This window comes from Mycobacterium sp. NGS49 (genome assembly GCF_059812565.1).
Genome location: NZ_JCALCX010000001.1, coordinates 115,344 through 227,922 on the forward strand (window position 1 = coordinate 115,344; position 112,579 = coordinate 227,922).

The 112,579-nt window shown below is 66.6% G+C and carries 109 protein-coding genes and 3 pseudogenes (2 of these 112 only partly in view); 46 read left to right on the forward strand and 66 right to left on the reverse strand.

What is annotated here, in order from left to right; genetic code table 11:
• A protein-coding gene (locus AC5Y7D_RS00520) for a serine hydrolase domain-containing protein (protein ID WP_499920467.1) crosses the window boundary here: on the reverse strand, window positions 1–806 show its 5' portion. The gene continues 13 nt to the left of window position 1, outside the view; 806 of the gene's 819 nt are visible here — the first part of the coding sequence; it begins with the start codon at window positions 804–806; the stop codon falls past the left edge of the window.
• On the reverse strand, window positions 806–1,867 hold the full coding sequence (locus AC5Y7D_RS00525) for a class I SAM-dependent methyltransferase (RefSeq protein ID WP_499920936.1): 1,062 nt from the start codon (window positions 1,865–1,867) through the stop codon (window positions 806–808). Before AC5Y7D_RS00525 ends, AC5Y7D_RS00520 begins: the two co-directional genes overlap by 1 nt.
• Before the next feature lie 29 nt (window positions 1,868–1,896).
• Between AC5Y7D_RS00525 and AC5Y7D_RS00530 the strand changes: the two genes are divergently transcribed.
• Both AC5Y7D_RS00530 and AC5Y7D_RS00535 read left to right on the forward strand, forming a co-directional pair.
• Entirely contained in the window at window positions 1,897–2,982 is a 1,086-nt protein-coding gene (locus AC5Y7D_RS00530; protein WP_499920469.1) for an S-(hydroxymethyl)mycothiol dehydrogenase, read from the forward strand.
• The gene (locus AC5Y7D_RS00535; protein ID WP_499920471.1) at window positions 2,982–3,605 is read left to right on the forward strand and encodes an MBL fold metallo-hydrolase; all 624 of its coding nucleotides are present in this window, start codon (window positions 2,982–2,984) and stop codon (window positions 3,603–3,605) included. The genes AC5Y7D_RS00530 and AC5Y7D_RS00535 overlap by 1 nt, the downstream gene beginning before the upstream one ends.
• Before the next feature lie 131 nt (window positions 3,606–3,736).
• On the opposite strand, the gene AC5Y7D_RS00540 is transcribed toward AC5Y7D_RS00535, so the two are convergent.
• Window positions 3,737–4,456: an SHOCT domain-containing protein gene (locus tag AC5Y7D_RS00540; protein ID WP_499920473.1), complete on the reverse strand. Its 720-nt coding sequence runs from the start codon at window positions 4,454–4,456 to the stop codon at window positions 3,737–3,739.
• A gap of 81 nt (window positions 4,457–4,537) precedes the next feature.
• Between AC5Y7D_RS00540 and AC5Y7D_RS00545 the strand changes: the two genes are divergently transcribed.
• From AC5Y7D_RS00545 to AC5Y7D_RS00555, 3 genes are all read left to right on the forward strand, one after another.
• Complete coding sequence (locus AC5Y7D_RS00545) at window positions 4,538–5,491, forward strand: SDR family oxidoreductase (RefSeq protein ID WP_499920475.1); 954 nt, start codon at window positions 4,538–4,540, stop codon at window positions 5,489–5,491.
• A gap of 55 nt (window positions 5,492–5,546) precedes the next feature.
• Window positions 5,547–6,605 (forward strand): class I SAM-dependent methyltransferase, encoded by a 1,059-nt coding sequence (locus AC5Y7D_RS00550; RefSeq protein WP_499920478.1) that lies wholly within the window; start codon window positions 5,547–5,549, stop codon window positions 6,603–6,605.
• A 77-nt stretch (window positions 6,606–6,682) separates the two neighbouring features.
• Window positions 6,683–7,315: a hypothetical protein gene (locus AC5Y7D_RS00555; protein WP_499920979.1), complete on the forward strand. Its 633-nt coding sequence runs from the start codon at window positions 6,683–6,685 to the stop codon at window positions 7,313–7,315.
• A 20-nt stretch (window positions 7,316–7,335) separates the two neighbouring features.
• Here AC5Y7D_RS00555 and AC5Y7D_RS00560 read toward each other — a convergent pair whose 3' ends face one another.
• The 5 genes from AC5Y7D_RS00560 to AC5Y7D_RS00580 all read right to left on the reverse strand — a co-directional run bounded on the left by AC5Y7D_RS00560 (window position 7,336) and on the right by AC5Y7D_RS00580 (window position 13,129).
• Window positions 7,336–9,126: an Hsp70 family protein gene (locus AC5Y7D_RS00560; protein ID WP_499920480.1), complete on the reverse strand. Its 1,791-nt coding sequence runs from the start codon at window positions 9,124–9,126 to the stop codon at window positions 7,336–7,338.
• Between the two features lie 93 nt (window positions 9,127–9,219).
• Window positions 9,220–10,305 (reverse strand): NAD(P)H-dependent amine dehydrogenase family protein, encoded by a 1,086-nt coding sequence (locus tag AC5Y7D_RS00565; RefSeq protein ID WP_499920482.1) that lies wholly within the window; start codon window positions 10,303–10,305, stop codon window positions 9,220–9,222.
• 89 nt (window positions 10,306–10,394) lie between these two features.
• The gene (gene hcaB / locus AC5Y7D_RS00570; RefSeq protein WP_499920484.1) at window positions 10,395–11,198 is read right to left on the reverse strand and encodes a 3-(cis-5,6-dihydroxycyclohexa-1,3-dien-1-yl)propanoate dehydrogenase; all 804 of its coding nucleotides are present in this window, start codon (window positions 11,196–11,198) and stop codon (window positions 10,395–10,397) included.
• Window positions 11,199–11,225: 27 nt separating this feature from the next.
• On the reverse strand, window positions 11,226–11,771 hold the full coding sequence (locus tag AC5Y7D_RS00575; RefSeq protein ID WP_499920486.1) for an aromatic-ring-hydroxylating dioxygenase subunit beta: 546 nt from the start codon (window positions 11,769–11,771) through the stop codon (window positions 11,226–11,228).
• Complete coding sequence (locus AC5Y7D_RS00580; RefSeq protein ID WP_499920489.1) at window positions 11,768–13,129, reverse strand: aromatic ring-hydroxylating oxygenase subunit alpha; 1,362 nt, start codon at window positions 13,127–13,129, stop codon at window positions 11,768–11,770. Before AC5Y7D_RS00580 ends, AC5Y7D_RS00575 begins: the two co-directional genes overlap by 4 nt.
• A 414-nt stretch (window positions 13,130–13,543) precedes the next feature.
• Between AC5Y7D_RS00580 and AC5Y7D_RS00585 the strand changes: the two genes are divergently transcribed.
• From AC5Y7D_RS00585 to AC5Y7D_RS00600, 4 genes are all read left to right on the forward strand, one after another.
• A complete protein-coding gene (locus tag AC5Y7D_RS00585; protein WP_499920492.1) occupies window positions 13,544–14,791 on the forward strand; it encodes a YcaO-like family protein in 1,248 nt (415 codons plus the stop codon).
• A 10-nt stretch (window positions 14,792–14,801) separates the two neighbouring features.
• Window positions 14,802–15,800 (forward strand): Gfo/Idh/MocA family oxidoreductase, encoded by a 999-nt coding sequence (locus tag AC5Y7D_RS00590; protein WP_499920495.1) that lies wholly within the window; start codon window positions 14,802–14,804, stop codon window positions 15,798–15,800.
• A gap of 111 nt (window positions 15,801–15,911) precedes the next feature.
• The gene (locus AC5Y7D_RS00595; RefSeq protein ID WP_499920497.1) at window positions 15,912–16,268 is read left to right on the forward strand and encodes an MmpS family transport accessory protein; all 357 of its coding nucleotides are present in this window, start codon (window positions 15,912–15,914) and stop codon (window positions 16,266–16,268) included.
• Between the two features lie 57 nt (window positions 16,269–16,325).
• On the forward strand, window positions 16,326–17,621 hold the full coding sequence (locus AC5Y7D_RS00600) for a cytochrome P450 (RefSeq protein WP_499920499.1): 1,296 nt from the start codon (window positions 16,326–16,328) through the stop codon (window positions 17,619–17,621).
• A 40-nt stretch (window positions 17,622–17,661) separates the two neighbouring features.
• On the opposite strand, the gene AC5Y7D_RS00605 is transcribed toward AC5Y7D_RS00600, so the two are convergent.
• On the reverse strand, window positions 17,662–18,249 hold the full coding sequence (locus AC5Y7D_RS00605; RefSeq protein ID WP_499920502.1) for a class I SAM-dependent methyltransferase: 588 nt from the start codon (window positions 18,247–18,249) through the stop codon (window positions 17,662–17,664).
• Window positions 18,250–18,329: 80 nt separating this feature from the next.
• Here AC5Y7D_RS00605 and AC5Y7D_RS00610 point away from each other — a divergent pair, with 80 nt between their 5' ends.
• A complete protein-coding gene (locus AC5Y7D_RS00610; RefSeq protein ID WP_499920504.1) occupies window positions 18,330–19,628 on the forward strand; it encodes an MFS transporter in 1,299 nt (432 codons plus the stop codon).
• Window positions 19,629–19,631: 3 nt separating this feature from the next.
• Here the strand turns inward: AC5Y7D_RS00610 and AC5Y7D_RS00615 are convergent, their stop codons facing one another.
• Together AC5Y7D_RS00615 and AC5Y7D_RS00620 are read right to left on the reverse strand one after the other, a co-directional pair.
• Entirely contained in the window at window positions 19,632–20,357 is a 726-nt protein-coding gene (locus AC5Y7D_RS00615; RefSeq protein ID WP_499920506.1) for a potassium channel family protein, read from the reverse strand.
• A gap of 5 nt (window positions 20,358–20,362) precedes the next feature.
• Complete coding sequence (locus tag AC5Y7D_RS00620) at window positions 20,363–21,061, reverse strand: haloacid dehalogenase type II (protein WP_499920508.1); 699 nt, start codon at window positions 21,059–21,061, stop codon at window positions 20,363–20,365.
• A gap of 15 nt (window positions 21,062–21,076) precedes the next feature.
• Here AC5Y7D_RS00620 and AC5Y7D_RS00625 point away from each other — a divergent pair, with 15 nt between their 5' ends.
• Both AC5Y7D_RS00625 and AC5Y7D_RS00630 read left to right on the forward strand, forming a co-directional pair.
• Window positions 21,077–21,448, forward strand: coding sequence for a YidH family protein (locus AC5Y7D_RS00625; RefSeq protein WP_499920510.1), 372 nt, complete (start codon window positions 21,077–21,079; stop codon window positions 21,446–21,448).
• Entirely contained in the window at window positions 21,445–21,765 is a 321-nt protein-coding gene (locus AC5Y7D_RS00630; RefSeq protein WP_499920512.1) for a DUF202 domain-containing protein, read from the forward strand. Before AC5Y7D_RS00625 ends, AC5Y7D_RS00630 begins: the two co-directional genes overlap by 4 nt.
• 13 nt (window positions 21,766–21,778) lie before the next feature.
• On the opposite strand, the gene AC5Y7D_RS00635 is transcribed toward AC5Y7D_RS00630, so the two are convergent.
• From AC5Y7D_RS00635 to AC5Y7D_RS00645, 3 genes are all read right to left on the reverse strand, one after another.
• On the reverse strand, window positions 21,779–23,320 hold the full coding sequence (locus AC5Y7D_RS00635; RefSeq protein WP_499920514.1) for a serine/threonine-protein kinase: 1,542 nt from the start codon (window positions 23,318–23,320) through the stop codon (window positions 21,779–21,781).
• A gap of 49 nt (window positions 23,321–23,369) precedes the next feature.
• Window positions 23,370–23,630 carry a hypothetical protein gene (locus AC5Y7D_RS00640; protein ID WP_499920517.1) on the reverse strand — a complete coding sequence of 87 codons (261 nt, stop codon included), beginning with the start codon at window positions 23,628–23,630 and terminating at the stop codon, window positions 23,370–23,372.
• A 71-nt stretch (window positions 23,631–23,701) separates the two neighbouring features.
• The gene (locus AC5Y7D_RS00645) at window positions 23,702–24,385 is read right to left on the reverse strand and encodes an Rv3717 family N-acetylmuramoyl-L-alanine amidase (RefSeq protein ID WP_499920938.1); all 684 of its coding nucleotides are present in this window, start codon (window positions 24,383–24,385) and stop codon (window positions 23,702–23,704) included.
• Between the two features lie 207 nt (window positions 24,386–24,592).
• Between AC5Y7D_RS00645 and AC5Y7D_RS00650 the strand changes: the two genes are divergently transcribed.
• Entirely contained in the window at window positions 24,593–25,063 is a 471-nt protein-coding gene (locus AC5Y7D_RS00650) for a nitroreductase family deazaflavin-dependent oxidoreductase (protein WP_499920519.1), read from the forward strand.
• Between the two features lie 11 nt (window positions 25,064–25,074).
• Here AC5Y7D_RS00650 and AC5Y7D_RS00655 read toward each other — a convergent pair whose 3' ends face one another.
• Genes AC5Y7D_RS00655 through AC5Y7D_RS00665 form a run of 3 tightly spaced genes read right to left on the reverse strand, consistent with a single transcriptional unit; the run spans window position 25,075 to window position 26,461 of the window.
• Window positions 25,075–25,422 (reverse strand): type II toxin-antitoxin system PemK/MazF family toxin, encoded by a 348-nt coding sequence (locus tag AC5Y7D_RS00655; RefSeq protein ID WP_499920940.1) that lies wholly within the window; start codon window positions 25,420–25,422, stop codon window positions 25,075–25,077.
• On the reverse strand, window positions 25,409–25,636 hold the full coding sequence (locus tag AC5Y7D_RS00660) for a ribbon-helix-helix domain-containing protein (RefSeq protein ID WP_499920521.1): 228 nt from the start codon (window positions 25,634–25,636) through the stop codon (window positions 25,409–25,411). The genes AC5Y7D_RS00655 and AC5Y7D_RS00660 overlap by 14 nt, the downstream gene beginning before the upstream one ends.
• Window positions 25,637–25,681: 45 nt before the next feature.
• Entirely contained in the window at window positions 25,682–26,461 is a 780-nt protein-coding gene (locus tag AC5Y7D_RS00665) for a hypothetical protein (protein ID WP_499920523.1), read from the reverse strand.
• Between the two features lie 173 nt (window positions 26,462–26,634).
• Between AC5Y7D_RS00665 and AC5Y7D_RS00670 the strand changes: the two genes are divergently transcribed.
• Complete coding sequence (locus AC5Y7D_RS00670; RefSeq protein ID WP_499920525.1) at window positions 26,635–28,602, forward strand: serine/threonine-protein kinase PknD; 1,968 nt, start codon at window positions 26,635–26,637, stop codon at window positions 28,600–28,602.
• A gap of 6 nt (window positions 28,603–28,608) precedes the next feature.
• On the opposite strand, the gene AC5Y7D_RS00675 is transcribed toward AC5Y7D_RS00670, so the two are convergent.
• The gene (locus AC5Y7D_RS00675; protein ID WP_499920981.1) at window positions 28,609–28,734 is read right to left on the reverse strand and encodes a hypothetical protein; all 126 of its coding nucleotides are present in this window, start codon (window positions 28,732–28,734) and stop codon (window positions 28,609–28,611) included.
• Here AC5Y7D_RS00675 and AC5Y7D_RS00680 point away from each other — a divergent pair.
• From AC5Y7D_RS00680 to AC5Y7D_RS00690, 3 genes and pseudogenes are all read left to right on the forward strand, one after another.
• Window positions 28,687–28,971 (forward strand): annotated as a pseudogene (locus tag AC5Y7D_RS00680) (GMC oxidoreductase); the annotation flags it as partial. The gene AC5Y7D_RS00675 and the pseudogene AC5Y7D_RS00680 overlap by 48 nt on opposite strands.
• A gap of 80 nt (window positions 28,972–29,051) precedes the next feature.
• Window positions 29,052–30,632 carry a serine/threonine-protein kinase gene (locus tag AC5Y7D_RS00685; protein WP_499920527.1) on the forward strand — a complete coding sequence of 527 codons (1,581 nt, stop codon included), beginning with the start codon at window positions 29,052–29,054 and terminating at the stop codon, window positions 30,630–30,632.
• A gap of 162 nt (window positions 30,633–30,794) precedes the next feature.
• Window positions 30,795–30,962, forward strand: a complete 168-nt coding sequence (locus AC5Y7D_RS00690; RefSeq protein WP_499920529.1) for a hypothetical protein — start codon at window positions 30,795–30,797, stop codon at window positions 30,960–30,962.
• A 16-nt stretch (window positions 30,963–30,978) separates the two neighbouring features.
• Here AC5Y7D_RS00690 and AC5Y7D_RS00695 read toward each other — a convergent pair whose 3' ends face one another.
• Window positions 30,979–31,245, reverse strand: coding sequence for a hypothetical protein (locus tag AC5Y7D_RS00695; RefSeq protein WP_499920531.1), 267 nt, complete (start codon window positions 31,243–31,245; stop codon window positions 30,979–30,981).
• 93 nt (window positions 31,246–31,338) lie between these two features.
• Window positions 31,339–33,012: a DEAD/DEAH box helicase gene (locus tag AC5Y7D_RS00700; RefSeq protein ID WP_499920533.1), complete on the reverse strand. Its 1,674-nt coding sequence runs from the start codon at window positions 33,010–33,012 to the stop codon at window positions 31,339–31,341.
• Between the two features lie 85 nt (window positions 33,013–33,097).
• On the opposite strand from AC5Y7D_RS00700, the gene AC5Y7D_RS00705 reads away from it, so the two are divergent.
• The gene (locus AC5Y7D_RS00705; protein ID WP_499920535.1) at window positions 33,098–33,865 is read left to right on the forward strand and encodes an alpha/beta fold hydrolase; all 768 of its coding nucleotides are present in this window, start codon (window positions 33,098–33,100) and stop codon (window positions 33,863–33,865) included.
• Window positions 33,866–33,880: 15 nt separating this feature from the next.
• Here AC5Y7D_RS00705 and AC5Y7D_RS00710 read toward each other — a convergent pair whose 3' ends face one another.
• Window positions 33,881–35,707, reverse strand: a complete 1,827-nt coding sequence (locus AC5Y7D_RS00710) for a putative glycosyltransferase family protein (protein WP_499920536.1) — start codon at window positions 35,705–35,707, stop codon at window positions 33,881–33,883.
• 104 nt (window positions 35,708–35,811) lie between these two features.
• A complete protein-coding gene (locus AC5Y7D_RS00715) occupies window positions 35,812–38,385 on the reverse strand; it encodes an SEC-C metal-binding domain-containing protein (protein ID WP_499920538.1) in 2,574 nt (857 codons plus the stop codon).
• A gap of 172 nt (window positions 38,386–38,557) precedes the next feature.
• Between AC5Y7D_RS00715 and AC5Y7D_RS00720 the strand changes: the two genes are divergently transcribed.
• The gene (locus AC5Y7D_RS00720) at window positions 38,558–39,301 is read left to right on the forward strand and encodes an ankyrin repeat domain-containing protein (protein WP_499920540.1); all 744 of its coding nucleotides are present in this window, start codon (window positions 38,558–38,560) and stop codon (window positions 39,299–39,301) included.
• 77 nt (window positions 39,302–39,378) lie between these two features.
• On the opposite strand, the gene AC5Y7D_RS00725 is transcribed toward AC5Y7D_RS00720, so the two are convergent.
• The 7 genes and pseudogenes from AC5Y7D_RS00725 to AC5Y7D_RS00755 form a co-directional block, all read right to left on the reverse strand.
• Entirely contained in the window at window positions 39,379–39,675 is a 297-nt protein-coding gene (locus AC5Y7D_RS00725) for a type II toxin-antitoxin system RelE/ParE family toxin (protein ID WP_499920541.1), read from the reverse strand.
• Window positions 39,672–39,923 (reverse strand): annotated as a pseudogene (locus AC5Y7D_RS00730) (type II toxin-antitoxin system ParD family antitoxin). Before AC5Y7D_RS00730 ends, AC5Y7D_RS00725 begins: the two are co-directional and overlap by 4 nt.
• Window positions 39,924–40,232: 309 nt before the next feature.
• On the reverse strand, window positions 40,233–40,637 hold the full coding sequence (locus AC5Y7D_RS00735; protein WP_499920544.1) for a type II toxin-antitoxin system VapC family toxin: 405 nt from the start codon (window positions 40,635–40,637) through the stop codon (window positions 40,233–40,235).
• A 23-nt stretch (window positions 40,638–40,660) separates the two neighbouring features.
• Window positions 40,661–40,897, reverse strand: a complete 237-nt coding sequence (locus AC5Y7D_RS00740; protein ID WP_499920547.1) for a type II toxin-antitoxin system Phd/YefM family antitoxin — start codon at window positions 40,895–40,897, stop codon at window positions 40,661–40,663.
• A gap of 173 nt (window positions 40,898–41,070) precedes the next feature.
• The gene (locus AC5Y7D_RS00745; RefSeq protein WP_499920549.1) at window positions 41,071–41,313 is read right to left on the reverse strand and encodes a hypothetical protein; all 243 of its coding nucleotides are present in this window, start codon (window positions 41,311–41,313) and stop codon (window positions 41,071–41,073) included.
• Window positions 41,310–41,603 (reverse strand): hypothetical protein, encoded by a 294-nt coding sequence (locus AC5Y7D_RS00750; protein ID WP_499920551.1) that lies wholly within the window; start codon window positions 41,601–41,603, stop codon window positions 41,310–41,312. Before AC5Y7D_RS00750 ends, AC5Y7D_RS00745 begins: the two co-directional genes overlap by 4 nt.
• A gap of 112 nt (window positions 41,604–41,715) precedes the next feature.
• Window positions 41,716–42,045, reverse strand: coding sequence for a nucleoside triphosphate pyrophosphohydrolase (locus AC5Y7D_RS00755; RefSeq protein WP_499920553.1), 330 nt, complete (start codon window positions 42,043–42,045; stop codon window positions 41,716–41,718).
• Window positions 42,046–42,115: 70 nt separating this feature from the next.
• Between AC5Y7D_RS00755 and AC5Y7D_RS00760 the strand changes: the two genes are divergently transcribed.
• Window positions 42,116–43,177, forward strand: coding sequence for an HNH endonuclease (locus tag AC5Y7D_RS00760; RefSeq protein ID WP_499920555.1), 1,062 nt, complete (start codon window positions 42,116–42,118; stop codon window positions 43,175–43,177).
• On the opposite strand, the gene AC5Y7D_RS00765 is transcribed toward AC5Y7D_RS00760, so the two are convergent.
• The 7 genes from AC5Y7D_RS00765 to AC5Y7D_RS00795 form a co-directional block, all read right to left on the reverse strand.
• On the reverse strand, window positions 43,152–43,670 hold the full coding sequence (locus AC5Y7D_RS00765; RefSeq protein WP_499920557.1) for a GIY-YIG nuclease family protein: 519 nt from the start codon (window positions 43,668–43,670) through the stop codon (window positions 43,152–43,154). The two genes, AC5Y7D_RS00760 and AC5Y7D_RS00765, sit on opposite strands and share 26 nt — an antisense overlap.
• Before the next feature lie 48 nt (window positions 43,671–43,718).
• A complete protein-coding gene (locus tag AC5Y7D_RS00770) occupies window positions 43,719–44,183 on the reverse strand; it encodes a DUF6884 domain-containing protein (RefSeq protein ID WP_499920559.1) in 465 nt (154 codons plus the stop codon).
• Window positions 44,180–47,281, reverse strand: a complete 3,102-nt coding sequence (locus AC5Y7D_RS00775) for a DEAD/DEAH box helicase (protein WP_499920561.1) — start codon at window positions 47,279–47,281, stop codon at window positions 44,180–44,182. The genes AC5Y7D_RS00770 and AC5Y7D_RS00775 overlap by 4 nt, the downstream gene beginning before the upstream one ends.
• Window positions 47,282–47,564: 283 nt before the next feature.
• Window positions 47,565–47,843: an excalibur calcium-binding domain-containing protein gene (locus tag AC5Y7D_RS00780; RefSeq protein ID WP_499920563.1), complete on the reverse strand. Its 279-nt coding sequence runs from the start codon at window positions 47,841–47,843 to the stop codon at window positions 47,565–47,567.
• Between the two features lie 310 nt (window positions 47,844–48,153).
• Window positions 48,154–48,624, reverse strand: a complete 471-nt coding sequence (locus AC5Y7D_RS00785; RefSeq protein WP_499920565.1) for a VOC family protein — start codon at window positions 48,622–48,624, stop codon at window positions 48,154–48,156.
• Window positions 48,624–49,784, reverse strand: a complete 1,161-nt coding sequence (locus AC5Y7D_RS00790; RefSeq protein WP_499920567.1) for a M24 family metallopeptidase — start codon at window positions 49,782–49,784, stop codon at window positions 48,624–48,626. The genes AC5Y7D_RS00785 and AC5Y7D_RS00790 overlap by 1 nt, the downstream gene beginning before the upstream one ends.
• A complete protein-coding gene (locus AC5Y7D_RS00795; RefSeq protein WP_499920569.1) occupies window positions 49,784–51,037 on the reverse strand; it encodes a M24 family metallopeptidase in 1,254 nt (417 codons plus the stop codon). Before AC5Y7D_RS00795 ends, AC5Y7D_RS00790 begins: the two co-directional genes overlap by 1 nt.
• A gap of 126 nt (window positions 51,038–51,163) precedes the next feature.
• Between AC5Y7D_RS00795 and AC5Y7D_RS00800 the strand changes: the two genes are divergently transcribed.
• Window positions 51,164–52,426 (forward strand): cytochrome P450, encoded by a 1,263-nt coding sequence (locus AC5Y7D_RS00800; RefSeq protein WP_499920571.1) that lies wholly within the window; start codon window positions 51,164–51,166, stop codon window positions 52,424–52,426.
• On the opposite strand, the gene AC5Y7D_RS00805 is transcribed toward AC5Y7D_RS00800, so the two are convergent.
• Window positions 52,392–53,792, reverse strand: a complete 1,401-nt coding sequence (locus AC5Y7D_RS00805; RefSeq protein WP_499920573.1) for a wax ester/triacylglycerol synthase family O-acyltransferase — start codon at window positions 53,790–53,792, stop codon at window positions 52,392–52,394. The genes AC5Y7D_RS00800 and AC5Y7D_RS00805 overlap by 35 nt on opposite strands.
• A gap of 87 nt (window positions 53,793–53,879) precedes the next feature.
• On the opposite strand from AC5Y7D_RS00805, the gene AC5Y7D_RS00810 reads away from it, so the two are divergent.
• Window positions 53,880–55,259: an FAD-binding oxidoreductase gene (locus tag AC5Y7D_RS00810; protein ID WP_499920575.1), complete on the forward strand. Its 1,380-nt coding sequence runs from the start codon at window positions 53,880–53,882 to the stop codon at window positions 55,257–55,259.
• A gap of 7 nt (window positions 55,260–55,266) precedes the next feature.
• On the opposite strand, the gene AC5Y7D_RS00815 is transcribed toward AC5Y7D_RS00810, so the two are convergent.
• The 3 genes from AC5Y7D_RS00815 to AC5Y7D_RS00825 are packed head-to-tail and all read right to left on the reverse strand — an operon-like array spanning window position 55,267 to window position 57,324.
• A complete protein-coding gene (locus AC5Y7D_RS00815; RefSeq protein WP_499920577.1) occupies window positions 55,267–55,662 on the reverse strand; it encodes a type II toxin-antitoxin system VapC family toxin in 396 nt (131 codons plus the stop codon).
• On the reverse strand, window positions 55,649–55,879 hold the full coding sequence (locus AC5Y7D_RS00820) for a FitA-like ribbon-helix-helix domain-containing protein (protein WP_499920579.1): 231 nt from the start codon (window positions 55,877–55,879) through the stop codon (window positions 55,649–55,651). The genes AC5Y7D_RS00815 and AC5Y7D_RS00820 overlap by 14 nt, the downstream gene beginning before the upstream one ends.
• Before the next feature lie 26 nt (window positions 55,880–55,905).
• On the reverse strand, window positions 55,906–57,324 hold the full coding sequence (locus tag AC5Y7D_RS00825) for a serine/threonine-protein kinase (protein ID WP_499920582.1): 1,419 nt from the start codon (window positions 57,322–57,324) through the stop codon (window positions 55,906–55,908).
• Between the two features lie 88 nt (window positions 57,325–57,412).
• On the opposite strand from AC5Y7D_RS00825, the gene AC5Y7D_RS00830 reads away from it, so the two are divergent.
• The 4 genes from AC5Y7D_RS00830 to AC5Y7D_RS00845 are packed head-to-tail and all read left to right on the forward strand — an operon-like array spanning window position 57,413 to window position 62,301.
• The gene (locus tag AC5Y7D_RS00830; RefSeq protein WP_499920584.1) at window positions 57,413–58,681 is read left to right on the forward strand and encodes an alpha/beta hydrolase fold domain-containing protein; all 1,269 of its coding nucleotides are present in this window, start codon (window positions 57,413–57,415) and stop codon (window positions 58,679–58,681) included.
• Window positions 58,678–60,531: an AMP-dependent synthetase/ligase gene (locus tag AC5Y7D_RS00835; protein WP_499920587.1), complete on the forward strand. Its 1,854-nt coding sequence runs from the start codon at window positions 58,678–58,680 to the stop codon at window positions 60,529–60,531. The genes AC5Y7D_RS00830 and AC5Y7D_RS00835 overlap by 4 nt, the downstream gene beginning before the upstream one ends.
• A 50-nt stretch (window positions 60,532–60,581) precedes the next feature.
• Window positions 60,582–61,130, forward strand: coding sequence for a TetR/AcrR family transcriptional regulator (locus tag AC5Y7D_RS00840; RefSeq protein WP_499920589.1), 549 nt, complete (start codon window positions 60,582–60,584; stop codon window positions 61,128–61,130).
• A 25-nt stretch (window positions 61,131–61,155) separates the two neighbouring features.
• Complete coding sequence (locus tag AC5Y7D_RS00845) at window positions 61,156–62,301, forward strand: acyl-CoA dehydrogenase family protein (protein WP_499920591.1); 1,146 nt, start codon at window positions 61,156–61,158, stop codon at window positions 62,299–62,301.
• Between the two features lie 3 nt (window positions 62,302–62,304).
• Here AC5Y7D_RS00845 and AC5Y7D_RS00850 read toward each other — a convergent pair whose 3' ends face one another.
• The 3 genes from AC5Y7D_RS00850 to AC5Y7D_RS00860 are packed head-to-tail and all read right to left on the reverse strand — an operon-like array spanning window position 62,305 to window position 63,910.
• The gene (locus AC5Y7D_RS00850) at window positions 62,305–63,009 is read right to left on the reverse strand and encodes a DsbA family oxidoreductase (RefSeq protein ID WP_499920593.1); all 705 of its coding nucleotides are present in this window, start codon (window positions 63,007–63,009) and stop codon (window positions 62,305–62,307) included.
• A 14-nt stretch (window positions 63,010–63,023) separates the two neighbouring features.
• Complete coding sequence (locus AC5Y7D_RS00855) at window positions 63,024–63,464, reverse strand: hypothetical protein (protein ID WP_499920595.1); 441 nt, start codon at window positions 63,462–63,464, stop codon at window positions 63,024–63,026.
• Between the two features lie 26 nt (window positions 63,465–63,490).
• The gene (locus tag AC5Y7D_RS00860) at window positions 63,491–63,910 is read right to left on the reverse strand and encodes a protease inhibitor I42 family protein (protein WP_499920598.1); all 420 of its coding nucleotides are present in this window, start codon (window positions 63,908–63,910) and stop codon (window positions 63,491–63,493) included.
• Between the two features lie 85 nt (window positions 63,911–63,995).
• On the opposite strand from AC5Y7D_RS00860, the gene AC5Y7D_RS00865 reads away from it, so the two are divergent.
• The 5 genes from AC5Y7D_RS00865 to budA are packed head-to-tail and all read left to right on the forward strand — an operon-like array spanning window position 63,996 to window position 70,694.
• Window positions 63,996–65,096: a DUF5685 family protein gene (locus tag AC5Y7D_RS00865; protein ID WP_499920601.1), complete on the forward strand. Its 1,101-nt coding sequence runs from the start codon at window positions 63,996–63,998 to the stop codon at window positions 65,094–65,096.
• A 54-nt stretch (window positions 65,097–65,150) separates the two neighbouring features.
• The gene (locus AC5Y7D_RS00870) at window positions 65,151–66,746 is read left to right on the forward strand and encodes a Na+/H+ antiporter (protein ID WP_499920603.1); all 1,596 of its coding nucleotides are present in this window, start codon (window positions 65,151–65,153) and stop codon (window positions 66,744–66,746) included.
• 9 nt (window positions 66,747–66,755) lie between these two features.
• Window positions 66,756–68,261, forward strand: coding sequence for an FAD-dependent monooxygenase (locus AC5Y7D_RS00875; RefSeq protein ID WP_499920606.1), 1,506 nt, complete (start codon window positions 66,756–66,758; stop codon window positions 68,259–68,261).
• 10 nt (window positions 68,262–68,271) lie between these two features.
• A complete protein-coding gene (alsS, locus tag AC5Y7D_RS00880; RefSeq protein ID WP_499920609.1) occupies window positions 68,272–69,936 on the forward strand; it encodes an acetolactate synthase AlsS in 1,665 nt (554 codons plus the stop codon).
• Window positions 69,933–70,694 carry an acetolactate decarboxylase gene (budA, locus tag AC5Y7D_RS00885; protein WP_499920611.1) on the forward strand — a complete coding sequence of 254 codons (762 nt, stop codon included), beginning with the start codon at window positions 69,933–69,935 and terminating at the stop codon, window positions 70,692–70,694. The genes alsS and budA overlap by 4 nt, the downstream gene beginning before the upstream one ends.
• Here the strand turns inward: budA and AC5Y7D_RS00890 are convergent.
• Both AC5Y7D_RS00890 and AC5Y7D_RS00895 read right to left on the reverse strand, forming a co-directional pair.
• Window positions 70,691–71,941, reverse strand: coding sequence for a cytochrome P450 (locus AC5Y7D_RS00890; RefSeq protein ID WP_499920613.1), 1,251 nt, complete (start codon window positions 71,939–71,941; stop codon window positions 70,691–70,693). The two genes, budA and AC5Y7D_RS00890, sit on opposite strands and share 4 nt — an antisense overlap.
• Window positions 71,938–72,492, reverse strand: a complete 555-nt coding sequence (locus AC5Y7D_RS00895; RefSeq protein WP_499920615.1) for a TetR/AcrR family transcriptional regulator — start codon at window positions 72,490–72,492, stop codon at window positions 71,938–71,940. Before AC5Y7D_RS00895 ends, AC5Y7D_RS00890 begins: the two co-directional genes overlap by 4 nt.
• Window positions 72,493–72,538: 46 nt before the next feature.
• Here AC5Y7D_RS00895 and AC5Y7D_RS00900 point away from each other — a divergent pair, with 46 nt between their 5' ends.
• The 3 genes from AC5Y7D_RS00900 (at window position 72,539) to AC5Y7D_RS00910 (ending at window position 78,745) form a co-directional block, all read left to right on the forward strand.
• Window positions 72,539–73,417 carry an LLM class F420-dependent oxidoreductase gene (locus AC5Y7D_RS00900; RefSeq protein ID WP_499920617.1) on the forward strand — a complete coding sequence of 293 codons (879 nt, stop codon included), beginning with the start codon at window positions 72,539–72,541 and terminating at the stop codon, window positions 73,415–73,417.
• The gene (locus AC5Y7D_RS00905) at window positions 73,414–74,151 is read left to right on the forward strand and encodes a hypothetical protein (RefSeq protein WP_499920619.1); all 738 of its coding nucleotides are present in this window, start codon (window positions 73,414–73,416) and stop codon (window positions 74,149–74,151) included. Before AC5Y7D_RS00900 ends, AC5Y7D_RS00905 begins: the two co-directional genes overlap by 4 nt.
• A 154-nt stretch (window positions 74,152–74,305) precedes the next feature.
• Window positions 74,306–78,745 (forward strand): PE family protein, encoded by a 4,440-nt coding sequence (locus AC5Y7D_RS00910; protein ID WP_499920621.1) that lies wholly within the window; start codon window positions 74,306–74,308, stop codon window positions 78,743–78,745.
• A gap of 29 nt (window positions 78,746–78,774) precedes the next feature.
• On the opposite strand, the gene AC5Y7D_RS00915 is transcribed toward AC5Y7D_RS00910, so the two are convergent.
• Window positions 78,775–79,245 (reverse strand): hypothetical protein, encoded by a 471-nt coding sequence (locus AC5Y7D_RS00915; RefSeq protein ID WP_499920624.1) that lies wholly within the window; start codon window positions 79,243–79,245, stop codon window positions 78,775–78,777.
• A 97-nt stretch (window positions 79,246–79,342) separates the two neighbouring features.
• Here AC5Y7D_RS00915 and AC5Y7D_RS00920 point away from each other — a divergent pair, with 97 nt between their 5' ends.
• Window positions 79,343–80,191, forward strand: coding sequence for a sulfurtransferase (locus AC5Y7D_RS00920; RefSeq protein ID WP_499920626.1), 849 nt, complete (start codon window positions 79,343–79,345; stop codon window positions 80,189–80,191).
• A gap of 64 nt (window positions 80,192–80,255) precedes the next feature.
• Here the strand turns inward: AC5Y7D_RS00920 and AC5Y7D_RS00925 are convergent, their stop codons facing one another.
• From AC5Y7D_RS00925 to AC5Y7D_RS00935, 3 genes are all read right to left on the reverse strand, one after another.
• Complete coding sequence (locus tag AC5Y7D_RS00925) at window positions 80,256–81,266, reverse strand: 5'-methylthioadenosine/S-adenosylhomocysteine nucleosidase family protein (protein WP_499920628.1); 1,011 nt, start codon at window positions 81,264–81,266, stop codon at window positions 80,256–80,258.
• A gap of 135 nt (window positions 81,267–81,401) precedes the next feature.
• Window positions 81,402–81,938 carry a hypothetical protein gene (locus AC5Y7D_RS00930; RefSeq protein ID WP_499920630.1) on the reverse strand — a complete coding sequence of 179 codons (537 nt, stop codon included), beginning with the start codon at window positions 81,936–81,938 and terminating at the stop codon, window positions 81,402–81,404.
• 11 nt (window positions 81,939–81,949) lie between these two features.
• Window positions 81,950–82,345 (reverse strand): hypothetical protein, encoded by a 396-nt coding sequence (locus AC5Y7D_RS00935; RefSeq protein ID WP_499920632.1) that lies wholly within the window; start codon window positions 82,343–82,345, stop codon window positions 81,950–81,952.
• A gap of 52 nt (window positions 82,346–82,397) precedes the next feature.
• Here AC5Y7D_RS00935 and AC5Y7D_RS00940 point away from each other — a divergent pair, with 52 nt between their 5' ends.
• Window positions 82,398–83,696 (forward strand): M23 family metallopeptidase, encoded by a 1,299-nt coding sequence (locus AC5Y7D_RS00940; protein WP_499920634.1) that lies wholly within the window; start codon window positions 82,398–82,400, stop codon window positions 83,694–83,696.
• 19 nt (window positions 83,697–83,715) lie between these two features.
• Window positions 83,716–84,699: an alpha/beta fold hydrolase gene (locus AC5Y7D_RS00945; protein ID WP_499920636.1), complete on the forward strand. Its 984-nt coding sequence runs from the start codon at window positions 83,716–83,718 to the stop codon at window positions 84,697–84,699.
• On the opposite strand, the gene AC5Y7D_RS00950 is transcribed toward AC5Y7D_RS00945, so the two are convergent.
• From AC5Y7D_RS00950 to AC5Y7D_RS00965, 4 genes are read right to left on the reverse strand one after another with little or no spacing between them, the layout of a single operon-like run.
• On the reverse strand, window positions 84,694–85,239 hold the full coding sequence (locus tag AC5Y7D_RS00950) for an MBL fold metallo-hydrolase (RefSeq protein ID WP_499920639.1): 546 nt from the start codon (window positions 85,237–85,239) through the stop codon (window positions 84,694–84,696). The genes AC5Y7D_RS00945 and AC5Y7D_RS00950 overlap by 6 nt on opposite strands.
• Window positions 85,240–85,280: 41 nt before the next feature.
• Window positions 85,281–86,483 carry an iron uptake system protein EfeO gene (gene efeO, locus AC5Y7D_RS00955; protein WP_499920643.1) on the reverse strand — a complete coding sequence of 401 codons (1,203 nt, stop codon included), beginning with the start codon at window positions 86,481–86,483 and terminating at the stop codon, window positions 85,281–85,283.
• A gap of 55 nt (window positions 86,484–86,538) precedes the next feature.
• Window positions 86,539–87,735 carry a cytochrome P450 gene (locus AC5Y7D_RS00960; RefSeq protein WP_499920645.1) on the reverse strand — a complete coding sequence of 399 codons (1,197 nt, stop codon included), beginning with the start codon at window positions 87,733–87,735 and terminating at the stop codon, window positions 86,539–86,541.
• A gap of 3 nt (window positions 87,736–87,738) precedes the next feature.
• Entirely contained in the window at window positions 87,739–88,758 is a 1,020-nt protein-coding gene (locus AC5Y7D_RS00965; protein ID WP_499920647.1) for an LLM class flavin-dependent oxidoreductase, read from the reverse strand.
• A gap of 140 nt (window positions 88,759–88,898) precedes the next feature.
• On the opposite strand from AC5Y7D_RS00965, the gene AC5Y7D_RS00970 reads away from it, so the two are divergent.
• On the forward strand, window positions 88,899–89,744 hold the full coding sequence (locus AC5Y7D_RS00970; RefSeq protein WP_499920649.1) for an SDR family oxidoreductase: 846 nt from the start codon (window positions 88,899–88,901) through the stop codon (window positions 89,742–89,744).
• Between the two features lie 126 nt (window positions 89,745–89,870).
• On the opposite strand, the gene AC5Y7D_RS00975 is transcribed toward AC5Y7D_RS00970, so the two are convergent.
• The 3 genes and pseudogenes from AC5Y7D_RS00975 to AC5Y7D_RS00985 form a co-directional block, all read right to left on the reverse strand.
• The gene (locus AC5Y7D_RS00975) at window positions 89,871–90,932 is read right to left on the reverse strand and encodes an NAD(P)H-dependent amine dehydrogenase family protein (protein WP_499920651.1); all 1,062 of its coding nucleotides are present in this window, start codon (window positions 90,930–90,932) and stop codon (window positions 89,871–89,873) included.
• 13 nt (window positions 90,933–90,945) lie between these two features.
• A complete protein-coding gene (locus AC5Y7D_RS00980; RefSeq protein ID WP_499920653.1) occupies window positions 90,946–91,914 on the reverse strand; it encodes an LLM class flavin-dependent oxidoreductase in 969 nt (322 codons plus the stop codon).
• A gap of 202 nt (window positions 91,915–92,116) precedes the next feature.
• Window positions 92,117–92,979 (reverse strand): annotated as a pseudogene (locus tag AC5Y7D_RS00985) (type IV toxin-antitoxin system AbiEi family antitoxin).
• Window positions 92,980–93,238: 259 nt separating this feature from the next.
• Here AC5Y7D_RS00985 and AC5Y7D_RS00990 point away from each other — a divergent pair.
• Window positions 93,239–94,384: a MalY/PatB family protein gene (locus AC5Y7D_RS00990; RefSeq protein WP_499920942.1), complete on the forward strand. Its 1,146-nt coding sequence runs from the start codon at window positions 93,239–93,241 to the stop codon at window positions 94,382–94,384.
• On the opposite strand, the gene AC5Y7D_RS00995 is transcribed toward AC5Y7D_RS00990, so the two are convergent.
• Window positions 94,381–94,899 (reverse strand): PadR family transcriptional regulator, encoded by a 519-nt coding sequence (locus AC5Y7D_RS00995; protein WP_499920654.1) that lies wholly within the window; start codon window positions 94,897–94,899, stop codon window positions 94,381–94,383. The two genes, AC5Y7D_RS00990 and AC5Y7D_RS00995, sit on opposite strands and share 4 nt — an antisense overlap.
• 56 nt (window positions 94,900–94,955) lie before the next feature.
• Between AC5Y7D_RS00995 and AC5Y7D_RS01000 the strand changes: the two genes are divergently transcribed.
• Window positions 94,956–95,828 carry a DUF3159 domain-containing protein gene (locus tag AC5Y7D_RS01000; protein ID WP_499920656.1) on the forward strand — a complete coding sequence of 291 codons (873 nt, stop codon included), beginning with the start codon at window positions 94,956–94,958 and terminating at the stop codon, window positions 95,826–95,828.
• Here the strand turns inward: AC5Y7D_RS01000 and AC5Y7D_RS01005 are convergent.
• From AC5Y7D_RS01005 to AC5Y7D_RS01025, 5 genes are all read right to left on the reverse strand, one after another.
• Window positions 95,825–96,985 (reverse strand): pyridoxal phosphate-dependent aminotransferase, encoded by a 1,161-nt coding sequence (locus AC5Y7D_RS01005; protein WP_499920658.1) that lies wholly within the window; start codon window positions 96,983–96,985, stop codon window positions 95,825–95,827. The genes AC5Y7D_RS01000 and AC5Y7D_RS01005 overlap by 4 nt on opposite strands.
• On the reverse strand, window positions 96,903–98,357 hold the full coding sequence (locus AC5Y7D_RS01010) for an MFS transporter (RefSeq protein WP_499920660.1): 1,455 nt from the start codon (window positions 98,355–98,357) through the stop codon (window positions 96,903–96,905). Before AC5Y7D_RS01010 ends, AC5Y7D_RS01005 begins: the two co-directional genes overlap by 83 nt.
• Window positions 98,354–99,598 (reverse strand): hypothetical protein, encoded by a 1,245-nt coding sequence (locus AC5Y7D_RS01015; RefSeq protein ID WP_499920662.1) that lies wholly within the window; start codon window positions 99,596–99,598, stop codon window positions 98,354–98,356. Before AC5Y7D_RS01015 ends, AC5Y7D_RS01010 begins: the two co-directional genes overlap by 4 nt.
• Window positions 99,599–99,764: 166 nt before the next feature.
• The gene (locus tag AC5Y7D_RS01020) at window positions 99,765–100,493 is read right to left on the reverse strand and encodes a 3'(2'),5'-bisphosphate nucleotidase CysQ (RefSeq protein ID WP_499920664.1); all 729 of its coding nucleotides are present in this window, start codon (window positions 100,491–100,493) and stop codon (window positions 99,765–99,767) included.
• A 284-nt stretch (window positions 100,494–100,777) separates the two neighbouring features.
• Window positions 100,778–101,962, reverse strand: coding sequence for an acyl-CoA dehydrogenase family protein (locus AC5Y7D_RS01025; RefSeq protein ID WP_499920666.1), 1,185 nt, complete (start codon window positions 101,960–101,962; stop codon window positions 100,778–100,780).
• A gap of 106 nt (window positions 101,963–102,068) precedes the next feature.
• Here AC5Y7D_RS01025 and AC5Y7D_RS01030 point away from each other — a divergent pair, with 106 nt between their 5' ends.
• The gene (locus AC5Y7D_RS01030) at window positions 102,069–103,280 is read left to right on the forward strand and encodes a serine/threonine-protein kinase (protein WP_499920668.1); all 1,212 of its coding nucleotides are present in this window, start codon (window positions 102,069–102,071) and stop codon (window positions 103,278–103,280) included.
• Here the strand turns inward: AC5Y7D_RS01030 and AC5Y7D_RS01035 are convergent, their stop codons facing one another.
• Together AC5Y7D_RS01035 and AC5Y7D_RS01040 are read right to left on the reverse strand one after the other, a co-directional pair.
• Window positions 103,281–104,066 (reverse strand): SDR family NAD(P)-dependent oxidoreductase, encoded by a 786-nt coding sequence (locus tag AC5Y7D_RS01035; RefSeq protein ID WP_499920670.1) that lies wholly within the window; start codon window positions 104,064–104,066, stop codon window positions 103,281–103,283. It lies immediately after the preceding gene.
• 131 nt (window positions 104,067–104,197) lie between these two features.
• Window positions 104,198–104,626, reverse strand: coding sequence for an SRPBCC family protein (locus tag AC5Y7D_RS01040; RefSeq protein ID WP_499920672.1), 429 nt, complete (start codon window positions 104,624–104,626; stop codon window positions 104,198–104,200).
• A 38-nt stretch (window positions 104,627–104,664) separates the two neighbouring features.
• Here AC5Y7D_RS01040 and AC5Y7D_RS01045 point away from each other — a divergent pair, with 38 nt between their 5' ends.
• Both AC5Y7D_RS01045 and AC5Y7D_RS01050 read left to right on the forward strand, forming a co-directional pair.
• Complete coding sequence (locus tag AC5Y7D_RS01045; protein ID WP_499920674.1) at window positions 104,665–104,835, forward strand: hypothetical protein; 171 nt, start codon at window positions 104,665–104,667, stop codon at window positions 104,833–104,835.
• A 25-nt stretch (window positions 104,836–104,860) separates the two neighbouring features.
• On the forward strand, window positions 104,861–105,253 hold the full coding sequence (locus tag AC5Y7D_RS01050; protein WP_499920676.1) for a DoxX family protein: 393 nt from the start codon (window positions 104,861–104,863) through the stop codon (window positions 105,251–105,253).
• Here the strand turns inward: AC5Y7D_RS01050 and AC5Y7D_RS01055 are convergent.
• Both AC5Y7D_RS01055 and AC5Y7D_RS01060 read right to left on the reverse strand, forming a co-directional pair.
• A complete protein-coding gene (locus tag AC5Y7D_RS01055; RefSeq protein ID WP_499920944.1) occupies window positions 105,250–105,606 on the reverse strand; it encodes a bleomycin resistance protein in 357 nt (118 codons plus the stop codon). The two genes, AC5Y7D_RS01050 and AC5Y7D_RS01055, sit on opposite strands and share 4 nt — an antisense overlap.
• A gap of 154 nt (window positions 105,607–105,760) precedes the next feature.
• On the reverse strand, window positions 105,761–108,949 hold the full coding sequence (locus tag AC5Y7D_RS01060; protein WP_499920678.1) for an ATP-binding protein: 3,189 nt from the start codon (window positions 108,947–108,949) through the stop codon (window positions 105,761–105,763).
• Between the two features lie 201 nt (window positions 108,950–109,150).
• Here AC5Y7D_RS01060 and AC5Y7D_RS01065 point away from each other — a divergent pair, with 201 nt between their 5' ends.
• From AC5Y7D_RS01065 to AC5Y7D_RS01075, 3 genes are all read left to right on the forward strand, one after another.
• On the forward strand, window positions 109,151–110,206 hold the full coding sequence (locus tag AC5Y7D_RS01065) for a cupin domain-containing protein (RefSeq protein WP_499920680.1): 1,056 nt from the start codon (window positions 109,151–109,153) through the stop codon (window positions 110,204–110,206).
• A 120-nt stretch (window positions 110,207–110,326) separates the two neighbouring features.
• On the forward strand, window positions 110,327–112,258 hold the full coding sequence (locus AC5Y7D_RS01070; RefSeq protein ID WP_499920682.1) for a methyltransferase domain-containing protein: 1,932 nt from the start codon (window positions 110,327–110,329) through the stop codon (window positions 112,256–112,258).
• A 5-nt stretch (window positions 112,259–112,263) separates the two neighbouring features.
• On the forward strand, window positions 112,264–112,579 hold the beginning of the coding sequence (locus tag AC5Y7D_RS01075; protein WP_499920946.1) for a glutamate racemase. The gene runs 482 nt beyond the window's last position; the window shows 316 of its 798 coding nt (coding positions 1–316); the start codon lies at window positions 112,264–112,266; the stop codon falls past the right edge of the window.

Below are 112,579 nucleotides of genomic sequence, written 5' to 3' on the forward strand. Positions count from 1 at the left end.
TCCAAGACCGCATCCGACAGCGACGGCCACGGGTCCAGCGCCCACTCGCCGAAGTCGCGGTCGGTGAGCACCACCAGGGCCAGGTCCGCCTCCGGATCTACCCAGATGAAACCCCCGGACTGGCCGAAATGGCCGTAGGTGCGAACCGAGTTGCCCGCGCCGGTCCAGTGCGGTGACTTCGAATCCCGCAACTCGAACCCCAGACCCCAATCGTTGGGCCGCTGGGAGCCGTATCCGGGCAGCACACCGTCGAGGCCCGGAAACTGCACCGTCGTCGCGTCGGCGTGCATCTGCGCCGAGACCGTCACCGGGCGCAGTAAGTCCCCGGCGAACCTGGCCAGGTCGGCAACAGACGATGTCGCCCCGAAACCGGCTGTCTGCGCGCCGCCGTCCAGCCTGGTCGTCGTCATGCCCAGCGGCTCGCACACCGCCTCGGTGAGGTAGCGCCCGAAGTCGATGCCCGATTCCCGCTCGATCTTTTCGGCCAGCACGGCGAACCCATAGTTCGAATAGATCCGGCGGGTACCCGGCCGGGCCAGCACGTCGCCGGAGAGCATCGCCAAGCCTGAGGCGTGCGACAGCAGGTGGCGGATGGTGGATCCGGGCGGCCCTGCTTCGGTGTCGAGGTCGACGACGCCCTCCTCGACGGCGATCTGCGCGGCCCTGGCCGCGATCGGTTTGGTGACCGATGCCAGCGTGAAGACGCTCGCGGTGTCACCGTGGGTGGCCAGCACTCCGGCCGGGCCGACGATGGCGGCGGCGGCATTAGGCACCGGCCAGTCCTCGATGGCGTCGAGAACTGCCATCACTTGCGGGCGATGTAGTAATTGTTGATCGGGTCCGACTCGATCTCGGCCACCACCACGTCGTCGAAGCCGGCGTCGGCGAGCATCGACTGAGCCAACTGCGCGCCCCACACCGCACCCAACCCGGCGCCGTCGTGTGCCAGGGACACGGTCATGCAGTGCATCAGCGACACCGTGTAGAGGTAGGTGCGCATCGGAACGTCGATGTTGTCCTCGAGGCGGCTCGACGCCTTGATGTCTGCCATCAGTAGCACGCCGCCGGGGCGCAGGGCGCGGTGGATGTTTTCCAGCACGCGGGCCGGCTGGGCCTGGTCGTGGATGGCATCGAACACCGTGATGACGTCATAGGCTGCCGACCTGTCCAAGTGAGGCAGGTCATGGCTCTCGAACGTCACGTTGGGCAGACCAAGCCGAGCCGCCTCATCGCGGCCGACGGCAATGCCTTCTTCGGAGAAGTCGATCCCGGTGAACCGGCTGGCCGGAAACGCTTGAGCCATCACGTTCACGGCATGTCCACTGCCGCAACCGAAATCGGCGACATCGACGCCGCGGCGAAGACGTTCGACCAGTCCGTCTACCAGCGGTAGCACCACGTCGACGAGCGCGGCGTCGAACACCACGCCGCTCTGTTGAGCCATCAACGTGTGGAAGCGCGGAAACTCGCTGTAGGGCAGGCCGCCGCCTGCCCGGAAACAACCGAGTATCTTCTGTTCCACCTCACTGAGCAGCGGCACGAACTGTGCCACCAGAGCAAGGTTGTTCGGGCCGGCGGCACTGGTCAGCACCGCCGCACGCTGGGCGGGCAACGAGTAGGTCCCGGTCGCGGCGTCGTAATCGACCACTCGTCCGGTTGTCATTCCGCCCAGCCACTCTCGGACATACCGCTCGTTGAGGTGGGCGGCTTCGGCGATCTCGGAACTGGTGGAAGGCGCCAGCCCGGCCATGGTTTCCAACAGCCCGGTCTGATGCCCCAAACTCAGGAGCAAGGTCAGGCTGGCGTTGTCGATCGTCGCCACGATGCGCTCGGTAAAGGCTTCTGCCGTCTCGGGTGCCGTCATGATCAGGGACGCTACACCGTAGGTTAGAAGTCATGAGTCAGACAGTGCGCGGCGTGATTTCACGGAGCAAGGGCCAACCCGTCGAGGTGGTCGACGTCGTGATCCCCGACCCGGGACCGGGCGAGGCCGTCGTCGACATCATCGCCTGCGGCGTGTGCCACACCGACCTCACCTACCGCGAGGGCGGGATCAACGACGAGTACCCGTTTCTACTCGGGCACGAGGCCGCCGGCACTGTGGAAGCCGTCGGGACCGGTGTCACTCACGTCGCACCGGGTGACTTTGTCGTACTGAACTGGCGCGCGGTGTGCGGGCAGTGCCGGGCCTGCAAGCGCGGCAGGCCCGCCTACTGCTTCGACACCTTCAACGCCGAACAGAAGATGACGCTGACCGATGGCACCGAGCTCACCCCGGCTCTGGGCATCGGAGCGTTCGCCGACAAGACGCTGGTGGCGGCCGGGCAATGCACCAAGGTCAATCCGGAGGCCGATCCCGCCGTCGCGGGCCTGCTCGGCTGCGGGGTGATGGCCGGCATCGGCGCGGCCATCAACACCGGCGGCGTCACCCGCGACGACACGGTGGCGGTGATCGGCTGCGGCGGCGTGGGTGACGCCGCGATCGCCGGCGCCGCGCTGGTGGGAGCCAAGAAGATCATCGCGGTCGACACCGACAACACGAAGTTGGAGTGGGCCCGCAACTTCGGCGCGACGCACACCGTCAACGCCCGGGAGTTCGATGTCGTCGAGACGATCCAGGACCTCACCGACGGCTTCGGGGTCGACGTGGTGGTCGAGGCCGTCGGCCGGCCGGAAACCTGGAAGCAGGCTTTCTATGCGCGCGACTTGGCCGGAACCGTGGTGCTCGTCGGGGTGCCCACCCCCGACATGCGGCTGGATATGCCGTTGGTCGACTTCTTCTCCCGGGGTGGTTCGCTGAAGTCCTCCTGGTACGGCGACTGCCTGCCCGAGCGTGACTTCCCCACCCTGATCGACCTGTATCTACAGGGCCGGCTGCCGTTGGAGAAGTTTGTCTCCGAGCGAATCGGGTTAGACGGCATCGAGGAGGCTTTTCACAAGATGCACGACGGCAAGGTACTGCGTTCGGTGGTGATCCTCTAATGGTGGTCATCGATCGGCTGGTCACCCACGGCACCTTCGAACTCGACGGCGGCAGTTGGGAAGTCGACAACAACATCTGGCTGGTCGGCGACAATTCCAACGTGGTGGTGTTCGATGCCGCCCACGACGCGGCGCCGATCATCGAGGCCGTCGACGGGCGTCATGTGGTCGCGGTGGTGTGCACGCACGGCCACAACGACCACGTGACGGTGGCTCCCGAACTAGGCAAGGCGCTTGACGCGCCGGTGCTGCTGCACCCCGCCGACGAGGTGCTGTGGCGAATGACGCATCCGGACAGCGATTTTCGCCCCGTCTCCGAGGGTGACGCGCTGAAGGTCGGTGGCACCGAGTTGCGGGCCCTGCACACACCGGGGCACTCGCCGGGATCGGTGTGCTGGTATGTCCACGATCTCGGCGTGGTGTTCAGCGGTGACACGCTGTTCTCGGGTGGTCCAGGGGCCACCGGCCGCTCGTATTCGGATTTCCCGACGATTCTGCGGTCGATTTCCGAGCGCCTGGGCAAGCTGCCCGGCGAAACCCTGGTACACACCGGCCACGGCGACAGCACGACCATCGGGGACGAGATCGTGCACTACGAGGAGTGGGTCGCCCGCGGGCACTGAGCGCCCATACGCTGCCGGGGCGCCGCCCCCCTCCCGTGAGCGAACCGCAAAATGCCGCCCGCAGCGGCGTGTCGTGGCAAAACGCGGGCGCTCGGCACCCAGCGGCTGCCCAGGCGGGGGGCCCAGAAGGGCTAGTGCCCGTCCAGGATCCGCCGCTTCTCGGCCTGGAACTCCTCTTCGGTCAATGCACCTGAATCACGCAGTGCGGCAATGGTTTTCAACCGCTCCACGCGGACGCCGGCACCGGTGGGCTCGTAGGCCACCACCGGCGCCGAGAACGCGATGCTTCCCGCAGCAGAAGGCACCGGCCTGCGACGGACACGGCTCAGCCACATGGTCGACACCGCCAGATCGATGAGACCGACGACGAACAGCGCGACAAAAACCCAGACCAAGTTTCCGTACGAACTCTGATGCCCGAAAGCCAACCGGGGATTGATGTATCCGTTCACCTGCCCGTCGGTCATCACGCTGTAGGTGCCCTCCACCGGCACCTGGACGTTCCACACCCGCACATGGGCGTCGTTGTTGACGGTGGTTGTACTGCCGATGCTTTCGGTGACCTCCGGCTGCGCCACGCCGTCGGGCGGGGTGATCGAGATGCGCAACGGGGGCACCGGCAGACCGCCTCCGTTGGTGCCGCCGATGACCAGGGTGTGCAGGCTGACGGTGGCCTGCCCGGCCGGCAGGTGCACGCTGCCGCTGCCCGGAATGGGCACCTCGCCGTAGGCGTCGTAGTCGTCCAGGAAGAATGCATTGAGCACCAGCGTGGCGATGAACCCGGCCACCGCCACCACCAGCGTCACGATCGCGAGGGTCAACGAAAGCTTGGCGACCCGTCTGCTATTCATCCAGGCAGTGTGTCATGCGCGACCGCGACGGGGGACACTGTTTGCGAGCGCAGACCACGCAACCGGAGAAGGAGTTCTCGCATGGCCAACGATCTCGTCGCCACGGTGCCCGATCTGTCCGGCAAGCTGGCCGTCGTCACCGGATCCAACAGCGGCCTGGGTTTCGGCCTGGCCAAGCGCCTGGCGGCAGGCGGCGCCGATGTCGTGATGGCCATCCGCAACCAGCGCAAGGGCGAGGCAGCCATTGAAGAGATCCGCAAGACTGTGCCCGACGCCAGCCTGACCATCAAACCGCTGGATCTTGCGTCACTGGCTTCCGTCGCCGCCCTGGGCGCGCAACTCAACGCCGACGGCCGCCCGATCGACATCCTGATCAACAACGCCGGCGTGATGACCCCGCCGGAGCGCGACACCACCGCGGATGGCTTCGAATTACAGTTCGGCAGTAACCATCTCGGCCATTTCGCGCTCACCGCGCATGTGCTGCCGCTACTGCGGGCGGCGCAGGCCGCGCGCGTGGTGTCGCTGAGCAGCATCGCGGCCCGGCGCGGCCGCATCCACTTCGACGACCTGCAGTTTGAGAAGTCCTACGCATCGATGGCGGCGTACGGACAGTCGAAGCTGGCGGTGCTGATGTTCGCCCGGGAATTGGATCGGCGCAGCAGCCGGGCCGGCTGGGGCATCATGTCCAACGCGGCACACCCCGGCCTCACCAAGACCAATCTGCAGATCAGTGGACCTTCCCACGGCCGGGACAAACCGGCTCTGATGCAGCGGCTGTACACCACGTCGTGGAAGTACGCCCCCTTCCTGTGGCAGGAGATTCAAGAAGGCATCCTGCCGGCGCTTTACGCGGCAGTCACACCCGGCGCCGAGGGCGGCGCGTTCTACGGACCGCGCGGCCCCTTCGAGGCCGCCGGTGGCGGGGTCACCGAAGCCAAGGTGCCGTCGCGCGCAGCCAATGACGAACACTGTCAACGACTTTGGGAGATTTCGGAGAAGCTCACCGGTGTCAGCTACCCCTCGGCGAACTGAGCCCCAGCCAGTAGTCCGCCTGCCCGAATCGAGCGTCGTGGTGCGTCCGGAGCCGATGGAGTCGGCCACGTACACCCACTCGTCGCGTCTGCAGGCGGCCGGCCTGGTGCCGGCAATCGGCCTGTTCGAGCAGGCGGCGCAACAGGTGCCGCTGCCCAGACCGCCGCAGCCGGTCATCATCGCCGACTACGGCGCGGCCACCGGCTACAACTCGCTCAAGCCGATGGCCGCCGCGATCCAGGTGTTACGCACCCGCACCCGCCATGACCACGCAATCCTGGTGGCGCACACCGACGTACCGCAGAACGACTTCACCGCGTTGTTCCAGACGCTGTCCGACGACCCGGACAGCTACCTGAACATCGACTCGGCAAGCTTCACCTCGGCGATCGGACGATCCTTCTATCAGCAGATTCTGCCCACCGGCACCGTCAACCTCGGTTGGACGTCGTGGGCGATCCAGTGGCTGAGCCGTATTCCTGAGGGAGCGCCGGAATTCACCGATCATGTGCATGTCGCGTTCACCGGCAACACCGACGCCCGGCGCGCTTACGAACACCAGTCGGCGCTGGACTGGAATGACTTCGTCGCGTTCCGGGGCCGCGAGTTGTGTCCCGGCGGCCGGCTGGTGGTGCTGACCATGGCCCTCGACGAGGACGGCGAATTCGGCTACCGCCCGCTGAACGAGGCACTGATGTCGGCGCTGGGAGACCTTGTCGGGCGGGGCCTGGTGCGGGCCGACGAGGTGCGGCGCATGGTCATCCCCGTGGTGGCCCGCACCGAGAAGGACTTTCGCGCCCCGTTCGCCCCGCGCGGCTGGTTCGAGGGCCTGACGATCGAGCATCTGGACCTGTTCAATGCCAAGGATCGGTTCTGGGCCAGATACGAAAGCGATTCAGACGCAGTGGCTTTCGGGGCCCAATGGGCGGCGTTCGCCCGGGCCGCCCTGTTCCCGACCCTGCGGGCGGGATTGGACGGTGGGTTCAGCGACCCGCGTGGAGTGGACTTTGTCGAGCAACTCGAGGCCGGGGTTGCCGAGCGCCTGGCTAACGCGCCCGAGCCGATGCGGATTCCGCTCGCAGCCCTGGTATTGGCCAAGCGGAATTCGCCGTAGCAGGCGTTTCGACGCGACGCGGATGTGGTAACCCTCACGCAGGGTCGGTCGCAAGCAACGCCTTAGGGGGCACGAGCATGAGCGCGCACGAGGACGAATCAGCTGGTCAGGACACCAGCAAGACCGATGATGGTGCCGTGAGTACTGCCGAGGCCGACAAGAACGACGATAACGGGAACCGCGGCGTCAGGGACACCACCGAGAAGCCCGAGCCGGACGAAAAGGCCAAGGCAAAGGCCAAAGAGATGATGTCGGCCTACGAAGACAAGCCGACGCTGGTGATGCCCGGGTCGGGCAAGACCATCACCGGCACCGCAGTCAACGAGTGGCTCGACGACGACGGCAACCCCAAATACTCCGAGGACGACGACTCGCCGGCCGCCAAGGCGAAGGCTGAAAACTCAGATGCGACCGGCGAGGCAGACACGTCAGCCGCGAAGAGCGACGCCGGCAACGACAGACGCCTGGACGGCAACGACGAGAGCCCGGACGGCAACGATGGCGGCGGGCGGGCGAAGAACACCGCCGAAAGCGAGCGTGCTGCCGAGGCCAACGAAAACGCCGAAGACGAGAACAAGTCGGTCGAGCAGCTCCGCGAAGAAGCCGAGCAACGCGTCAAGGACAACCTGGACAAGGACAAAGAGTTCAACAAGGAAATCCTGGAAGCGACCAAGCAGGACCGCGAGGACCGGGAGAAGGCCGGCACGTAGACCCGGCACGTAGCCGGGTTTCAGCCGCCCTGGGGGACGATTCCCGGGATGGGCGGTAGCCCGGGGATCTGCGGCAGCTGCGGAAGAGGCGGCAGGACAGGCGGAGTCGTGACCGGTGGCTGGGTGGTCACCGGCGGCTGTGTCGTCACCGGGGGCTGGGTCGTCACCGGTGGTGGCGCCGTGGTGGTGACCGGCGCAGGTTCTTCGGAGGTGACCGGCGGCGGCGCCTGTGTGGTTCGCGGGCGCGGGGCGGGTGTCTGAGTCGGCGGCGGAGGTTCCGGCGTCGAAGCGGGCGGCGGCTCGGGGCTGGGAGTCTCGGTGCTGGTAGGCGGGGGCGGCGCGGAACTGCGCGGCGTCGCGGGCGAGGTGTTCACCCCCGGCGACTTGGTGCCCTTGTCGTGTGAGGTCAAGCCGATCGCCACCGCAGTTCCCACCAACAGCACCGCCACCACCGCGCCGATGGCGATGACCGCCGGCAGGCGGTACCACGGAATCGGCGACGCCTTCCGCTCCGGCTCCGGCCGCGCTTCACGCTCGAACTTCATCTGCGGACGGGCAGCCGTATACCCCGAAGCCGCGGCCGACGACGCCGCCGGCATGACGCGCGACTCGTCCTCGGCTTCCGACCACGCCAGGGCCGGTTGCATAGCCGACACCGGAGCCGCGTCGGCCAGTTCCGGCGGGTAGTCGTCGGCGGGCGGCGCCGGGGGCGCAGCCACCAGCGGCGCGGGGGGCGCCGCCGGGGTCAACGTCGTCGCACTGGTGTCGGCGGGACCCCGCGCAGCGCGCAGCGCACCGCCGATGGCGGCGGTCAGCTGGGGGCGCGGGGTGGTGATCACCGGCACGCCGAACCGGCCGGACAACGACGTGGTCACCAGCGGAATGTTGGCGCCACCCCCCATGGTCACGATCGCCACCAAGCCGGAACCGTTGCGGCTCAACGTTTCGTCGAGCACCCCCAGCGCCCCGGTCAGCGACCCGCGGATCGTCTCCTCGAGCTCGTTGCGCGTGAGCCGGATGTCCCCACCAACCCCGGGCACCTCTTCGGAGAGGGTGGTGGCCGTTGTCGCCGAAAGTCGTTCTTTGGCAGTGCGGCAGGCCGCCCGCAATCGGGTCAGTGATCCGATCGCCGCGGTGCCCGACGGATCGAACGAACCGGTGCCGGACATCTCCGATATGACGTAGGTCAGCAGCGACTGGTCGATGAGATCGCCGGAGAAGTCGTGATACCGGACAGTCGGCGAGACCGGGAAATAGTCCGCGGCGGCGTCAACCAGGGTGATGCTGGTACCGCTTCCACCGAAATCGCACACCGCGACGGTCCCCCGCGCCGGTATGCCCGGGTTGGCCCGCACGGCGAAGAGCGCTGCCGCGGCATCCGGGATCAAGGTCACCGGGGTGGCTTGGTGGGACCACTCCGAGACCCGACTCACCGCACCGCCCAGCGCGTCGACCGCCGGCGGCGCCCAGTGGGCCGGATAGGTCACCGCAACACGGTCTGGCAGCGCGCGCCCGCCGGTGGCGGCGTAGGCCAGCGCCCGCAATCCGTCGGCGACCAGGGCTTCGCTGCGGTGCACGGAACCATCGGCCGCCACGATGCCGACCCGGTCTCCCACCCGGTCCACGAAATCTCTGATGACCAGGCCGGGTTCATCCAGCCGAGGGTTCTCCGACGGCACCCCGACCTCGGGCGGGCGCTGCCGGTACAGGGTCAGGACGGGTTTGCGAGTGATGGCATGGTCGGGCGTGACGGCAGCCAGATTCGTGGCGCCGATCGACAGGCCCAGCGCGGGCCTAGCTCCATCTGCCATCTGGTTCCATCCCCACGTCCCCCCGCCTCATTCTTTCGGTAAAACCTATAGCCGATCAATGCGCCGGCTATGCGCCGGCGGTATGAGTGCTGGTCAGCGGATCGTACCTGCGCCCGGGATCAGTGGCAGATCCAGCGCGGTCACCCAGCCCGGCGACAGTTCGTTGACGGCAGGGACGGCATTGAGCGCGCGCATTCCGGTCGCCAGGCATCCGGCGGCCGCGGCATCCCGGCCCGAGCCGTCGGTGAACCGGAACGCGGTTTCCTGGAAGATGCTCGGGGTGCCTTCGATGTCCACCCGGTACACGTCGTTGGCGTGGCCGGTCGGCCAATCCGGAGCGGCGTCAAGCCCGATACGGTTGACGTGCTCGAGCTGGATGCGTGTCTCCCCCTGGTAGAGCCCGTTGATCGTGAACCGGACGGCCGCGACATTGCCTGCCTTGATGACGCCCTTGGCGGACTTGCGGTCCGTCGGGGTCACCCATTTGTCCCAGGTGGTGGTCATCTCATCGAGCATGATGCCGGCTGCGTGGGCGATCATCGGGACGGTCGCGCCCCAGGCGAAGATCAGCACGTCGCGGTTCTCCAGCATCGGGCTGAACTCGGGTTCACGCCCGATACCCATTTCCCGTTCGTAGTCGCCCTCGTAGTTGGTGTAGTCCAGCAGCTCCGAGGCGCGCACTCGCTTCACTTCGGAGCACAGGCCCATCAGGGTCATCGGGAACAGGTCGTTGGCGAACCCGGGGTCGATGCCGGTGGTGAAACAGGACGACTCCCCCAGCTCGCAGGCCTGGGTGATGGGGGCGATCCAGTTCGGCGGGTTCTGCGGCATGGTCGGCCAGATCCACGGCGTCATGGCCGTCGAACACACGTCGATCCCGGCCCGCAGGAAGCGGGTGATCAGCGCGATGTTGTCCTTGGCGTGCATGGCTGTCGGGCCGTAGTGCACCAACGCGTCGGGTTGCAGCGCGATCAACGCGTCGACGTCGTCGGTGGCGGCAATGCCGACCCGTTCGTCCAGTCCGCAGATGTCGCCGACGTCGCGGCCCACCTTGTCCGGGTTGCTGACACCGACGCCCACCAACTCGAACAGCGGATGCTTGACGATCTCGGGGATCACCATGCGGCCCACGAAGCCGGTGCCCCAGACCACCACTCGTTTAACGCGACTCTGCGTCATGGATCAGCCACCTCTTTCGAATACCCGCTTCACCCTAAGCGGGCGGTGACCCGACATCTACCATCTGAGCAGGCAAGCGGTACCTACGTTCATCCTTTCCGTCGCTCCTCGAGTTCGCGCCGCCCCCGTATGCCCACACCCCCGTCGCAGTTATGGACTGACCCGGTGACTGTGCTGGCGTTGTCGCGCGAAGCCAGCAGGACATAATGACCTGTGTAGTCCGCAGGGCGAACGGACCGCTCCAGCGGCGAGAACTTGCGCATCAGTTCGTCGATCGGGAGGTCAGAGATTGCGGTGTTGTCCAGTCCGAGGGCCGGCGGTCCTCGCAAATCGGACGACATTCCTCCGGGCGCAACGCCATTGACGCGAACGTCTGGGCACAGCTCGTAAGCGAGTTGCTTGATCAACCCCATCACCGCGTGCTTGGAAGACACGTACAGCGGGCCGCCGCCGCCGGGCCAGAACCCCGCGTTGGACACCGTGAATATCATTGCGCCCTTCGTCTCGCGCAATTGCGGCAGCACGGCCTTCGCGCCAAACAGACAGGCCTTGACATTCACGGCGAAGATCTCGTCGAATGCCTTCGAAAGTCGTTGTGAGTCAAGAGTTTCCAAGGACAGACCAAAATCCCATAATCCCGCGTTTCCCACGAACACATCCAGGCGGCCAAATGCGCTCACTGCATCGTCAACCGCGCGGACATTGTCGTCGAACTCGGTCACATCCCCGATGGTGACACAGATATCGGTCCCGAAATCACGAAGCAGGGCTGCGGCCTTGTCTTCATTGATCTCAAGCGCCGCGACTTGCGCGCCCTCTGACAGATAACGTTCGACGATTGCTCGGCCGAGTCCGGAACCCGCGCCGGTGACCAACGCCACAGTGTCTTCCATCCACCCCATCGTCAGCCCACCAGCTTCTCAGAACAAATTGCTGAGGTTGCGCGACAGTAATACGGTCTGTTCCAGATATATTGTGCGCGAGGCGATCTGAAACTTGCCATCCACCTGCCGGAGAATATCCTTCCGGCTCCCGATCCAAGAATCCTCCTCGGAATTCAGGCGGGTTCGATACAGGTGAAAATTCGACTCGACATCCAGCTCCGCACCCCGGGTGTCGGTGATGCGAACATTGGTGATCAGGTGTCGCGTGCGAGAAGGCGGATCCTCCGACCAGGAGCGTCCGGTCATGAGTTTGGTGACTCGGGATCTGAGCGCTTCTTTGTCGTCATCGAAGAACGCCATTTCGCCAGGTCGAGTGAACTCGCGATCAATCTCTGCTTGCATCCGCGTCCGGCGGATCGGCATGAAGTAGTGCGTGTCGTTCGTGAACAATTCCAGCCATTCCTCGAATCGGCGCTGGTCGAGTAGGGCCGCCTCGTCGTAGAGGAATCGTTCAACTCGGTGGTGCAGCACCATCGCCATCAGCGCGCCCGGATCAACGATCTCGGCCGCCCGGACGCTCACAGCTGTTCGCCTGGCGTGGTGCTGAGTCGAAGCTGTTGCCAGTCGGGCCTTTTCATCCATTGCAACCAGGAATGGTAGGTCCACAGTTGGCCATACTCGCTCGTCGGCCCATCGATGCGCGCCAGTCCGTGCTCCTTGATGATGCGGCCGCGCCCCAGGCCCATGTTGACCAGATGAGGTATGCGCCTGCTGGCCTCGCCGTAGGTTTGCATCGTGCTTTGCGCCCAGTTCTCACCATCGTCCTGTTCGAGTAGGCCGGCGGGACCAAACACCCTGTTGGCGAGCGAGATCGTCTTGCTGCGCGTCGATTCCGAGGCGGAGCGGTCGACAAAAGTGAACCACCAGATCTCGGTTCGGTTGACGCTGCGGGGTATTCGTAGCGACAGCTGGGATGTCGTAGTCAACCAGGTGGTGGGAAAGATGCCGGCGTGTCCAGCGACCGTGGCGCCGACGGGGCCGAGAGCCTCGCGCGCGGTGTCGGTGCTGCGCCAGGACGGGTCCGGGTCGAAGTTGCCCGGCGAGGACGCGATCGGCCCACCGATGGCATGGCCGTACTCGCCCAGCACGACAGAGTGCTCGAAATTCGTGCCGGTGGTGCCGCTGACCGGCGACCCGGGATCCGTGTCGCTCTGCCCGCTGCCATCGGTATCGTCGCCGGACTCGGCGGAGGCGGCGGAAGAAGCAGGATCGGCGTTAAGCACTCCTTTGGCGAACGCGGAGGCGTGGGTGACCGGTGGGTGGTACCAGTCGTAAAGATTGTCCAGCGCGAACTTCCAGTTACAGTCGATGATGAATTTCTGAATTCCTGGAACCACCTCCATGTCTCCGCGACAAGCCAGCAGGTCAAGTCCCAGACGACCGGTGGCGCCGAGAAACTCCTCGAGCGGCGGCGCAGTGGCATCGTGGGTGCCGAAAATGAAGCCCTGGTAAGACGCGACCTGCGCAACCTCGGCCAACCGGTAATGAGAGCGGTCGAACTCGGGTTGGTAGAAAACGCGTTGTCCCGGAACACCCTGCAATCGGCCGTCGATGTTGTAGGACCACCCGTGATAAGTGCACAGGAAGTTCCGGGCGGTCCCTTCCTCGGCCCGGCACACTGCATTTCCACGATGCGCGCAGGTATTGAGCAGAGCCTTGACCGATCCATCGCGCTGTCGCACTACGAGAATATTGTCCTTGCCCATCACCGTTTGAAAGAAGTCACCGCGCCCGCGGATCTGTGTCTCGTGGCAGAGGAAGAGCCAGGCTCGCCCGAAAATGTTGCTCATCTCCTGTTCGAAGATCTCGTCGTCGCTGAAAATGCGGCGATCGATCTCTCCGCGGTCCACGGAAACCAGGTCGTCTACGGTCGGCGTCATCGCCACGGCCCTTCGTGCGGAATGTCTACGAGATCCCTACCTTAGCGATCACTGCATGCTGACTTTTCCGCGTCGGCGGATCCGCTGAAAGATGTCCACCGATCGGACACGGACCAGTACCCCATTCGGGGGACGTTCATCGCCCGCGAAAATGGCCGGTCGGTGGACGGCGTCAGCGCCACCGCTCCTGCAGGATAAGTCGCGAGGCAGCATCAAGGTTTCGGCTGCGACGAATAACAGGAGGTCGGATAATGTCCTACGAGCAACTATTCAACAGCAAGACCGAGGGCGAGAACTCAGCTGAGATCGAGGCGATGGCGTTCATCTGCTTCTCCATCGACTGACCGCAGTCCCGGATTGCCGGGTTTCGCCGCGCATAACAGCAATCCCGGATCGTTGAAATAGTGTGCTGACATGACGGATGTGCGGTCAGTCAGCACGGCAGGGAGCGTCGGTCCGGATTGGTCTTATTGGCCGGTCCGGTCGCTTGGCTCGGCCGACCCGGCCAAAATCGGCTATCGGCAGGGCACGCACCGCACCATCAGCCCCGAGCAGACCTGGCTGGCTATTCAGCCGCTGCTTGGGGCTGCTTGCATCACCCGGGTGGCCGATCTCACGTGGCTGGACGATCTCGGCATTCCCACGGCGCAGGCCGTGCGACCGGCATCGCTGACGGTTTCGGTCAGCCAGGGAAAAGCCACTAACTACCGCGCGGCGCAGGTTTCGGCCGTGATGGAAGCGCTCGAGTACTGGCATGCCGAGAATGCCACAGCTGACCTGAAATTCACGGCCGGCGAAGATCTGCGCCCGGCTTTGACTTATGACCCCGCTCTCCTGGCTCGCCCGCCCGGAAGCCTGTACCACACTGGCGTGAAGCTCGACTGGATGAGGGCCACAACACTGCTCACGGGCCGGCCGACCTGGGTGCCATGGGCCATCGTCACCGTGAATGTTTCGGTCAGCGATCGTTGGGGACCGCCGATGTTCGCGATGCATACGCAAGGTTTAGCGTCGGGCAACAGCTACTACGAGGCGACCCTGCACGGCCTGTACGAACTCATGGAGCGGCATGCAGTAGGTGCGGCTGTGGCGGGATGGAGGATGTTTGAAGTCCGGCCTGAGGATGTCAATCGCGGCGAATGCGCTGACCTCGTCGAAAAGATTTATCGGGCCGGAAGTGAGTTGCGTATCGCCCGCCTTGACGTTTGGGATGACTATTACTGCTTTGCCGTTGAACTGATGTCACCGAGGGTGGGTGTTCCATTCAGCGGCAGCGGACTGCATCACGACCCCAATGTCGCGTTGTCACGAGCGATCACCGAGGCGGCTCAATCCCGCCTCACCGCGTTCAGCGGAGCCCGCGAAGACCTTCCGTCGATAGTCTTCGAGCGGTTCGCCGACATGCCCGCCGCCGTGCAGCCACCGCCGACAAGGTTGCCGGCCGCGCCCGAGATGTTATGGCATGCACCTGGTTCCGATTCATTGCCCGAGTTGACGATCCGGGCCGCGACGGCGGTCGCGGCCCGCGCCGGCACAGAACCGCTCGCAGTGGTGTGCGATTTTCCCGGCGCGTGTGTCCCCGTCGTCAAGATCGTCGCACCTGGACTGGGGTTGTCATCGATCGGATCGCCGATGAGAACCCCGCTACAAGAGCCGGTATGAGCCGGCTCGGATGTCTGGTCCGCTGGTGAGCAAAACAAACGTAGTTCTCTGCGGCAGCAATTACGCAGCCTTCTACATCCCATCTTTGCAGGAACTGAATGACTCATTCGAATTGACCGGCGTACTCGCGGCCGGGAGTGACCGTTCCACCCGACTCGCCGCGCGGCACAAGGTTCCACTATGGACAAGCGTTCCGGAAGTGCCTCATTCGGTGCAGGCCGCCATCGTTGCGCTGCCGCCCGTGGCGTCCGTTGGTGTTGCGACGCAGCTTCTTCGGCGCGGCATACACGTCCTGATGGAGCACCCGGTGCGGGCCGATAGGCTGGCACAGCTGCGCGCCGCGGCTTTGTCGTCGGGAGCAGTGCATTGCGTCAACTGCCACTTCGCTGAATTGAGCTCCGCCCAAGCGTTTATCGACGGGTGCCGTCAACGACGCGCATTGGAACCTCCCCAATGGGTCTCCGTCGTTACAGCGCCCCGGTCGGCGTATTCCACTTTCGATGTACTCGGGCGCGCGTTGGGCGCCTTGGCAGAACCGTCTCTCGAGCGAGAACTGACGCTATCGAACACCACTGAACATCCATTCGAGAGCTTCCGGGGTCTGATTGACGGCACGCCGGTGCGCGTGCAATGCAGTCGCGAGGTCGGCCCGGTCGACGATGGCAGCGACAGCCCGGTACCGCAACGAGTAGAAGTCGGTTTCCGGGGCGGCAGTCTGATTCTGCAGTCTTTCGCCGGGCCGGTCATTTGGCTGGAAACATTCCGAACGGCGTTGAAGACTTCTCCGACCCCGCTGTGGCGCATGTATTCGCCAGGCGTTGAGACTTTCTCGCAGCTGATAGCCGATCGGGTGAGGGCGAACAGTTCGACGCTGCAAGAGTTCCGGCTTCAGATCGAGACAGGCATACAGCCCATCCACCAAACGACGGCATGGCTGACCGCTGCCTCGGATCTAGCGACAGCCGTGCGGACACGACCACCCACGCTCGACCTACCGGCCGAGGAATGATGCGGTACGGGTAGCGCCAAATCCCCTCCCGGCCGACGGCCCCTACATCAGCGCCGTCCAAGTGCCTACCAACTCTGGTGTGGCGCCCGGGGTGATGACACGATGACAACCATGACCAGTCGTCGCGCAGCCTCGATTCTGATCGCCACCGGCACCGCCCTCGGGTCCACCTGCGGCGTGGCGCACGCCGATCCTTTCCAGCCCCCGGGCGCGTTCGCGCAGGTCCGTTACGAGGTCAGTGGCCCCGGCATGGCCGAGTACATCTCATTCCAAACCCAAACCGGTCAGCAGCGCGCGGTGAACGTGCCGTTGCCGTGGTCGACGGAATTCCAGGCCTTCGGCGGTCAGGTGTACGTGCTCAGCGCGCAGGGCCAGGGCACGATTGCCTGCAAGATCGTGGTCAACGGCAATGTGGTCAACGACGCGCATTCGACGGGGACGCCCGGAAAGGCCATCTGCTCGCACTGACGCGGTCTAGGCTCGCCAGTGGCGCCTCCTCAATGGTGAGGAGGTTAAGGAGGATGCATGGACCTCAAGACTGGCGCGCACTCAGGTCTCAAGCCCCGGGTGAACGGGACGCCGCCCCCGGAGGTTCCGCTGGCCGACATCGCACTGGGCTCGCTGGATTTCTGGGCACTCGACGACGACTACCGCGACGGCGCCTTCGCCACCTTGCGGCGCGAGGCGCCCATCTCGTTCTGGCCGGCGATCGAGATGGAAGGGTTCACCGGCGGCAACGGGCACTGGGCACTCACCCGTCTGGACGACGTGTTCTTCGCCAGCCGCCACCCGGAGGTGTTCAGCTCCAGCCCCAACATCACGATCAATGATCAAACGCCGGAGTTGGCCGAGTACTTCGGTTCGATGATCGTGATGGACGATCCGCGTCATCAGCGGCTGCGCTCGATCGTCAGCCGGGCATTCACGCCGAAGGTGGTGGCCCGCATCGAAGCGTCGGTGCGAGATCGGGCGCACCACCTGGTGACCTCGATGATCGCTAACCACCCTGACCGGCAGGCCGACCTGGTGAGCGAGATCGCCGGCCCGCTGCCGTTGCAGATCATCTGCGACATGATGGGCATCCCCGAAGACGACCATCAGAAGATATTCCATTGGACCAATGTGATTCTCGGGTTCGGCGACCCCGACCTGGCCACCGATTTCGGTGAGTTTCTCCAGGTGTCGATGGACATCGGCGCCTACGCAACCGCGTTGGCCGAGGACCGGCGGGTCAACCACCACGACGACCTGACCACCGCGCTGGTGGAAGCCGACGTGAACGGCGAGCGGCTCTCGTCGTCGGAGATCGCGATGTTCTTCATCCTGCTGGTGGTGGCCGGCAACGAGACCACCCGCAACGCGATCAGCCACGGCGTGCTGGCGCTGTCGCGTTATCCCGAGGAACGCGACAAGTGGTGGGCGAACTATGACGGCCTGGCGCACACCGCGACCGAGGAGATCGTGCGCTGGGCCTCTCCGGTGGTCTACATGCGCCGCACCCTGACCCGCGACTTCGAGCTCAGCGGCACGAAAATGGCTGAGGGCGATAAGGTTTCGCTGTGGTACTGCTCGGCCAACCGGGACGAGTCCAAGTTCGCCGACCCATACCGGTTCGACGTGGCACGCAACCCCAATCCGCACGTCGGGTTCGGTGGCGGCGGTGCCCACTTCTGTCTGGGCGCCAACCTGGCCCGGCGCGAGATCCGGGTGGTGTTCGACGAGTTGCGCCGCGAGATGCCGGACATCGTCGCGACGGACGAACCCCGGCGACTGCTGTCCCAGTTCATCCACGGCATCAAGGTGCTGCCGGTCGCCTGGTAGCGGCGCGCGCCCGTAACGTCGGCGCGGGGCGTCGAAGCCGTCAGTCGGTGAGTTCGTAGACGTACAACACCCGCGGGTAGACGGTCAGCCATTCCGGCGGTTGCGGGTGTCGGGTGACGCGCACGGCTTTGGTCGCCAGCCAGGCCAGCGCCTGTCGGTACTCGTCGAGGCGCGCCGGGCGAAACGGGTAGCGACGGTAGTAGGCGAATGCCTGCACGTGTGCCTGCAGTGCGAGCTTGCCGACGACCCCCTCGGGCATGTCTTCGAAGACGATGACCCGGCGGCGCGCGACACGATCGCACTCGGCGATCAGCCTGACCGGGTCGTGGCTGTGGTGCAGCACCTCGCTGAGGACGACGTGGTCGAAGCTGTTGTCCGGGAAAGGGATCGACGTCCCGTCGAATTCGGTGAAGGACACCTCGGCCTGCCGGGAGTCTTTGACGTCGATGCCGGTCGGGATCACCCCGTACATCTCGCGCAGGTAGGCCGACAGATGCCCGGTCCCGCAGCCGACGTCGAGCACGCTGTCACCTTCTCCGACGTAATCGGCGAGGGCTTCGGCTTGTTCGCGCAGCCGCACGGCGGGCTGCATCACATGCTGGGCTTCAGCGAGGCGGCGGCGAAACATCTCGGCTCAACGTAGCACGGGTCCCGGTCGCCGCCGGGGCGCCGCCGGATGCCTAGACTCGCGCGCGAGAGGAGGCGGCCATGGGGGTGGACCCCGTCAGACGCATTGCCTTCGCGTGCATGGTGGGCACCACCGTCGAGTTCTACGACTTCTACATCTACGGCACCGCCGCGGCTTTGACGTTCCCGACGGTGTTCTTCCCGAACCTGAGCCCGGCGATGGCGACCATCGCCTCCATGGGCACCTTCGCCGCCGCGTTCCTGTCCCGGCCGTTGGGTGGAGCGGTGTTCGGCCACTTCGGTGACCGCATCGGACGCAAGACGACGCTGGTCGCCACATTGCTGATCATGGGATTGTCCACGGTGGCGGTGGGTCTCACGCCCGGCGCCGCGACGATCGGTGTGGCGGCGCCGCTGATCATGCTGACGCTGAGGCTGTTGCAGGGGTTCGCGGTGGGCGGCGAGTGGGCCGGATCGGCGTTGTTGGCAGCCGAATACGCGCCGGCGGACCAGCGCGGCCGCTACGGCACCTTCACCGCCGTAGGCGCCGGCATCGCCATGGTACTGACCGGCCTGACCTTTCTTGTCGTCAATGCCACCGTCGGGGAGACGAGCCCGTCATTCCTGGCCTGGGGGTGGCGGATTCCGTTCTTGCTCAGTGGCTTACTGGTGGCCTTCGCGTTGTATGTGCGGGTCAGCATCGACGAAACCCCGGTGTTCACAAGCCAAACCGCCCACGACGCGCCCGCGCGGGTGCCGCTCGCCGAAGTGCTGCGGCAGCAATGGGGAACCGTGGCCCTGGCTTCGGGTAGCTTCGTGGCACTGTTCGCTTTCGTGTTCATGGCCGGCACCTATCTGACCAGTTACGCCTACGGCACAGTCGGGTTGTCCCGCAAGGCGATCCTGTTCGCCGGATTGCTCGGTGGGCTGGTGTGGACGGCGGTGGTGCCGATGTCGGCCGGCATGTCCGATCGGGTCGGCCGCCGCCCGATCATCCTGACCGGGTGGGCGCTGGCGCTGCCGTGGTCCTTCGCGGTCCTGCCGTTGATCGACGCGCGCTCCCCGGCGTTGTTCGCGGTGGCGATCGCCGGCACTTACGCCGTCGCCGCGTTCGCCTACGCGCCCATGACATCGTTCGTGCCCGAACTGTTTACGACCTCGCATCGCTACACCGGCGCCGGCTTGGCCATCAACGTCTCCGGCATCCTCGGTGGCGCGGTTCCGCCGTTGATCGCCGAACCACTGAGCGTGCACTACGGCAGCCGGAGCATTGGGCTGATGCTGGCGGTGCTCGTGGTGGTCAGCCTCGCTTGTACGTATCGGCTGCCGGAGACTCGCGGGACGTCGCTGCAAATGCCGGCTCCGCCAGGACGAAAGTGATGGCTAGTCGGCGTCGCTTGCCCGCAGTTGTCGGCTCAGCGCCCGGATCTCGCTACGCAGCTCCTCGATCTGAGCGGTCGTGGCCGCCTGATTGGCGGTGTCGGTTTCGGACACTCGCTGCACGATCCACGAGGCCAGCGAAGCGGTCACGACACCGACCAGCGTGATACCGCCCATCATCAGCAGCACTGCCACCACGCGTCCGGTCACGGTGATCGGATACAGGTTTCCGTAGCCGACGGTCGTGATGGTGGTGATGGCCCACCACACCGCCTTGCCGAAACTGTCGATGGTCGCGCCGGATTGTCCGCGTTCGGCGTCAAGCACCGCGAGGGCACCGGTATAGACCAGCAGCAGGACGCCGGACGCGGTATAGATGAGGATCTGGCCGCGCACGGCATGGCCGACAGCCTTCTGCAGCACCCCGAGCAACACGATCAGGCGCACCATCCGCAGCGGCCGCAGGAACGGCAGCATGACGATCAGCAGGTCGACGATGTGCAGCAGAAACCATTCTCGGCGATTGTCGGCCAGCAGCAGCCGGGCGAAGTAGTCGCCGACGAACATCGCCCAGGCGATCCAGCACAACAGCCACAGAATGCGCGCCTCCGAGCCCTGGGGGCGGGCCAGGATCTGCACCGAGTACATGATCAGGAAGGCGACGGCGACGATGGCCAGCGGCCACTCGGTGCGCTGCCTCCACTGTTGTTCCTTGGAGAGAGACGACATGGGCCTCACCCTACGAGCTGATCCGCCAGATCGACGAAATCACAAGCGTTGACGCCGAACTCGTCCTCGTAGGCGACGTCAGCCACACCGTCGGTCCCGAACTCCAAGGGGCGGGCGACGAAGGCGGTTTGGAACCCGAGCCGGGCAGCGGCGCGCAGGTCGTACTTGTGGCTGGCCACCATCATGATCTCGGCGGGCGAAAGCCCAAGGTAGGCGGCGGCCATCCGATACGCGGCCGGGTCGGGCTTGAAGGCTCCGGCCATCTCCGCGGCGAAGATCGCGTCCCACGGCAGGCCGGCGCGCTTGGAGATGTTGATTACCGTGCTGACGTCGGCGTTGGACAGCGTGGCCAGGATGAATCTGTTGCGCAGTCGGGCCAGTCCGGGCACCGTGTCCGGCCAGGGCCGCAGGCGCTGCCACGCCAAAGTGAGTTCGTCGCGTTCGGCGGCGGTCAGGCTAGTCAGGCCGGCCTCGGCGAGGACGGTGTCCAGTACGCGCCGGTAGACCGAGTGCACCGAAACCCAGGCGCCGTGTTTCGGCGCGGCCGCCAAGGCGGTGAAGTACCCGGCCCGCCACCGCCGGACCAGGTCGGGCCAGTCGACCCCGGCCCCCCGGCCGGCGCCGATCCGGCGTGCCTCCTCGCACACCGTGGAGTGGAAATCGGTCGCGGTTCCCTGAACGTCGAATAGCAGCGCCTTGAGCACCCGACCGAATCTACGATGTGCACCGTGGCCCATGACGAGGACGTCGAAGAGCAGGAGCCCGACTACCGCTTCACCCTCGCCAACGAGCGAACCTTCCTGGCGTGGCAGCGCACCGCGCTGGGCCTGCTCGCCGCCGCGGTGGCCCTGGTGCACTTCGTCCCCGAGCTCGTCGTAGTCGGCGCGCGGCGAATGATGGGCGTCGGCCTGGCCGCGCTGGCAATCTCGACCAGCTGGACCGGCCTGCAACGGTGGCGCCTGGCAGATCGCGCCATGCGCCGCGGGCAGCCGCTCCCCCGGCACCCGTCGCCCGGGCTGCTCGCCATTGGGCTCATCGTGCTCGGAGTGATCGCGCTCGCCATGGTGCTCACCAAAGTGGTCATGGGTTGACCGGCCCGACCGGGCCCGGCGGGCCCGCCGAACGGACCACGCTGGCGTGGACGCGCACATCGTTCGCCTTCCTGGTCAACGGGGTGCTGCTGGCGCTCAAAGACGTCCATGGCGCCGGCCAACGATTGGGCGCCCTGCTGCCGGCCGGGGTGGCCTGCGCCGCCGCGCTGATCACCTACGTGATCGCCCGGCGCCGCCAGCACACGCTGGCACAGCGCCCGCTACCGACCCGGATCACCGCCCGTCGCCAGGTCTACATCGTCGGATACGCGGCCTTGGCGCTCACCATCACCACCGCGATCGCCCAACTGCTGTAACGGTTTTCGCTTGCTACCAGAGATACACGACGGCATCTTTGCCGCCGGTGCACCTGATCCAGGGATTGCCGCCGTCGCCCGCACACTGCATCAGGAAGTTCACCGTGTTCCTCGGATCGCAGTTCGCGCCCGGAACGGTGAAACAGTCGACGGATCCCGGGGACGACACCGTGCGCGCGCCATTGGTGGCGTTCCCGTAGGTATCCCAGTAGGCGTGCAGCACGGCGTTGGCGAAGTAGCACGACGTCTGCGGTGAGCCGCGCCCGCCGTGTGATCCGTAGCCGGTCGCGTCGGTCATCTGAAAACCCTGGTCGCAACTTTGGTGGCCGGTGCTCTGGTCCGGGCCGGTCACCAGGGGCGGCGAGGCATTGGACGGCCGCGACGGGATCGGTTCCGGCGCGGCGGAGGAGGTGTCGCCCGAGTACGGCGGGATGGTCGGCGGCACGGTCGGCGTCGAGGCGGCCGGCGAGTCATCCTTCCTCGCCTGCAGCCCGACGATCAGGCCGATGCCGCCGAGTACCAGCACCGCGCTCACCCCGATCACGAGGAGAGCCATCCAGCGCCGCCGCGGTTTCGGCGGCGGGCCGCTCGGTGCCCTGGGCGGTGGCCCGGACGGCGGCAGGGTCTGCGGGTAAATCTGCTGCAACGGCGGCTGTTTCGACGGTGGTGGCGGCGGCCAGTAGGCGGGTCGCGTCGGCGACTCGGGGGGCGGGTCGATCGCGGTGCGCACGCCGCTGCGCAGTGCCCGCTCCGCGGCCCGCCCGAATGCCCCCGCACTGCCGTACCGGTCGTCGGGTTCCTTGGCCATACCGCGCGCGATGACCTCGTCCAGCGCTGCCGGAACCCGCGGGTCGGCCCGGCTGGGACGCGGTGGTGGTGTCGAGATGTGCGCCGCGACGAACCCGCCCTGGGAGTCGGCCGGAAACGGTAGTTGGCCGGTTAGCGCCTCGTAGAGCACGCAGGCCAGCGAGTAGATGTCGGCGGCCGGGGTGATGTCCCGGTCGGCGAATCGTTCCGGCGCCATGTACGCCCAAGAGCCCACGCGCATATTGGCGGCCGTGAGCCGGGTGTGCTCACCCATGGTTTCGGCGATGCCGAAGTCGACCAGATAGGCGAAGTCGGCCGGGGTGACCAGAATGTTCTGCGGCTTGACGTCGCGGTGCACAAGTCCTTCGGCGTGCGCGGCGTCGAGTGCGGCGGCGATCTGGGTGACGATGGTGACCGCCCGTGCCGGCTCCAGTGGCCCCCGCGCCAGCAGGCCTTCCAGATCCCTGCCGCGGACCAGGCGCATGTCTATGAACAGTGAGCCGTCGATCTCACCGAAGCCGTGGATCGGAATGACGTGTGGCTCCTGCAGCGTTGCCGCCGCGTGTGATTCGCGCTCGAAGCGGGTGCGGAATTTGCGGTCGTTGGCGTACTGGCTCTTGATGATCTTGAGTGCGACGGTCCGGCCGATCTGGTTGTCGTAGGCCTCGTAGACCTCGCCCATGCCGCCTTTGCCGAGGACGCCGGTGATCGTGTATTTGCCGAAGGTCGTGCCGACACGTTGGTCCACCGTTTAAGCCTTCCTCCTGTAGGGATTATGCGGCACGTCGCCGCGATGTCTACCCGTTCCCCGGGCACTGCCCGGCGGGCAGCCGGGCAGTGGGAGCGGTTAGCCAGGCGGCGACCTCGTCGAGGGCGCGCCTGCCGCCGTCGCACGATCCCCGATGTCGGCTCGGCGGCAACGGCGACGGCGAGTTTCCGGCATCGACGACACCGACCTGCCGCGCCAGGCCCCGGCTTTGTTGCGGCTCGATCTGTCCCATCAGACCGAAGCTCGGGTCGTTCTGCTTGTTGCAGAACGCATTTACGATGAATTGCACCTGATCGGCCAGCGACCATACGGTTTGGCCGAAGGCGGCGGGCGAGTTGCGGAAGGCCGCTTTGCGGACAGCTAGCCCGCCTTGGCCTGGAGATAGGCGACGATCCCTTGGGTCACGGCGGCGGCGTATTTGGCTCGGCCGTCGGCACTTTCGAGCTGGGCAGCGTCGTCGGCGTTCTTCATGTTGCCCAGTTCCACGAGGACGGCCGGGTACTGGGCCAGGTTGAGGCCGGCGAGGTCGGCGCGACCGTACAAGCCGTCGGAGCCGACGTAGTTCGACGGCGGGAAGCCGGCCGCAAGCAGAGCCGAGCGCATCGCATTCGCCAGTTGCATCGCAGCGCCCGATTGCGCGTCGTTGAGCGGCGGACTCGAATAGTTCACGTGGAAGCCGCGCCCGGAGGCCGGACCGCCATCGGCGTGGATACTGACGATCGCATCGGGATGCATGGCGTTCGCGCGGGCGGCCCGGTCGTCGATGCAGGGCCCGACCGAGCCGTCGTCGGCCCGGGACAGCTGGGTGTTGACGCCCAAGTTGTTCAGGTTGGCCGCGACCATGTTGGTGACGTCCCAGGTGAACGCGTGCTCGGGATAACCGTCGCCGGCCGCGGTGCCTGAGGTGTTGCACGGTTTCGTGCCGCCCCGGCCGTTAGGGACCTGCTGATTGATCGAGGAGTCGGCGACCGCGTTGTGACCCGGGTCGAGGAAGACGCTCATCCCGGCGATGCCGGCGGCCGAGGCGGGCGGGACGGTGACCATAACGGCGACGAGCAACGGTGCTGCGGCCGCGCATTTCAGCACGTCACGCCTGGAGAGTCGGCTCACCGCGCGATGGTAACAACCGCGTGGGGCGTTTTTCACCCGCGGCGTCGCGGTGCGCGCCGAAATTGCCGTCATGGCTCGGGTCGATGCGCGATCACGACCACCGCGGCAATTTCGACGGCGCCCGCGTGCTATGACCACACGATGCGAATCCGATATCTGCTCCGGCCGGCTATTGCCCTCGGCCTGGCAGTGGTAGGGGGGCTGCGGTGGTTCGCTCACAATCGGCAGTCACTGCACGACGATGACCGGTTCCGCACAATCTTGAAGGCGTACAACACCGTTACCCGCCGTATCGCCGGGTCGCGGGGGTCGACGCTGGGCTTGCTGACGCACGCGGGGCGGCGCAGCGGGCGACTTTTCCACACGCCGGTGGCCGTGCACCCCTACCGCGACGGATTTCTGGTCCCGTTGACCTACGGCCCGGCCACCGACTGGTACCGGAATCTGTCGGCCGCCGGCGGCGGGACTCTGACGTGGCAGGGGCGAACCCACCAAGTTGAACGGCCTGCGGTGGTATGCGGTCCCGAACTCTTGCGCACGTGGCCGCTCACCTCGCGAATCACGTTGCGGATCATGGGCGTCCACGATTTCGTATACCTGCATCGAGCTTGACCGGCCGAACGTCACAAGTCGAGATGCAACCGCAGAGCGTCATCCAATTGTGCCAACTCAGCCGCCGAAACCGTCCCGATTCGACGGCGAAGTCGTTGCATGGCAATGGATCTGATCTGCTCGGCCTGGGCCTTGGAGTCAACAGCCAGACCGGTGGTACCGGCCGCCAAGAACACCTGAAATGGGTATATCGCGGCGGCGTTGCTCGTCACCGGCACCACCGTCACCACCCCACGTCCAAGGCGCAATGCGGTCACATTGGCCCGATCATTGCTCACCAAGACCGCCGGACGAATTTGGTCTGCCTCGCTACCACGGGCGGGATTGAAGTCGACCTGCCATATCTCACCGCGCAGCATCGCCGATCCCGTCCTCGGCGGCGTCATCCCACTGATCACCGCCGCCAGCCGACCACTCCTGCCAAGCGCTGCCGTAGTCCTCTTCAAGCGAAGGATGGCGCAGCGCGCGGATGGCTCGCTGTACCGCTGCTGACCGGGAGGGCAATCCCGTCCGTTTGACATATTCGTCCAGCACGCGGACATCGTCCTCGGACAGACTGACACTCAGCTTCATACGCGAATGCTACCGGAGTAGTACTCGGGGAGGAGCGGCGTGAGTCTAGGGCCCGATCCGCGCGATTGCCACCTGCGCGAAGCGCTTCAACACCTCGCACGACCCGTTGCCCTGGATCACCTGCAACAGCCGATCGCCGCTGAGCAGCACGAGCAACGTGGTCGACGGCGGTGTCGTCGTGGGGTCATCGACGCAGGCCGCTTTGACGCCCACGCCGTCGACAGCGGTGCTGCGGCGAGACTCCAGCGCGAACTGGGAGGCCGCGTCGACCGGAAACGCGCCCGGCACCTGCAGGTCGACTTCCACGCCGTCCCCCCTATCGCCGGACCTGTTGTAGATGCAGGCGGTGTCGACCGATCCGGTCTGATCGCCGTAGGGCTCGGCGCTGACCTGTCCGCCGATCAAGCCGTGGGCTTCGGTGACGCTCACCCAGTCGCACGGCCGAAACGCCGGCGGTGCCATCGGGTCGAGTTCGGCGAGTTCGACCGTCACCGCTTCGTGGCGCCCGGTCGGCGTGCCGGCGCCCGGTGACATGGTCACGATGCGATAGGCCTGCTCGGCGGGCCGGGCCGGACTGTGCAGCGGGTCGGGTCCATCCGGCGCGACGCTTCGGACGTTGTCCCAACACCCGAGTGCCCCGTCTTTTGCCTGGTAGAGCAGTCGCCCGAGCACGTTCGGCAGCGGCCGCGGCCAGGTCTGCGCCTCGCACAGCTGCGGCATCGTCGTCGGCCCCGGACCTGCCGTCACCGCGGGCCGGGCCGGGTGCACTGAGCAGCCCGCCGGCAACGCCATCGAGGCGACGACGAAGAGGATGACCGCCTTCACGCCGACCAGTCAACGCGACTCCCGCGCCTACCAAACCCAAGATCGCCCATGAACTTCCCATCCTGCTGCCAGAATGGTTAACGGACGGCAAACGCGCGGCCAACCTGGCGCGACCGCAGGCCGGGTGAAATGCTGGGATGGTCACGGGCGCTCGCGTTACAGTCTGGGCGGCAGTGACGGTTGTTGGAGGGTTGTTGCAGGAAACTTTGTTCGGCAAGTACCGGCTCATCGAGTTGATGGGCCGGGGCGGCATGGGCGAAGTGTGGCGTGCCTATGACGCGGACACCGACCGCGTCGTCGCCCTGAAGATTCTGCCCTCGGCGGTGTCCAACGACGAGGTTTTCCAACAGCGGTTCCGGCGTGAAGCCCATGCCACGGCACGGCTGAACAACCCCCACCTGATTCCCATCCACACCTACGGCGAGATCAACGGGCGACTCTACGTGGACATGCGGTTGATCGAGGGGCGCGACCTGCAGGCGGTGCTCAACGAGGGGCCGCTACCGCCGGAACGGGCGGTAAGCATCATCGACCAGGTTGCCAAGGGATTGCACGCCGCGCACCGGGCACGGCTGCTGCATCGAGACGTCAAGCCGTCCAATGTTCTGCTCGACCACGACGACTTCGCCTACCTGATCGATTTCGGTATCGCGCGCGCCGCCGACGACCTGTCATTGACGGCCACCGGCAACTTCATCGGCACCTACCACTACATGGCCCCGGAACGATTCACGGTCGGAGCAGTGGACTCCCGCTCGGATATCTACTCGCTGGCCTGCGTGCTCTACGAGGCGCTGACCGCGCAGTCGCCCTTTCCCGGCGACACGTTGCAGGAACAGATCACCGGTCACCGCTCGGCCCCACCGCCGCGACCGTCGAACACCAATCCGGACATTCCGGCGAGCTTGGACCAGGTCATCGCCCGAGGCATGGCCAAGAATCCCGAGGCTCGCTACGACACCGCCGTGGAACTCGCGCGTGACGCCCGCAATGCGCTCACCGCGACGGCGGTGCAATCCACCATCCGGATGCAGCCGGTCGCCCCCGTCTACACCAACCCGCTCCCCCGCCCCGACCCGGGCTGGCGGCAACCGCCGCCACCGCGGCAACCACCACCGCCGCCGCCGCGGCCGCCGGCACCACCGCCGCCCAGGCCGCCGACACCCCCGCCGGCGCCGCAGGACATCCACCCGACGATGGCGCGGCCGGTGGTCTCCGGGGTCTCGATTCCCAGGCCGGAGCCGTCGATCGTCCGGCCCGCCCCGCCGCCGCCGTCACGGGCGCGGCCCTGGTGGCGCCGCAAGGCGGTCGCCGCCGGTGCCGTGCTCGCCGCGATTGTCACCGTGGTCGCCATCGTCCTGCTGGGCAGCTCGGGGTCGAAGAGCGACTACGAACAGGTGACGTTGCCGTTCACCGGACTGCGCGACCCACAGGGCCTGTCGGTGGATATCGGTGGCACCGTGTATGTCGCTGACACCGAACACAATCGGATCCTGGCGTTGTTCGCCGGCACCAAAGAACCCCATACCCTGCCGTTCGACGGGCTCAACCTTCCGACCGGTGTGACTGCCGACAACACCGGCACCGTCTACGTCAACGACGCCGGCAACAAGCGGGTGCTGGTGCTGCGTCCCGGCGCGCAAACCCAAGAGGTGCTGCCCTTCACCGACCTGGTGAACCCGACCGGCCTGACCGTCGACAGCAGCCGCACCGTCTACGTCGCCGACACCGGCAGGAACCACGTGGTGGCACTTCCGGCCGGTTCGACCACGATCACCGAGGTGCCGTTCAACGGTCTGAACAATCCGACCGGTCTGGTGGTCACCGGCAATGGGACCGTGTATGTGGCCGACGGCGGCAACAACCGGGTCCTGGTCTTGCCGGTAGACACCAAAAAGCAAGCGGAACTGCCCTTTTCGGGCCTCAAACAGCCCGGCGGTCTGACGCTCGACGCGCAGGGCAACGTGTATCTCAACGACACGGGCCACAATCGCACGCTCAAACTGGCGGTGGGATCCTCGAAGCAGGAGGAGTTGCCGTTCACCGGCCTCGACTATCCGTGGGGGTTGTCGGTCGACAACAGCGGCACTGTCTACGTCGGCGGGCGCAACGACAAGATTGTGGCGCTGCGGCACAGGTAGCTCGAGTCAGCCACCCAGATTGCGCACCGCGTTGTCCAGGGTTTGCGCCTGTTCGGCCAGTTCGCGGTCCGACAACTCCGAACTTCCCCGGAGACCGGCGTCATCGACCCCTACCACCGGATATACGGACATCCCGGGCTGCATGTGGTTGACGGGTAGGCCATCTCGGCCACCATCGCGGTCAATCCGTCGCTGACCATCACCGCGCAGGCCGAGCGGGCGATGTCGTTCTGGCCGAACAAGGGTGAGGAAGAGCCGCGGCCCGCTGTCGGCTCGGAGTATCAGCGGCTGGTGCCGGTCGCGCCGGCGCGGCCGGTCGCGCCGGGGGACGCTCCGGCCCCGCCGCGGTTGCCGGTGGTGGAGCGCTGAGGCGGTTCGCCGCGGAAACGCCTGCGGCCTGTCAGACCTCCGTCGCATACTGACGAAAGGGAGGAAAGGCAGGGTTTGCCATGAAGTCACTGGTCGGTGAAACCTTCGGCAAATACGAAGTCAGTCGGCTGCTCGGTAAAGGCGGCATGGGCGAGGTCTACGAGGCGTTCGACACCGACAAGCGCCGCGCCGTCGCGCTGAAGGTGCTCCCCGACGAATACGCCGAGGACCAAACGTTCCGCGAGCGCTTCCTCCGCGAGTCACACGCCGCGGCGATTCTGCAAGAGCCGCATGTGATTCCGATCCACGATTGGGGCGAGATCGACCACACGCTCTACATCGACATGCGGTTGGTGCAGGGCAAGACCCTGCACGACATCATCGGCAAGCGGCCCGTGACGCCGGACCGAGCTGTTTCGATCGTCGGGCAGGTCGCCGCGGCGCTGGACGCGGCGCACGCCAACGGGCTGATCCACCGCGACGTCAAGCCGCAGAACATCATCGTCACACCGGACGACTTTGCCTACCTGGTGGACTTCGGCATTGCCGAGGCCCGCGGTGAGGCTCATCTGACTGTGACGGGCTATCAGGTGGGCAGCTTTGCCTACATGGCGCCCGAGCGACTCGACAGCGATCAGCCGGCCACGTCGGCGGTCGACGTCTATGCGCTGGCCTGCGTGCTGTACGAGGCGTTGACCGGGCGGCCACCGTTCGTCGGTGGGCATCAGCAAGTGATTGCCGGTCACCTGTCGGCGCCGCGGCCGCGGCCCAGCCAGGTTCGGCCGGGTGTGCCCGCGGCCATCGATGCGGTGATCGCACGGGGCATGGCCAAGGAGCCCGACGATCGGTACGGCAGCGCCGGGGCATTGGCTCGGGCGGCGAAGCGTGCGCTGGCGGCTTCCGATTCGGCCGGCGCGGATACCGTCTACGGGCCGCAGTACCGGCCGCCGCCACCACCGCCGTATTATCCTTCTCCCCCAACGGTTCCCCCGTATCCGCGAGATGACTCGCGGCGATATCTGGTGCCGACGCTGGTCGCGGTGGCGGCGGCTCTGGTCGTTGTTGCGGTTGTGCTAGTGGTCGTTGTCGTCGGAAATCGGAAGTCCGGCCCGGACACTCCGACGGTCGCCTATCCCACGACAGGGCGGCCGACGTATCAGCCGTCATACGAACCCAGTTTGTCACCGACCCATCAGCCGACGACGCCAACATCGGCGCCGTCGACGACGGCGCCCGCAACGACGCGGCCTTCGGCGATCACGACGACAGCCTCAGCGGCGGTCCAGGAGCCCGAGCTGCAGTTGCGTCAGATCGCGAACGGTGATCACGCCGTTGTGGCCAGCCAGATCGCGGACCGCTGGGTTCCTCAGCTCAGCTCCAAGCGCCCCGGAACTCTCGAGGGTGGCGTCCGTTGGGACAACGGGATGGCGCTGCAGGAACACCTGCAGCTGCGCAAGCTGTACAACGCAAGACTGCTGTGGTCGGGCGACTGGTCGACATTCTCGGAATCGAATTACTGGGTCACGATCGCCGGCTACACCTTCGACAGCGCCAAGGGAGCGCTGATGTGGTGCAGCAGCAAGGGTTTTGACCGGGACCACTGTATTGCGAAGATCGTGAGCACGACGCATGCGGTGGCAGGGAGTACGGCGTACAACTGACTGGTCCGACGCCGCAGTTTGTTTGCACGACAACGGCGCTGACTCTCAGCCTGGCCGACAGCGCGAGAACCGACTTGGTCCCCGGCTCATCGAGTCGCGCGAATACCTACGCGTCGTTCTGCCCGTCGGCGGAGGACACCGTGCTGTTCGTCGGTTTCCGGGATGATCGGGAACCGTCTCACTTTGCAGGGGCCGGCCCGCAAGTGCCGCATGCGCTTGACCGTGGCCCCGGTAGTCGAGACCATCGTGGTCAATCAGCCGGCAGCCGATTTCCGTGCCGGTACGACCCTTGCCACCCCAGCAGTGCACATCAACAATGCCGAGCGCTAGCGCCGGCCGGCAGAACCTACGTACGTTTGACGGCCCGGATCGTGATGTTCTGCGCCGAACACAACCGGCAGGTCAGCGGGCGCACCTTGAGCCGGATCCGGGAGATCTGTAATGCCTTCTTGCAGAACGGGTACCGGCAGCCACAGGACAGGGTGATCCACCAGTCCGCCGGATGCTCTGCTTGACTGCAGAACTTCTGGCAGATGCACGGAATCTCCGTGTCGAAATCCAAGGCCGACAAAATCTCGAGCTCTGGCAGAAGCGAGCTCCCCCGGGCGGTCATGAGATGGAAGGGTAAAGCTGTAGTTGAGACTTTTGAGTGAGGCGCGCGCACGGAAACCCAAATTGCCGGGAACACCCGCGCGACGGCTCGCCCCTACGTCGGCGACAGCCCCAGCCGGCGGGCCAGATCCGGCCCGCCCACTGCACGGATGAATTCGGGATCCCCGCACACCACCAGCTGATCCCGGGCCCTGGACAGTCCGACGTAGAGGCGTTCCCGTGAGCGTTCGAACGCCGCCTGCTCGTTGACGACCAGCACGATCGCCCGCCGCTCCAGTCCCTTGAAACCCAGGACGTGACCGTAGAAGACCTGCTCGGCGTCCCAGAAGCTGTCCCAGTAGGCGGCATTCCCCGGGGCCTGACGCTCCTTCTGCTCGGGGTGTCGGCTGCCCGTCGTCAGCAGCGCGACGTCTTCCGGACGCCATCCTTCGTCCAGCAGCAGCTCGACCTCGTCGTCGCCGACATCCATCGCGTCGTAGCGCGAACAGGCCACGAACTTCACGGCGGGCCCGTCGCCGCCCAGGAATCGCATCGGGTGATCGACGAGCGGCTGGAACGCCGTCGCGATCTGCTTCGTGTTGCGCACGTTGTGGTCCAGGATCAGCGGCACCAGCGGAACCGGCGGGGAGCCGTGCCGGCTGAAGACCCGCTGCCCCTCATCGCTGAAGACGTAGAGTCCGCCTGATTCCTCGTCCCTCAGCGCCGCGAGCAGCGGGTCCCACCAGGCGTCCGCGAAGTCCTGCGCTTCGTCGACGACGATCGAGTCATAGCGGTGGCCGGGCTCCAATTGTGCTGCGAGCTCGACCATCTGCCGCGGCAGGTCGTGCTCCCAGAATTGCACGGTCTGCTCGGTGCGCAACGATTCATCCGGGCCTTCCGGCGCTCCCCACAGGACTCCCAGGGCATGGAACTCACCGACGTAGGCGGGTCGCTGGCGTCGGGGCCAGGCGGCACTGACTCGCTCGAGGTAGGAAGCCAGGCCGTGGGAGTAGCACACCAGGGCCACCCGCTGGCCTCGCTGTGCGAGGCGGCGCGCCTGTTCGACGGCCAGGAAGGTCTTACCGCTGCCGGCGCCGCCGCGCACCTCTACCCGGTGGATGAGCCGGATAGCGTCCAGGATGACCGACTGATGCTCGGTGAGCGTGTCCGCGGTGTCTTCATTTGCCAGGGCACGGGCCACGACATCGCGTTGCGGCAATCCCCTGCCGCTGAGCACCAAGCCGAGTTGACCGATCCCTTCTCCGGTGAGCCATGGCCGGTCGAGTTCCTGGCGGAGCAGGATGCTGCGCAGTCTGTGGAGCAGGGTAGGCAGATCGGTGCGGTCGATGATCTTCCAGCGGGGGCATTCCGGAAGCGAAAAGCCTTCCGGGAGCTCGACATTGGGCAGGACGACGACATGGTCCCAGCGCAGCCGTCCCAGTGTCCAGCGCGGGTCGCTCTCGACGTAGCTACGCAGGGCGTAGCAGGCTTCCCGGGCTTGGCGGACCGGCTCGATGTGGACCCGCTTGCCGCCGCGGATCTGACACCAGCGCGCGCCGTCGTGCCACACCTCGCCACCCTTGACCTCCAGGCAGGCGATGCCGGCGCCCTCGAGTGCGACGACGAAGTCGACCTCGTGGTCCTTGAGATGGTCGGTGACGCGCTGGCCCGGGACCACCAGATCGCCGGGCTGCAGTTGGTCGGTCAGCGCGTGATACACGCACCGTTCGGCGCCGTTGGCCAGGCGCGGGGTCATGCCGCGCGGCCCCCTCGGCTCAGTTACCGCCATTCCACGATTGAACAACGCGGCGGTGACAGGTGGCCATGGCCTCGCCGCTGCCCGGCGCTTCCGCAACTGGCGCTAATCTCACGTCATGCCCATGCTCGAACATGACCGAGGCCACGCCTACTACCGGCATTGGCCCGCGGCAGATCCCCGAGCCGCCATCATTTTCCTGCATGGCTTCGGCGAACATACCGGGCTCTATCACCGCTACGCTTTCGCGCTCAATGCCGCCGGCATCGACCTGTGGGCCGTCGACCAGTTCGGGCACGGGCTCACCGGCGGCGAACGCGGTGACATCGTTTCGCTCGAGACCTCCGGTGAGTTGGCCGACGCCCTGACTGAGCTCGCCGAACGCCATCGACCCGATTTGCCGCTGATCGCACAGGGACACTCGTTCGGTTCCGTCGTGACCTTATGTCGACTGCTGGACATGAAGGACCGCTATCGGGCCGGCGTACTCTCGGGTGTGCCCATCGCCCCGATATCCGAATTGTCGGACGCGGCAGCTGCTTTCGACCTCGATCCGGCGTGGCTGTCGGCCGATCCGTTCTATCTCGATTCACTGGAGAACGACCCGCTGGCCTTCGTCGACGCCAACGGGTCGGCACTGTTCCGCGAACTCGACAGAGCCTGGAACCGATTCCCGTCACAGCTGCCGGAGTTGGCCGTCCCGACGCTGGCTCTGCACGGCGAGGCCGATCCGGTGGCACCCATCGGACCGGTGCGTGCCTATGCTGACCAATTAGAGGCTTTGCAGCTCAAGGCATTTCCGGGTGGACGTCACGACATCCTCAACGAGACCGTGCACCGTGAGGCCGCGGCCGCGGTCATCGAATTCGTGCACGCTTGCGCGTGAGAAGCATCAGCAGGGCTATGCGGGTGGCGGGACGACCCCCCACACATTGACGTCCCGCCAGATCGCGATCTCGCCGACCCTTTCGGGAGTTCGGCCGAAAAGATCGGTGAAGAATACGAGCATCGCCTCCCATGTCTGCATCGGCCCGACGATCACGTGGCGGACCTCGGCGAAACGCAGCGTGGCGGCCACCTGTGCCCGAATTTCTCCGCGCGCCACGATCGCACCCTTGCCGTCCTGGATCGCCAGCATGATCTGGGCCAGCCGCGTCGGCGGCGGACCCGATCTGGTCTGGCCGTCCGGCTGGGGCATGTAGGCGTAGGCCTCCGGCATCCGCAGCCCATAGTCGGCCTCGGCGGCCCAGAGCATCGGTGCGGCCTGGCCCCCGTTGATGAAATACGGTGCGACGAGGACTGTCTCGGCCGGCCCGATGTTGCGGCTTGCCCAGGTGCGGAAGAACACCGGCGTATAGGACGGCTGCCGGTCAAGCGGAGCGGGCAGGATCAGGACAAGCGCCGCCACCACCGGCAGCAGCCACCCAATCGCGGGCCGCCGAGCAAGGCGAGTCGTCCGGGCGAGCACTATCGCGACGATCACGGCGATCGCCAGCCAGGCGAAGAGCGTGAAGCGCCCCGGCAGAACATGTTTGAGCAGTGGCAGCTTACTGAAGGGCAGCCACGGCAGCGGTACGTTGAGGTCGTGTTTGCCGACGTGCAGCCGCGGCCCGAGCGAAAGCACAAAGAGCAGCACCGCGCTGATGCTTGCCACGCGAACCCGAAGGTCGCCCCACCGGCGAACGGCAACGACTGTCAGCACGATGAGCAGCGGCAGCCCGACGTAGGCCGTCGCCTCGTGATACAGGCCGCTGAACTCGCGGGACACCCGTGTCGCGGCGTCGGGGGCGACCAGTTGGTAGGGCGTCGGCAGGACAAGGTTCAGCAGGTTGGTCGAGAGGGTCTCCGGATCTTGAACAGGGCCGCTAATCCGTTGCGGCCCAAAGAACTGCACCCCCAACGGCCAAGCCGCGAGCACCAGAAATGTCACCAGGGCGACCGCCAGCGCGGGGACCAGCCGGGCCACGCCTTGGCGCCACCGCTGCCGAACCTGCCCGTCGCGACGGGCGACGGCCAGGACGCCCACGAGCACCGCGGCCGCCACCACGCTCGTGGCGAGCGTCTCCTCGTTGATGAGCAGCTGGGCGGTGCTCAGGACTCCGAGGGCGAGGCCGGCTTGCCAGGGTGGTCGGCGCCGGGTCACCAGCAGCTCGTCGATGATCAGCAGGAAGAGCGGCGGGACCCAGGCGTTGGCGAGGTTGAGGTGCAGGGCAGCGTGGGAAGCCACGTACGGCGAGAACGCGTAGACCGCTCCCCCGACCATCGGGCCGAGGCCGTCCCCGGTCCAGCGTCGGATCGCGAGCCAGGCGGTGAATCCGCTGCAGGCGATGCCGATGACCATCATTACGTTGAAGCCGAAGACCGGGCCGCCGATCTTCGCCGGGAGCCAACCCAGGAGCCCGAGCAGCGTCATCGGGGTGTTCCACATGAGGTTCACACCGTCGGGGGCACCGATCTGCGTGGTGAAGAACGGACTGAGGCCGTTCGCCAGTGCGTGCGGCGTCCAGCCGAGGTACCAGATGGCCTGCTGCTGGTCGCAGCAGCCCCCGGCCCAGCCGGACCTCGGGTCGCTCCAGGCACCGATGGTGAGGACAACGGCGCCGACGAGGTACACCAGGAATGCGGTGAGCCCGCCGAGGCGACCGCTGGTCCACCGCCTTGGCGAACTCTTCTCCGCTCCCTCGGGGGGCGTTGAGCCGGGTGGCGAACGCCGTGGCTGTCCTGGCACCAAGCCTCCTCCCATGGCGCAACGTGCCCATCGTGCCAAGCCCGCCTCGGGGCAGGGCCGATTATCGGAGGCGTCGGGCTGAACTCGCCCCCGCCCGCCGGAAGCTACCGTAGGCCGAGCGCGGCGCGTAGCCGGTCGGCATCCATGCCGCCGCGGGCAGCTTCACCGGTGGGGAAGGTGTCGAGGAGTTTGATCAGGTCGCCGCGTCGAGTGGGATCGTCGGCGGCCTGCCGTGGGGTGTGGCCGTCGAGCGCGGGGACGGGTTCATCGAGCCACTTCGTCTCATAGTCACGGATGACCTCGGCGAGGATTGCGGCCAGCTCGGGGCCGTCGGGGTCGAGCGGGTCCTCGCCGGCAAACGGCGACTGCTCGGCGAGCTTCGCGATCTCGCGGGCGTCGCGCACCGGACGGCGGGAGTCGTCGAGCACCTTCATCGTGGGGTCGAGCCGTATCAGCGTCGCCAGCACGCGGTCCATCCGCTTTTCGCTATTGGCTGCCAGCCGCAGCTCGTGGCCGTCAAGAACCAGGGTGGCGCGGATGCGTGACATGCCCTGGGTGGTGACGTGCTCGAACCAGCGCGGCGGCTCGTCGCCGTCGACCCGGTCGTAGGTGTCGTCGAGCGCGGCCTCGATCCCGGCCGGGTCGCCGACATGAACCGTGGCCTCGCAGATCGCGAGCGGATCGCCCTCGGTGTTGACCAGCGTCGGCGGCGCGAACCGGCCGCTAAGCTGCGCCACCAACTCCACCGCGTCGGGTTCGGTGTCGAGCAGGTCGATCAGCCGGTCGCGCTCATGCAGTGCGACCGGTTCCAGCCCGCCGAAGAACTGCATGGTGTCCCCGGCGGGCACCACGCGTGCGCACACCAGGTGCCCCGGCTTCAGCTGCCGGCTTGCCGTCCGCTCACGCACGTCGTGCGTGTCGCCGGTGCGCACATCGCGGAGGGTGACCCCCAGGCCGGGCTGTACCTGCTCGACCTCGAACACCGAACGGTCCACCAGCAGCCACTGCTGCGCCAGCAGTCGCTCGTCGTCCGGCAGCAGCGACCCCCGTATCTCGAGGAACTCCTCGAACGCGCCACCCTCGAACAGCACCGCGTCCAGCACCAGCGGATCGTCCATCGCCGCGTCCAGGGCGTCGGGATCATCGACGGCATAGCGGGAGCGCTCAAGGGCCGCCTCGATCAACAGCTCGTTCCAGCCGTTCAGCTGTGCGTGCTGGGCCGCCTTCGCGTACAACCAGCCCGCCCGTTCGGCCAGCGGCAGCTGCTCGCGCCCGAGATGGCATTTCTTGTACTTGCGCCCAGACCCGCACCAGCACAACTGGTTTCGGCCGACGTCGCTTCGCGGCTCGGCGCGGTAGCGCGTCAGTAAGTCCACCAGCGGGTGGTCCGGCCCGGCGTCGGCGCGGCGCAGCAGCGACAACGCGCGCTCAACGTCGCCGCGATCGGAGGCGAAGCGGGCCAGGTCGAGCAGTGGCAGCGGCCAGTCCGGATCCATCGACTCGGCCGCGAGCAGTTCGTGCTCGGCCGCGTCGATCTCGCCGATGCGCTCCAGCGCCACCGCGCCCAGCCAGCGAGTCGCTATCCGTGCCGCGGGTGGCACTCTGGGCCCCAGCACCTCGGCGAACATGCCCAGCGCCGGCGCACCGTCGCGGCCGCTGCCGACCGTCTCGGCCACCAACAACTCGGCCAGCAGCGGATCGGCAAGCGCGGCCCCCAGCTCACCGACGAGATCGAGGAACCCCTCGTCCTCGGGCTCTGTCCCGTCGGATTCGGTCGCACTCTCGGCGGTTGCCGTTAGCTGGGGCTCGTCCGCGTCGGCGGCATCGATCAGCAGCTGCGACATCTGGTCGTAGAGCCTGAGCAATGTGTAGAGCACGAACGCGTCGTCGGGGTCGAGGTCATGTCGCTCGGCCAGCGACGCACACCCGCGCTCGAACAGCCAGTGGTCGAAGTCGAACCCCGCGGGTGCCAGCCACTCGCCGCGGCGCGCCAGACCGTAGTCGTCGACGATCTCGCTCAGGGGCGGCACTGGCTCGGTGAACGCCGCCGGGTCCTCGATGCACGCCGTCCATACCGCCGCGTCGACGTAGACCGGTTCGTCGGCGCCGAGTGTCGCGGCAAGCCGAGCACCCATGGTGGTGTGCGCGAGCGCGGTGACCCGCTCGACCACAAGTCCCTGCTCGGTCTGCCGCACTCCGACCAGATCCCCCTCGGCCGCGCCCAACGTCTCAAGCGTGCCTGGCGTCAGCAGCAGCGCCCCGAGCGGGTCGACCACTTCGGCCGGGATACCCCGCTGCGCGAGCAGCTCGTCGTCGAACGCACCGAGCGCAACCCGCGCTGCCGACCCGTCGGAGAACCGCCCATACCCCTCGTGGTCGCAGAGCGCGGTGATCGGGTCCAAGTCGGGGGTCACAGCGAGCATGTCGTGGGCCGCCTCGTCGGCGCCGAGCCGGTGCGTGAACACCCGACCGGCGAGCACGGTCGGCAGCCACACCCACCGATCGTCGACCAACTGTCCTGCTGGGAAATCGATTTCGTCGAAAACTTCGTCCATCAAGGTGTCCGGGTCGGCCACTCCGCTGTCGCGCAGTCGTTGCGCGATGCCATCGTCGTCCAATGGGCCGTGTTCGGCCAGGATTCCTGCCAGGATCCGCTTCGCGTCGAACGTCTCCGTCACGCGCCAAGCCTATGCCGCGGCCAGTTTGGGTAGTCAGCCGCCGTCCGGCGTCTTCGTGGACGCCCGCGTGGGCGGTGACGTAGGCCGACGATCTTCATCGGCGGGGCACGGATGCCCGGGGGCCACTTTGTCTTAGCCTCGCAGGTACTACTCCGCGGAAGGAGGGAGCGTCATGGCCGGCCACGAAAACGCACCGACCGACGAACCCTTCGTGTGGCGCGGGATCCTCGACCCCGACCAGCTGTTCGACGACGACGTGTCGGCGGGGCACGAACTCGCCGATGCGGCCAAAATGGGTGACTGGCCAACAGTATTCGACGTGCTCGACAACGCCGAACCACGTGTGGACATCAATTGGTGGCGACCCGGCGGGACCTCGTGGTTCACCGTCTTGCATCACGCGGCCTGGCACGGGGCACCCAACGAAGTCGCCGCCGAACTCATCCGGCGTGGCGCCTTGAAGTCGCTCACCGACGCCCGGGGGCGCACCGCTTACGATCTCCGGTGCGAACGGGACCTCAGGGCGGATAACCCCAAAGACATTGCCGCACAACAGCGCAAGTCGCTGGTGCTGCGCACTCGCTATCTCAAGCCACCCCCTTCCCCCTTGGCGCGCTACGAAATCCGCGCGCTCGACTGGCACCTGGCCGAAGTCATCGACAGCCGCATCTGTGGCGTGCTCTATGACGGCCGGGATCCCCAACGTGTCCTGCGATACCCGCCCGTCAAGATCTTGCATGAGGTGCCGGGCCAACGCATCTGGTTCCCCGTGCCCGGGATGTACGGGGGCTTTGACATCACGTTGGTTCAGAACCATCTCGATGTGAAGAGTTGGTGCCGCGTTGTTGGCGGTTCAGGCCAGGCACATGTGGTCACGACGCAGGGCGCCGTCCTGGTCGACGAAGGATTCGTGTAGTCAGAGGCTAACTTCCGGCCGCGGGGCCACCGCGACGTAGGGACGCACGGTGCACTGAGTGGGGGCGACCGGAAATGTTAGAGGTGGCGGTCGACGTCCATGCGCTGGTGCGGTACCCGTACGACATCCATGACGCCGTCGGGCGTGACCCTGTAGTACAGGGTGTGCGACCCGGCGGCGAGCTTGCGGTAGCCGGGGCGGATCTCGTCGCAGGCTCGGCCGATCCGCCGATTCACAGCGGCGCGTTCGATGGCGCTCTGAAATTCGCGCAGAAACTCGTCGTCGGCCTGCTCGACATCCCAGCGGCGGCACGTGTAGTACCAGGTCTGTTCGAGACCGAGCTGAGCTGCCGGCGAGAGGAGGTATCGCCTCACCGGCCGCCCGGTTCGCCAGCGCGTTTGCAGGCGAGGAAGGCATCGAAATCGAAAAGTGTCGAGGGCCCGCTGTGCTCGCCCTCGATCAGCGCCTAACGCAGCGCGCGCAGCTGGGTCTCGCGGTCTTCGAGCAATCGCAGAGCTGCCCGGACGACGTCACTGGCCGAGCGGTAGCGACCCGAAGCGACCTCGTCGTCGATGAACGCACTGTAGTGCTCGTCGAGTCTGAAAGACGTGTTCTTGCGCACGGCGCGAACATACCAACTGTTGGTACCCCGTCTCGGCTGGTCGGCACGCGCGATGCGAGCTGTAGTTCCTTCGACCTGAAAAGCCTGTGCCTGCGCTGTGCCGGGTCATGCCGGCGACGTCCTTCTCCCGGCCGGCGGCCGGCTCGCGGCCGCGCCCGAGTTGAATGTCTCCGAAGTGATGGCATTGGCGCATCTATATCGCGGGTCGCGACCCGGGTATGGGGCGAACAGATATGCGTGCCCAGCTGTTGCAGTGTCCCGCCGTTGCATTGTGCACCAACGCTTTTCGACAACGGGGTCTCTGCAACCTCAGGGCTTGCCGTAATCGGGGTGCGGGACGGTTCGCAGGTCCAGGCGCGGGATCGCGTCAAAATCTGACGGATTGCAGCTGTACAGCGGCAGCCCGTGGGCAATCGCGCTGGCGGCGATCAGCGCATCATAAGCGCGTGCCGCAGGCTTTCGGCCGGACGCTCGCAAGGATGCGGCAACTACCCCAAATGCGCGTGCAGACTCGGCATCGAACGCCAGCACGTCGAAGTCGGACTCCGCCTGCTGCAGATGCGCCTGGCACGCCGCGCGCTCTTCGTCGCTTTGGGCGACATGCGGCCCCACCGACAACTCGGCCAACGTGATCGCGCTGATCACGGCTTCGTCGGGCAGATCTGCAGGGTCTTCGATGCGCCCAAGCAGGATCACCGTTGATGTGTCGAGCATTCCTCTCGACGCCGACTCAGGGTTCACAGCGTCGGATCAATGACGGTGTCGATGTCATGTCGCAGCACGTCGGGGTCAACTCGAGGCAACCCTTTCCTGCGCTCAATAAGTTCGACAGGTCTCGCGCTGCGGCGTGGCAACGGTCGCAACTCGGCGACCGCGCGCCCGTCGCGGGTGACGATCACACATTCGCCGCGCTCCACACGGTCCAGCACCTCTCCCCCTTTATTGCGGAGATCGCGCACGGTTACTGACTCCACAGCCGCAGTGTATCACCGGTGAGACAGCTGAGCCCGGCCCGGACATGCGCATGTGACAGATTCCCGAGTGCATCGCGATGGTCACGGCAGCAGCCCTGCCACCACTCCGCACAGCTGCTCGACTTCCGCGGTCGAGGGCTGCATCTCGTAGGCGTGGAGGTGGCAGGCGTTGCTCAGCCGTTCCATGCCACCGCGGCACGCTCGGCCGCCTCGGCGGTGTCGAGCGCACGCAAGATCAGCAGCTTGCTGCGCGTGGTCGCCCAGGGGGCTGGGGCAGCGAGGTTCACGCACCGTTGGTCGATGATCTCCTCCAGTGCCCGACGCGCCAGGAATGCCGCCATGCGCGACGACAGACCACCGGTGCCGCGCGTTGCCAGAATCTGCCGAGCCTGACCGAGGAGCTCGACGGCACTCATCGCAGTGCCAGCACGGCTTCGACGGTCCGTTCGAGTTCGCGCGCCTCGTGTTTGGAGACCCCGAGGGCTTCGCCGTGCACGGCGTTGCGCAGGCGCAGGGTCGGGCGACGCTCCGGTTTGGCGTCGAGCCAGCCTTTGAGATCGGCTGCTGGGTCGCCGTGTACCGACAGCGCCAACCGCGCGCCGGTCTTCTTCACCGACATCCACTCCTGCTCAACTTCCGCCCGCGGCCGGCCTGCCAAGGACTGCTTGGTGTAATACGCCTGCTGGGCAGCCGATTCCATCGCCATGCGGTTCCAAAACGTAAGTGATTTAATGGTCTTCGTCTAGAAACCCTCGGTCCTGTTGGTCTTACGACGCAAATTGATAGCCATCCCATTCGATAATCGCCCGCATTGATGGTTACGGCGCAGTCGGCGCCTGATCCGCGTTTTCGAGCCAAACCCGCAGCGCGAACCCACCCCGTTCGAGGCGCTTGCACCGCGCGGCGTCGACGATGCTATCGAGGGTCGCGCCGTGCTCGGCGACAATAGCCAGGAGGACCTCGAGGATGTCAGCAGCCTCCTCGATGACTGCATCCGCGTCACCCGCGGCACGCAGTTCGGCCACCTCTTCGACGAGTTTGTCTTCCAGCGCTGCCCGAAACTCCTTCGTGTCCAGTGTCCATACGGCGGCAACGCGTCCTGCACTTCGAATGATGCCGGGGATGTCGTCCCGCACCAGTTTGCCCACAGAGTCTCTCTCCCTTGCAATAGTGCGCTAGTGCAGTTCTACCGCCGGCCACTGACATAGGCTGGGCGCTATGGATAATGACCCGCTGCTGCTCGGCCAGCGGGTGGTGGCGATCCTCGAGACCGGCCGCCGCACAGCGACGTACAAGCTTGCGACACTGATGGCGCTGATCGAGCACTGCGTCGAGAACCTGCCCGAGCAACGTGGCGACACGCTGCGAGTACCGCTGCCGGAGCTGGCACATCGGGTGCTAGCAATCTACTGGCGGCAGGTCCGGCCGTTCGATGGCCATGAGTTGCGCCAGTCAACCGGGTCGATCGCGCGAATCCTGCGCGCTACAAAGGAACTTGGTGTGGCAGCGGGCCGACCGGCCAGCTCCGTCGATGTCGCGCGGTTGCGCGCTCCGGCAGCTTACGAACGCGCCATCGACGACGTGGTGTTGTGTCTCGCACAACAACCGTTGCACCGGCTGCAGAAGGTGGCGGGCTCGTTGACCAGTGATCAATTCCTATACGACGACTCGCTCCTGCACGACCATGTGTTACGGTCGACGCTGCGCGCGCATGGCGACGCCATCGAACTCAAACCCGCTGTTGCATACGGCCTCGCTCGGCTAGCAGGACTGCTGAAGCCGGCACTTGAAACCATGTGGGTCGACGATATTCGTCGAATGAACAAGTTCCTCGACTCCGAAGTTCCCGATATTGCCGGGCATTTGTTCGGGCGGGAACGGGCCGCGTTGGCCGCTGTGCGACAGCCGTTCAAGGAGGCGTTTGGTCCGCACTGCTTCTATTGTGGGACACACCTTCCGGCCACCAACCCGATCGATCATGTGCTGCCCTGGTCGCTTGTCGGTATCGACGGGCTGGCAAACCTGGTGCTCGCATGCATGCGCTGTAATGGCGACAAAAGCGGAGCCGTACCGGCGGTGGGCATCGTCGACCGCGTGCTCGGGCGGAAGCGTGACGTTCTCGAAGAGATCGCCACCGCTTTGCAGTGGCCGACCCAACATGAGCGCGTGGTAGCTGCCGCACGGGGGATCTATCGCGGGCAACCGGCCGGTGTGCCGACATGGTCGGGCTACAAGCGGACTGAGCGGCTCGACATCAGCTTTCTTCCTCGGTGGGTCTAGTCGGATTCACGATCGCACGCCGCAGCTCCTTTAGGCGGCGGCGTAGTGGCGTGGGTCGCATGCCCTGCAGATTCAGTGGCGGGTCCAGCCGCTCAAGCACGTCTCGTTCGAGGCGCCCCAACACATCTGGGTCCTCAAAAGGGATGGCGACAACCCGCAGATGCTCATTCATCCACTGCGTGAGTGCCGCTTCGTCGATACGCGCCGCACCGGTGGCCACAACAAGAATCGCACCCAAAGTGCTTCGAAACGTGGAGAACTCGTGATTGCCACCCAGGTGCATAGTCATGACACGCGACCACAGCGTGTTGTTCGACCGCTTACCGCTCGGCCAGCGGGTCGCCCCAGCAAGACCCGCATAGATCAAGCCGCACTGGACCAGTGATCCGAGGCCACGACTTAAATCCTTCGCACCCGCTTGATCAACCCACCAGCTATAGAGCCCCGGCCGGTCGACGGTGGCCTTGCCTCGATCGGCAAATTCTTCGGGCAAAATAGCCGCAGTGCTGTCGCGAAGGGCCTCAACGAATTGGTCGACATCCTAGGGATCCTCGGCTATTTCCTGACCGATCGAACCGTACCAAGCGAGTCGCTGCCCCATGGATAGGCCGTGCAACGGGTCAACGACTCGCTCGCCAAGCCTTTCCAGGTGTGGACGAACGGCATCGAGATATGTTGATCCTGCTTGAATTTCGACGCCCTTGTCGCTGAGCGACCCGGCAAGTAAGGCGAGCCGAGCAGCGACCCAAGCGCCCCACGCCGACCGATAGGATGAGCTGGTGTCGGCCAAATAGCGCTCATACGGCGCCAACCATTCGTCCGGCGCCACCAAGCCATGCTCCGCCGACAGAATGAACCAGGGGACTCCGGCACGCTCAGCGTAAGCTCGCTCCTTTCGAAAGAGTGGCGAGACGTATAGATCCTTGGCCGGAGCCGGCCGGTTTCCCTTTGCTTTCACACACGCCACCAAGACGATGTGAACCTTTTCGGTGGGCTCGATGCTCACGCCACCGCCACCGTGGACGCCTGGTACACCTCAGTCGGCATCGGCTGAAGCAGCCGCCAGGTGACCGCCATCGGCCGGTCTCCTTCGTGGGAAACATATTCGGCCGGTCCCAGGAAAACATATGGCGAAGTCCCAAGCGCGTTGGTCTTTTCTTGCCGAACGAACAGCAGGATGTGCGAACCTCGCTCCCGATGATGGATGTATCGCTGCCCCGTCGGTGAAGTCGACGACGTGGTCGATTGGGATTCCCAATGAAAAAGGCTCCGGCTTAACGCGAAATCGCGGTACATCGTCGTTGGCGAGTACTCGCGGTCAGATTTCTTCAAGGTGATCAAGAAAGCATCGGCTTTGACGTCCTCGCACCACGCCACTCCTTCCCGCATCGTGCTGGGTGTGCGGCGCAGGGACGCGAAACCCAACGCAGAAAGGATTTCCTCGCGGGAATAACTCGCATGAACCTCGAGCGGTACCTGGGCGAGCGCGGTGGCGAGGCTTCCCAACTCGTAGGTGCTGCGGCGAGCACTGTCGAATGCGATGTCGATTACTTCGCGCAGTTCGTCGACGACGGCTTCCCCCTGCAACGCATCGAGTCCTGCTGCCAAATTGTCGAATCCACCGCCATTAGGGTTCAACGAGTAGAACAGCATCTCGGCGAGGCGCCGCTCGGTCGGGCTATCCATGTCAACGTTGCCCTCGAGGATGGACCGGTAGGCCGTCCACCGACGACGGTCGTCAACGTGGGCGACTGCGCGAACACGTTTGACGAGATCGGTCTCGCGAGGCCCAATGTCCGAACCAAGTTTGCCGGCGTCACGGCACAGTGACGTCCACGACCGGTTGTTCTTCAACACGTCTTCCAGCCGACGCCCGGACGCATCGAGATAGGACGCCAGCCGATTGTCCGGATGCGCACGAACTTCGGATATCAGCGCAGCCCACCTGGGAGCGACTTGCTGTCGGATGTTTTCCAAGACGAGATCCCGCGCGACCGGATCGAGAACGATCTGACTGCCCGATGGCAGGAACGGGAAGCCCTCCTCGACCTGACGATGCAATGCTTTTCCGCTAAGTCCCGACATCGCTCGAAACCGTAGATCAAACCGGAACTCTCGGCGTTGGTGCCCGACAAAATCCAGCGCGGTCAGTACGGTCTTATCTCTGGTAAGCCGCAGCCCGCGCCCCAGCTGCTGCAGGAAGACGGTCGCGCTCTCCGTGGGGCGCAGGAATAGCACGGTGTCGACCTCGGGAATGTCGAGGCCTTCGTTAAAAAGGTCGACCGCGAAGAGAATGTTGATCTCCCGGTTGCGCATCGCGGCAAGTGCGTCGCGACGGTCGGCCGCTGAAGTCTCGGCGGACACTGCACGAGCGGGAATGCCGCCTTCGCGAAATCGCTCTGCCATATAACGCGCGTGCTCGACGCTGACGCAGAAACCTAACGCGCGCATGGCCGCAACGTTGTCCACCTTATCGCCGAGCTCCTTGAGCACGATGCGGGTGCGGGCATCGTTGCCGGTATAGACGCCGCTAAGAGCTGACAAATCATAGCCGCCACGCCTCCACTGAATGGCCTCAAGATCTGTTCCGTCGTGGATGCCAAAGTAATGGAACGGGCACAGCAAGTTCTGCTCCAGTGCTTCCCACAACCGCAGCTCGGCAGCAACCCGGCCACCAAAGAAATCGCGTACGTCGACGCCGTCGGCGCGCTCGGGGGTAGCGGTAAGCCCCAACAGTTCGATCGGACGCACGTGGTCAAGCAACCGCCGATACGATGCGGCCTCGGCATGGTGGAACTCGTCGATCACTACGACGTCGAAGTGATCCGGTGCGATACCGGAAAGCCTGGCGCGCGAAAGGGATTGGATGCTCGCGAACACATGACGCCATCTTGCCGGTTCTTGTCCATCGACGAGTAGCTCGCCGAAGGTGGGATCAGTGAGAACTTCTTGATACATGCGACGAGATTGCAGCAGAATCTCTTTGCGATGTGCCACAAACAGCAGTGTGAGGTCACGGTCGTGGGTGTCTCGGATGAGTCTGCGGTAGTCCAAGGCTGCGATGACCGTCTTGCCAGTGCCGGTCGCCGCGACGATAAGGTTTCGATGACGATCGTGAATCGTGCGCTCTGCGTCAAGTTCCTCCAGAATCTCGGCTTGGAACGGCTTGGGTTCAACCTCGAGGCCCGACAGGGTGACGATGATCCCCTCACGCTCTCGACTGCCCGATGCGGTCTCGAGCGCCGCTCGCAAGCGGTCGCCGTCCTCCGATGGCCTATACAACTCGAATTCCCGATTTTCCCAATAGGAGTCGAAGGTAGCCCGAAACTTCTCCAGTAGATGGGGTGTCGACATCGCTGACAGTCGGACGTTCCATTCCAGCCCATCCACGAGCGCGGCATGGGAGAGATTGCTGGACCCTACATAAGCTGTGTGAAATCCCGTGTTACGCCGTAGTAGCCAAGCCTTGGCGTGCAGGCGGGTGCGGTCAGTCTCGTAATTGATGCGAACTTCGGCCCCAAAATCGTTGACTAAAGCATCGAGAGCGCGAGCATCCGTGGCGCCGAGGTAGGTGGTTGTGATGACACGCAGCGGAATGCCCCGCCGGCGCAGTTCATTGAACTGGCCCTCGAGTAGCCGCAGCCCCTGCCATTTGACAAACGCGCATAGCAGGTCAACATGGTCGGCGCTGGAGAGCTCGGCGCGAAGCTCAGCGGCCAGGGTCGGTTCGTTGCGTGCATTCGTCATTAGCGCAGCATCCAAAAATGGGGTGGCAGGCCGTGGCAAACGAGCATTACCTAGGGCACTCGAGCTCGCCACTTCGTCGAGCCGATGGATCTTGCCCGGCTCGACACGGTGCAGCGCCTCGCTAACAGCGTGAGCATCGGGCAGGACCTCGAGAATCCGTCGAACGAGTTCTATGCGGTCCTCAGCGGTGCCAGCGCCGCGCATTGCGCGTTCGATGATCGGCGCGAGATGGCGCGCGATCGTCAGCGCCTGCTCGGCCTCGTCAACGGTGCCGTACTCGGCCTTCAAGTCGTCGCTTTGCCGGAGTTGCTCACTGAGCTGATCTGTCAGAAGCGACTCGTATATACCCCTGTACACGAGTTGGACGTTAACGCATGCCGGCGACAATGCCGGGCAATATTTCGTGGACACCCTGGAGTACGTGGAAGCCCCTTAAGTCGTGCGGCACTTTGAAGGACCGCTGCAGGCGCTGGTGCCATCACCGAGGGCGACCATAAGACCTCGCCGAGAGGGCCGATGAGGTGATCTTCCCAAGGCAAGCCGTCCAGTAACGTACAGCGAACGTGAACGACTGCGGCACACCTAGCTGGTCAACCGTACCTCGCCCTTTCTCATTGAGACGGCCGCCCAGAGTGCAGCCTCAGCACTCGCAGGCTAAACCGTCACCATCGCGGTCTTGCTTCGCACAGTAGTGTGCGCTGCCCTCAGGAATATTGCACTCGCCGTTAGCCTTCGCCTGGGTGCAGTTGGCCCAATAGCAGCTGCCATCCTCGTTCAACTGCGTGCAGTTGATTTCAAGCGGGTCTGCCATTACCACCGGACCCGCACTGATGGTGGCTCCCCAGATCGTTACTGCGGGTGCCAACGCGACGAATAGTGCACGAAGCATGATCAGAACCTCGATCGTCAGAAACGCCATTGTTTGCTGACCGCAATCTAAACTGCAAGTGTTGGCCACGGCTAGTGCCGCAACTCCCCTGACCACCAGCCATCAGTCGCGCACACAGGCACGCGGGAATGACTATCGACACCGGTAATGGCCCAGTTGACGGCCCAACCCGATTGGAAAGGGATTGGGTGATGAGGCATCGTTGCCAGTTTCGACCCACGCACTCGATCGCACATACCAATTCGCGTCAGCGTGCGGCATCGGCCGTTACCGCCGTGCGATCCACGCGGGCAACAGGTGCCACGGCCAGATTTTATGTGGCGTGCCGCCAGCCACCGTACTAACCGAAGCGCTCCACGCCTACCCGAGGGGGCAGCGCAGCAAGCCAAGCATCCCCCAACAGCTCCAACAACTGCCCATCCGGATCCCGCACCATCGCCGCCCCCTCCGACACCGTCCCCTCCACCACCGACCCCCCAAACTCGGAAACCCGCTCCAACATCGAACGAAGATCCGATACCGAAAACGAAATATGCGTCAGCCCAACCTCATCCATCACCCGCCTCCACCCGACATGGACCTCGCGCCCCGAGTAATCCAGCAACTCGAGCACCAACCCGTCCCGCACCAGATACGTCGCGTGCAGCCCCACCGGCCGCGACAGCCCCAAGAGAACAGCAGTCCCCTCTTCCGGCGCATCTAACTCCCACCAGAACTCAAACCCCAGCAGCCCTTCATAGAACCGCCGCGACGCCGCCCGGTCGCGCACACACAACCCGACATGATTGAAAACGACCGGCTGCGAATCCATTACAACCTCCCGTACCGGGTCAGCACCGAGGCTCCCCCGCTCTCGATGACCACCGTGGCCCGTTCCAAACATCCGCCGACGCCGGCCTGGGTCACCCAGGACTGCACGCTCAACACCATCCCCTCCTCCAGCACCGCATCCCGCCCACGCCCCAGCCCGATCACCGGCGGCTCGGCGCCCAACCCCAACCCGTGGGCCAACAGGACCGGAGCCGAGCCAAAGCCCAACCGATCCCACGCCCGGTACAAGTCACTCCCAACAACCCCCGGCCGGCACGCCGCCACCAATGCCTCCAGTCCCGACGCACATCGCCCGGCCAGCGCCGACGCCTTCACCGACGCGCCTCCCCCGACCATCCGGGTGCACGCCAGCCCTGCCTCATACCCGGCGTACAGCGCCCCCGGCGCCAACACCACCAGCTCCCCTTCCCGCACCGGCCGATCCGACGCCAGATACCGAAACGGCACCGACCCCCGCAAAGGTGTTGCAAAACAGACACTTTCGGTCGGCGCAACCGGCGCCCCGAGTCGCGCCACCGCCTCGTAGTACACCCCCAGCAGCTCCCGCTCGGTCACCCCTGGCTGCAACGCCGACTCCATAGCACTCAGCGCCGCCTCCGAAATGGCCGCCGCCACCTCGACACACGTGATCTCCTCGGCCGTCTTCACCCGCCGTACGGCATCGAGCACCGGGCCGGCGTCCACCATCTCCCCCAGCCCGGCACCCCCGGCGAGCAGCGCGAACGACGGCGTCATCCCATCAGTCCCGATACGCTTCGCCGCACGCAAACCGGGAACAGAAGCCAACGACGCCATGAGATTCATCGGATTCCAACTCAATCCATACAAATCCTCGCGCTCGATCTCCGGAGGCACCCCCTCGTCCCACGTCGACAACAGATGCACCCGCCCGGTCGCACGCACCACCACGGCGTACGGCCCGAACGGCAGCACTCCGGCGCGCCCAAGCTGCCGCGCCCCCGACACGTAGTGCACGTTGCCCGCACCACCGAGCACCAGCGCATCGAGGCCATGAGTTTCCATGCAGGACAGCACCTTCAGGCGCCGCTCGCCCCGCAGCCAGGCGAAGTCGACCCGCGCGCCGTCCTCCAGGCTCATCATCCCGATACGCACCCCGTGATCGCGCGGCATCGGACTCATCACGCGCTCCCGAACGGCTCGTAATCGGAGCCACTCAGTTTGACCCAGCCCCGATCGGTCACCGCCACGATGTCTTCCGAGCGGTACCCGGCCGCACCGTCTTCCCAGATCACCGGCTCGAACACCACGACCATCCCAGGCTCCAAAACGAGTTTCTCGTCGAACTCCGCACCAAGGTCCGTTCCGATCAACGGCATCTCGGCACTGTCGGTACCCACCCCGTGCGCCAGGTAGAAATGCTCGATCCACGGCCGCACCCCATCATTGGCCTCGACCGCCACTTTGGAAAGTTCTGCACCCGTGACCCCTGGGCGCAGCACATCCAGGCAGGCGTCGACAACCGACCGCCACCGACGAAACTGACGGCGCTGCACAGCATTCGGCTCGGTACCGACAATCCAGGTGCGACCGTAATCCGAGGCATAGCCCTCCCACATGATTCCGGCGTCCACCCAGATGACGTCGCCGTACCGCAGGAACCGGTCAGAAGTCACCGTCGGATACGCCAAGTCGCCATGCACAGTCCACGGCCCCAACGACCGAGAAGGCGCCATCACCTGCCAGATCGGGTCGATCCCGCCCGAGGTAGCCCCCAACTCGAACACCCGCCGCAGAAACACCGCACTCAAGTCGGTCTGCCGCGTCCCGGGACGCAACGCCCGCAACGCATCTTCCATCGCCAACTCGTTGAGCAACTGCGCCTGCCGGATACACGCGACCTCGTCCGCCGTTTTGACCCGCTTGACCGCCCCCAACACCCCCGAGGCGTCCACCCACGAAATCCCGTGCAGACCGCGCATCATCGCGTGCGAGAAGTGGTCGATCCCGACCTGTGCGCCGGCGGGAAAGTGGGATGCCAGCGCGGCCGCGAATTCGTCGATCCCGTCGTCGAGATCGGGAAACAGCGGCGGGTGTAGATGGACCCCGATGGGGACCCCGTCGCCGAACGTGGTGTACAGATGCGGCATCGACTCGCCCTTGACCACGATGGCCACCGGCCGGAACAGCGCGGCCCGGTCACCGTCCATCGCCGGCGTGGCCGCACCCGCGGCGTAGGCGACAGAACTGGAACCGAGAAAAACCAGCCCGTCCCAACCGCGCGAGGACAGCTCAGCCTGCAGCCGCGCAAAGCGCTCCCGGCGCATGCGGACGAGATCGGGCATCGCCGGGATCACCGCCCCGGCGATCGTCGCTCCTGCCGCCCAACCCTCGATGACGCCACCCACTTCTTGAATACCGGCCAACAGGCGCAATAATGCAAAGATAGCCTAATAATGCTTGAGTGTCGGGTGGCGTCCGGCGGCCGCTCCCGGCCGGGTACCAGCCGAGGCTAACGATGCATGAACAGATCGATGCCCCCTGCGTGGGAAGGCTTTTCGATGGCTCGACAGACCGAGCACCCCGACGTCGTGACTGTCGACTTCGACCACCACTGCGACGAGTTCAACCTCAACGAACTCGCCATCAACGCCGAGCTGAGACGGAAGTGCCCGGTCGCCTGGAACACCAACTACGGCGGCTTCTGGTTCCTCACCAGCTACGACGCGGTGCGGCAAACCGCCAGAGACGGCGACACTTTCGCGCACAAGTACGAGCCTGACGCCGCCGACGGCATCGACTACCAGGGCGAGATGGGCGTCCCGCGCCCCGCGGGCCAACCCGCCCTGGGCATCGGCGAAGTCGACGGCCCCTACCACCAAGCGTTGAGACACGCCCTGGCCCCGTTCTTCGCACCCGGTGCGGTCGAGAAACTCCGGCCCTTCATGGAAGAGAAGGCACACGAGTTCCTCAACCGGCACATCACCGAAGGACGCATGGACCTGGTGCTCGACTACGCCAGCCCGGTCCCGGCCATCCTCACCATGAAGCTGATGGGCCTGCCCTACGACAACTGGCAGCTGTATGCCAACCTCTTCCACTCCGTCATGGCCGTCCCGCAGGACAGCCCCGAATACGCGAAGGCCATCGCCGCGGTCCCGGACATGATGCAGGGCGTGCTCGAATACGCGGCCCTGCGCCGAGGTGACCCGAAAGAAGACCTGACCAGCTTCCTGATCCAGTTCGAGTTCGAGAACGAAAGACTCACCGACGAACAACTGCTCAACATCCTGTGGAACCTGATCGGCGGCGGCGTCGACACCACCACCTCCCACACGTCACTCACCTTGCTGCACCTGGGCACCCACCCGGAGCTGCGGGACGAACTAAGGCAAAAGCCCGAGCTCTACCGCACCGCCACCGACGAGTTCCTGCGCTACTTCTCCGTCAACCAGCAACTCAGCCGCACCGTCACCAGGGACGTGACGCTGAACGGCCAGCACCTGAAAGCCAACGACAAACTCATCATCAGCTGGCTGGGCGCCAACCACGACGAGAACGAGTTCGACCGGCCCGACGAGATCGTGCTGGATCGAAACCCGAACCGGCACTTAGCGTTCGGTCTGGGCCCGCACCGCTGCATCGGATCGCATTTGGCCAGGACCATGGCCGAGGTGATGGTCAAAGCCGTCCTGGACCGCATTCCCGACTACGTGGTCGACGAAGACGGCGTCGATGTCTATCTGGGCAATCCCGCCATGACCGGACTGGCCAGGCTGCCCGTCACCTTCACACCGCGGCGCGAGGCTTGTGACCGCGCTTGACCCGCAACCTGCGACTGATCTCGAGCAGCCGCGCCACCCCGTCCTCGATCCCCGAGGCGAGCGCATCCAGGTCGGGAGCGGCGTCGTAGTCGCCGGTGATGCCGAAGACGAAATGATCGGCATAGCTGACCATCGCGATGCCGGTGCGCAGTTGTAGTGCGATCGGCGGAATCGGCAGGATCTCCACCACCCGGCGGCCCAGCAATCGCTGCTCCGCGCGGGGGCCGGGAACATTGGTGGCCAACGCGACGACGGCCTTCTGCGGCAACCGGCTCAGCAACCGAACCGTCCATGCGGAGAACATGAAGGGCACGGCCCTGCTCGCCGACACCACCGCCGTGCCGCCTTCGCGCTGGCCGCTGGCCTTGGCTTGCTGCAGCCGCTTGTGCACCAGCTCCAGCTGCGTCACCGGATCGTCCTCGTCGACGGGCAGCAACGGCAGCATCGCCGACACCTGGTTGTCGGTCATGTTGAAGTGGTTCATCCCCCGCACCGACACCGGTACCAATGTGCGCAGGGACGCGCGCCCCGGCTTCTCGCCGCGGTCGAGCAGGATCTGCCGGTAACTGGCGGTGATCGCGGCCAGGGCCACGTCGTTGATCGTCACGTCGAACGCGTCGCCGACCTCGTGCAGATCGGCCAACCGGACCCGGGCCGCACGATAGCGCCGACGGGCGGTCACCGAGCCGCTCAACGACGTCTCCGGGGCCGAGGACAGCAAACTCGCGGTCAGCTCGGCCGCACCCAGCGCGGCATGTTCGACGGCGGTCGCCGCTTCGGCGGCACTGCGCGCGATGCCGCTGACCCAGGTCAGCGGATTCAGGCTCACCCTCAGATCCCACCAGCGCCGCTCCGGCTCCTTGGCGGCGCGGATCTCGGTGGCGAAGGACTCGCCAACGCCCTCGTCACTGAATCTCGCCATCATCTGCGTCGTCGCGATGCCGTCGGCGATGCAGTGATGCAGCTTGGTCAGCACCGCCCACCGGTTGTCGCTCAAGCCCTCGATGACGAAGCAGTCCCACAGCGGGCGCTCGCGGTCCAGGCGGCGCTCCATCACGTCGGCAACGACGTCGAACAGTTCGGCGTCGCCCCCGGGGTGTGGGACGGCGAGCCGGTGCAGGTGCCGCGAGATGTCGAAGTGCGGGTCATCCACCCACTCCGGTGAACCGATGTCCAGCGGATGGGTTTTCAGCACCTGGGTGCAGCGCGGAATGGACTGGACCCGCTTGGCGAAGGCTTCGACGAACTCCTCGTGGGTGGGCGGCGGACCCTCCACGATCGACACCCCGCCGATCGCCAGGCTCACATGCGGATCGGAGTCTTCGACTTCCAGGAATGCTGCATCGAGGGCGGACAGGTGCTCCATGGCCGTTACTATCCGCTCCGACAGGTGCATAAGTGAGAGTCAGAAGTCCCCACCTGCCAGGGCCGAACGAACGATAGGTTGATCTCGATGAGCGAAAAGACAGCGCGGTTCGCGGAGATCGTCGGTGCTGAACACCTCCTCGCCGGGGACGCGATCCCCGCGGACTACTCCCATGACGAGGAGTTGACGCAGCCTGCGGTGCAGCCGGCCTACGTCGCCAAGCCCGCCACCGCCGACGAGGTTGCGCAGCTGCTCAAGGCGGCTTCCGAGCACGGGGTGCCGGTGACGGCGCGCGGTTCCGGGTCGGGCCTGTCGGGTGCGGCCCGTCCTTTGCCGGACGGGCTGCTGATCTCCTTCGAGCGGATGAACAAGGTCCTCGAGGTCGACACCACCAATCAGGTCGCCGTCGTACAGCCCGGAATCACCCTGACCGAACTCGACGCTGCCACCGACGAATACGGACTGCGCTACATGGTGTATCCGGGCGAGCTGTCCGCCAGCGTCGGCGGCAACGTCGGCACCAACGCGGGCGGGATGCGCGCGGTCAAGTACGGGGTGGCCCGCCACAACGTGCTGGGGCTGCAGGCGGTGTTGCCGACGGGCGAGATCATCCGCACCGGCGGCAAGATCGCCAAGATCTCGACGGGCTATGACCTGACCCAGCTGATCATCGGATCCGAAGGCACGCTGGCCCTGGTCACCGAGGTGATCGTCAAGCTGTATCCGCGGCTCGACCACAGCGCCACGGTGGTCGCGCCGTTCGCCGACTTCGACCAGGTGATGACGGCGGTGCCCCTCGTGCTGGCCGCCGGGCTGGCGCCCTACATCCTCGAGTACATCGACAACATGACGATGGCCGCGATCATCCACACCCAAAGCCTCGAGTTGGGCATTCCCGACCGGGTCCGCGATAGCTGTGCGGCGTATCTCGTTGTGGGACTTGAGAACCGGACGTCGGAGCGGTTGGACGAGGACATCGAACGCACCGGTGAGTTGCTGGCCGAGTTGGGTGCCGTCGACGCGTACGTGCTCGAAGGCGGGTCGGCGCGCCGGCTGATCGAGGCGCGGGAGAAGGCGTTCTGGACGGCAAAGGCCATCGGTGCCGACGACATCATCGACACCGTGGTGCCGCGTTCGGCGATGCCGAAATTCCTCAGCACGGTGCGCGGGTTGGCGGCCGCGGCGGGCGGCGGCGTCGCGGGCTGCGGGCACGCCGGCGACGGCAACGTGCACCTGGCCATCCTGTTGAAAGACCCGGTGGCCCGCAAGCAGTTGATGACCGACATCTTCGCGCTGGCAATGGAATTGGGCGGTTCGATCTCCGGGGAGCACGGGCTGGGCCGCGCCAAGACACCGTATTACCTGAAGCTCGAAGACCCTGCCAAAGTTGCTCTGCTGCGGCGCATCAAGGAGAGCTTCGACCCGGCGGGCATTCTGAATCCCGGGGTGGTGTTCGGGGACGAGTGAGCAGGCATCAGCCGGCCACCACCTCGATTTCACAGCGGATCCCGCAGGCTCGCGCCAGCCGGGTATCCGCGGTGACCAGCGTGACACCCAGCACCTCGGCCAGCGCGATGTAGGCCGCGTCGTACGGCGTCACCGCATGTCGAAGTTCCCAAATACGTTGCAGCACCGCCTGATGCGAGCATCGACGCAGCGGTAACACCGCCAGATCCTCGACCGCTGCTGCCGCTCGTCGCGCGGTCATCAGTTTGGCGGCGACATGACGGCGCCACACCGAGACCACCTCGAGGTCGACCAGTTCGGGCGCAGCCAACGAGTCGCCCACCAGACGATCCCGAAACTGTTCGCCGCCGTCCCCGTCATCGCCCAGCGCAACAGCCAGCACGCTCGCATCAACGACGATCACGCTCAGCCCGGATGAGTTCGACGGCAGCCCTGCTCGACACCCGACCACCCCGACATGCGGCCACGCGCTCGAACACTTCTTCCACGGTGGGTTGACTGGCCTCGGCGATCAGACGGCTCCGGAGGTACTCCTGCAGCGACTGATGAGCGCGTGCCGCCCGTTCTCGAAGCACTCGGTGCGTGTCGTCGGGAACGTCCTTGATTTGCACGCTGGGCATGGCGCCAGATCACAAGTCGGCCGGCGCTAACCGCCCCCGGAGTACTGCAACGCCGGTTCCGCGGAATCGACATGACTGCCGCTCAGAATGGTGAGCATCTGTGGACGTATCTGGTAGCGCACCCCGTTGGCCGGGTTGGTGACGTCGAATCCATCGGAAGCCTTGACGGCGTTGGCGAGCTCGATGTGGGCGCCGTCGCTGATCCGTTCGCCTCGGTAGTAATAGCTTTGCGGCCCGGCCTGACACACCACCACGAGAGACTTCGCGGTACGCAACACCGCCGCCGCCGGATTGCCTGGGTCGCAGCGCGCCGTATGCCCCACGAAACCCAGCCCGTCGGCACCATCCACCGGACGTGACAGCGACGGCGTCGTCGACGTGGTACCCGGCAACGCCGACGGAGACGGACCCGGCCGGCTCCCGAAGGCCAGCACCGCCGCGATCACCGCCGCGATCGCCAACAGCAACACCGCGAAAGCGCCGACCATCACCGGCAGCCGCCGGCCGCGAACCGGCGGAGCGGGCGAAACCACGGGCGGCGGATAGGGGCTGTAGCCGGTGTCCTCGGGATTGGGGTAGTTCGTCGCGAACGGCCGGGTGCCCGACGGCGGGCTGATCACCGCGGCCGCGGCGCGAGCCAGTTCGCCGGCGGAAGCAAATCGGGCCGCCGGCTGTTTGGCCATGCCCATGGCGATCACCCCGTCGAAGGCCCGGTCGATCCCGCGACGCATGATGCTGGGCCTGGGCGGCGCGGCGAAGACGTGCGCGCTCATCACCTGCTGCGGTTCGGAGAATTCGAACGGCGGACTGCCCGTCAGGCATTCGTAGAGCACGCAGGCCAGCGAGTAGACATCGGTCGCCGGGCCCACCCCGTCACCGCTGAACCGTTCCGGCGCCATGTACACATACGAGCCGATCGGTAGTCCCGCGGCGGTCAAAGTGGGATCGCCGCTGCCCCGGGCGATGCCGAAGTCGACGACATAGGCGAAGCCATCGGCGTTGAGCAGCACGTTCTCCGGTTTGACGTCGCGGTGCACCAGCCCGTCGGCGTGGGCTGCGTCCAGCGCCGCGGCCACCTGCGCGATGATCGGCACCGCCTGCCCGGGGTCCAGGGGCCCGCGCGCCGCCAACAGGTCTTTCAGGCTGCCGCCGTCGACCAGGCGCATGTCGATGAACAGCACTCCGCCGATCGCCCCGAAATCGTGGACCGGGATCACGTGCGGTTCCTGCAGCCGGGCCGCGATCTGGGACTCGCGCCGGAAGCGCTGCTGGTATTGCGGGTCCGCGGCCAGATCCGGACGCAACAGCTTCAACGCGACCATCCGGCCGCGAAGGGTGTCATAGGCCCGGTACACCTCGCCCATACCGCCCGTACCCAGCAGGGATCGCAGTTCGTACGGTCCGAACCGGGTCCCTACCCGCGACCCGCCACGCGGCGAAGTCATACGACGATCCTTGCTCCCACGTCATCATCTCCGACCACCCACCACTGAGGTCGACAGGTCTACCGACCTCACCTCGTAAGGTGACCGCATGCGGACAGTTCGAATCATCCACATTCTCCGGCAGATCGCCTCGTTGGTGGTCACCGCGGTGACCGCGGCTTCCACCCTGAACGCATACCGGCCGCTGGCGCGCAGCGGCTACCCGTCGCTGTTCTCGTGGATTTTCGGTCTGGTCGTCACCGAGTTGCCGTTGCAGACGCTGGTGAGCCAGGTCGGCGGGCTGGCGTTGGGGGCACAACGCCTGACGCGGCCGGTGCGGTCGATTGCATTCTTGGTGGCGGGTATCTCGGCGCTGGGTTTGCTGAATTTCAGTCATGCGGGCCGCCGGGCCAATGTCCCGTTGACCGCCGCGTTGAACAGCGGGCTGGGACCGGATCGCCGCACCGACTCCGTGGGTCTGTGGCGTCGCCCGGCCGGCGATGGCACCGCCAAGAACCCTGGACTGCTGCGCATGCTGCGGATCTACCGCGACTACGCCCACGACGGCAACATCAGCTACGGCGAATACGGTGGCGCGAACCAACTGGACATCTGGCGACGGCCGGATCTCGATCTGGCCGGAAAGGCGCCGGTGCTCTTCCAGATCCCCGGCGGTGCCTGGACAACGGGTAACAAGCGTGGACAGGCTCACCCGCTGATGAGCCACCTGGCGGAGCTGGGTTGGATCTGTGTGGCCATCAACTACCGGCACAGCCCGCGCAACACGTGGCCCGCCCACATCGTGGACGTCAAGCGCGCCCTCGCGTGGGTGAAGACGCACATCGCCGAATACGGCGGCGATCCCGACTTCATCGCCGTCACCGGCGGTTCGGCCGGCGGGCATCTGTCTTCGCTGGCGGCGCTGACCCCGAACGATCCGCAATTCCAGCCCGGATTCGAAGACGCCGACACCCGGGTGCAGGCGGCCGTACCGTTCTACGGCGTCTACGACTTCACCCGATTCGACGACGCGATGCATCCGATGATGCCGGCGCTGCTCGTCAAGTCCGTTGTCAAGCAACGTCCGGCGACGGACTTGCAGCCGTATATCACCGCATCACCGGTCAACCACGTCAGTGCCGACGCGCCGCCGTTCTTCGTGCTGCACGGCCGCAACGACTCACTGGTTCCCGTCGAGCAGGCGCGTGGCTTCGTCCAGCGGCTGCGGGAGTCGAGCAGCCAGCCCGTCGTCTACGCCGAACTTCCCTTTACCCAACACGCTTTCGACATCTTCGGCTCGGCCCGCGCGGCACACGCTGCCGTTGCCGTCGAGCAGTTCCTGGCCCAGGTCTACGCGACAACGATGGGGAACAAATGACCGGCGATGCTCCAACGGAAGTCCGGCACCCCAGCGGGGTGCTGGTGTCCACGCTGCCACAGGCTTTCCAGCAGACCGCAGCCATGCGGCCCGACGCGGTGGCCATCCGGACGATGGGCGACCAGGTGGTGATCACCTGGCGCCAGTACGCCGATCGGGTGCGCAACATCACCGCCGGGTTGGCGGCGCTCGGGGTCCAGCACGGCGACACGGTCGGTCTGCTGCTGCGCAACCGTCCGGAGTTCCATCTGGTCGACACCGCCGCCATGCATCTGGGCGCAACGCCGTTCTCGATCTACAACACCTCGGCGCCCGACCAGATCCGCTACTTGTTCGGCAATGCCGACAACAGGATCGTGATCACCGAGAAAGACTTCCTGCCGGCGGTTCAGGCCGCCGGGACCGAACTCAGCCACGTGATCCTGGTAGACGGGGATGTCGACGCCGATCTCGATGGCTGCCTCACCCTGCAAGGCCTGGAAAAACTGGGCGCCGAAACGGATTTCGAGTTCGAGTCGGCATGGCGGGCGGTACGGCCGGATGACGTCGCAACGCTCATCTACACCTCGGGAACCACTGGGCCGCCCAAGGGGGTCGAGCTCACCCACGCCAACGTGATGGCCGAGTTCTCGGCGATCGTCGATCTGCTCGAACTGCAGACCAGCGATCAGATCACCTCGTACCTGCCGCACGCGCACGTCGCCGACCGGGTGACCGGCCACTACGCGAATATGGTCCTCGGAGTGCAGGTGACCGATGTGTCCGACCCCAGGGCAATCGCGCAGGCGTTGCCGGACGCACGCCCCACCGTGTTTCTCGGGGTGCCGCGCGTATGGCACAAAATCAAGACCGGGATCGAAACGAAGCTGGAAACGGCGACCGGGCTCAAGAGGCGGTTGGCGCTGTGGTCCATCGACATCGGTGTACAAGCCGCCCGCCAGACGTTGGCCGGCAAGTCCCTTTCCACCTCACTTGCCCTGCGCCGCAAGGTCGCCGACCGCCTCGTGCTGGCCAAAGTACGCGACGCGCTCGGTCTGGACCAGTTACGCTGGGGAGTGACCGGAGCAGCCGCCGTACCGGTCGAGACCATCGAATTCTTCTGGGGGCTGGGCATTCCCGTCTACGAAGTGTGGGGAGAATCGGAGTGCGTGGGCGGCGCAACCTCCAATCGGCCCGGCGCCAACAAGGTCGGTTCGGTCGGAAAAGCGCTGCGCGGCGTCGAGATCGCCCTGGCCGACGACGGCGAACTGCTGATCCGCGGACCGATCGTGATGCGAGGCTACCGGCATCAGCCGGAGAAGACCGCGGAGGCGGTCGACGCCGAGGGCTGGTTGCATACCGGTGACATCGGCACCATCGACTCCGAAGGCTTCGTCACGATCGTCGACCGCAAGAAAGAGCTGATCGTCAACGAGTCCGGAAAGAACCTCTCCCCCACCAACATCGAGATGGCCATCCTGGACAACTCGCCGTTGATCGGCCAAGTGGTCGCCATCGGCGATGACAGACCCTACGTCACGGCGCTCATCGTCCTCGACAGCGATGCCGTCGCCGCACACGCCGCCACCCTCGGAATGGCCGACGCGTCGGCCGCCGCCTTCGCGCAACGTCCCGAGGTGCGGGAAGAACTCGCCGCCGCTGTCCGCGAAGGGAACTCGAAGCTGTCCCGCGTCGAGCAGATCAAGCGGTTCCGCATAGTCGGCACGTCGTGGGAACCGGGTGGAGACGAGCTCACCCCGACGATGAAACTCAAACGCAAACCGATCGCAGAGAAATACGCCGCGGAGATCGCCAGTCTCTACGCCCAGACGCCCGGGCCGGACGTCATCAACGTCAGCAGTTCTGCCTGACATTCGCCCTGGGCGCGGCTTACCCGAAGAGGATCCGTAGGCTGCGGCCTATGGCAACCGGTAGCCGTCTGACGGTGGACGATTGGCTGCAGGCCGGTTACGCGATTGTGGCCGACGAAGGCCTCCACGCGCTCAAGTTGGACCGGCTCTGCAACCGTCTCGACGTGACGAAAGGCAGCTTCTACTGGCACTTCGCCGACATGGCGGCCTACCGCCAGGCGCTGATCGAGTCCTGGGCCCGTCTGAAGGACGACGAACGCCGCGAGATCGAGCAGCTCAGCGACGCCGAACCGCGCGAACGGCTGTCCCACATGATGGCGTCGCTGACACGGCCGCGCCACTGGACCCTGGAGCGGGCGATGCGCGAATGGGCGCGCTCGGACCAGAAGGTCGCCGCAGCTGTCAAAGCGGCCGACCGCCGGCTACTCAAGCAAGTGCGACAAGCCTTCCGCGACTACGGTTTCGACGACGATGAGGCCGACCTGCGGGCCAACACCGCTTTCGCCGCCGGCATCGGACTGCTCCATCTGTCCGGCCCGACGCCGAGAAAGCAGGCCCACCAACGCGAGAAGTTCCTGGCCTTCCTGCTTCGCCGGTGACTATACCAAAAGGTATGGTGAACGCATGACGGCCATCACCGACGACTTCGTCGAACGCTTGCAGGAGCGCGCCCGGGAAGCCGAAGAACTGCGCCGGTTACCGGACGCCACCGTCAAGGAACTGTGCGAATCCGGCTTCACCGAGCTACTCAAGCCGGCGGGCTACGGTGGCCGACAAGCGCACTTCACAGCGATTCTCGATCCGGTACGCCGGATGGCACACGGCTGTGCCTCGACGGCCTGGACCGCCGCGTTCTACACCCTGCATACCTGGATGCTGTCGCTGTTCGACGAGCAGGCCCAGGCCGAAGGCTTCGCGACCCAGCCGTTTCTCGCCTCGGCCCCGTTGGCCCCGACCGGCCGCGGCACCCCGGCCGACGGCGGAGTGACCCTCAGCGGACGCTGGTCCTGGGCCACCGGCGTGATGGACGGCAACTGGGCCATCGTCGGCGCGCTCTGCGGCCCCGACGACGCGATCTACCCGGCGCTGGCCCTGCTTCCGGCCGCTGAGATCGGCATCGTCGACGTCTGGCACACCGACGGCATGTGCGCCACCGGGTCCAACGACATCGTGGCCGAGAACGTCTTCGTTCCCGAGCACCGCCTGGTCAGGATCGCCGACATCTACGCCGGCACCACACCGGGCGCCACCCTGCACGACGCCGACGTCTACCGCTGGCCCCTGGTGCCCGCACTCGCACTCACCGCCGCCATGCCCGCCCTCGGCGCCGCCGAACGCGTCACCGAGATCTACACGCAGCGCCTCAGCGAGCGCGTCATCGCCTACGAGGGCACCAGCCAGAAAGACAAACCCGCCGCCCAGGCCCGCCTCGGCCAGGCCCGCGTCCGGTTGCGCGCCCTGCACGGGCTATTGCACGACACCACCGGGCGCATCGACGACATCCTGGCCACCGGAAACAAAGTGCCCAAGGCCGTGCGCGCCGACGCTCGCCTGGCCGCCGCACACATCGTCAGGGAATCGCGCGGCGTCATCGCCGACCTGCTCGAAGCGTCCGGGGCCGGCGCGCACTTCCTCGACAACCCGTTACAGCGGGCCAAGCGGGACGTCGACGTGATCAGTGGGCATGTGATCTTCGACTACGACACCAGCCGAGAACTGGCCGGCGCCTTGGCAATCGGGCTGAGGATCTCGCCGATCGCGATGGTGTAGGTCTCAGGACCGCCCGGCCAGCCGGTCGACGTCGATGACCTCACCCCGGTTGATGCTCACCCAGTCTCGCCCGTCCAGATAGGGACGCAGGCTGCGGCCGATCAGTTCGGCGTCGGCCGCCGACTTGGGCCGCTGCAGTTCGTACACGTGCGGCAATTCGGCCATGCCGGTGACAACGTTCCAAAGCTTCAGCGCGTCGGACCCCTTCGGCGGGTCCACCAGCACCGGCCCGAACAGGCACTGCCCGTCCAGGAACAGCGTCGGCACCCCGTACCCGCCCGCGTCGACGACCCGCTGGTGTTCAGCGCGCACCTCGTCATGCGTGCTCGAATCGGTCAGCGCGGCGTCGAGAACCTCTGCGTCGGAACCGATTTCGGTGAGCAGACGCCGCGCCACCGCGGGGTCGTGCGGCTTGCCCCCCAGGTCGTGCAGTTCGTGGCCGATCGCGGCATACCAGCGGTCCAGCAACGACATGTCGGTCCGGCGCAGCAGCGCCCCGATCCGCATCAGCGACCACCCGTAGGACCAGTCCCGCTCCCACGGATGTTTCTTGCCCTCGACGCGGTTGATCTCCTCGAGGCTGAAGAACCGCCAGTCGATCGTGATGCCCAGCTGATCGCGCACGTTCCGGATCCACACCGAAGTCTGGTAGGCGAACGGACACATCGGATCGAAGTGAAAATCCACCGTGACCCCATCCGACTGCATAGCCGCACTCCTCTCTAGTGCCGGGGACGCACCCCGGCCGCGCGATACACGAACATCGGCTCCAGCCGATACTTCACCGTCGTGGCGGGCAGCGTCTGCAGCACGGCGTCGGGAACCTCATGCCGATAGACCAGTTTCATGGTTCCACTGAATACGTGGTCCACTTCGCCCAGCTCGATTTCGATGACCAGGCCGTCGCTGCTGATCGTCGCGATGGCCGGACCCGGCTCGGGGTTCCACGCGCAGTCAATGGCCCGCAGGAAGGGATCGTCGCCGGTGGGGAACGTGGCGACGATCCGGTCCTCGCTGAAAGCGAACATGCCGCGATAGCGGGCGACACCCGCCGGCGAGTACACGTCCGGCACGTGGCCGCTGAAGCTGCGGCTCACCCGCACCCGCGCAGCCATGAAGATGATGCCCTCGGCGTCGAGCTGCTCGCGCAACTGCTTTGTCACATTGGAATATCTCGGCCAGCGCCTCACTACTGCACCGTGACGTTCGCGGTGAACGTGCACGTCGGCGCGGCGTCCCCGACGACGCTGCCGTAGTTGGCGACGATCGTCGTCTTCCCGGACTTCAACGCCGTGAACGTCCACACGTCGGTGCCGGGTGCGCCCATCCGGTCGGTATTTCCGCGCACGTACTCGTGGCCGGTCTGCTTGACGACCGCGGCGTCGCCCAACTTCGGGTCCGCGGTCCACCGGTACGGCGTGCTGTGGTTGGCGCCCAACGACAATCGGAGCGTGTCGCCGACCGCGAGTGTGACGTCGCGGGTGATGGTGCTCTGATTCAGCACCTCCTCCATCGGGACGTCGATGGTTTTCGTCTCGGCCTTGGTCGGGCTCGAACAACCCACGAGCATGACCAGAGCAGCGAGGGCGGCCATTAGCTTGACCTTCATCCCTGCACCATAGCCCCCACCACGCGCATTCAGCCGCACGTCCCATATCCGCGCGCACCAGCAAACCGTCCGGTACTTTCAATGCGTGTTTGGGATCATCCGGCCCTGTCGGCATCGGCTTGGCGGCGAACTCACCGCAGCCTGGCGCGCCCAGCTCTGTGGCCTGTGTCTGGCGTTGCGCGACGACTACGGTCAGGCGGCGCGCATCGCGACCAACTACGACGGCCTGATCGTCTCGCTGTTGGTCGAAGCCCAGTCGGAGGCAAAGCCGACGCGGCGCACGGCCGGGCCGTGCCCGTTACGCGGCATGAAGCGCGCGGACGTGGCGACCGGGGAATGCGTGCGACTGGCCGCCGTGGTGTCGCTGGCGTTGGCCGCCGCCAAAGTCCGCGACCACGTCGATGACCGTGACGGCCTGGTCGGGGTGGCCGCGGTGCGTCCCACCGCGCGACGCATCGCGCAACGCTGGGTGCGCCGCGGCACCGAGACCGGGCACGAGTTGGGTTTCGACGCCGGAGTATTGGTGGCCGCGATGGACCGCCAAACCGAACTGGAAGCTTCGGCCGGTCCGGGCAGTTCGCTGCTGACGGTCACCGAACCCACCGAGACCGCCGTCGCGGCCGCCTTCGCCCACACCGCCGTGCTGGCCGGCCGCCCCGCCAACGAGGCGCCGCTGCGCGAGATCGGGCAGCTGTTCGGACGGGTGGCGCATCTGCTCGACGCCGTCGAGGACTACCGCGAGGACGTGGCACGCGGCAAGTGGAATCCGTTGGCCGCCACCGGAACAACGCTTGAAGAGGCGCGCACCCGGTGCGACGACGCGGTACTGGGCATCCAACTGGCGCTGGCGGACGTCGAGTTCACCGACGGGCGGCTGCCCAGGAGGCTGCTGACCAAAGAGCTCAGACGCTCCGTCTCCCGCACTTTCAACAACTACCCCAACGGGCCCTCGGGAACCCCGCACGGCCAGCAGGACGGCATCAATTTCGGCAATCAGCCGTTCACCAACTACCCCGGCGAGATTCCGCCCGGTCAGGTTCCACCCGATCCGCAGCGCAAACAGAGCTGCTGGGACAGCTGCACCGACGCCTGCTGCTGTGAGTGTGAATGCGACTGCTGCTGCGACACCTGCTGCGAGGGCGATGGCTGCTGCTGCGATTGCGGGGACTGCTGCGACTGCAGCTGAACAGCGGCCTCGGTCGCCGCGCCGACTCTTCAGCCATGCGCAAGGATGGGACGGGTGTTTGCGCTTGTCCTCATCGTTGCGCTGGTTACCACCGTGGTCCTGGGCACCCTCCTGGGCCGGCGTTTTCGCGTCGGTCCCCCGGTGCTGCTCATCTTCCTCGGCGCCCTGCTCGGGCTCATCCCCCGCTTCGCCCATGTCCACATCGAAGGCGAGCTGGTGCTGCTGCTGTTCCTGCCGGCCATCCTGTACTGGGAGAGCCTGAACACCAGCTTCCGCGAGATCAAAGCCAACATGCGGGTCATCGTGATGACCAGCATCGGCCTGGTCATCGCCACGGCTTTCGCGGTGTCCTGGACGGCCCGTGCGATGGGCATGGAATCGCATGCGGCCTCGGTGCTGGGCGCCGTACTGTCCCCCACCGACGCCGCCGCCGTCGCCGGCCTGGCGAAGAAGTTGCCGCGCCGGACGCTGACCGTGCTGCGCGGTGAAAGCCTCATCAACGACGGCACGGCGCTGGTGCTGTTCGGCGTCACCGTATCGGTCGCGGTCGGCGGCAGCGAGGTCGGCCCGCTGGCCCTCACGCTCCGATTCGTCTACTCCTACCTGGGTGGCATCGTCGCCGGGCTGGTCGTCGGCGGCCTGGTGACGTTGTTGCGCCGGCGTATCGACGCGCCGCTCGAGGAGGGCGCGCTGAGCCTGCTGACGCCGTTTGCGGCGTTTCTGCTTGCCGAGACGACCGGATGCAGCGGCGTGGTCGCGGTGCTGGTGTCCGCGCTGATGCTCACCTATGTCAGCCCGCGGGTCATTCGGGCCCGCTCCCGGCTGCAGGCATTCGCATTCTGGGACATCACGACGTTCCTGCTCAACGGCTCGCTGTGGGTGTTCGTCGGCGTCCAGATCCCCAACGCCATGCACGGAATCGCCAACGTGGAAGGCGGGATTCGCCACGCGACCTACCTGGCCCTGGCCGTGACGGGCGTGGTCATCGCGACCCGGTTCGCCTGGGTGGAACTCACCACCATCCTGGGGCTGGCCATCGACCGCACCACCAACCGGCCGACCCGTCACGTCCCGTTCCGGCAACGCAGCGTGACCAGCTGGGCCGGCTTCCGCGGAGCGGTCTCGCTGGCCGCGGCGCTGGCGGTCCCGCTGGAGATGCGCAATGGCGCGCCCTTCCCCGACCGCAGCATGATCATCTTCGTCGTCTCCGTCGTCATCCTGGTGACCGTCCTGGTCCAGGGCAGCACGCTGCCCATGGTGGTCAGGTGGGCGCGGCTGCCCGAAGACGTCGCCCGCGCCGAGGAGGTGCAGCTGGCCCGCACCCGCGCCGCCGAAGTCGCGCTGGAGGCGTTGCCGCAGGTCGCCGCCGAAGTGGGGGTCGGCCCGAAGCTATCGGCGCGGCTGCAGAAGGAATACGAGGAAAAGGCCCTACTGGCCGAAGCCGACGGTGACAGCTCCGACGACAGCAACCACCTCACCGAGGCCCGGGACAAGATCCGGGAGGTGCACCTTCGCGTCCTCGAGCGCAAACGCCAGGCCATCACCGAACTTCGCGACCAGCGGCGCATCGACGACATCGTGCTGCGGGAGATCCAGCAGACCATGGACCTCGAAGAGGTGCGGTTGCTCGGTCCCGCCGACGTGGATTAGGGGCGCGGCATGGTTGACGAACACACCCGAGTCGTCATCTCCGGCGCGGGACCCAATGGGCTGATGCTGGCCTGCGAGCTGGCGCTGACCGGAATCCGGCCCGTCGTGCTCGATCTGCAGCCCGGGCCCAGCCTCGAACCCAAAGCCAATGGCCTTGTCGGACAGGTCGTTCGAATGCTCGACCAGCGTGGCCTGTACCGGGTGTTCACCGGCGACGACGAACCGCCGCGGCCTGCTCCGGGCTGGATGTTCGCCGCGATGCCGCTGGATTTCCTGCACGTGAGCGACAACCCGATGTACGCAATGCTGATGCCGCAACCGCGGCTGGTGCGCCTGCTGGAGAAACGGGCGCGCGACCTCGGCGTCGATCTGCGCTGGGGACACGAACTCGTCGGACTGAGAGCCGATCCGGTGACCGTGACGGTCTCCTCAGCCGAGCGGGACTATGTCATCGCCGCCGACCATCTGGTGGGCGCCGACGGCGGGCGGAGCCTGGTGCGCAAGATGCTGGGCATCGGATTTCCGGGCAGCACCTCGGATACCATCGGCCGGCTCGCGCACGTGGGTATTCCTGAAGAGCTCCGCGACGGCGAAGGGGCACTGGTGATTCCGGGGTACGGTCGGCTGCCCTTCGGCCACACCCGGGTGGACCGGGGTGGGCTGATCTACGCCGAGTTCGAGCCGGGCCGGTCGATGTTCGGCACCTTCGAATTCGGCCCGCCCGTCGAAGACCCGCCGATGAGCATCGCCGAACTGCGCGACAGTGCCCGCCGGCTGCTCGGTGTCGACCTGCCGTTGGAAGAACCGAAAGGGCCCGGCCCGCATGCGCTTCGGCGTATCAACGGGTGGAACACCCGGCACGCCGAACGTTACCGCGACGGCCGGGTGTTCCTGCTCGGCGACGCCGCCCACGTGCACAGCGCCATGGGCGGCCCGGGTCTGAACCTCGGCCTGCAGGACTCCGTGAATCTCGGCTGGAAGCTGGCGGCGCAGATCAACGGCTGGGCACCGCCCGACCTGCTTGACACCTACCAGTCCGAGCGCTATCCCGTGGGCCAGCGCGTCATGATGCACTCACTGGCGCAGACCGCGCTGATGAGCCCCGGTCCGGAAGTCGGTGCGCTGCGCGAGCTGATGGGTGAGCTGTTCGCCATGCCGGACGTGACGCGACACATGGCCGCCCTGTTGGCCGGATCCGATGTGCGCTACGACATCGGCGACGATCATCCGCTGTCGGGCCGGCTGGTGCCCGATCTGACGCTCGACGACGGGCGGCGCGTCGCCGAGCTGCTGCACGAGGCCCGCCCCGTGTTGCTCGACATGGGGGGCGGCGAGGCGGTGCGGGCGGCCCGTGGGTGGGCTCACCGGGTCGACACCGTCGAACTGACCGAAGGGCCCGCTGCAGCGATGCTGATTCGCCCCGACGGTTATATCGCCTGGGCAACAGACGAATTCGGGTCCGCCGATCCGCTGCGCGCCGCGTTGGAACGGTGGTTCGGCCCGGAACACGGGTAGCGTCACCCAGGTGACTCCCGTGCGCAGCGCCCAGAAGATCGTCGACGTGCTGTCCGCCCAAGGTGTGCGGTACGTCTTCGGGGTACCGGGCGCCAAGATCGACGCCGTGTACGACGCGCTGCTCGACGGCGGACCCGGGCTGGTGGTCTGCCGGCACGAGCAGAACGCCGCCTTCATGGCCGCTGCGGTCGGCCGTCTCACCGGCATTCCCGGCGTCGTGCTGGTGACCTCCGGGCCGGGCACCGCCAACCTGGCCACCGGCCTGCTCACCGCCAACACCGAACAGGATCCGGTGGTGGCACTGTGCGGCGCGGTGCAACGTGAGGACCGGCTCAAGCGCACCCACCAGTCGATGGACGCCGCAGCGCTGTTGCGGACGGTCACCAAGTTCACCGGCGAGATCGACCATCCCGACAACGCCGCCGAGGCCACCGTGACGGCATTCCGCGCGGCGCTGACCGAACCGTGCGGCGCCGCAGCGGTGGTGCTGCCCTCTGACGTCCTGGCCGCCCCGACCACCGCGGGCATCACCGCGACGTTGCCGATCCCCCGATTGGCGGCGGCACCCGCTGCCGGTGTGACGCGCGCGGCCGAACTGATCCGCACCGCACGAAGACCGGCGCTGTTGGTGGGCATCCGGGGCGCCGATCCCGAAACCTGCACGGCATTGCGGACTTTGGTGGCCGCAACGGGACTTCCTGTGGTGGAGACCTTCCAGGCCGCCGGCGTCATCTCCCGCGATCTCGAAGACTGTTTCCTGGGCAGGGTGGGACTGTTCCGCAACCAGCCCGGAGATGTCATCGTGGCCCACGCCGACGTCATCGTCACCATCGGTTATGACGCCGTGGAATACGACCCCGTGCTGTGGAACGTCAACAACGGGCGCCCGATCGTCCACATCGACTCCGTCCCCGCCGACGTCGACAACCATTACCTGCCGACGGTGGAACTGCGCGGCGACATCGCGGCGACACTGACCGAACTGACGGACTCGCTGGCCGGCCTCGTTCTAACCCCCGACTACCAGAACGAGATCGATGTTCAGCGAAAAGCATTGACCGACATCGACAATGCCGCGCGCGACCATTCTCCCGACGGTGCGGGGCTGAACCCGGTCGCTGTCGTGTTACGGCTGCGCGAAGAACTCGACGACACCGCGACCATCGCCTGCGACATCGGCTCGGTCTACATCTACCTGGCGCGCCATTTCCGGGTCTACGAGCCGCGCCGGTTGCTGTTCTCCAATGGTCAACAGACTCTCGGGGTAGCCCTGCCCTGGGCCATGGCCGCCTGCCTGGTCCGGCCCGGCACCCCCGTGGTGTCGGTGTCCGGCGACGGCGGCTTCCTGTTCTCCGCCCAAGAACTCGAGACCGCCACCCGGCTCGGATTGACGTTCACCCACATCATCTTTCGCGACAACTCCTACGACATGGTGGGCTTCCAGGAAGAACTCAAATACGGCCGCAGATCCGGTGTGCACCTCGGCGATTACGACGTCGTCTCCTACGCCAAGGCGTTCGGCGCACACGGCTACCGGGTGGGCAGTCTCGAGGAATTCGGCTCGGTGCTGCGACAGGCGTTGGCCGAACCCGGACCCTCCTTGATCGATGTCCCGGTCGACTACAGTCACAACATCGAACTGGCCGCCCATTTGCACGACGACACGTTCGAATGAGCATCGCACACGAACACTTCCGCCGTTGGGCGGCCAGGCTCATCGGCCACCAGTCCGAGGTCTACCAGTACTCCACCATCAGCGCCCTGCTCGACGGCGTGTACGACGGCGACGCTACCGTGGCCGAGATCTTGCAGCACGGCGATTTCGGGCTCGGCACGTTCAATCACCTCGACGGCGAGATGGTGATCCTCGACGGTGTCTGCTACCGGCTACGTGCGGACGGAACCGCCACGCGCGCAGCACAAACCGCCCGCACCCCGTTCGCGGCGATCACCCGGTTCCACCGCGACTTCGACATCTCGATAACCGCCCGCACCGACCGCGCCACGTTGATCGCCGCCATCGACCAGCGGATCACCAGCACCAACCTGATCTACGCCGTCAAAGTCACCGGCCATTTCGCCGACCTGCACACCCGCACCGTCATGGAGCAGCAGCAGCCGTATCCCCCGTTGACGCAGGCGACCGAAGGACAGGCCGAGACCCGGTTCACCGATGTCTCGGGCACCCTGGTCGGCTTTCGCACGCCCGACTTCGAACAAGGCATTTCCGTCGCGGGTTATCACCTGCATTTCCTCAACGACGACCGCACCGCCGGCGGCCACGTACTGGACTTCACGTGCGAGCGCGGCGACGTCGCCGTCAGCGGGGCATCACAATTGCACCTCAGCCTGCCGACCTCCGGCGCGTTCCTGCAAGCGCGGTTATCCGCGGACGACATGGGCGAGCAGATCACGAAATCCGAAGGCGGCTAACCCGTACAGCACGGAAGTCGTTTGATGCCATGGAAAAACGACGACCGCAATCGGTCGGGCTCGCCGGTCACCGTCAGCGCGGGCACCTTGGGGTACAGCTCTTCGAGCATCACCCGCAGCTCGAGGCGGGCCAGCTGCGCGCCGAGGCAGAAGTGCACTCCCCCACCCCCGAACGCCGCGTGCCCCGTATCCGTTCGGGTCGCGTCGAACTCGTCGGCGTGCTCGAACACCTCCTCGTCGCGGTTGGCGGACAGGTAGTGCATCAGCACCCAGTCCCCGGCGGGAATGTGCTGCCCCCGGATCTCGACATCACGGGTGACTGTGCGGCGGAAATGCATGACCGGAGTAGCCCAGCGCAGCAGTTCCTCGACCGCCGGTTTGACGGCCCCCGGGTCGCGGGCCAGCAACGCCTGCTGCCCGGGGTGCTGCGACAGCGCAAGTATGCCGTGGCTCAACGTGTTTCGAGTGGTCTCGTTACCGGCGATCGCCAGCAGCAGAAAGAACTCGTTGAGTTGGTCGCGGTCGAGCTTTGCACCGTCCACCTCGGCGGCCAGCAACGCCGACAGGATGTCGTCGGTGAGGCCGTGCCGGCGCCGATACTTGACCAGTTCTCCGCAGTACCGGAACATTTCGGCGGCCGCCTGGCCGAGTGCCTCGGGCGTGGGGGCGTAGTCGGGGTCTTCGATGCCCAGGGTGCCGATCGCGTTGCTCCAGCGGAACACCTCCATGCGGTCTTCGGCCGGCACCCCGAGCACGTCGGCGATCACCTGCAGCGACATCTCCGCGGAAATGTCTGGCACCGCATCGAAATCGCCCTTCTCGAGGATGTCTGCGACGATGCTGCGGGCAACCTGGCGCATGTGTTGTTCCAGGCGCAACACGTTGCGCGCGGTGAAGCCCTGGTTGATCAGCTTGCGGAAGTGCACATGTCGCGGCGGGTCGATGCCGGGGAGCATCGCCGAGGTGGGTCCGGCCTCCACTTCGACCAGAGTGTTGCCCCTGCTGCTGGTGAAGGTCTCGGTGTCACGGCTGACCAGACGGACGTCGGCGTGCCTGGTCAGCAGCCACGCCCGGGGCAATCCGGACAGCTGCACCGGATGCACCGGCGCGTCCGCGCGCAACCGGCTCAATGCGTCGAACGGGGCGCCGGTGACGTAGGTATCGGGGTTCAGCACCGTCGACGCGTCGCGGTCGGCTTGCGTCTGCTGGTTCTCCACCACCAGCGACCCCAGCTTCGGAATGGTCATGTCTCCCCCTCAGATGCCTTGATACCGGCGATGATCACGCCCAGGCCGGCGCGGAACCGCTTGGTGGACTTGGAAACCGGCGCTGCATTGCCGCGTGCTTCGTCCAGGCTGACCGACCCCAGCAGGTAGGTGTAGAGCACCGTATGTGCGGCCGCGGCAACGGCTTTGGTCAAGCCGGCGTCGGCCAGCAGCGAGCGGCTGAGCCGGTCCAGCCGGCGGGCGCGCTCCCCGCCACCGCGGGTCTGCAGAATCCCCGCGATCCCGGGAACACCGAGCATCACATCTCGCGCCGCGCAGTACAGTTCGGCCAGCCGTGAGTCCCACGGGCCGTTCTCGGGAACCGGGATGTCCGCCAGCACCGACTCGGCGAGCAGGTCCAGCGCAGCCTGCTTACCCGGCACGTGGTAGTAGACCGACGGCACCGCGGCGCCGAGTTCGGCGGCCAGCTCGCGCATCGTCACCTGCTGCACCCCGACGCGTCGCGCCAGCGTGTGCAATGAGGACACCACCTGGCTGCGGTCGAGTTCGCCGTACGCGCGCCGCGCCGTCATTCGAGCCAGGTTCGAATCAATTCGAGCACTGTTAGAATTTAGCCCGATGAGCACGGTGACCGCAAAGTTGTCCGCGAGACTATCGATCGCCACGCCGGTGGTGACCCTGTTCCCCGGGGCGAGCGCCGACTGGGAGATCGATGCGACGATCGAGGACCTCGCGCAAGTCGCCGAGGCCGCCGACCGACTCGGCTATCACCATCTCACCTGCAGTGAGCACATCGCCCTGCCCGCCGGCGAGCAAGCCCGCCGCGGCGCGCGCTACTGGGACCCGCTTTCCACCTTCGGCTATCTGGCCGCCCGCACGCAGCGAATCCGGTTGGCCACCAACGTCTTGGTGCTCGGTTATCACCATCCGCTGGAGATCGCCAAGCGTTACGGCACCCTGGACAAGATCAGCAACGGCAGGCTGATCCTCGGTGTGGGTGTCGGCTCACTCAAGGAGGAGTTCGACCTGATCGGCGCCCCGTTCCAGGATCGTGGGCCGCGCGCCGACGATGCTCTGCGGGCGCTTCGCGCCGCCTTGTCGGTGCCAGAGCCGGCCTATCACGGCGAGTTCTACTCGTTCGACGGCATGGTCGTCGACCCCTGCGCGGTGCAGCCGCGCGTGCCGCTCTGGATCGGCGGACGCACGTTGCGGTCGCTACGCCGGGCCGTCACCCTGGCCGACGGCTGGGCGCCGTTCCATGTGAGCCTGCAGCAGGCGCGAGAATGGTTGGGGCGCTTCGCGCTTCCGCCCGGGTTCGACGTGGTGTTGGGGCCCGCACACCGGTTGGATCCGCTCAGTCACCCCGAGCGGACCCGGGACCTGATCGCCGAAACCGTCACCCATGGCGCCACCGTTGTCAGCGTCACGCTCACGCACACCTCGTTGCAGCACTACCTGGAGGGCCTGCAGGCGCTGGCGGAGTTGACCGCCGGATGAACCGGGTCAGGGCCGGGATTTTCAGTCTCACCGCCGCCGCGCCAACCGACGACGGTTACCTGCGCTGGCATCTGCTCGATCACCAGCCCGAGCAATACCAACTGCCGGGCATCGTGCACGGGCTGCGCTGGATCGCCGACGGCGACTACCCGTCACATCGCATCGCCGGGCACGGACCGCTGGCAGAGATCGCCAACGTCGTCCACTACCTGGTCGGCGAACCTGTCTCCGAGACCTTGCGCGACTTCGTCGGACTCGGCCGCGTGCTGCGGGAGAACGGTCGCATGCCGGCCATGCGGCCGTTGCTGCAGATCTCGGGTCTTGCCTTGTTGCAATGGGATTCGGCGCCCCGGGCGCTGGTTTCGGCGCAGGTGGTGCCGTTTCGTCCGCACCGCGGCGTGCTGCTGATCCTGGAAGAACCGGCGGAGCCCACCGGCGAGCGGCCGGAGCGCTGGCTGCGGTGGTTGCACGCCGAACACTGCCCCGAGCTGCTTGCGACGCCCGGCGCTGCCGGGGTGTGGACGTTCGGCTCGATCTGCACGCCGAGCCCGCGTGGCTGGCGGACCGACCCGCACTACGTCACCGTCGTCTACCTCGACGACGACCCGCTGGCCGTGACCGCTGCGCTGGCGCCCCTGGTGGAGAAGCGGTGGCGATCGGGCGAAGTGCGCCCGGTGTTCGCCGGACCGCTGCGCAGCATGATCCGCTGGGAGGCGTGGCCTCCCGGAGCGTGAACTCCGCTGTGCGACGCGGAGTTTGTGCTCCGAGAATTCAAGAACCCGAGATTTCCCAATTTCACGCGCTCGAATTCCACCGCGCGTACCGTTCGCTGCGCTGGCACTCCAATGAATCGGGCCTGGAGATGGGAGCCGAGAATTGTCTTCGTTCGTGCGTGCAGTACCTGACGCGGTGGCCGCCATATCGGCGGACGTGTCGGGAATCGGAGAGGCGCTCAGGTCGGCCAATGCGCTCGCGGGGCCTTCGACGACGACAGTTGCGACGGCGGCCTCCGATGAGGTATCCGAGGCGATCGCACGGCTGTTTGGCAGGTACGCCCAGGATTATCAGGCTCTCGGCGGGCGCATGGCCGTCTTCCATGACCAGTTTGTTCAGACGTTGCGCGCGGGCAACAACGCGTATGCCGTGGCCGAGGCGTCCAACGCTTCGCTGCAGAGCCTGGAACGCAACCTGTTGGGTGCGATCAATGCCCCTGCTCAGACATTGCTGGGGCGCCCACTGATCGGTAACGGCGCCAATGGCGCGGCGGGCAGCGGCGCCGCCGGCGGCGACGGCGGGATCTTGTTCGGCAACGGCGGCAACGGCGGGTCCGGTGCACCCGGTGGCAGCGGCGGCGCCGGTGGCTCGGCCGGGTTGATCGGTCGCGGCGGGATCGGAGGCGCGGGCGGCGCGGCCACGGCCGCCGGCGCAACCGGTGGAAGCGGCGGCGCCGGCGGCAGCGGCGGGCTGTTGTGGGGACACAGCGGAGCCGGCGGTAACGGTGGCGCCGGCGGTGCCGCCACGACCCCCGGCGGGCTCGGTGGTGCCGGCGGGGGCGGTGGGGCCGGCGGGGCCAACCGGGCGTTGTTCGGCGGAACCGGCGGGGCCGGGGGCGCGGGCGGGTTCGGCGGAGCCGGCGGCGTCGGCGGTGACGGTGGAGCGGGTGGTGCCGGCGGGGCCGGCGGCGCCGATCGTGGGCTGATGCTCGGCACCGGCGGCCGGGGCGGGCATGGCGGCGGCGGCGGCATCGGCGGCCCGGGCATCGCGGATGTGGGCAGCGACGGCGGGGCCGGCGGCCATGGTGGGGCGGGCGGTGCCGGTGGCGCCGGTGGCACCGACAGTGGGCTGCTGTTCGGCACCGGCGGCAAGGGCGGCATCGGCGGCAACGGCGGTGCTGGCGGCATTGGCGCCGACGGCGCTGCGGGTGTCGGCCACGATGGCTATGCAGGCGGTGCAGGCGGGAACGGTGGCGACGCCGGCGCCGGGGGCGCGGGCGGGTCTACGCGGCACTTCGGGCGGCCCGGTGCCGCGGGCGCGTCCGGGCACGGCGGAGCGGGCGGTGCCGGCGGAGACGGTGGCGCCGGCGATGCCGGCAGTGCCGTGGGCAGCACGGGATACAACGGCGGCACGGGCGGAGCCGGCGGACAGGGCGGTTCAGCCGGCCTCCGCGGCACCAACGGCAGCGGCGGTCTCGGTGGTAACGGCGGGGTTGGCGGGCAGGGCGGCATCGGAGCCGACGACACCGGCAGCGGCGCGGGCACCGGCGGCACCGGCGGAGCCGGCGGCGACGCGGGTGACGGCGGCTTGGCCGGCACTGGCGCCGGGCGCAGCGGCCGCCTGGGTGAGGCGGGTAACGGCGGGGTTGGCGGGGCCGGCGGCCGAGGCGGCGCCGGGCTCGCGGGCACCGACGCCACCGGCGTCACCGGCGCGACGGGTGGCTCCGGAACCGCGGGCGGGCAAGGTGGCCAGGGCGGCAACGGCGGCAGCGCAGGTGCCGGCGGCACCAATGGCGACGGCGGGGTTGGCGGGGTCGGCGGCACCGGCGGAACCGGTGGTCGCGGGGGCACCGGGACTGCCGACACCGGCAGCGGCGCCGGCATTGGCGGAACCGGCGGCTTCGGCGGCGACGCCGGCGCCGGAGGCAGCGGCGGCCAAGCCGGCACCGGCACCGGCACAGCCGGGCTGGTGGGCGCCACCGGAAATGCGGGCAACGGCGGAACCGGCGGCACCGGTGGACGAGGCGGGACCGGGATTGCCGGCATTGACGCGTCTGGCGCGACCGGCGCCACCGGTGGCGCCGGCAACGCGGGCGGCCAGGGCGGCGCGGGCGGCGCCGGCGGCAGTGCCGGCGCCGGCGGCATCAACGGTGACGGCGGCGCCGGCGGCACCGGCGGACGCGGCGGCCGCGGCGGTCACGGCGGCACCGGGACAACCGACACCGGTAGTGGCGCCGGTATCGGCGGAACCGGCGGCAACGGCGGCAACGCCGGGACGGGCGGCGCCGGCGGACAGGCAGGCAGCGGCAGCGGCGCCGCGGGCAACGTGGGCGCGACTGGCGACGACGGTATCGGCGGCGACGGCGGGACCGGCGGTCAGGGCGGGGCCGGCAGAGCGGGCGCTGATGCCACCGGCACCAGCGGCGCCACCGGCGGCGCCGGCACGGCCGGCGGGCAAGGCGGCGCGGGCGGTACCGGCGGCAGCGCCGGCGCCGGCGGCAGCAACGGTTTTGGCGGTACCGGCGGGGTCGGCGGCACCGGCGGTCACGGTGGCCAGGGCGGCACCGGGACCACCGACAGCGGTAGCGGCGCCGGCAACGGCGGAACCGGCGGCACCGGCGGCGATGCCGGAGCGGGCGGCGTCGGAGGACAGGCAGGAAGCGGCATCGGCACCGCGGGCGACGCGGGCGCCAACGGCAAAGCGGGCACGGGCGGCACCGGCGGCACCGGCGGCCAAGGCGGCACGGGCCAGGCCGGAGTCAACGCCGCCGGCGCTACGGGTGCCACCGGTGGCGCGGGCACGGCTGGCGGTCAAGGCGGCACGGGCGGTACCGGCGGCAATGCCGGCGCCGGTGGATTCAACGGCGCCGGCGGAACCGGGGGTCGAGGGGGGACGGGCGGTGAAGGCGGTGCCGGCGCAACCGGTACCACCGACACCGGCAGCGGCGCCGGTACCGGCGGAACCGGCGGCAACGGCGGCGACGCCGGCGCTGGCGGAGCTGGCGGAGCTGGCGGCTCCGGCAGCGGCGCCGCGGGCAAAACGGGCGATAACGGCACTGCCGGCACCGGCGGCACCGGCGGCACAGGCGGTCAGGGCGGCGCAGGCATGGTGGGTTCCAATGGCACCACTGGCGCTATAGGTGGCGCGGGCACGGCGGGCGGCCAGGGCGGCACCGGCGGCAACGGCGGCAACGCCGGCGCCGGCGGCACCAACGGCGACGGCGGCGACGGCGGCACGGGCGGCACCGGTGCCAACGGCGGCAACGGCGGCGCGGGCACCATCAGCGGGGCGGGTATCAACGGCGGCAACGGCGGCAACGGCGGCAACGGCGGCGACGGCGGGAACGCGGGCTTCGGCGGTGCCGGCGGACAAGCCGGCACCGGCAGCGGCAACGCCGGCAACGCGGGCGCTACCGGCAAAGCGGGCACCGGCGGCAACGGTGGCGTCGGCGGTGCCGGGGGTTCCGGCGGCCCCGGCAAAAGCGCCGTCGGCATCGGCGGTGACGGGGGCGATGGTGCCACGGGTGGCAGCGGCGGTTCCGGCGGTGCCGGCGGCAACGCACCTGCGGGCGGCATCAACGGCAACGGGGGTGCCGGCGGCAGAGGCGGTGACGGCGGCAACGGAGCCACCGGCAACAGCGGTGGCACCATTGCCGCCGGCGGCGATGGAGGCGCCGGCGGCAATGCCGGAAAGGGCGGCGCTGGCGGCGCCTCAGGTACTGGCGGGATAGGCGGCAACGGTGGCACCGGTGGAAACGGCGGCAAAGGCGGCGCAGGCGCATTCGGCGGTCCTGGCGGGACTGGAACCGGCACCGGCGACGGCTTCAGCGGCGGGAACGGCGGGCTAGGCGGCAAAGGCGGTGACGGCGGCGACGGCGGCGCGGCACTGGGCTCCGGCAACGGCGGTACCGGCGGATTCGGTGGCGCCGGCGGCAACGGGGGCAATGGCAACACCGGCGGCACAGGTGGCGTCAGCACCACAGCAGGCGTAGCCAGCGGTGACGGCGGCAAGGGCGGGTCAGGTGCTGACTCTGGGGCAGGTGGCGGCGGCGGGCGCGGCGGCGACTCGATCTTCGGCAAGGGCGGCAACGGTGGCGACGGCGGCGCAGGGGGCAACAACCTCGGTGGCGCCAACGGCGGCAACGGCGGCGCCGGTGGGGCCAATGCCCTCACGAACGGTGTTGCCGGCGACGGCGGCGACGGCGGCACAAACGCCAACGGCGCCGCCGGCGGCAAGGGTGGCGATGGCGGCAACGGAACGGCCGGGGCCGGCAACGGCGGCAAAGGCGGTGCCGGCGGGCAGACCGGTGGCGGCAGCAGTTCGGCCAGCTCAACCATCGCCAATGGCGGTAAGGGCGGCACCGCAACCGGCACCGGCGGCATCGGCGGCACCGGGGGCGACGGCAGTGACGGCGGGAAGAGCGGCAGTGGTGGCGACGGCGGCACGAGTGGAAACGGCAATGGCGGTCAGCCAGGCGGTCCCGGCAAGGATGGCACGGCCGGTGGCGCCGGGGTTGGACCTACTGGCCCTAACGGTGGTGCCGGCGGCATAGGCGGCATTGCGGGAGGCATCGTCGGCGGCGGTGGCGTCGGCGGTGCGGGTGGCATCGCCTAGGTGTACCTGGCGGCGACGCCACACCTGATCTAGAAGCCGGTGACCGCCCACGCGCCTTGCGGATAAGGCGGGACTTGGCCGGCGTAGACGCCGTCCGTGACCGTGCACAGGGTGTCGGAAATGGTGCCGGCATTGGCCAATACGGTGGGCGGACTACCGGACGTGACGCGCGCGACGACGGCCTGCCAGAAGTAGCCGATCCCGCCGCGCTCGTACCAGACGAACCAGTCGTTGCCCCGGTTTCCCGCACGAATCAGGCGACGGAATGGCAGGGTCGGGTCGTCAACCGAGTCGGTCTTGTTGAAAGGTGCATCGATGTCGGCGATCGGCGGCAGCAGTGCGCGCAGCTCGCTCGGCAGTTGCGACACGTGCTGCACTTCCTGCACGGGCGTCGTGAGCGCGCACCTGGTATTCGGTATCGCCGCAGCCGGGACGGCGGTGGCACAGCCGAGGACCACCGCCCCCGCCGCCCAGTACCGGAAATACCGTCGCGCCGCCATGTGGTTCACCTTCCCGGGATTCAGCAGGCGTGCCAACAGCACCGTTCTCTCCGGAAGATACGGTCGTTGATGCGGAACCACCAGAGGAGGTGACCCGATGAATGCCCGAAGCCAAGTATTGATCACCGCCGCCGAGCTGGCCAACCTCATCCAGGCTGGCGAACCGCTGACAATCCTCGATGTGCGATGGCAACTCGACGCGCCCGACGGGCGTGCGGCTTACCTCGAGGGACACGTCCCCGGCGCGGTCTATGTGTCGCTGGAGGACGAGCTCAGCGACCACACGCTCGCCGGGCGGGGCCGGCACCCGCTACCGTCCGGCGGCGACTTGCAGAACGCGTTGCGGCGGTGGGGAGTTCGCCAGGAAGACCTGATCGTGGCATACGACGACTGGAATCGGATGGCATCCAGTAGGGCGTGGTGGGTGTTGACGGCCGCGGGACTGACGAACGTGCGCATTCTGGACGGCGGCCTGGCCGCCTGGCGCTCCTGGGCGGGCAGCATCGAATCTGGGGCTGCCGAGGTGACGGCTGGGAATGTGACTGTGCCGCACGAGAATTTGTACGACGGCAGTCAGCCGACGTTGACCGCGGAGCGAACGCTGAGCGTGCCGCTGTTCGATGCGCGCGCGCCCGAGCGCTATCGCGGCGACAGCGAACCCGTTGACGCCGCGGCCGGCCATATCCCCGGGGCGAAGAACTTTCCATTCGTGGAACTGTTGCAGGCTGACGGCACGTTTCTCGACGATGACGCGCTGATTCGGTTACTTGCTGATCGTGGCATCGATTCTTCGCTACCCGTGGGAGCGTACTGCGGCTCAGGCGTCAGTGCCACGGTCATCATCGCCGCGCTCGCAGCCACGGGTCAGCGGGCGGCGCTGTATCCAGGCTCATGGTCGGAATGGAGTTCGGATCCGTCGCGGTCTGTTGCCCGCGGGGTCGAATAGCGCTGCGGCGCAGAGCAATTTTCTGCGCGTCCGACTCGCAGCGACAACTCTTGTCGAGGCGGCTTCACGGACCCACCCAGGCGGCCATGAACGCCTCCACCACCCGCGCGGCGTTGTCCGCGGCGAGTTGCTTGTAGAAGAAGAACTGAAACGGAAAGCCCGGCAGTCCCAAAGGGTCACCCGGGCCGTCCGACATTCCGCGGATACCCAGGAACGGCACCCCGTGCGCGGTGGCGACGGCCAATGATGCGGCGGTCTCCTGGTCCACCGCGTCGTACGCAGGGTTCTCGGCGGTCTGGATATTCAGATTGCTCAGCAGCCCTTTGGCAATCCACGGCCCGATCGCCTGAAAGAAGTTGCCGGTGTAGAACAACGACCGGCCCGGCGGACTGCACGGCTGGCAGCCGAAGACGTCACCGGCATTGGGCACACAAGGAAAGGCCTGGCCGTTGTTGGAGTCGCTGCTGTAACCGTTGCCTCCGACGAAGAGCTGCGGCTGGCGATGCAGGTCGTTCAGCTTGACGGTGGGGACGTGACGGCACAGGCAGATCGGGTTGCCCAGTGTGTTGACGCTACTGAGGTGCACGCTCAACGTCTGTGCCACAGCGAGCATCCCGGGGTCGACGGGCGTGTACGTTGCCCCGTTGTCGAGGGTCCACTGTGCCGGTACCGCCACATCGCCGACGCTGGTCCGGCCGGCTCCGCCGGCCACACCCGAAAAGATCACCGCACCAATGGAAGTGCCCGACGCGCAAGTGAAGCGGTTCAACGCGGCCTCGGTGACGTCGGTGGCGTTCACCAGGCCGATACGAGTCATTGCGACCAGCACCTTCTTGCCGGCGATCGAACCGCGGTAGTAGTACTGTCTGTCGTAGACGCCAACGGGATTCGGTTCCAGCATGGTGTGGGCGAGCACCGCGTCGGCTTCGGCCGGAAAAGCCGTCAACACCAGTGTGCGCTGCTCGCAGGCCGACGTCACCACGCTCGGCATACCTCCGGGGTCGGCGGCGGCGAGGCCGCCACCGACACACAGCGCGACGGCCACGACCAGAGCAACGCGGAACCGATTGAGCACGATCCCCCTGTCTCCCAGGCGTGGCTGAAGCGATCGACGACTGATTTTCGCGTGACACGGCCGAGAGTTGGAGATTCGTTATCGATCTTTTTGACTAGCGATGTGCCGTCGTAACGCAATTGCTATTCGATCCCGTCACAGTCGCTCGATGACCAACTGCGCGAAAGCATTGCCGCTGATCGGTGTTTCGAGCTGCAGGCTGATTCCCTCGACCTTGTCACCGTTCTGGTGGCCGAAATAGTACTGACTGGTGCGCTCCACTTTGAGCACACCATGGATGGTGCTCGGCGACGAATAGAGCGGATCCTGAACGGAAGCAAGAACTTCCACGTCGTTCTTGTCGACGTTCCAGACGAAGGCGTAGCCGGGCGCCGAGTATGCGGCGGCCCGCTGTTCCGGAGTCAGCTTGAACCCGAACGTCGTCACCGACCAGCCGTCGACCCGGTAGCTGCCGGGTTCGAGAGTGAAGTGCCCCGTTGCCTTGTCGTACTTGATATAGCCATGGGCGTCCAGGTTGACGTCGGTGAACAACCGTGTGTTGCGCCCCGGCTTCATCGGGATGTTGGCCAAGCCGCGTTCGGTGAACGCACCCCACAGCCGCGGTGAGGACGTGTTCCCGCAGCCGGTAAGCACCAACAGCACAACGGCGAACGCCGGCAGTATGCGTCTCACGTGAACCCTCCTCAGAGCAGCGGCCGGAGCTCGATCGCCGACGTCGGCTTTTCGGCCATCCAGTACGTGATGGCCATCGCGTCGTCACCGGTGCGCAACCCGATGCCTTCGTAGACCACCTCTCCAATGGCCACCGGAAGCGCCACATTCTCGCGGCGGTGCCGCCAGGTCAGGCGATAGCCCTCCCCGGCTTGCTGGATCTCCAGATCAAGGTCTCCGGTGAATTCGCCTGCGCCGTCGAGGTATCGGACCCGGTAGTGGCCGACCAAGCCCGCCGAGCCGTCACCCTGCGCGCGTCCGGAGCCCACTGTCCGGGCGCCCGCAGTCAGGTAGCGGGCGGTGAGCACGCCGGGTTCGTCTGCGCTCATCCGGTACTCGGCAAGCCCGATGACCCGCGTGTTGAACATGCCCAGCATGGTAAGCAGCCGCGACGCCGCGCGGGAATACTATGCTCACCCGATGGTGAAGCTGCGGCATCTGGTGGTCCTCGGGTTCGTCCTGGTGCTGGCCGCGTGCGCGACGTCGCCGAAGCAACCCGCCGCCACCAGCACCCCCGCCAAAGCCGACCCGCTGGCCGGCATCAGCGTCCCCAATGCCTTCACGCCGCTGACGGTTGCCCCGATCAGCCGGCCGACGTTCCCTTTCCCCGGCACCGACGACAAAATGCATCTGGCCTTCGACATGCAGGTCACCAACTCGAGCGCGGAACCCGCCACACTCACCGCTGTCGACGTGGTCGACGCCCGCGACCCCACCAAACTGCTGGCCTCGTTCTCCGGCAACCAATTGGTCGATCCCGCCTGCAACTACGGCGACTGCAACCGGCTGCGCGTACTGCCGGCCGCGCCCGCACAGGACTTCACCATCGCACCGGCGACGTCGCGATCGCTGCTCATCGATTTCCGCCAAGACAACCTGTCCGACTTCCCCAAAGCGGTGATGTTGCGGTTCCACGGCAATGGTGTGGCGAACCCGGCGACCAAAGACCCGGGCCCCTTTGAAACCCTGGGCGCACCGTTCGACATCTCGGCCGGCATGCCGCGCATCATCGCCTCCCCGCTGCGAGGCAACAACTGGGTCGCATTCAACGGATGCTGCGATCCGGGCTGGGCGCACCGCGATGCCATCCTTCCGTTGAACATGAAGCTCAACAACAGCCAGCGCTTCGCGATCGACTGGATGCGCATGAACGACCAGGGCAGCTTCTACGCCGGTGACCAGACCAAGAACGAGAGCTTCGTCGACTACGGGTCCGCGGTCTATGCGGTGGCCGACGGCACCATCGTCTCCACGCTGGACAACATGGCAGCCAACGTGCCCGGCATACTGCCGGCCTCCGACCCTGTCCTGGCCGCCAAACTGACCGTCGACAACGTCGACGGCAACCACATCATCGTGGATCTCGGCGACGGCGTATACGCCATGTATGCGCACCTGATTCAGGGCTCGCTGCTGGTCAAACCGGGCGACCGGGTCACGAAGGGGCAGCAGATCGCCAAACTGGGCAACACCGGCAATTCCAACGCACCCCACCTGCACTTCCAGCTCATGAGCGGGCCGTCGCTGTTCGAGGCCGACGGACTGCCTTACGTCATCGAAGGGTTCAGCTACCAGGGCCGGGTCAACGCGGCACAGGTGTGGGGCGCCGACAATTACCTCAGCGGCTCATTCCTCGGCCCAGACATGCTCCCGGCCCCTCAACTCAAAGGCAACCAGCTGCCTCTCCTGCTGGCCGTCGTGACATTCCCGCTCAGTTAGCGACCGAAAGGCCGACACCATGGATATTTTCGTCGAGTGGCACACCGGTGGAGCGGAATTGACTTGGCGCTCAACCACCGAAGCCAACGACGGGCAAGAGGTCACCGTGTTCCTGCGGCGCTTCGGCACACCGGGGAAACCAGCGCTGGTGTGCGTGCACGGCTTCCCGACCTCGAGCATCGACTTCTTTGCGTTGGCCCGCGAACTGAGCGACGAGTTCGAGATCTTCACACTGGACTTCCCGGGCTACGGGGTGTCGGACAAGCCGCCCGAGCCCTACGTCTACTCCTTGTACGACGACGCGCGCCTGTTGGTCCACGCCATGACCCAGGTGTGGAACCTGACCGACTACCGCATGATCACCCACGACCGTGGCTGCAGCGTCGGCATGATCGCGCTCGGTTTGTTGGCCGAAAGCTCTGCGCTTCCAGCGGATCTCATCATCACCAACGGCAACGTGTACCTGCCGCTGTCCAATCTCACCGCATTCCAGACCGCGCTGCTCAACGAGCCGACCGGCCGGGCCACCGCCGCCGAGACCACACCGGAGCTACTGGCCGCCGGCCTCGGGTTCACCACGTTCATGCCGCGCCGCAACCTGGAGAATCCCGAAATCGCGGCTCTGGCAAAGTGCTTCGCATACAACGACGGAATTCGGGTGCTGCCGGACACCATCCAGTATCTGCACGAGCGTGCGGCCGATGAGCAGAGTTGGCTCGAAAACCTTTCCGCGCTCCCCGTCAACGTCACGCTGGTGTGGGGTGTGCACGACACCGTCGCCCCGCTGCGTGTCGCCAACCATGTCTGGCAGAGGTATCTGCGCGCCATGCCGGGGCGCAGCCGCTACTGGGTGGTGCCGACCGCCGACCACTACCTGCAGTGCGACGCACCTGCGGAGCTGGCTCAGATCGTTCGGCTCACTGCGCAGGGTGACAGCATCACGCTGCAGCTGCAGACTCTCGGCGACCGACCCGAGGGTGCGGTCCTGGTCGACCAGTCATAAAGCACGACGGCGCCGCCCCGCTCGATCTCGATCACCCGGTCGGCCAGACCGCGGCGCTGCATCTCGCCGGTGAAAGCTGCGGCCCGTCGACCGGGCCGTTCCAGCATGCTGCCCATCACCGGCGGCACCAGTGGCCCGCATCGGGGCGTGACGCCCGGGCAACGACGTCACGGTGAGCTGGACGTCGCCCTTGACGATCGTGTGCGTCTGCCACGTCGAGATACCGCTGGCGCGGTTAAATCCCTTGGAGTGCAGTCGCTTTGCCGCCGCCGGTGTGGTCAGGATCAGTGGCTCACGGTTCAGATGCTTTTCGGTGACCCGATCCCAATGGTCGCCGTGCAAGTGTGACAACACGATGGCATCGACCGGTGGCAGCCGGTCGGCCGACAGCGCAGGCTCTTTGAGGCGCTTGGACACCAGGCCGTGGCCCAGATAGGCACGCTGGCCTCGGTGCAGGAAGTTCGGATCGGTCAGCACGGTGATGTCTCCGCTGCTGATCAGCGTGGTGGCATTCCCGACGAAGGTGATGGTGATCTCCATGCGAATGCCGTACCCGTTTGAGCCGTTTGAACAGTGGCGCCTCAGCTCGCCACGACCACCTTCTGGGCGACCGTGGCCAAACTCTGCTGCAGGGGATGGACGACCGCGGCCAGCTTCGGAGTGTCGCGCTCCCGTAGTTGCTGCGTATAGAGCTCATACCCGCCCGGCACCATCGGGTCGCGATAGTTGTCCAATGTGGCCACCACGTCTCGGAATTGCCGGTCAATCTGCTGGACCAAGTTGCTGTCGATCTTGTCCAGTCCCGGCCGCAGCGAAGCATATGCCTGTTGTGCGCCTTCCACGTTGGCGGCGAAGTCGAGGAAATCGAGTCGGCTGAAGGCTTCTTCCTCGCCGGTGATCTTGGTGTTCTGGACGTCTTCGATCAAGTCGGCTGCGGCGTTGGCCAGGTCCTCGGGCCGGTACTGCTGGGTGGCCACCGTGGTGGTCAAGATGCCTATATTGGCCGCCAACTCGGCGCTGAGCGCCTTGGTGCCGGCAGTGATCGCGCCGGACTGCCACAGGTCGCGCTCGATGGCGTGAAAACCCTTCCAGCCGACTCTGGGATCGACCGGTGTGGCCTCCCGCATATCGATCAGATAGTCGAGATTTCCGGCGTTGTCGCCGATGGTGAATCCGGGCAGCACGAAGCCGTCCACGCTCGATTCCACCCGTTCATAGAACGGCCGCGCCCTGGCATACGCTGCCTTCGCGCCTCCGACGTCGCCGGCCCGCACGGCCGCATCGAGTGCCTTCACCGCATCGTCGAGCTGATGCATCTGGTTGACGACGTAGGTTGCGTATTCTTTGCTGCCCTGCCCGAGAATGGTCGCCACCGGGCCGGCGGGCGGCTTCGGTGCGCGCCCGGTAACCGTCAGGGTCTGATACTCGACGTCCGCTCCCGGGCAGTAGATCTGGTAATCACCGCCGTCCAGGACGACGGTCAGGGATACGGGATCCTCTCCCGGGTCAAGGTTTTCCTTCTCGCCGATGACGCGTTGAGCCTTGAGCAACTCGACCTGCGAGATGCCGGGTGCACTCGCGTTGAACATGGTGACCGTCACCGGGCCGGCCGCGACCGTCGTGGTGTCCAGCACGCACCGGTTGTTGCCACCGTCGCTGGTCATCGTCACCTTGACGGCGCTGCCGCTCCGCGGAGGTTCGTTGCTCGAGTGGCTGCACCCACCGGTACCCAGCGCGCCGACGGCCAATGTCACCGCAACTGCGGGCAACCTCCTGGGGGCCATCGGCGTGACATTACCCGAGCGGGTGGGGACTCCGGTGTTGACGACCGGCCGGACGTCATCCGGTGATGACGGGCAGTTTGGCCCAACCTCGCACACTGCTGGTGTGCGCCTTGACCGCGTTGGCGTAGTCGATCTCCCACTCCGGCCAGCGCTTGATGACCTCTTCGAGGGCCACCCGCGCCTGCATTCGCGCCAACGCCGATCCCAGACAGAAGTGCAGACCGTGCCCGAAGCTCAGATGCGCCCCGCCGCGGTGGATGTCGAACCGCTCACCGTCGACGAACCTGCGCTCGTCGCGATTGGCTGACCCGTTGAGCAGCAACATGATCGACCCCTCGGGGACTATCGTGCCGTGGCACTCGACGTCGTGCGCGACGTGGCGCGCCTGCACCGGCGACGGCGCCTCGTAGCGCAGCACTTCCTCGATCGCCATCGGAATCAGCGACGGATCGGCGACGATCTCGCGGCGCTGGTCGGGATGCTCGGCGAGCAACTGGCCGATGAATCCGATCAGCCGGGTCGTCGTCTCATTGCCGGCGCCGGCAATCATGCTGGTGTACATCAGCACCTCGGTGCGGTCCAGCCGCCGCGTGACCCCGTTGTCCTCGATCTCCGCGTTGAGCAACTGCGTCATCAGGTCGTCGGAGGGATGCTCGGTGCGCCAGTCGATGTAGTCGGAGAACACCTCGTAGCTCTTCTCGAACAGGTCGTGGTCGACCGCCCGGAAGGTCCCCTCGGTGAGGTTGATGGCTCGGCCGCCACGATCCCGGATCTGCGCCTGGTTCTCCTCCGGGATGCCCAGCAGGTAGCCGATGGTGCGCATCGGGATCATCGACCCGAGATTCTCGATGAAGTCGAACCGGCCCGAGCCCACCAGCGGGTCCAGCGCGCGCACGCAGAAATCCCGGGTCAGCGGCTCGATCGCCTCCATCCGCCGAGGCGTGAAAACCCTTGACAGCAGTCGCCGATGCAGATCGTGCAACGGCGGGTCCTCGAACAGGATCACCCCGGGCGGCACCTGGATGCCGCTCATGATGATGTCCATGGTGGTGCCGCGACCCGAGCGGTAGGTCTCCCAGTTCGTCAATTCCGGAGCGACGTCCCCGTACCGGCTCAGTGCGTAGAAGTTGTACTTTTCGTTGTAGTACAACGGAACTTCGTCCCGCATTCGCCTCCAGATCGGGTACGGGTCGTCGTCGATGTCGAAATCAAAAGGGTCATAATAGATCTCGGTGGTGCTGGCACCAGTCATCAATCACCCGTTCCTGTTGGACAACAATTCGCCGAGCGCGTTGTCCGCGTGCCCGGCAGCCTCGGGCAGCACGACCTCCCCCACCCGCTTCACATAGGGCCACGCGACCTCCGGCGGCAATCCGCCACACAGCGGTGACAGGGCCAGCATCTTGCCGGCCCGCACCCGCGAAATCGCTTCCGGCACTGAGTAGATCACGTGTGAAGCCGCCGCAGCACGCAGCTCGTCGACGGTATCGACGTCGGTGAAACCCGCCGACACCTCGTTGCCGGGGTTCCAGGCGGCGTAGGTGCGCGCGTCGTGCAACAGATACTCACCCAGCTCAGCCCAGGCCGCGTCTACGTCCGCGGCCACGAAGCACACCGACGGTGTGGCGCGGTCGGGAAAGAACGCCGGCCCCGGCCGATGGCCATGCTCGCGGCACGACGCCTCGTAGGTTTCGCGCATCCCCGCCACGTTCGCGTTGGCCAGCATGCCGAGCCCATATCTGCCGGCCCGGCGCGCCGCGGCCAGGCTCCCGCCGCCCCACATCATCCCCGGTCCGCCAGGACTGAGCGGCCGCGGCGTCACCGCGATCCGACGCCCGTCCTGCACCACCGTCTCTCCGGCGAGCAGCCGGCGCAGCAGCGCCAGCTTCTCGTCCGCCAACCGGCCGCGGTCGCCCAGGTCCAGGCCGAAGATCTCGTACTCCTCGGGCCGGTAACCGAGCGCCAGGATGTAGGTCGCCCGCCCTGAGCTGAGGATGTCGAGCACAGCCATGTCCTCGGCCAGGCGCACCGGGTCGTAGAACGGCAGGATCAAGATCAGGCTCAGCGCCAGCCGCTCGGTCCGCGACGCCACGGCCGACGCCAGAAGCAGCGGCGACGGGAGGTAGCCATCCTCGGATCCGTGGTGTTCGCACATGACGGCCGCCAGGCACCCGTGGTTCTCCGCCCACGCGCACATCTCCGGCACGGTGGCATACAACGCCGCCGGATCGGCCCCGAAAACAGGAGCCCGCATGTCGAAGCGCAGCGTGAACACAGCGACTCCCAGCCGACCTAATATTTGTCTCACGTACGCTACGTGGGACCAGCGACGGCGGTCAACCGTCCCGATTGAAACTTACAACTGGTCCGGATACTGTAACGTCTGCGGACGAATCACCAGCGAAAAGGGGAACGATGACGACGGCGTCAGACTTATTGGGCTACGAGGGCAGGCGGGTCTTGGTGGTCGGTGGCGCGACCGGCATGGGCGCCGCTGCGGCGCAGATCGCAAAGTCCCTCGGAGCGCACGTGACCGTGATGGACTTCGCGCCGGTGGACTACGACGCCGACCGGGTGATCTCGCTGGACCTCAGTGATCCGGATTCGATTGACCGGGCGGTCGACGAGCTCGACGGGCCGGTCGACAAGCTGTTCTCCGCCGCCGGGGTGGCCGACGGGCCAAAGCTGATGGGGGTCAACTTCATCGGGCACCGGCACCTGATCGAGCGTCTTTTCGACAAGGACCTGCTGCCCCGGGGCGCGGCCATCTGTTTCATCTCGTCGGTGGCCGGAATGGGTTGGGAGAACGACCTGGAACTCGTCCAGGACTTTCTGGCGACACCGGATTACAAAGCCGCGCAAGACTGGTGCCAGGAGCGCGAACCGCAGGGGATCATCCACTACGGGTTCAGCAAGAAGGCGATCAATGGATATGTCGCGTGGCAGGGCTACCCCTTCCAGAAGAAGGGTGTGCGGATCAACGCGGTGTGTCCCGGCCCCACCGACACTCCCCTGGCCCGCGCCAACGCTGACCTGTGGCTGACCTTCGCCCAGGACTACCGCGACGACACCGGCAGCGCAACGCTGACACCCGAGGACATCGGCAAGGCGATGATCATGCTCAACAGTGACGCCGCGGCATCGGTCAACGGCATCACGCTCAACGTCGACCAGGGACACGCGATGGCGTCGATCACCGGATCGTTCGCCCCCGGCAAGCCGATCATGGATCTGATCACGGGCCGCGTGCAGTTGGCCTAGGCGGGGTCGTTTCTGCTGCGCGAGCGGGTCACCCCACCCTCGCGAGCGGGTCACCCCCCTCGCGAGCAGACGCAAAATCGCACGTGCCGGCGCGGCGACGTGCGATTTTGCGTCTGCTCGGCGGGCTCAATCGAACACATGCCGCGGCAGGGTCGTCGGCAGATCCAGCGAGCTCAGCAGGCCGGGTTCGGCGGCGACAACGTAAGGGATGGCGTTGACCACCCGCATGGCGGTGGCCGCCATCGCCGCGCGTCCGGCGCCGCGCCCTTCCGCGGCACCGAGCGTCAGCAAACAGTGCACGTCGGGGTCACCGTCGATGTCGACGCGGTAGGTGGCGTCGCTCTCCGATGCCGGCCAGTCCGGCGCGACGTGGCGCGCCATCCGGATGATGTGTTCGATCACGATGGCTTCTTCGCCGTTGACCACTGCGGCGGCGCGGGTGCGGACGGCGCCGCAGGTGCCGGCGGGGATGGTGCCGAACGCCACCTGGATGTCCCGGTCGGTGAGTCGGCGGTCCAGCGTGCCGCGCACCTCCTGGATCTGCACGCCGAGCCCCGCGGCGATCAGGTAAAGCGTTGCCCTCCAAGCTATTTCGATGAATCCGGGCGTCTTGAGCATGGGCTCGAAATCGAGAGGGTGACCAAAGCCCATGCCGTTCATCATCACATCCGCCACCGGGTAGTGGTCGTTGAGCGATACCTCGCTGACCGTGATGCGGCGGATACTCTTGGACTGGGTCGTCAGCTGCAGCGCCAGCTGATCGGAGGCGAATCCCGGGAAGATGCCCGAGACGTAGAGCGACGCCCCGCCGTCGTGCGCGGCTTGCGTTAGTTGATCGTGCCACTGCGCCGAGAAATACGACGGCGGGTACACCAGGCTCGTCGACGACGTCGATACCACGTTGATGCCGGCGGTCAGAAACCGCAGATAGTCCGGCACCGCGGCGGCGTCGCGTTCGGGGCCGCTGGCCGCGTACACCACGCAGTCGGGTTGCAGGGCGATCAGCGCCGCAGCGTCATCGCTGGCCGCCAGTCCCAGCGGCGCGCCGCCGGCCAGCTCGCCGGCGTCTTTGCCGACCTTCTCCGGCGAATGTACCCAGACCCCAACGAGTTCCAGGTCGGGCCGGCGCCGCACAGCGTCGATGGCGATAGAACCGACTCCCCCCGTGGACCATACGACGACACGCACGGCAGCGACTCCTTCACTCGGCCTTCACCGCCATCGCGGCACGTTTGAGGTACGGCCATGCCACCTCGGGCGGCAGGCCACCGCAGAGCGGGTGCAGTGGGAGTGGACGTCCACCGCTTACGTAGTCGGCCGCCTCTTCGCACGTCAGGATCCGGTACGGGCCGCCCTCGGCGCGCAACGCGGCCACGGTGTCGGCGCGGGTAATGCTGGCGACCGCGTCTTCGTGGGGCCGGTAAGACGCCGCCGTGCGTGCGTCGTGCAGCAGGTGGGGGCCCAGCTCATCCCACGCCTCGTCGACATCGTCGGCGACGAAAACCGCTGTGGCTGAGCCAGCTACCGGGCCCTGGAAGGTGCCCGGCGGATGCCCGTGGGCGCGGCACTGGGATTCGTAGTACGCCTTGAGACCCGGCGAGTCGGTCTGCGAGATGACACCGAGCCCATGGGTACCGGCGCGTCGGGCGGCGGGCCTGCTGCCGCCGGCGATCAGCATGAGCGGCCCGTGGGTCGACGCGCACCGAGGGGTCACCGTGACCTGGCGACCACGGTATGCGACGGACTCACCGCGAACCATGGGGGCCAGCACGGCCACGATCTCGTCGGCCAGCCGGCCGCGCGCGGTCATGTCCACACCGAAGAGTTCGTACTCCTCAGCACGGTGGCCCACCCCGAGCGCGTAGGACACCCGGCCCCGGCTGATCAGGTCCAGCACGCTGATCTCTTCGGCAAGCCGAACCGGATCCCACAGCGGAACCGGCACGGCCGCAACGAGAAGCGCCAATTGACGGGTACGGGCCGCGATCGCGGCCGCCAGCGTCAGCGGTGCCGACAGATGACCGTCGGCGGCGCCGTGATGCTCCGAGAGCACCGCGAGCAATGCGCCCCTGGTTTCCGCCCAGTCGCACATGTCGATGGCGGCGGCGTACAGGTCCACGGCCGGCGCGGCCCAGTCCGGCGCACGCATGTCGAACCGCAGCGTGAACACTTCAGCAGCCTAACCTAACCTTTGTTCCGCGGCCCCTGGTTGCGCAGGCCTCCTGGTTGCGCGGCCCCCCTGGTTGCGCGAGCAGACGCGAAATCGCACGTTCTCGGCACGAGACGTGCGATTTCGCGTCTGCTCGCGGGGCAGGTGCGCGGGGCAGGTGCGCGGGGCAGGTGCGCGGGGCTGACTCGCGAGGCGACTGGCGTCAGCCCACCAGGCGCCCGCGGTTCAGGTGACTGTCGAGCCGCTGGACAAGTCGGCCAGGGTAGCGCCGGACATCATCGACCACGATCGGGACAATCGTCCACCCGACTTCCTGCAGTGCGCCCCACTTCGCCTTGTCCCGAAGCATCGTCTCACGCCCCGCATGCCAATCGATACTCTCGTATTCGGCGGCCAAACGCATTTCGGGCCAAGCAAAGTCAACGCGAAACAATTCGCCGTCGAGGCAGCGGATCTCGTATTGCAGTTCGGGCAGCGGAAGCCCTGAGTCGATCATCACCAGTCGCGCCTCGCTCTCCATGGCCGATTCCGCACGCCCGTCGGCGAAAGGCAAGAGGCTGCGCACCGCAACGATGCCGCGGCGGCCTCTCTGCTCGCCGACGGCGCGCTCGAGCTCGCGGGCGTTGCACTGCATCGAGCGCAAAGCCGCGTCCAGGGTAGCCAGGGCCCGGGGACGGCCTAGTTGTCTGGCAACCTCGACCGCCGTCCAGGCCGGCGCTGTCGCGAGACGATCACCCACCCGCTGCAGCCGGGCACCAATTCGTTGGTGGACCATCAGACCCACCGAGGGGCGCATCCGGACGCCCGGGTCCAGCACGTGGACGGCTGTCGTGTTTTCGGTGTCGAATCCGTACAAACCAGCCGCGGTGCCAAGGCACGCGACCATACGCTGCCCCGCGAAGATGTCGAGCGCAGCCAAGCGCTCCAACAGATTCGGCTCTCGAGCTGCGTAGACCCCATGCCACACCCGGCTGATGCGGCCCGCCCTGACCTGCACATCGAGTTGCTGGCGGGTCATTATCGTCAGCAGCTCTGCGGTTTAGCGAATCCACCGCGCCGCTGCATCAGCGCTGTCGCGTCGGCCGACACAGCCAGAGCATGCTCGCAACACCTCCGATCAACCAGTCACCCTGTGGACACCGCTGGCGAGCAGACGCAAAATCGCATGATGGCTGACGAAATTGTGCGAGTTTGCGACTGCTCGCGGGAAGGGGGCACGCGGGAAGGGGGCACGCGGGAAGGGGGCACGCGGGAAGGGGGCACTCGGGAAGGGGGGAACCCGCTCGAGGAGCTGACGCTTGCGCAGCTGCGCCGGCGCACCAGCATGAAATGGCGTGCGCACGCGGCCGACGTACTGCCATTGTGGGTCGCCGAGATGGACGTCAACCTCGCACCACCGGTTGCCGAGGCCATCCATCGAGCCGTTGACGCCGGCGACACGGGATATCCGCACGGCAAGGGCTATGCCAAGGCAGTCAGCGAATTCGCCTCCCGGCGTTGGAATTGGGACGGCCTGGCGGTCGGCCGCACCCGCGTGGTTCCCGACGTGATGCTCGGCGTGGTCGAGCTGCTGCGCCTGGTCACCGACCGCGGCGACGCCGTCATCGTCAATTCGCCGGTGTACGCGCCGTTTTACGCGTTCGTCTCGCACGACGGACGCATGGTCGTCGAGGCGCCGCTGGGGGTCGACGGCCGAATTGACCTGGCCGGGTTGGAAGAAGCGTTCGACAAAGCTCGCCGGTCGGCCGGACCGAACGGCAAAGTCGCCTATTTGCTGTGCAATCCGCACAATCCGACGGGCGCGGTGCACACCGTCCAGGAGCTGCACACGGTGGCCACTCTAGCCCGGCGCTACCACATCAGAGTGGTGTCCGATGAGATTCATGCGCCACTCATCCTGTCCGGAGCTCGCTTCACGCCCTACCTCAGCGTGCCGGGCGCCGAGAACGCCCTGGCCCTGACGTCAGCCTCCAAGGCGTGGAACCTGGCTGGACTCAAGGCCGCCCTGGCCATCGCCGGCCCGGAGTCGGCGGCCGAGCTGCGCAGCATGCCGGAAGAGGTCGGGCACGGCGCCAGTCATCTGGGGCTCATCGCCCATACCGCAGCCTTCAGCTACGGCGGCGAGTGGCTCGACGCGCTGCTGGCCGGCCTGGATGAAAACCGTTCCCTGCTCAGCGATCTGGTCGAGAAGCACCTTCCGGAGGTCCGGCTGCTACGCCCGCAGGGCACCTACCTGGCCTGGCTGGACTGTCGTGAGCTCGGTTTCGAGGAAGAGCACGCCGAAGGCATCAAGGTGGTGTCCGATCTGTCCGGGCCGGCCCGCTGGTTCCGCGACCATGCCCGGGTGGCGCTCAGCTCGGGGCACGTCTTCGGCACCGGCGGTGCGGGTCATGTGCGACTGAACTTCGCGACCTCACAAGCGATTCTGACCAACGCCGTCGCGCGGATGGGCCGGGCACTCAGCGCTTAACGCGCGTCCAGGCCGGCGAGAACCCAATTGGCCCATTCGATTTCGTGCCGGCTCCAGCGCAGTCCCTGCTCCAGGGCGGCACGGGCGAAGAAGGCGTCCTCGTCAGCGGTCCAGTCGTGGGATTCGAGGATTTTTTCATAATGCGCATGTTCCTGCTCGGACACCGACAGCAACGACTGCAGGTATTCGCGCGCCTGGTCCGGTGTCAGCTGGCCGAGCAGGAAAACGCGTAGCATCGCGGCGTTGCGGATCGGCGGATCCTCCTGCGGCGACAGCATCCACCGGTGCAATTCCGCACGGCCGGCATCGGTGATCGCGTACTCCTTGCGTCCCCGCGGCCCCATGTCGGACACCTCGATCAGCCCCGCGGTGGCCAGCTTGTTCAGCTCGCCGTACAGCTGGCTCTGGGTGGCCGGCCACATGTTGTCCATCGAATCGCGGAAGCGTTTCAGCAGGTCATACCCGCTTCCGGACTCCTGGGACAACAGGCCCAGCGCAGCGTGTCGCAAACTCACCAGCCCATCCTAACGTTCCTACATTGACATGTCACTACCGTAATGTCAGTATCGACATGTCTAAATTGGAACGTTCGAACGATCGGGAGTTCACCATGGCTCAGGAAGCACGCATCGACCGCGACGCGCAGCCGCCGGAGGACCAGCCGCAGGCCGACCGGCGCGGCGTGACCGGCGTGCTGGACGGATTCCTGAAGTCCCCCTTCGCCGGCATCGCGCCGTGGGCGCTGTTGTCCATCTTGTCCGCACCCGGCCGCTTCGAGATCGCGGTCGCCTCGGCACTCGGGTTTTCGGTGCTGGTGATGCTGGTCGGGCTGGCCCGCGGCATCAAGGTGCACTCGCTCGAGGTTTTCGGTGCGGTGTTCTTCGCAGCGGTGGGACTGGCTGGCCTCTTCGCCACCGACAACGTGATCCGGTTTCTGGAGATGTGGTCGGGCGAGTTGACCAACCTGTCGCTGGCCGCGTTCACCTGGCTGACGGTGCTGATCGGTAGGCCGTTCACCATCGCTTACGCGAAAGACACTACTCCGCAGGAGCATTGGAGCAGCCCGCTGTTCAAGCGGATCAACACCGTGATCAGCGCCGTCTGGGCAGGTGCGTTCACCTTCGCCGCCGGCGTCGGCCTCGTCGGCAACCTGCTCCTGCACGACCCGGAGAACTTCTGGACCGGCTGGATCCTGCAGCTGGCAACCATATTCTTCGCCGTGGCCTTCACCGAGTTCTACCCGGACTACGCCACGGCCATGGTCGACCGCGACAACGGCACGGACGCGCAGGCGCCCTCGATCCTGCAGGTCATCGACTGGCTGCCCACCTTCGTCACCGTCACCGGGGTGGTGGGGCTGATCACCGGATCCGTCGACTGGCTGGTGGGTGTCGGACTGATCATCGGCGGCAGCGTCGTGTCGAGAATCCTGGCCAAGCGCTAAACCCGCCGCGCCCCCCAGGCCTTGATCCGTTCGATCCCTGAGCGGATCTGACCCGGCGGCTCAGTGAAAGACAGCCGCAAGGCAGCACGGTGACCGAACGCAGAACCGGGTACCACCGCCACGTGTTGTTCGGACAACAGCGAGGCCGCGATCGCGTCCCCATCCCACTTGCCGTCGAGACTCTCGTCCAGCTCGCACCACACGAACAATCCACCGTCGGGCCTCCGCCAGCGCAACCACGGCACGGATTCGAGAGCCGAGCACAACACGTCGCGTTGGTGTTCGAGTTGCGCACAGCGGTCGGATAATTCGGCGCGGGGCGTCGACAACGCGCGAGCCATCAAGAACTGCGCCGCGGTATTCACATTGCCCGCCATGTTCGAGGCGATGCCGGCACAGCGGGTAATCACCTCGGGATGGGCGGTGATCCAGCCGATTCGGTGCCCCATCAGCGCAAAAGTCTTGGACGCGCTGGAAACGTGCAGTACATGCCCGGTCTCGTCAGCCGGCAATTGCAGGACCGACGGTGCGGCGCCGCATTCGGGGTAGTACTGGAACTGATAGATCTCGTCGGCGACGATCCAGCGGCCAGTCGCCTTGGCCCACGACGTCAGCATGCGGATGTCATCCAGCGACAGCACGGCACCGGTCGGATTGGATGGGCTGGAATACATGACCACCTTGGTGCGATCACTCACCCCATCGATCCAGGCGGCGACGTCGGGCTTGTCCGACGCATAGGGAAGGAGCTTGACCGACACACCGGCCAATTCGGCCATGTCCAGGTAGCTCGGCCAGTACGGATCGGGAATCGCGATCTCGTCGCCGATGTCACACAATGCCAGTAACGCGATCATGATCGCCTGCTTGGCGCCATTCGTCACGACATGATGTCCAGGCGTGGTAACCGCATCGAATTCCGTTGCGTACCAATTACACAGCGCCTCGAGCAACTCGCGCTCGCCGCGACTGCTGCCGTAACCCGAGGACTTCGCCACATCGAAGCCGGCCAGCGCGTCAAACGTCACCTGTGGGGGCGGCACGGTGGGGGCGCCGGCGCCGAAGGAGATGACGTCAGCGCCCGCCTTGCGCAATTGCGCGACAGTGTCGTTGAGCGCCAGCGTTGGCGACGGGGCTCCGGCCGATCGCCTGGACAACGACCTCATGATGGTTGCCTCCTGACGGCCTTGACAGACAACGGGTTCCGGTCAGCGTAACGGCCGCGGCGGCGAGGACGACCGCGGTCCACGGCAGCGTTGCGGACAGGTGTTCCAGCGTGGCCAGCCAGTAGGCGGCGCCGCACACCGCTATACCCATCGCCTGACCAACCTGACGCGCGGTCGAGGCGAAGGCACCGCTGACACCCGCGTAGTCGACCGGCAGCTCCGACATGGCCAGCGCATTGGTCGGGGTGTTGGCCATCCCCATGCCCACACCGAGGAAGGCGGCGACGACACTCACCGACGTCGGGCCGGCGCTGACGCCGACCAGCACCGCGACGACCACACTCGATGCCAGCATCAGCAACCCGGCAGCCACAACGGCCTGGAACGGTCCGGATCGGGCCATGATGATCGGGGAAAGGCGGGCGCCGATGGCGTAACCCACTGCCAGCGGGACCAGGCAGGCGCCGGCGCTCAGTACCGAAAGATGTTGACTTGACTGGAAGTAGCCGGTCGCCAGCAGAAAGATCGCGCCGCCTACGCAGAAGTAGTTGCCGACCGCCACCAACATCGCCGCGCGGAATTTGGGCGAGGCGCACGCCTGCTGCGGGACAGGGAACACACCGTGGCGCCGCCTCCTGACGATCAGCGTGGCCATGATTGCCGTCACCGCGACCAGCAGACCGGACGCCGTCAGCAGCCCGCGTTGGCCGACGGCGATGAACCCGCCGATCACACCGAACATCGCCACTCCCAGCGCGACGATGCCGGTCCAGTCGTGGCGCGGGGCGCTGCGGACCGGAGTCGACGGCAGCAGCGCGACCGACAGCACCGCAAACAGCCCCGCCAAGACCGCGGTAGCCACCGGTAGCATCCGCCAACCCCAGGTCCCGGCGATGAATCCGCCGGCCAGCGGTCCACTGGCCATGCCCAGACCGACCACCGCACCCCAGGCGCCGGTGAAACCCTGGAGTTCGCGAGGGGTGCGGGCGAGGACTCGTACCATCGCCAGCCCTACCGGCACCAGTATCGACGCACCGATCCCCGCCACCACCCGCGCGGCGATCAACGCAACGGCGTTGGGCGCCAGCGCCGTCAGGATCGACCCGACGATGTAGACGGACAATCCGGCGACCAGCAGGCTGCGCTTGTCGAACCGGTCGCCGAAGGCGCCGGCGACGATCTCGAGGGCGGCCAGCGTCAGGATGTACCCGTTGAGAATCCACTGGCCCTGTCCGAACGTGGCAGGCAGGGTGTCGCGAATCTGCGTCAGCGCCACCTGATAGGCGGTGTTGTCGATGTTGACGATGAAGGTCGACAGACTACAGACGGCTACCGCCAGACCACGGTGCCGGGGCGCGATCACCGGGCGACGGCCGGTGCGGGTTCGGTCCCGATGACGCGGGACAACGCGGTGAATCCCATCCGCTGCCGCACCGCGCGCGGGTCGGTGAGCAGTTCGGATCCGCAGCTGTCGACCATCGCTTTGACCTGGTGCGCCAGGCCGAGGTTGTCGGTCAAAGTCACCTCGCCGTCGAATGTGACGATGTAGGGGGTGTCCTCCATCCCGGATCGGATCACGTCGACGCCGCTGTCGGGCTGAGCCGCATAGCACGCCAGGCGTTCCACCGGTCCGGCGAGTTGGCCTTTGCGCGAACCGAATTCGAGTTCCTTGACGTGTGCCTGCGCGTGTTGGGGCAGGACCGCCGCACCGGCGGAGACGGTAACGCTGCGCACCCGCCGGCCGGACAGGTCGTACTCCAGCGACTTGGCCAACGACACCGCGCGCCGGAATTCCTGGTAGTTGTCCGGGAACGGGAAGCGCGGCGAGAAACCGAACAGCAGCGTGATATTGAGTTGGCCCTCCGAGCCGAGCCCGATCAGCGGGTGTTCGGTGGCGAAGCGTGTCATGGCATAGCTGCGTTCCAGCTGAACCCATTCCACCTCGTGCAGCAGGTGCAGCCGACGGCGCGCGTCCACGGCCTTGCGGTACACCTCGAACTGGGTGTGGGGGGACGTGCTGCCGTAACTGCTGCCTCCGGAGGTGGAGTGCACATCGAGCGCGGTCTCGTTGTCGCGTTTGGACGGGACGTAGTGGCGTACCAGGCGTGCGAATTCGGGGCTCGACACCGCCTGGATGCCGATGTCGTGGCCGCGGCGCTCGATGTCGAGAATGACCTGTAGCTCCACCGCCGCCTGACTGGTGACGAAATGCGCCCCGCCGAGGTGCAGCGGTAACGCTGCCTGGCTGAGGCGCTCCCATTCGCCGTGACGCTGGATGGCTTCCTTGACTTCGACTCCGTTGCGGCTGGCGCCGAAGCTGATCAGCATGCCGGGAAGCCGGTCCTGAATCTCGTGACTGACCGACGAGTAGAGCGCGTTGCACGTGCTCTGCTCCTGGGTCAGGGGGTTGCGCGCGTGATAGTGGTAGTAGCGGACGCCGATATCGTGGAGTGCGGCCGCCTCGGCGACAAGCTGGCCGACGTCGGATTTGATGGTCTGGCCGCGCGATACGAGATCGATGAACGGATTGCCGGTCTTGGCGTGGTTGCGGGGAGTGAACTTGGCGCCCGTCACCGCTGACCCGAGGATGAGGTCGCCCCGCATCGCAATCTCCTTTGATTGAGGAATCCTTAAGAACCGACAAGCACTACAGTGCCGTGAGCTCCTGGCGATGTCTGTCACCTGAGCGGTTAGTGAGCAGGATGAATCCGCTGTCCCCCGGTTGACGGAAAGGACGTCCTCCAGCCGGATGGTTGCGTGTTACGAAGACTTAAGACGTGACGGCCAGTACCGCGTCGGCGAGCTCGGGTCGGCATACCACCAGGTCGGGCAGCTTCGGATCGGGCTGGTTGTAGGCCAGCGGCGATCCGTCGATGCGGCTGGTGTGCAGGCCGGCGGCTCGCGCGATCGCCACAGGTGCCGCCGAATCCCACTCGTACTGGCCTCCGGCGTGCACGTACACGTCGGACAACCCCTGCACGATGGACGCGACTTTGGCTCCGGCCGAACCCATCTCAACCAAGTCGCCGTCCAGGGCATCGCGGACGGCCAGCGCGATCGCGGGCGGGCGGGTACGCGACACCACGATGCGGGGCTTGCCGGTGGCGTCCGGCGGCGGCAAGACATCCGGCGTCGCCAGGGTCACCCCCTGAGCCGGCAGTGCCACCGCGCCGGCGACCAGCCGGCCGGACTGCCATAGCGCGACATGCACCGCCCAGTCCTCGCGGCCTTGCTCGGAGAATTCCCGGGTACCGTCCAAGGGGTCGACGATCCATACCCGCTCACTGCGCAACCGGACCGGGTCGTCGGCGCCCTCCTCGGACAACACCGCGTCGCCGGGGCGCTGCCGGCCCAGCGCCTCCATCAGGAAATCGTGAGACCGCTTGTCCCCCGCCGCTTTCCGTTCGCCCGCGTCAGCTTGGGCGAACTCGGCACGCACCCCGAGCAGTAACCGTCCGGCTTCGGAGGCCAACTGGGCGGCCAGTGCATGGTCGTTCATGGCAGGCGCCGTCCTCGATCGATGGAAAAAAGTTAGCTATGTTAACCGACTTTACCCGCCTACGCACGATGCGATATCACCGGTGGTGGACACGCACGGTCGACGTAAGGACAGCCGCACGCCCGGATCAATGCCGGCCACTTCATCCAGGAGGACAGCGGCCGGAGCTCGCCGAACGCATCCTGGCCTGGCGCTAAATCTGCCCCTCACCGAACGTGCAGCCACGGCGGAAATCGACGCATTTTTTCACCGTGGCTTCACGCTCGGCGCAGAAAACGTCAGGTTCACAGCCCGAACTGGTCCTGGATGACACCGAGCCAGATCTGCGCCGAGTCGATGGCCACCTTCTCGCTGATGAAAGCGTGCTGGGTGCCGGTATAGATGTCGCGGAAGGCCCGTTCCAGGCGAGTGCCTTCCCGGATCGAACTGGTCCCCGCCACCAAGTGCGCCCATTCCGCACATTCGCGCGACGTATCGGTGGCATACACGGCGGCCGCACGCATATCCGCGCGCAGCATCGGTGTCAGCTCGTCCCCCCCGGCAACGGCGGCTTCGGCGGCGCTGAAGGCGTGCAGAACCAGCAGCCGGGCCGCGCGCCACGCCGACACGTGGTGCGCCAGCCCCTTCTGGAAGGTGGGGCGGCTGGCCAGCGACGCCATGTCGCTCATCCGGTACTTCGTCGCGGCCAGTTCGGCCACGTCGTCGAGCATGCTCTTGGCAACCCCGAGCGCCCACGAAGCATGACCGGCGGCGGTCACCGGCATCAACCCCATATGCGCGGCCGGCGACGCCCCGCGGTGGGGCCGGCGGTCGAACAGCCCGAACGTCCTGCTGAGGGGCACGAAAACGTCCTGAGCGCTGTAGTCATACGACCCGGTGCCCTTGAGGCCCTGAACGTGCCAGCCGTCGTTGAACTGGATCTCCTCCCGGGGCACCACCGCCACCTGCATGTCGGGAATCCCCTCGCTGACCCAGCGCATCTCCCCGTTGTCCATCGGGAAGAAGCCGGCCGCGACGTACTGCGAATGGCCGGTGCCGGAGCCGAAGCTCCACGACCCGCTCAACCGGTAACCGCCGTCGACGACGACGCCCTGTCCGTTGGGGAAGAATTGGCCGCCCATCGTGACGTGGTTGTCGTGGGCGGTGAACACCTCCGCGTAGCCCTCGTCGTTCAGGTAAGTTGCCGCGGCGAACCTGGATGGCAGGTTGGCGATTCCGATCCAGCCGAATGAGCCGTCCTGCCAAGCCATTTCGATCCAGGTATCGATCATCTCGGCCAGCGAGGGCTCGATGCCGCCGGCCTCGGCGGGGCTGAGCGCGGTCATCAGGCCACTGGCCCACATCTCGTCGACCACGGCGTCGGTCAACGTTCGTATCCGCTCTGATTCTCCGGCCTCGGCCCGCACCAGTTCCCGCATGCCCCGGGCCAGCGCAACGACCTGACCACCCACCTCGATTGTCGACGTCATTGTTGTTTCCCTCGCGATTGCTGACCACTACCAAGCCCGAACAACGACACGATGACCGTACGCCACAAGTTTCGGCGGCAACATCTTTGGCTACGTGACAAGAGAAATGACCACGGAGTACCGCAAGCCACAGTTCCACCGCGGTGACGGCGCAGCGCTGCTGGAGCCGGGCGGTGTGCTGGGCGGGCGCTACGAGCTGGGCAGCGTCCTGGGCCGTGGTGGCATGGCCGAAGTCCGCGAGGGGTGGGACCTGAAGCTGGGTCGACCCGTGGCGATCAAGCTGCTCAAGACAGGGCCCGGTGACGGAGACCGGCCGGAAAGCCGTGTCCGGTTCGAGACCGAGGCACGGGCAACCGCGGTGCTCAGCAGTCAGAACATCGTGATCGTGCACGATGTGGGTGACCATCACGGCCTGCCGTTCATCGTGATGGAGCGTCTGCCAGGCGTGTCGCTGGCCGACCACATCGCACGGGGCCCGCTTCCGCAACCGTTGGTCCTGGCGGTTCTGCATGCCGTCCTCGCCGCCCTCACCGTGGCCCACGACGCCGGGATTCTGCACCGCGACGTCAAGCCCGGCAACATTCTGTTCACCGCCACCGGCGAAGCCAAGCTCGCGGATTTCGGCATAGCCAAGACGGCCGGGGGCCCCCACACCATGACAGGCCAAGTCGTGGGCACGATGGCATACCTGAGCCCGGACCGGTTGGCCGGGAAACCCGCTACGCCGGCCGACGATCTCTACGCGGTGGGCGTGGTGGGCTACGAGGCCCTTACCGGGCGAAGAGCGTTTCCGCAGGAGCAATTCCCTGCGCTGGCCAACGCGATCTTTCACGAATCACCGCCGCCGATTGCCGCGCTCCGTCCAGATGTTCGACCGGAGCTTGCCGCGGTGTGCGAGCAAGCCATGGCGCGCAATCCGGCGCAGCGATTTCAGAGTGCCGGCGCGATGCGCATGGCATTGGACGTCCCCGTGCCGCGCGCCAGACCCGTTCGCAGTCGCACCCTGGTCATGCCGGTGCCGCCGCCGGCGGCCAGTTCGGCATTCGTGGCAGTGGATTCCGAGCCGACACGTCCCGGACGCAAACTGTGGGCCGCGGCGATTCTGGCCGTTCTCGTGCTTGCGGTCATGCTGATGGCCATCAGCCCGCCCTTCTCCACCCCGCCGCCCGCGCCAATGGGCACCAGCACGCCGCCGGCGCCCGCCACGACCGCGCCGTCGGCAACGACGATCGCCAGTACACCAGAATCCGCGCCGCCCCCGCCGACTGCACCGCCGGGCAAACACGGCAAGAAACCCAAGGGCGAAAAAGGCGACTGATCAGTCGGGGAAACCGAACAGCTCGACAACACCGTGATCGCGGCCGGCCAGGTAACCGCCGTCGACCGCAATGGCCTGACCCGATACGAACGACGCATCGGCGGAGACCAGGAAAGCCGCCATCGCCGCGACCTCTTCGGGTCGACCCAACCGCTGCAGAGCGTGCTCCTTGGTGATCGCGGCGCGCGGGCCCTCCATCCCGGGAATGCCGAAAACGCTTTCGGCGAGCGGTGTTTCGATGAAGCCCGGACAGATCGCGTTCGCCCGGATCCCACTCGGCCCGTAATCGAGCGCGATGTTCTTGGTCAACAGCACCACCCCGCCCTTGGCGGCGTTGTAGGAACTGCCGCCCGCGGTGCCTTCCAGGCCCTCGACGCTGGCCAGTGTCACGATGGAGCCACGCTCGCCGTCCACCCGGGGCTGTTCGATCATCCTGGCCAACGCGGCCTTGGCGACCAGAAAGGTGGCGGTGAGGTTGATGCCGATGACCCGGTCCCATTCGGATCGGGGAAGTAGATGCACCGGACCGCCGCCGGCCACCCCCGCGCAGTGGACCATCCCGTCCAGCCGGTCGGGTACCGCGGCGAAGACCGCCCCCACCGCGCTCTCGTCGCTGATGTCGGCGGTGACGAAGTGGAAATGCGGACCCAGATCGGGCGGCGAGACCAGGTCGGCACCGATGACGGTGCCGCCTTCGTCCAACAGTCGCCGGGCAGTCGCCAACCCGATGCCCGACGAGGCGCCGGTCACCACGAACGTGCGCCCCGCGGCGCGGTCAGCGCTCACTGGCGCTCCTCGGTTGTGCTGCCAGTGCGGCTGACCCCTCGGCGACCGTGTTCGGCAGTATGCCTAGTCTTACACCGTCTTCGCGCAGCGGATCGCTCTTTCGCATATCCAGCCACGGTTTCACAGCTGTCTCACAGCGCTTTCTCGCAGGCCGCCAATATGGCGAGGAAGTTCCACCGCAGCAGCCGCCGGCTGACCGCCTCCATCAGCTTGCCGCCCGCGTAGATCGGGTGGGTGTAGTTGGACCGCCAGTCGACGTGGGTGCCGTCGCCGGACGGAGTGAAAGTCAAGGTGCCGCCGTCGTGGTTGAACGCCGGCACCGAGCGCACGATCAGGTAGGTGTAGCTACGCGGACGGTCGTAGGCGGTGATGTCCTCCCGGAACCACATTCCGGTCCCGACCACCTCGCGCACCGCTCCGACGCCGGGCCCCTTCGTATCCTTTGTCCATCCGGACTTCAGGACCAGCGGCGCTGCTTCCAGGCTGACCGGGTCGGCCAGCCAGTCGAAGACTCGTTCGGCGGGGGCGGCGATGGTCCGCTGCACATGTATCTCGACCATGAGATCTCCTGCCCGGCGCTGGGCGCGCACTCAACGGGATGGTAACCCCCGCGCGGCCCGACTCCGGCGAATCGGCGCAGTTCCGGCACGCCCACCAAGTCCACCTGGACAATCCGACCCTGATGACGCTGTCGCTGCAGATCGGCCGGGTCGAAAAGGAGTGGATGGACCGGGCCGGTGGCCGGAGTCGGGGACGCAACCGGCGATAATCGACCGCGGTGCATGATGAGCGCTATGACGACCGAACCGCTCATCGAGCGTGACCCCGCCCGGATCACCGCCTACCGCCTCGGGGCCATGTTGCTGGGCGTCGGCACCCTTCACTTTCTGGCGCCCAAACCCTTCGACGACATCATCCCCGCTGAGCTGCCCGGCAGCCCACGGTTCTACACATATGCGTCGGGGGTCGCCGAGCTGGTGATCGGTGCCCTGCTGCTGCCGCGTCGCACCCGGCGCCCCGCCGCGGGGGCGGCTGCCGCATTGTTCATCGGGGTTTACCCGGGCAACCTCAACATGGTGCGGCTCTGGTGGGGCAAGCCGTGGCCGATGCGCATCGCCGCCCTGGCCCGGTTGCCGCTGCAGTTCCCGATGATCACGGCGGCGATCAAGGTCTACCGCAACAGTTAGAGTCGCGAGCCGATGCGATGCAGCGTGCCGTCCGGGTCGACGTAGGCGAACTCTCGCAGGCCGTAGGGCGTGTCGTGCGGCGGGTGCAACCGGCCGCCCAGATTCTGCAGTGCTTTCCATTCCCCAAAGAGGGCATTGGCGTCGCTGACGTAGAGGTAGACGCTGGACGTGGTGGTCAGTGGGTCGTGTTCGGCCCACTCGGTGAGGTGGATCTGAATTGAACCCCGGTCGACGAAGCCGTAGCGTTCGGGGCCTTCGTATCCGCGGGCGTCGAATCCCAGCCGCCGGTATCGGTCGAGCGCGGCGTCGAGGTCGCGGACGGGGACGATCGGAGCCAGCGAGGTGAAGTCGATTTCGGGCACCACAGGAGTCTGTCACGCGTCCCATTTAGGTGCGGCCTCGGCAACGAGATCTAAACGCATACCGCCAAATCGGCTCAACCCGAACAGAACTCGAACGGTCTGCCGCTGAGCTGCGAACGTAACGGCTCGATGAGATCGCCGGATTTCACGCTTGCGGCCAGCGGGCAAGCGGTTCGAAACCTAGCGCGCGGGCCCGCTCACGTAGCCGTGCCACCAGCTCGTCGTGGGCGGCATCGTCACCGCGTTTCCGGGCAACCAACGCGCGCAGGCGCAAAACCGGCAGTTCGTTCAGGACGAAACCTTCGTCGGTGGGCACGGCGGCCAGCCGGTCGATGGCGGCTTGGGCTTCCTGCACGTCGGCCTGGGCGCCATGAACCAGCAGTGCTTCGACCAACGCGCTGACAGCCGACCAGCGCCACACCATCTCACCCGTTGCGTAGCTGCGTTCGACGACGTTGCGGGCCAGCGCGATGGCGCCGTCAATGTCTCCGTTCTTGGCTCTGTCCCGTGCGATTTCGGGCTCGATGATTGATATCGCCAATCCGACAAAGCGCTGCCTCGACGAAGATTCGTGCGCTTGATGCAGCAGCGCGATACCTCTCTCGCGATCGGGGCCGCCGCGATGGATGCGGGCGAAACCGTGCGCGAGGAGGGCGAACCCCAGCACAACTTGGTCGCCGGTCTGCTCAGCGATCCACAGCGCGTCGGCGGTGTCTCGCAGCGCAGTGGAATCGGCGGCCAGCGCGCCAAATGGGATGGTCAGAACGTATTTCCACATGACTGTCATGACGTGGACCACTGGGTCCACCGGGGCCGCAATGCGGATAGCGGCGTCCGCATCCGCCTGCCAGCCCGGCATTCCGAGGCACATCTTGGTGAAACCCACCAAGCCCGTGGCCATCGCCAAGGGCGAACCGAAGATCAGGTTGCCCTTCGTAGGATCTCCGTCGGCCAGTTCGACGGCTCGCTGCGCCAAGCGCAGCGCCTCGCGAATGTGACCCGCCTCCATTTTGGCGTAGGTCCCTGCATAGAAAAGCGCGACGAAGAGTGTCGGATCTCCGGTCGACTCGACCAGTTCGACGAACTCGCCGGCCAACGCGGCTGCATCCCGAGCGCGGCCGCTGGCCGCGAGTGCCATGACGACGCCGGACATGCCGATGGCAAGGGACACCTGGTCACCAGCCGTCGCGCAAAGCTCGCGCAGTTCGCCGAATTCGACGTCGTCGGCACGGTATCCCGCCAGAAATGCTGTGGCGCACAGCAAAGTTCGCGGCTGAGTCTGCATCGGGACGCGGCCCGGATGACTGTCGGGCAGGCGGTCGGCGACCTGGCAGGCACGCTGCCAGTTGGTCCGGGCCGACGCCAGGTCACGGTGGTTCGACCAGGCTCCCGCACGCATGTGCCAGCCGAACGCCTCGGGCAGGTCGCCGGCGGCTTCGAGATGTTCCGCGATCAGCGCGGCATTCTGTTCGACCGCGTCCAGATCCCGTTGTTCGATGACGGTGGCCACCCGCCGATGAAGTTCGGCACGCTCGGCCTTGAGTTGCGACTCGTAAGCCACCGTACGGACCAGGGGGTGCCGAAAGGCGTATTCGGCGTGCGGAGTGAACCGCACTTGGTCAACGAGCTCGACGTGCACCAGCTCATCGAGGGCGGCAGTCAGAGGACCGGGCCCGCGCATGACGGTGTCGAGCACGTCGAGGGTGAACCGTGCCCCGATGATCGCCCCCGCGTACAGCACGCGCTTGGCGGTGATTCCCAGGCGGTCGATGCGCGCGGCGAGGGTGGCCTGCACCGTGCTCGGCAGTGTGATGGTCGCCGTCTCTCTGCGACAGACGTATTGACCGCGCTCACCTTCAAGGACACCTCGCCCGGCCAGGTCCCGGGTGATCTCTTCGGCGAAAAAGGGATTCCCGACGGCCTGTTCGGTGATCTGCGCGGCCAGCTTTGCCACTGACTGATGTCCCCCCAACAACTCGGCGACGAGCATGCTGGTCTGCGTCGAGTTCAAGGGCGCCAGAGCAATCGTCTGCCCACCCGGTGTCCGCGACAGCGGCCCCTGGTACTCGGGGCGGTAAGTGATCAGCACCAGCGACCGGGTTTGGGGCACCACCGTGACGAACTCGGCCAGCATGGCCTCGCTGGCCTCGTCGATCCAATGCACATCCTCGATCACATAAACCGCAGGCCGGTCGCGGGCCAAGGCCGCCGCGTTCAAGAGCGCAGCCAGTCGGCGCCGACGGGCGTCGGGAGTGATGGCAGGCAACGCCACTGCGGGGTCAGCGATCCCGAGGAGATCGTCGAGCAGGCACAGATCCTCGGGATTGGCGTCGAGGATGCGGTCGCGCACAATCTTGCGAGCCGCATCGGGTCCCGCATCGACGAGGTCGAACACCGCGCGCAGCAGTCGGGCCACCACGTGGAACGCCACGTCGTGAGTGTGGGATTCGCTGTAGGTGGTGAACACCTCCACGCCGCGCTCAGCGGCCAGGCGCGTCGCCTCCCGGACCGTGCGACTCTTGCCGATGCCGGGCGGCCCCACTACTCCGGCCACGCAGCCGTCGCCGTCGATCGATTGGTCGAGAATCCCGCCGAGAGTGTTGAGCTCCCAGATGCGGCCCACCAAGGTGGGCTCTCGCCGCGCACGTTCCGGACGCTTGCCGCCAACGGCCAGCAGCCGCACCGCCGGAACCGGCGCGTTGGCACCCTTGATCCGAACCAGCTCCGGATCGGCTAGCACCACCGCGCCGTCGACCAATCGAGCCGTGCTCTCACTCAACATCACCCCACCCGGCGGGGCGGCCGACTCCATCCGCTGAGCCATCCCGACCTGCTCGCCGATTGCGGTGTAACTCGCTGTAGCAGAACAAATTTCGCCTGCTATCACCTGACCAGAGTTGAGTCCGACCCGCAGTTCGAGGGCGACGCCATCGCGACGGTTGACTTCGGCGGCAAGGCTCTCCACCTCACCCTGGATGGCCATGGCCGCCAGGCAGGCGCGAAACGCGTGATCCTCCAACGCCGTCGGCGCCCCGAACAGCGCCATGATGCCATCGCCGGTGAACTTGTCGACCGTACCGCCGTAACGCTGAACGACTGCCGTCGAACAATCCAACAGCGCGCCCATGATCTCGCGCAACCGCTCCGCCCCCAGCGCGGCCGCCAAGTCCATCGAATGCACCACATCGGCGAACAACACGGTGACTTGCTTGTACTCCGCCGACTGGCCGGCTTGGTCGCGAGCTCTCCCGCACTGGCTGCAGAACCTTGCCGCGGCGGCCAGACTGCTCCCGCACGACGCACACGAGACCTCTGCTCCCAGTGTTCCGGTCATCGCAGCACGACCGCCCGGCTCTCACCCACGTGCGTATCGTGCCACCGCTCCGAATGCCGGGTCTAGATGTTCGCGGGGCCTTGATAACCAATGCTGATCAACAGATCGACAACCGGTGTTGGACGGCGCGCTCCGGCAACCGGGATCGTAGAGGCAGCAAACAGAAGCGAACCTCGACCCGGCGCACCCCAGGAGGATGAAATGCACACGCAGACAAGCGCACACGTCGCATCACTGATCAACGGCGAGATCGTAGAGGAGTCTGACCTCGGGTCGATCCAACGGCTGACCGCCGACAACTTCCCCATCCTGCAGGGTCTTTCGATCAAGCGGCTGGTGATCAACCCGGGCGCGATGCGGACACCGCACTGGCACGCGAACGCCAACGAACTCACCTACTGCGTGTCGGGTACCGCCTTGGTCTCGGTGCTCGACACCGGCAGCCAGTTCTCGTCGTTCGTGGTGCGCGCCGGCGAGATGTTCCATATCGACTCTGGTTCGCTGCACCACATCGAGAACATCAGCACCGGGGTGTGTGAATTCATCATCGCGTTCCGCAGCGAACGGCCCGAAGACTTCGGGCTGGGGGCAGCATTCGGCGCCATGACCGATGCGGTCCTGGGCAACACCTACGACCTGCCGGCCGCGGATTTCGCGGCGATGCGCCGCAGTACCACCGACCGCGCCCTGGCCGCACGTATCGGGGCGCCCGACGTCCCGGCCACGGCGTTCTTCAACGACCCCCACAAATTCGCGGTCGAGGCGATGGAGCCGCCGGTGAGCATCGCGGTCGGCTCGGCCAGGACCGCACGGCTGCAGTACTGGCCCGCGCTCAAGGACCTGTCGATGTACTCGCTACGCATCCGCGAGGATGGGATGCGGGAACCGCACTGGCACCCGATCACCGCTGAGATGGGCTACGTCAACCAAGGGTCGGCGCGGATGACGGTCATGGCACCCGGCGGTGAACTGGACACCTGGTACCTGCGGCAGGGCGACGTGTACTTCATCCCCCGCGCCTACCCGCACCACATCGAGGTCTTCGACGCCCCGGAGATGCACTTCTGCATCTTCTTCGACCAGCCGACCCCGGGCGACATCGGCTATCGCGCATCGGTGAGTGCCTACTCCCGCGAGGTTCTTGCGGCCACCTTCAACACCCGCTTACAGGATCTGCCCGACTTCCCGTTCACCAAGGCCGACCCCCTGATCGTCAACCGGCTCAATCCCCTGGACACGCGCGCCGTCGGCGAGTGAGCACCGCCTCCAAGATTCTTCCAAGAATCCTCCAAGCGCCTGGCGAGAGCGTGTCGGTTACCGAACCGAGATCAGCACCGCGGCTACCCCGGCCGGACTCGTCAACAAGGGGGAAAGAACATGACCGACACCGCGCACCAGCCGCCGGCAAGCACGCGCGAACACCTCGCGGAGCTGGGTCCGCTGCTCGACACGTTGACAGGCGTCGCGGTGCGGGGCGAGGTTCCAGATGCTGAGCTGCTGGCCCGGGCCGCCGCGGCCCGGCCGGCATTGTCGGTACTGGCCGGCGATCCCGATGACGGCGCACCCTACTCGCGCTCGATCCTGCACGCCGACGATCGGGTTGAGATCATGCTCGCCCGCTGGCGTCCGGGCCACGGTTGCGCTCCGCACGACCACGGCGGCTCGGGTGGCTTCGTGATCGCCATCGAAGGCACGTTTGAAGAACACCGGTTCCGGTGGGACGGACCGCACCTGACCGTCGCCGAAACGATTGAGCGGCAACAGGCTACGGTAATCCAGATTCCACCCGAGGTGATTCACGACATGGCCGCGCCGGCTGGCGGCCTGTCGTTGCACCTGTACAGCCCACCGCCGGCGGGCATGCGGGTCTTCGACCTGGAACGCGCAGAAGCACTCGAACTGATCGGCAACTATGGGGCGTGGGTTCCCTCTGGCGACCACGCGCGCATCCCGTTCGCCGCTGCGGCACCCAGCCGGCCCAAGCCGGTGATCTGGGTGGCGCACACCACTCACTACCGCCGCGGTTCGGCCGAGTTCGCGGTGGCCGCGGCCACCATGGGCCGTGAGCTGGCCGCCGCACATCCCGACGCGCAGGTGATCGTCTCCGGTCTGCACCGAAAGGCGGACTTCGAAGCCGAATTGGCCCGATTCACGCTGTCCGGGAAAGAAATCAGCCAGCTGCACCTGATCGGGCACTCGGGCATGTACGGCCCGATGTTCGGTTCCACGGACTGGCCGGAGCAGTTCTCGCCGCATGAGTGGCAGGCAATGACCATCCCGTTCACGACCGACGGGAGGGCATATTTCCATGCCTGCCGTACGGCTCGCTGGTTCACACCATTCTTTGCCGAGGTATTCGGTGTCACCGCCTTCGGCAACCACAACTACACCACCGTGTCCGCGCGTAAGGACCGGTTTGCGTGGGCGGGCCGTCGACCGGCGGCTCGCCCGAGTCTTTATCTGATCGCCGCTCCGGGCAGGAGGTCACACGGCTGGGCCGGCAGCGTGCGAAAGTATCTTGGCTGCGCCGCAGAGCCGATGGCGGAAACTCGCCCCGCGCCAGTGCAACAGGAGCGGTCCTACGATCGCGTGGCCGACCTCTACGACCGCGTGTACGCCGACATCCGCGTCCGCGAGGCCGAATGGCGGTGGGTGGCGGCCCGCCTGGCCGCCGTGCACGCCGACCTGGGCCGACGGGTCCGGGTACTGGAAATTGGTTGCGGCAACGGGGCTTTGCTACGGGCACTGGATGACAACGGTGATATCGACTTCGCCGTCGGAGTGGACAGTTCCGCCGGCATGCTGGCCCGGGCGCGTGAACGCAACCGCGATCGGCCCCGACTGCGATTCGGCCAGACCAACGGCCCGGCCCTGGACGTACCGGACAACCACGTCGACGTGGTGATCTCGTTTCTGTCCTTCCGCTATCTGGACTGGGATCCGGTGATGGCCGAGATCCGGCGGGTTATGGTCCCCGGCGGCCGCCTGTTGGTCGTCGACATGGTTGAGCAACCGCTGCGAATGCGGGAACTTCCCGTGCTCGCCCGGTCGGCGTGCGCGCACCTGCGCACGCGGCGAGACCGGCCCCAATTCGCCCACGACCTGGCCACCCTGACCAACCATGACGAATGGCGACAACTGTTGCAACACAACCCGATTCGCGCCGAACACGAATACCTCTGGTACTTCGGCAGCCGCTTCCCGGGCAGGCCACTACAAACGTTGACGGCTACCATGCGGGCGCGGGTGGTGGCCTTCGATTCCGGCCCCCTGGCCAAGGGGCGCACCGCCGCGCTGTCCTACCCGTGAGAACCATGGTCAGCGACGCCTGCCTGGGCATCATCGACTGGGGCATCGGCGGGGTGGGACTGGTCAACGCACTGGACCGGCTCGCCCCCGGCCTGCCCGTGTTGTACTGGTCGGACGCCGGGGCCACCCCCTACGGCCGGATGGACGCGCACGAGCTCACCGACCGCCTGCTCCGGGTGGTCACCGCCCTCGCCGAGCGCGGCGCCACCGAGGTGGTGCTCGCCTGCAATGCGGCCAGCACCGTGGTCACGCGGTTGGGGGCGGCGCCGGTTGCCGTGGAAGGCATCATCACCCACGGCCTGGCCTCCGTCCCCGAAGACC

Coding starts and splice junctions, on each gene's coding strand:
- AC5Y7D_RS00530 (WP_499920469.1), top strand. CDS start 1,897: ATGAGTCAGACAGTGCGCGGCGTGATTTCACGGAGCAAGGGCCAACCC.
- AC5Y7D_RS00535 (WP_499920471.1), top strand. CDS start 2,982: ATGGTGGTCATCGATCGGCTGGTCACCCACGGCACCTTCGAACTCGAC.
- AC5Y7D_RS00540 (WP_499920473.1), bottom strand. CDS start 4,456: ATGAATAGCAGACGGGTCGCCAAGCTTTCGTTGACCCTCGCGATCGTG.
- AC5Y7D_RS00545 (WP_499920475.1), top strand. CDS start 4,538: ATGGCCAACGATCTCGTCGCCACGGTGCCCGATCTGTCCGGCAAGCTG.
- AC5Y7D_RS00550 (WP_499920478.1), top strand. CDS start 5,547: ATGGAGTCGGCCACGTACACCCACTCGTCGCGTCTGCAGGCGGCCGGC.
- AC5Y7D_RS00555 (WP_499920979.1), top strand. CDS start 6,683: ATGAGCGCGCACGAGGACGAATCAGCTGGTCAGGACACCAGCAAGACC.
- AC5Y7D_RS00560 (WP_499920480.1), bottom strand. CDS start 9,126: ATGGCAGATGGAGCTAGGCCCGCGCTGGGCCTGTCGATCGGCGCCACG.
- AC5Y7D_RS00565 (WP_499920482.1), bottom strand. CDS start 10,305: ATGACGCAGAGTCGCGTTAAACGAGTGGTGGTCTGGGGCACCGGCTTC.
- hcaB (WP_499920484.1), bottom strand. CDS start 11,198: ATGGAAGACACTGTGGCGTTGGTCACCGGCGCGGGTTCCGGACTCGGC.
- AC5Y7D_RS00580 (WP_499920489.1), bottom strand. CDS start 13,129: ATGACGCCGACCGTAGACGACCTGGTTTCCGTGGACCGCGGAGAGATC.
- AC5Y7D_RS00585 (WP_499920492.1), top strand. CDS start 13,544: ATGACGGATGTGCGGTCAGTCAGCACGGCAGGGAGCGTCGGTCCGGAT.
- AC5Y7D_RS00590 (WP_499920495.1), top strand. CDS start 14,802: ATGTCTGGTCCGCTGGTGAGCAAAACAAACGTAGTTCTCTGCGGCAGC.
- AC5Y7D_RS00595 (WP_499920497.1), top strand. CDS start 15,912: ATGACCAGTCGTCGCGCAGCCTCGATTCTGATCGCCACCGGCACCGCC.
- AC5Y7D_RS00600 (WP_499920499.1), top strand. CDS start 16,326: ATGGACCTCAAGACTGGCGCGCACTCAGGTCTCAAGCCCCGGGTGAAC.
- AC5Y7D_RS00605 (WP_499920502.1), bottom strand. CDS start 18,249: ATGTTTCGCCGCCGCCTCGCTGAAGCCCAGCATGTGATGCAGCCCGCC.
- AC5Y7D_RS00610 (WP_499920504.1), top strand. CDS start 18,330: ATGGGGGTGGACCCCGTCAGACGCATTGCCTTCGCGTGCATGGTGGGC.
- AC5Y7D_RS00615 (WP_499920506.1), bottom strand. CDS start 20,357: ATGTCGTCTCTCTCCAAGGAACAACAGTGGAGGCAGCGCACCGAGTGG.
- AC5Y7D_RS00625 (WP_499920510.1), top strand. CDS start 21,077: ATGTGCACCGTGGCCCATGACGAGGACGTCGAAGAGCAGGAGCCCGAC.
- AC5Y7D_RS00645 (WP_499920938.1), bottom strand. CDS start 24,385: ATGGTCACCGTCCCGCCCGCCTCGGCCGCCGGCATCGCCGGGATGAGC.
- AC5Y7D_RS00650 (WP_499920519.1), top strand. CDS start 24,593: ATGCGAATCCGATATCTGCTCCGGCCGGCTATTGCCCTCGGCCTGGCA.
- AC5Y7D_RS00655 (WP_499920940.1), bottom strand. CDS start 25,422: ATGCTGCGCGGTGAGATATGGCAGGTCGACTTCAATCCCGCCCGTGGT.
- AC5Y7D_RS00660 (WP_499920521.1), bottom strand. CDS start 25,636: ATGAAGCTGAGTGTCAGTCTGTCCGAGGACGATGTCCGCGTGCTGGAC.
- AC5Y7D_RS00675 (WP_499920981.1), bottom strand. CDS start 28,734: ATGTCCGTATATCCGGTGGTAGGGGTCGATGACGCCGGTCTCCGGGGA.
- AC5Y7D_RS00685 (WP_499920527.1), top strand. CDS start 29,052: ATGAAGTCACTGGTCGGTGAAACCTTCGGCAAATACGAAGTCAGTCGG.
- AC5Y7D_RS00690 (WP_499920529.1), top strand. CDS start 30,795: ATGATCGGGAACCGTCTCACTTTGCAGGGGCCGGCCCGCAAGTGCCGC.
- AC5Y7D_RS00695 (WP_499920531.1), bottom strand. CDS start 31,245: ATGACCGCCCGGGGGAGCTCGCTTCTGCCAGAGCTCGAGATTTTGTCG.
- AC5Y7D_RS00700 (WP_499920533.1), bottom strand. CDS start 33,012: ATGGCGGTAACTGAGCCGAGGGGGCCGCGCGGCATGACCCCGCGCCTG.
- AC5Y7D_RS00705 (WP_499920535.1), top strand. CDS start 33,098: ATGCCCATGCTCGAACATGACCGAGGCCACGCCTACTACCGGCATTGG.
- AC5Y7D_RS00720 (WP_499920540.1), top strand. CDS start 38,558: ATGGCCGGCCACGAAAACGCACCGACCGACGAACCCTTCGTGTGGCGC.
- AC5Y7D_RS00735 (WP_499920544.1), bottom strand. CDS start 40,637: ATGCTCGACACATCAACGGTGATCCTGCTTGGGCGCATCGAAGACCCT.
- AC5Y7D_RS00745 (WP_499920549.1), bottom strand. CDS start 41,313: ATGAGTGCCGTCGAGCTCCTCGGTCAGGCTCGGCAGATTCTGGCAACG.
- AC5Y7D_RS00750 (WP_499920551.1), bottom strand. CDS start 41,603: ATGGCGATGGAATCGGCTGCCCAGCAGGCGTATTACACCAAGCAGTCC.
- AC5Y7D_RS00760 (WP_499920555.1), top strand. CDS start 42,116: ATGGATAATGACCCGCTGCTGCTCGGCCAGCGGGTGGTGGCGATCCTC.
- AC5Y7D_RS00780 (WP_499920563.1), bottom strand. CDS start 47,843: ATGGCGTTTCTGACGATCGAGGTTCTGATCATGCTTCGTGCACTATTC.
- AC5Y7D_RS00785 (WP_499920565.1), bottom strand. CDS start 48,624: ATGGATTCGCAGCCGGTCGTTTTCAATCATGTCGGGTTGTGTGTGCGC.
- AC5Y7D_RS00790 (WP_499920567.1), bottom strand. CDS start 49,784: ATGAGTCCGATGCCGCGCGATCACGGGGTGCGTATCGGGATGATGAGC.
- AC5Y7D_RS00800 (WP_499920571.1), top strand. CDS start 51,164: ATGGCTCGACAGACCGAGCACCCCGACGTCGTGACTGTCGACTTCGAC.
- AC5Y7D_RS00805 (WP_499920573.1), bottom strand. CDS start 53,792: ATGGAGCACCTGTCCGCCCTCGATGCAGCATTCCTGGAAGTCGAAGAC.
- AC5Y7D_RS00810 (WP_499920575.1), top strand. CDS start 53,880: ATGAGCGAAAAGACAGCGCGGTTCGCGGAGATCGTCGGTGCTGAACAC.
- AC5Y7D_RS00820 (WP_499920579.1), bottom strand. CDS start 55,879: ATGCCCAGCGTGCAAATCAAGGACGTTCCCGACGACACGCACCGAGTG.
- AC5Y7D_RS00825 (WP_499920582.1), bottom strand. CDS start 57,324: ATGACTTCGCCGCGTGGCGGGTCGCGGGTAGGGACCCGGTTCGGACCG.
- AC5Y7D_RS00830 (WP_499920584.1), top strand. CDS start 57,413: ATGCGGACAGTTCGAATCATCCACATTCTCCGGCAGATCGCCTCGTTG.
- AC5Y7D_RS00835 (WP_499920587.1), top strand. CDS start 58,678: ATGACCGGCGATGCTCCAACGGAAGTCCGGCACCCCAGCGGGGTGCTG.
- AC5Y7D_RS00840 (WP_499920589.1), top strand. CDS start 60,582: ATGGCAACCGGTAGCCGTCTGACGGTGGACGATTGGCTGCAGGCCGGT.
- AC5Y7D_RS00845 (WP_499920591.1), top strand. CDS start 61,156: ATGACGGCCATCACCGACGACTTCGTCGAACGCTTGCAGGAGCGCGCC.
- AC5Y7D_RS00850 (WP_499920593.1), bottom strand. CDS start 63,009: ATGCAGTCGGATGGGGTCACGGTGGATTTTCACTTCGATCCGATGTGT.
- AC5Y7D_RS00860 (WP_499920598.1), bottom strand. CDS start 63,910: ATGAAGGTCAAGCTAATGGCCGCCCTCGCTGCTCTGGTCATGCTCGTG.
- AC5Y7D_RS00875 (WP_499920606.1), top strand. CDS start 66,756: ATGGTTGACGAACACACCCGAGTCGTCATCTCCGGCGCGGGACCCAAT.
- budA (WP_499920611.1), top strand. CDS start 69,933: ATGAGCATCGCACACGAACACTTCCGCCGTTGGGCGGCCAGGCTCATC.
- AC5Y7D_RS00890 (WP_499920613.1), bottom strand. CDS start 71,941: ATGACCATTCCGAAGCTGGGGTCGCTGGTGGTGGAGAACCAGCAGACG.
- AC5Y7D_RS00895 (WP_499920615.1), bottom strand. CDS start 72,492: ATGACGGCGCGGCGCGCGTACGGCGAACTCGACCGCAGCCAGGTGGTG.
- AC5Y7D_RS00900 (WP_499920617.1), top strand. CDS start 72,539: ATGAGCACGGTGACCGCAAAGTTGTCCGCGAGACTATCGATCGCCACG.
- AC5Y7D_RS00905 (WP_499920619.1), top strand. CDS start 73,414: ATGAACCGGGTCAGGGCCGGGATTTTCAGTCTCACCGCCGCCGCGCCA.
- AC5Y7D_RS00915 (WP_499920624.1), bottom strand. CDS start 79,245: ATGGCGGCGCGACGGTATTTCCGGTACTGGGCGGCGGGGGCGGTGGTC.
- AC5Y7D_RS00920 (WP_499920626.1), top strand. CDS start 79,343: ATGAATGCCCGAAGCCAAGTATTGATCACCGCCGCCGAGCTGGCCAAC.
- AC5Y7D_RS00935 (WP_499920632.1), bottom strand. CDS start 82,345: ATGTTCAACACGCGGGTCATCGGGCTTGCCGAGTACCGGATGAGCGCA.
- AC5Y7D_RS00940 (WP_499920634.1), top strand. CDS start 82,398: ATGGTGAAGCTGCGGCATCTGGTGGTCCTCGGGTTCGTCCTGGTGCTG.
- AC5Y7D_RS00945 (WP_499920636.1), top strand. CDS start 83,716: ATGGATATTTTCGTCGAGTGGCACACCGGTGGAGCGGAATTGACTTGG.
- AC5Y7D_RS00950 (WP_499920639.1), bottom strand. CDS start 85,239: ATGGAGATCACCATCACCTTCGTCGGGAATGCCACCACGCTGATCAGC.
- efeO (WP_499920643.1), bottom strand. CDS start 86,483: ATGGCCCCCAGGAGGTTGCCCGCAGTTGCGGTGACATTGGCCGTCGGC.
- AC5Y7D_RS00960 (WP_499920645.1), bottom strand. CDS start 87,735: ATGACTGGTGCCAGCACCACCGAGATCTATTATGACCCTTTTGATTTC.
- AC5Y7D_RS00970 (WP_499920649.1), top strand. CDS start 88,899: ATGACGACGGCGTCAGACTTATTGGGCTACGAGGGCAGGCGGGTCTTG.
- AC5Y7D_RS00990 (WP_499920942.1), top strand. CDS start 93,239: ATGAAATGGCGTGCGCACGCGGCCGACGTACTGCCATTGTGGGTCGCC.
- AC5Y7D_RS01000 (WP_499920656.1), top strand. CDS start 94,956: ATGTCTAAATTGGAACGTTCGAACGATCGGGAGTTCACCATGGCTCAG.
- AC5Y7D_RS01015 (WP_499920662.1), bottom strand. CDS start 99,598: ATGCGGGGCGACCTCATCCTCGGGTCAGCGGTGACGGGCGCCAAGTTC.
- AC5Y7D_RS01020 (WP_499920664.1), bottom strand. CDS start 100,493: ATGAACGACCATGCACTGGCCGCCCAGTTGGCCTCCGAAGCCGGACGG.
- AC5Y7D_RS01025 (WP_499920666.1), bottom strand. CDS start 101,962: ATGACGTCGACAATCGAGGTGGGTGGTCAGGTCGTTGCGCTGGCCCGG.
- AC5Y7D_RS01030 (WP_499920668.1), top strand. CDS start 102,069: ATGACCACGGAGTACCGCAAGCCACAGTTCCACCGCGGTGACGGCGCA.
- AC5Y7D_RS01040 (WP_499920672.1), bottom strand. CDS start 104,626: ATGGTCGAGATACATGTGCAGCGGACCATCGCCGCCCCCGCCGAACGA.
- AC5Y7D_RS01045 (WP_499920674.1), top strand. CDS start 104,665: ATGGTAACCCCCGCGCGGCCCGACTCCGGCGAATCGGCGCAGTTCCGG.
- AC5Y7D_RS01050 (WP_499920676.1), top strand. CDS start 104,861: ATGACGACCGAACCGCTCATCGAGCGTGACCCCGCCCGGATCACCGCC.
- AC5Y7D_RS01060 (WP_499920678.1), bottom strand. CDS start 108,949: ATGACCGGAACACTGGGAGCAGAGGTCTCGTGTGCGTCGTGCGGGAGC.
- AC5Y7D_RS01065 (WP_499920680.1), top strand. CDS start 109,151: ATGCACACGCAGACAAGCGCACACGTCGCATCACTGATCAACGGCGAG.
- AC5Y7D_RS01070 (WP_499920682.1), top strand. CDS start 110,327: ATGACCGACACCGCGCACCAGCCGCCGGCAAGCACGCGCGAACACCTC.